At 61.3% G+C, this 98,319-nt stretch carries 85 protein-coding genes, 2 tRNA genes and 1 riboswitch; of the genes, 51 read left to right on the top strand and 36 right to left on the bottom strand.

Annotated features, from left to right (window positions below; all coding sequences use genetic code 11):
- The coding region (locus HMPREF3162_RS01145) for a cell surface protein (RefSeq protein WP_070776640.1) at positions 1-1,421 on the top strand (1,421 nt) is incomplete at its 5' end.
- 171 nt (positions 1,422-1,592) lie between these two features.
- Here HMPREF3162_RS01145 and HMPREF3162_RS11540 read toward each other — a convergent pair.
- Positions 1,593-1,790 carry a hypothetical protein gene (locus HMPREF3162_RS11540; protein WP_141750248.1) on the bottom strand — a complete coding sequence of 66 codons (198 nt, stop codon included), beginning with the start codon at positions 1,788-1,790 and terminating at the stop codon, positions 1,593-1,595.
- A 175-nt stretch (positions 1,791-1,965) separates the two neighbouring features.
- Here HMPREF3162_RS11540 and HMPREF3162_RS01150 point away from each other — a divergent pair, with 175 nt between their 5' ends.
- Positions 1,966-2,682, top strand: a complete 717-nt coding sequence (locus HMPREF3162_RS01150) for a DUF5808 domain-containing protein (RefSeq protein WP_141750247.1) — start codon at positions 1,966-1,968, stop codon at positions 2,680-2,682.
- Between the two features lie 9 nt (positions 2,683-2,691).
- Here the strand turns inward: HMPREF3162_RS01150 and HMPREF3162_RS01155 are convergent, their stop codons facing one another.
- Both HMPREF3162_RS01155 and HMPREF3162_RS01160 read right to left on the bottom strand, forming a co-directional pair.
- On the bottom strand, positions 2,692-3,519 hold the full coding sequence (locus HMPREF3162_RS01155) for a CPBP family intramembrane glutamic endopeptidase (protein WP_070576066.1): 828 nt from the start codon (positions 3,517-3,519) through the stop codon (positions 2,692-2,694).
- Positions 3,520-3,635: 116 nt separating this feature from the next.
- On the bottom strand, positions 3,636-4,259 hold the full coding sequence (locus HMPREF3162_RS01160; RefSeq protein ID WP_070576063.1) for a hypothetical protein: 624 nt from the start codon (positions 4,257-4,259) through the stop codon (positions 3,636-3,638).
- A 219-nt stretch (positions 4,260-4,478) separates the two neighbouring features.
- On the opposite strand from HMPREF3162_RS01160, the gene HMPREF3162_RS01165 reads away from it, so the two are divergent.
- Both HMPREF3162_RS01165 and HMPREF3162_RS11745 read left to right on the top strand, forming a co-directional pair.
- Positions 4,479-5,243, top strand: coding sequence for a CBS domain-containing protein (locus tag HMPREF3162_RS01165; protein WP_070576061.1), 765 nt, complete (start codon positions 4,479-4,481; stop codon positions 5,241-5,243).
- Between the two features lie 292 nt (positions 5,244-5,535).
- Positions 5,536-8,745, top strand: coding sequence for a type ISP restriction/modification enzyme (locus tag HMPREF3162_RS11745; protein ID WP_070776643.1), 3,210 nt, complete (start codon positions 5,536-5,538; stop codon positions 8,743-8,745).
- Between the two features lie 119 nt (positions 8,746-8,864).
- Here HMPREF3162_RS11745 and HMPREF3162_RS01175 read toward each other — a convergent pair whose 3' ends face one another.
- Positions 8,865-9,698: an aldo/keto reductase gene (locus tag HMPREF3162_RS01175; RefSeq protein ID WP_070776645.1), complete on the bottom strand. Its 834-nt coding sequence runs from the start codon at positions 9,696-9,698 to the stop codon at positions 8,865-8,867.
- A 41-nt stretch (positions 9,699-9,739) separates the two neighbouring features.
- Positions 9,740-9,928 (bottom strand): hypothetical protein, encoded by a 189-nt coding sequence (locus tag HMPREF3162_RS01180; RefSeq protein ID WP_218079161.1) that lies wholly within the window; start codon positions 9,926-9,928, stop codon positions 9,740-9,742.
- Positions 9,929-10,606: 678 nt separating this feature from the next.
- Here HMPREF3162_RS01180 and HMPREF3162_RS01185 point away from each other — a divergent pair.
- The 4 genes from HMPREF3162_RS01185 to HMPREF3162_RS01200 are packed head-to-tail and all read left to right on the top strand — an operon-like array spanning position 10,607 to position 14,720.
- Positions 10,607-11,347 (top strand): ABC transporter ATP-binding protein, encoded by a 741-nt coding sequence (locus tag HMPREF3162_RS01185; protein ID WP_070776649.1) that lies wholly within the window; start codon positions 10,607-10,609, stop codon positions 11,345-11,347.
- The gene (locus HMPREF3162_RS01190; RefSeq protein WP_070776651.1) at positions 11,347-12,765 is read left to right on the top strand and encodes an ABC transporter permease; all 1,419 of its coding nucleotides are present in this window, start codon (positions 11,347-11,349) and stop codon (positions 12,763-12,765) included. The genes HMPREF3162_RS01185 and HMPREF3162_RS01190 overlap by 1 nt, the downstream gene beginning before the upstream one ends.
- A gap of 49 nt (positions 12,766-12,814) precedes the next feature.
- The gene (locus HMPREF3162_RS01195; protein WP_070776653.1) at positions 12,815-14,050 is read left to right on the top strand and encodes a sensor histidine kinase; all 1,236 of its coding nucleotides are present in this window, start codon (positions 12,815-12,817) and stop codon (positions 14,048-14,050) included.
- The gene (locus HMPREF3162_RS01200; RefSeq protein ID WP_070776654.1) at positions 14,043-14,720 is read left to right on the top strand and encodes a response regulator; all 678 of its coding nucleotides are present in this window, start codon (positions 14,043-14,045) and stop codon (positions 14,718-14,720) included. The genes HMPREF3162_RS01195 and HMPREF3162_RS01200 overlap by 8 nt, the downstream gene beginning before the upstream one ends.
- Before the next feature lie 187 nt (positions 14,721-14,907).
- On the opposite strand, the gene HMPREF3162_RS11750 is transcribed toward HMPREF3162_RS01200, so the two are convergent.
- From HMPREF3162_RS11750 to dnaA, 11 genes are all read right to left on the bottom strand, one after another.
- Positions 14,908-15,057, bottom strand: a complete 150-nt coding sequence (locus tag HMPREF3162_RS11750) for a hypothetical protein (RefSeq protein ID WP_176745920.1) — start codon at positions 15,055-15,057, stop codon at positions 14,908-14,910.
- Positions 15,058-15,210: 153 nt separating this feature from the next.
- Entirely contained in the window at positions 15,211-15,825 is a 615-nt protein-coding gene (locus tag HMPREF3162_RS01210) for a hypothetical protein (protein ID WP_070776656.1), read from the bottom strand.
- Positions 15,826-16,234: 409 nt separating this feature from the next.
- A tRNA-Ala gene (locus HMPREF3162_RS01215) sits at positions 16,235-16,307 on the bottom strand.
- Between the two features lie 161 nt (positions 16,308-16,468).
- A tRNA-Ile gene (locus HMPREF3162_RS01220) sits at positions 16,469-16,542 on the bottom strand.
- A 130-nt stretch (positions 16,543-16,672) separates the two neighbouring features.
- Complete coding sequence (locus HMPREF3162_RS11865) at positions 16,673-17,245, bottom strand: DUF3566 domain-containing protein (RefSeq protein ID WP_083318866.1); 573 nt, start codon at positions 17,243-17,245, stop codon at positions 16,673-16,675.
- Between the two features lie 428 nt (positions 17,246-17,673).
- Positions 17,674-20,244, bottom strand: a complete 2,571-nt coding sequence (gene gyrA, locus HMPREF3162_RS01230) for a DNA gyrase subunit A (RefSeq protein ID WP_256282551.1) — start codon at positions 20,242-20,244, stop codon at positions 17,674-17,676.
- A 159-nt stretch (positions 20,245-20,403) separates the two neighbouring features.
- Complete coding sequence (gene gyrB, locus HMPREF3162_RS01235) at positions 20,404-22,401, bottom strand: DNA topoisomerase (ATP-hydrolyzing) subunit B (protein WP_070576031.1); 1,998 nt, start codon at positions 22,399-22,401, stop codon at positions 20,404-20,406.
- Between the two features lie 229 nt (positions 22,402-22,630).
- Positions 22,631-23,137 carry a DciA family protein gene (locus HMPREF3162_RS01240; protein ID WP_070576028.1) on the bottom strand — a complete coding sequence of 169 codons (507 nt, stop codon included), beginning with the start codon at positions 23,135-23,137 and terminating at the stop codon, positions 22,631-22,633.
- A complete protein-coding gene (gene recF / locus HMPREF3162_RS01245; protein WP_070576025.1) occupies positions 23,134-24,345 on the bottom strand; it encodes a DNA replication/repair protein RecF in 1,212 nt (403 codons plus the stop codon). The genes HMPREF3162_RS01240 and recF overlap by 4 nt, the downstream gene beginning before the upstream one ends.
- Before the next feature lie 10 nt (positions 24,346-24,355).
- Positions 24,356-25,501 carry a DNA polymerase III subunit beta gene (gene dnaN, locus HMPREF3162_RS01250; protein ID WP_176747324.1) on the bottom strand — a complete coding sequence of 382 codons (1,146 nt, stop codon included), beginning with the start codon at positions 25,499-25,501 and terminating at the stop codon, positions 24,356-24,358.
- A 464-nt stretch (positions 25,502-25,965) separates the two neighbouring features.
- Complete coding sequence (dnaA, locus tag HMPREF3162_RS01255; RefSeq protein ID WP_070776660.1) at positions 25,966-27,531, bottom strand: chromosomal replication initiator protein DnaA; 1,566 nt, start codon at positions 27,529-27,531, stop codon at positions 25,966-25,968.
- Positions 27,532-28,004: 473 nt separating this feature from the next.
- Between dnaA and rpmH the strand changes: the two genes are divergently transcribed.
- The 8 genes from rpmH to HMPREF3162_RS01290 all read left to right on the top strand — a co-directional run bounded on the left by rpmH (position 28,005) and on the right by HMPREF3162_RS01290 (position 33,101).
- Entirely contained in the window at positions 28,005-28,142 is a 138-nt protein-coding gene (rpmH, locus tag HMPREF3162_RS11275) for a 50S ribosomal protein L34 (RefSeq protein ID WP_083304228.1), read from the top strand.
- A 1-nt stretch (position 28,143) separates the two neighbouring features.
- Positions 28,144-28,482: a ribonuclease P protein component gene (gene rnpA, locus HMPREF3162_RS01260; protein WP_070576398.1), complete on the top strand. Its 339-nt coding sequence runs from the start codon at positions 28,144-28,146 to the stop codon at positions 28,480-28,482.
- 94 nt (positions 28,483-28,576) lie between these two features.
- Positions 28,577-28,837, top strand: a complete 261-nt coding sequence (gene yidD / locus HMPREF3162_RS01265) for a membrane protein insertion efficiency factor YidD (RefSeq protein WP_256282532.1) — start codon at positions 28,577-28,579, stop codon at positions 28,835-28,837.
- A 23-nt stretch (positions 28,838-28,860) separates the two neighbouring features.
- Positions 28,861-29,805, top strand: coding sequence for a membrane protein insertase YidC (yidC, locus tag HMPREF3162_RS01270; protein WP_070576016.1), 945 nt, complete (start codon positions 28,861-28,863; stop codon positions 29,803-29,805).
- A 6-nt stretch (positions 29,806-29,811) separates the two neighbouring features.
- Positions 29,812-30,315 carry a Jag family protein gene (locus tag HMPREF3162_RS01275; RefSeq protein WP_070776731.1) on the top strand — a complete coding sequence of 168 codons (504 nt, stop codon included), beginning with the start codon at positions 29,812-29,814 and terminating at the stop codon, positions 30,313-30,315.
- Positions 30,312-30,935 carry a 16S rRNA (guanine(527)-N(7))-methyltransferase RsmG gene (rsmG, locus tag HMPREF3162_RS01280; RefSeq protein WP_070776664.1) on the top strand — a complete coding sequence of 208 codons (624 nt, stop codon included), beginning with the start codon at positions 30,312-30,314 and terminating at the stop codon, positions 30,933-30,935. The genes HMPREF3162_RS01275 and rsmG overlap by 4 nt, the downstream gene beginning before the upstream one ends.
- A gap of 95 nt (positions 30,936-31,030) precedes the next feature.
- The gene (locus tag HMPREF3162_RS01285; RefSeq protein WP_070576012.1) at positions 31,031-31,930 is read left to right on the top strand and encodes a ParA family protein; all 900 of its coding nucleotides are present in this window, start codon (positions 31,031-31,033) and stop codon (positions 31,928-31,930) included.
- On the top strand, positions 31,923-33,101 hold the full coding sequence (locus tag HMPREF3162_RS01290; RefSeq protein ID WP_070576009.1) for a ParB/RepB/Spo0J family partition protein: 1,179 nt from the start codon (positions 31,923-31,925) through the stop codon (positions 33,099-33,101). Before HMPREF3162_RS01285 ends, HMPREF3162_RS01290 begins: the two co-directional genes overlap by 8 nt.
- Before the next feature lie 569 nt (positions 33,102-33,670).
- Here the strand turns inward: HMPREF3162_RS01290 and HMPREF3162_RS01295 are convergent.
- The 7 genes from HMPREF3162_RS01295 to HMPREF3162_RS01325 form a co-directional block, all read right to left on the bottom strand.
- The gene (locus HMPREF3162_RS01295; RefSeq protein ID WP_070776666.1) at positions 33,671-34,795 is read right to left on the bottom strand and encodes an N-acetylmuramoyl-L-alanine amidase; all 1,125 of its coding nucleotides are present in this window, start codon (positions 34,793-34,795) and stop codon (positions 33,671-33,673) included.
- Between the two features lie 73 nt (positions 34,796-34,868).
- The gene (trxA, locus tag HMPREF3162_RS01300; RefSeq protein ID WP_070776668.1) at positions 34,869-35,189 is read right to left on the bottom strand and encodes a thioredoxin; all 321 of its coding nucleotides are present in this window, start codon (positions 35,187-35,189) and stop codon (positions 34,869-34,871) included.
- A 2-nt stretch (positions 35,190-35,191) separates the two neighbouring features.
- Positions 35,192-36,121 carry a thioredoxin-disulfide reductase gene (gene trxB / locus HMPREF3162_RS01305; protein ID WP_256282552.1) on the bottom strand — a complete coding sequence of 310 codons (930 nt, stop codon included), beginning with the start codon at positions 36,119-36,121 and terminating at the stop codon, positions 35,192-35,194.
- Between the two features lie 123 nt (positions 36,122-36,244).
- Positions 36,245-38,509, bottom strand: a complete 2,265-nt coding sequence (locus HMPREF3162_RS01310) for a hypothetical protein (protein ID WP_070776672.1) — start codon at positions 38,507-38,509, stop codon at positions 36,245-36,247.
- Positions 38,510-38,562: 53 nt separating this feature from the next.
- A complete protein-coding gene (gene murJ / locus HMPREF3162_RS01315) occupies positions 38,563-40,191 on the bottom strand; it encodes a murein biosynthesis integral membrane protein MurJ (protein ID WP_083318859.1) in 1,629 nt (542 codons plus the stop codon).
- A 120-nt stretch (positions 40,192-40,311) separates the two neighbouring features.
- On the bottom strand, positions 40,312-42,576 hold the full coding sequence (locus HMPREF3162_RS01320) for a DUF6049 family protein (RefSeq protein ID WP_070776674.1): 2,265 nt from the start codon (positions 42,574-42,576) through the stop codon (positions 40,312-40,314).
- Positions 42,573-43,058: an NUDIX hydrolase gene (locus tag HMPREF3162_RS01325; RefSeq protein ID WP_070776676.1), complete on the bottom strand. Its 486-nt coding sequence runs from the start codon at positions 43,056-43,058 to the stop codon at positions 42,573-42,575. Before HMPREF3162_RS01325 ends, HMPREF3162_RS01320 begins: the two co-directional genes overlap by 4 nt.
- 81 nt (positions 43,059-43,139) lie before the next feature.
- On the opposite strand from HMPREF3162_RS01325, the gene HMPREF3162_RS01330 reads away from it, so the two are divergent.
- The 12 genes from HMPREF3162_RS01330 to HMPREF3162_RS01385 all read left to right on the top strand — a co-directional run bounded on the left by HMPREF3162_RS01330 (position 43,140) and on the right by HMPREF3162_RS01385 (position 58,243).
- Positions 43,140-44,657, top strand: a complete 1,518-nt coding sequence (locus HMPREF3162_RS01330) for a CCA tRNA nucleotidyltransferase (protein WP_070776677.1) — start codon at positions 43,140-43,142, stop codon at positions 44,655-44,657.
- Between the two features lie 46 nt (positions 44,658-44,703).
- Complete coding sequence (locus tag HMPREF3162_RS01335) at positions 44,704-46,416, top strand: AMP-binding protein (RefSeq protein ID WP_070575986.1); 1,713 nt, start codon at positions 44,704-44,706, stop codon at positions 46,414-46,416.
- 271 nt (positions 46,417-46,687) lie between these two features.
- Positions 46,688-48,967: a transglycosylase domain-containing protein gene (locus HMPREF3162_RS01340; RefSeq protein ID WP_070776679.1), complete on the top strand. Its 2,280-nt coding sequence runs from the start codon at positions 46,688-46,690 to the stop codon at positions 48,965-48,967.
- Positions 48,968-48,970: 3 nt separating this feature from the next.
- Positions 48,971-50,257 carry a hypothetical protein gene (locus HMPREF3162_RS01345; RefSeq protein WP_070776681.1) on the top strand — a complete coding sequence of 429 codons (1,287 nt, stop codon included), beginning with the start codon at positions 48,971-48,973 and terminating at the stop codon, positions 50,255-50,257.
- A 118-nt stretch (positions 50,258-50,375) separates the two neighbouring features.
- Positions 50,376-50,666 carry a 30S ribosomal protein S6 gene (gene rpsF, locus HMPREF3162_RS01350; RefSeq protein ID WP_019174235.1) on the top strand — a complete coding sequence of 97 codons (291 nt, stop codon included), beginning with the start codon at positions 50,376-50,378 and terminating at the stop codon, positions 50,664-50,666.
- Positions 50,667-50,707: 41 nt separating this feature from the next.
- A complete protein-coding gene (locus HMPREF3162_RS01355) occupies positions 50,708-51,322 on the top strand; it encodes a single-stranded DNA-binding protein (protein ID WP_070575978.1) in 615 nt (204 codons plus the stop codon).
- A gap of 73 nt (positions 51,323-51,395) precedes the next feature.
- Complete coding sequence (rpsR, locus tag HMPREF3162_RS01360; RefSeq protein ID WP_070776683.1) at positions 51,396-51,635, top strand: 30S ribosomal protein S18; 240 nt, start codon at positions 51,396-51,398, stop codon at positions 51,633-51,635.
- Positions 51,636-51,652: 17 nt separating this feature from the next.
- Positions 51,653-52,111 (top strand): 50S ribosomal protein L9, encoded by a 459-nt coding sequence (rplI, locus tag HMPREF3162_RS01365; protein ID WP_070575975.1) that lies wholly within the window; start codon positions 51,653-51,655, stop codon positions 52,109-52,111.
- 349 nt (positions 52,112-52,460) lie between these two features.
- Positions 52,461-53,756, top strand: a complete 1,296-nt coding sequence (shiA, locus tag HMPREF3162_RS01370; protein ID WP_070575972.1) for a shikimate transporter — start codon at positions 52,461-52,463, stop codon at positions 53,754-53,756.
- Positions 53,757-53,883: 127 nt separating this feature from the next.
- Entirely contained in the window at positions 53,884-54,645 is a 762-nt protein-coding gene (locus HMPREF3162_RS01375; RefSeq protein ID WP_083318860.1) for a sulfite exporter TauE/SafE family protein, read from the top strand.
- 32 nt (positions 54,646-54,677) lie between these two features.
- Positions 54,678-55,094, top strand: a complete 417-nt coding sequence (locus tag HMPREF3162_RS01380; RefSeq protein ID WP_070575969.1) for a (deoxy)nucleoside triphosphate pyrophosphohydrolase — start codon at positions 54,678-54,680, stop codon at positions 55,092-55,094.
- On the top strand, positions 55,091-58,243 hold the full coding sequence (locus tag HMPREF3162_RS01385; protein ID WP_070776684.1) for a DEAD/DEAH box helicase: 3,153 nt from the start codon (positions 55,091-55,093) through the stop codon (positions 58,241-58,243). Before HMPREF3162_RS01380 ends, HMPREF3162_RS01385 begins: the two co-directional genes overlap by 4 nt.
- 107 nt (positions 58,244-58,350) lie before the next feature.
- On the opposite strand, the gene HMPREF3162_RS01390 is transcribed toward HMPREF3162_RS01385, so the two are convergent.
- Both HMPREF3162_RS01390 and HMPREF3162_RS01395 read right to left on the bottom strand, forming a co-directional pair.
- Entirely contained in the window at positions 58,351-59,505 is a 1,155-nt protein-coding gene (locus tag HMPREF3162_RS01390) for a M20 family metallopeptidase (RefSeq protein WP_070575963.1), read from the bottom strand.
- 30 nt (positions 59,506-59,535) lie between these two features.
- Positions 59,536-61,083, bottom strand: coding sequence for an AbgT family transporter (locus HMPREF3162_RS01395; protein ID WP_070776686.1), 1,548 nt, complete (start codon positions 61,081-61,083; stop codon positions 59,536-59,538).
- 163 nt (positions 61,084-61,246) lie between these two features.
- Positions 61,247-61,372: riboswitch (TPP riboswitch) on the top strand.
- 25 nt (positions 61,373-61,397) lie between these two features.
- Between HMPREF3162_RS01395 and HMPREF3162_RS01400 the strand changes: the two genes are divergently transcribed.
- The 9 genes from HMPREF3162_RS01400 (at position 61,398) to madM (ending at position 69,665) form a co-directional block, all read left to right on the top strand.
- Positions 61,398-62,120 carry an ECF transporter S component gene (locus HMPREF3162_RS01400; protein ID WP_083318861.1) on the top strand — a complete coding sequence of 241 codons (723 nt, stop codon included), beginning with the start codon at positions 61,398-61,400 and terminating at the stop codon, positions 62,118-62,120.
- 14 nt (positions 62,121-62,134) lie between these two features.
- Entirely contained in the window at positions 62,135-62,827 is a 693-nt protein-coding gene (locus HMPREF3162_RS01405) for an ECF transporter S component (protein WP_070776690.1), read from the top strand.
- Positions 62,824-64,290 (top strand): ABC transporter ATP-binding protein, encoded by a 1,467-nt coding sequence (locus tag HMPREF3162_RS01410; RefSeq protein WP_070776692.1) that lies wholly within the window; start codon positions 62,824-62,826, stop codon positions 64,288-64,290. The genes HMPREF3162_RS01405 and HMPREF3162_RS01410 overlap by 4 nt, the downstream gene beginning before the upstream one ends.
- Entirely contained in the window at positions 64,277-65,194 is a 918-nt protein-coding gene (locus HMPREF3162_RS01415; protein ID WP_083318862.1) for an energy-coupling factor transporter transmembrane component T family protein, read from the top strand. The genes HMPREF3162_RS01410 and HMPREF3162_RS01415 overlap by 14 nt, the downstream gene beginning before the upstream one ends.
- Positions 65,195-65,235: 41 nt before the next feature.
- The gene (locus HMPREF3162_RS01420) at positions 65,236-66,540 is read left to right on the top strand and encodes a DUF445 domain-containing protein (protein ID WP_256282541.1); all 1,305 of its coding nucleotides are present in this window, start codon (positions 65,236-65,238) and stop codon (positions 66,538-66,540) included.
- A 148-nt stretch (positions 66,541-66,688) separates the two neighbouring features.
- The gene (dnaB, locus tag HMPREF3162_RS01425; protein WP_070776695.1) at positions 66,689-68,038 is read left to right on the top strand and encodes a replicative DNA helicase; all 1,350 of its coding nucleotides are present in this window, start codon (positions 66,689-66,691) and stop codon (positions 68,036-68,038) included.
- A 140-nt stretch (positions 68,039-68,178) separates the two neighbouring features.
- The gene (locus tag HMPREF3162_RS01430; RefSeq protein WP_070575935.1) at positions 68,179-68,361 is read left to right on the top strand and encodes a hypothetical protein; all 183 of its coding nucleotides are present in this window, start codon (positions 68,179-68,181) and stop codon (positions 68,359-68,361) included.
- A gap of 108 nt (positions 68,362-68,469) precedes the next feature.
- On the top strand, positions 68,470-68,901 hold the full coding sequence (gene madL, locus HMPREF3162_RS01435) for a malonate transporter subunit MadL (RefSeq protein WP_083304222.1): 432 nt from the start codon (positions 68,470-68,472) through the stop codon (positions 68,899-68,901).
- Positions 68,901-69,665 carry a malonate transporter subunit MadM gene (gene madM, locus HMPREF3162_RS01440; RefSeq protein ID WP_070776697.1) on the top strand — a complete coding sequence of 255 codons (765 nt, stop codon included), beginning with the start codon at positions 68,901-68,903 and terminating at the stop codon, positions 69,663-69,665. Before madL ends, madM begins: the two co-directional genes overlap by 1 nt.
- Positions 69,666-69,924: 259 nt before the next feature.
- On the opposite strand, the gene HMPREF3162_RS01445 is transcribed toward madM, so the two are convergent.
- From HMPREF3162_RS01445 to HMPREF3162_RS01455, 3 genes are all read right to left on the bottom strand, one after another.
- Positions 69,925-72,081 carry a 3-hydroxyacyl-CoA dehydrogenase NAD-binding domain-containing protein gene (locus tag HMPREF3162_RS01445; RefSeq protein ID WP_070776699.1) on the bottom strand — a complete coding sequence of 719 codons (2,157 nt, stop codon included), beginning with the start codon at positions 72,079-72,081 and terminating at the stop codon, positions 69,925-69,927.
- Between the two features lie 11 nt (positions 72,082-72,092).
- Complete coding sequence (locus tag HMPREF3162_RS01450) at positions 72,093-73,301, bottom strand: acetyl-CoA C-acetyltransferase (RefSeq protein ID WP_256282542.1); 1,209 nt, start codon at positions 73,299-73,301, stop codon at positions 72,093-72,095.
- Positions 73,302-73,371: 70 nt separating this feature from the next.
- The gene (locus HMPREF3162_RS01455; RefSeq protein WP_070575929.1) at positions 73,372-74,217 is read right to left on the bottom strand and encodes an alpha/beta fold hydrolase; all 846 of its coding nucleotides are present in this window, start codon (positions 74,215-74,217) and stop codon (positions 73,372-73,374) included.
- Between the two features lie 113 nt (positions 74,218-74,330).
- Between HMPREF3162_RS01455 and HMPREF3162_RS01460 the strand changes: the two genes are divergently transcribed.
- The 4 genes from HMPREF3162_RS01460 (at position 74,331) to HMPREF3162_RS01475 (ending at position 80,088) form a co-directional block, all read left to right on the top strand.
- On the top strand, positions 74,331-76,817 hold the full coding sequence (locus HMPREF3162_RS01460) for a bifunctional lysylphosphatidylglycerol flippase/synthetase MprF (protein ID WP_083318863.1): 2,487 nt from the start codon (positions 74,331-74,333) through the stop codon (positions 76,815-76,817).
- 9 nt (positions 76,818-76,826) lie between these two features.
- The gene (locus HMPREF3162_RS01465) at positions 76,827-78,152 is read left to right on the top strand and encodes an alpha/beta hydrolase (RefSeq protein ID WP_070776703.1); all 1,326 of its coding nucleotides are present in this window, start codon (positions 76,827-76,829) and stop codon (positions 78,150-78,152) included.
- Between the two features lie 81 nt (positions 78,153-78,233).
- Positions 78,234-79,763, top strand: coding sequence for a SulP family inorganic anion transporter (locus tag HMPREF3162_RS01470; RefSeq protein WP_070776704.1), 1,530 nt, complete (start codon positions 78,234-78,236; stop codon positions 79,761-79,763).
- Positions 79,764-79,848: 85 nt separating this feature from the next.
- Positions 79,849-80,088, top strand: a complete 240-nt coding sequence (locus HMPREF3162_RS01475; RefSeq protein ID WP_141759517.1) for a hypothetical protein — start codon at positions 79,849-79,851, stop codon at positions 80,086-80,088.
- Between the two features lie 89 nt (positions 80,089-80,177).
- Here the strand turns inward: HMPREF3162_RS01475 and udk are convergent, their stop codons facing one another.
- Together udk and HMPREF3162_RS01485 are read right to left on the bottom strand one after the other, a co-directional pair.
- Positions 80,178-80,789 (bottom strand): uridine kinase, encoded by a 612-nt coding sequence (gene udk / locus HMPREF3162_RS01480; protein ID WP_070776708.1) that lies wholly within the window; start codon positions 80,787-80,789, stop codon positions 80,178-80,180.
- Between the two features lie 66 nt (positions 80,790-80,855).
- Positions 80,856-82,082: a pyridoxal phosphate-dependent aminotransferase gene (locus tag HMPREF3162_RS01485; RefSeq protein ID WP_070776710.1), complete on the bottom strand. Its 1,227-nt coding sequence runs from the start codon at positions 82,080-82,082 to the stop codon at positions 80,856-80,858.
- Between the two features lie 128 nt (positions 82,083-82,210).
- Here HMPREF3162_RS01485 and HMPREF3162_RS01490 point away from each other — a divergent pair, with 128 nt between their 5' ends.
- The 5 genes from HMPREF3162_RS01490 to otsB all read left to right on the top strand — a co-directional run bounded on the left by HMPREF3162_RS01490 (position 82,211) and on the right by otsB (position 87,306).
- Complete coding sequence (locus HMPREF3162_RS01490) at positions 82,211-82,903, top strand: trimeric intracellular cation channel family protein (RefSeq protein ID WP_070776712.1); 693 nt, start codon at positions 82,211-82,213, stop codon at positions 82,901-82,903.
- Positions 82,900-83,484: a DUF421 domain-containing protein gene (locus tag HMPREF3162_RS01495; RefSeq protein WP_070776714.1), complete on the top strand. Its 585-nt coding sequence runs from the start codon at positions 82,900-82,902 to the stop codon at positions 83,482-83,484. The genes HMPREF3162_RS01490 and HMPREF3162_RS01495 overlap by 4 nt, the downstream gene beginning before the upstream one ends.
- 135 nt (positions 83,485-83,619) lie before the next feature.
- On the top strand, positions 83,620-84,009 hold the full coding sequence (locus HMPREF3162_RS01500) for a QcrA and Rieske domain-containing protein (protein ID WP_070776715.1): 390 nt from the start codon (positions 83,620-83,622) through the stop codon (positions 84,007-84,009).
- A complete protein-coding gene (locus HMPREF3162_RS01505) occupies positions 83,993-84,649 on the top strand; it encodes a hypothetical protein (protein WP_070776717.1) in 657 nt (218 codons plus the stop codon). The genes HMPREF3162_RS01500 and HMPREF3162_RS01505 overlap by 17 nt, the downstream gene beginning before the upstream one ends.
- Complete coding sequence (gene otsB, locus HMPREF3162_RS01510; RefSeq protein WP_218079162.1) at positions 84,646-87,306, top strand: trehalose-phosphatase; 2,661 nt, start codon at positions 84,646-84,648, stop codon at positions 87,304-87,306. Before HMPREF3162_RS01505 ends, otsB begins: the two co-directional genes overlap by 4 nt.
- A 39-nt stretch (positions 87,307-87,345) precedes the next feature.
- Here otsB and HMPREF3162_RS01515 read toward each other — a convergent pair whose 3' ends face one another.
- Genes HMPREF3162_RS01515 through HMPREF3162_RS01525 form a run of 3 tightly spaced genes read right to left on the bottom strand, consistent with a single transcriptional unit; the run spans position 87,346 to position 90,670 of the window.
- A complete protein-coding gene (locus HMPREF3162_RS01515; RefSeq protein WP_070776719.1) occupies positions 87,346-88,599 on the bottom strand; it encodes a sensor histidine kinase in 1,254 nt (417 codons plus the stop codon).
- Positions 88,600-88,602: 3 nt separating this feature from the next.
- Positions 88,603-89,490, bottom strand: coding sequence for a response regulator transcription factor (locus HMPREF3162_RS01520; protein ID WP_070575887.1), 888 nt, complete (start codon positions 89,488-89,490; stop codon positions 88,603-88,605).
- 34 nt (positions 89,491-89,524) lie between these two features.
- Positions 89,525-90,670: a CaiB/BaiF CoA transferase family protein gene (locus HMPREF3162_RS01525; protein WP_070776721.1), complete on the bottom strand. Its 1,146-nt coding sequence runs from the start codon at positions 90,668-90,670 to the stop codon at positions 89,525-89,527.
- A gap of 104 nt (positions 90,671-90,774) precedes the next feature.
- Between HMPREF3162_RS01525 and HMPREF3162_RS01530 the strand changes: the two genes are divergently transcribed.
- The gene (locus HMPREF3162_RS01530; RefSeq protein WP_070575873.1) at positions 90,775-91,047 is read left to right on the top strand and encodes a hypothetical protein; all 273 of its coding nucleotides are present in this window, start codon (positions 90,775-90,777) and stop codon (positions 91,045-91,047) included.
- Positions 91,048-91,106: 59 nt separating this feature from the next.
- Here the strand turns inward: HMPREF3162_RS01530 and HMPREF3162_RS01535 are convergent, their stop codons facing one another.
- Together HMPREF3162_RS01535 and HMPREF3162_RS01540 are read right to left on the bottom strand one after the other, a co-directional pair.
- Positions 91,107-93,416, bottom strand: coding sequence for a heavy metal translocating P-type ATPase (locus HMPREF3162_RS01535; RefSeq protein ID WP_070776722.1), 2,310 nt, complete (start codon positions 93,414-93,416; stop codon positions 91,107-91,109).
- On the bottom strand, positions 93,413-93,628 hold the full coding sequence (locus HMPREF3162_RS01540) for a heavy-metal-associated domain-containing protein (protein ID WP_070575867.1): 216 nt from the start codon (positions 93,626-93,628) through the stop codon (positions 93,413-93,415). Before HMPREF3162_RS01540 ends, HMPREF3162_RS01535 begins: the two co-directional genes overlap by 4 nt.
- 214 nt (positions 93,629-93,842) lie before the next feature.
- Between HMPREF3162_RS01540 and HMPREF3162_RS01545 the strand changes: the two genes are divergently transcribed.
- The 3 genes from HMPREF3162_RS01545 to HMPREF3162_RS01555 all read left to right on the top strand — a co-directional run bounded on the left by HMPREF3162_RS01545 (position 93,843) and on the right by HMPREF3162_RS01555 (position 96,287).
- Positions 93,843-94,904, top strand: coding sequence for a DUF418 domain-containing protein (locus HMPREF3162_RS01545; RefSeq protein ID WP_083318864.1), 1,062 nt, complete (start codon positions 93,843-93,845; stop codon positions 94,902-94,904).
- Positions 94,905-95,206: 302 nt separating this feature from the next.
- On the top strand, positions 95,207-95,851 hold the full coding sequence (locus HMPREF3162_RS01550; protein WP_141759518.1) for an Abi family protein: 645 nt from the start codon (positions 95,207-95,209) through the stop codon (positions 95,849-95,851).
- Complete coding sequence (locus HMPREF3162_RS01555; protein ID WP_070776728.1) at positions 95,841-96,287, top strand: hypothetical protein; 447 nt, start codon at positions 95,841-95,843, stop codon at positions 96,285-96,287. Before HMPREF3162_RS01550 ends, HMPREF3162_RS01555 begins: the two co-directional genes overlap by 11 nt.
- Before the next feature lie 51 nt (positions 96,288-96,338).
- Here HMPREF3162_RS01555 and HMPREF3162_RS01560 read toward each other — a convergent pair whose 3' ends face one another.
- Entirely contained in the window at positions 96,339-97,196 is an 858-nt protein-coding gene (locus HMPREF3162_RS01560) for an NUDIX hydrolase (protein WP_070575849.1), read from the bottom strand.
- Positions 97,197-97,398: 202 nt separating this feature from the next.
- Here HMPREF3162_RS01560 and HMPREF3162_RS01565 point away from each other — a divergent pair, with 202 nt between their 5' ends.
- A complete protein-coding gene (locus tag HMPREF3162_RS01565) occupies positions 97,399-98,319 on the top strand; it encodes a SulP family inorganic anion transporter (protein WP_256282548.1) in 921 nt (306 codons plus the stop codon).

Consider the following 98,319-nt stretch of genomic DNA (forward strand, 5'->3'; position numbering starts at 1 on the left):
GGGAGGGTTCGTTCACCCTGGTGTACTACTCCGGGTACACCTACTGGTCGGTGAGTGACCCCAAGCTCGAGGTGAAGAACGGCAAGGGCAAGCTCACCGGCACCTTCTCCGGCTACGGCACCGACATGGAGGACCTATCCAAGTGGGAAAAGCTCAACCCCGTTGAAGGCACCATCGCCGACTTCGAAAACAACACGGTCGAGCTCGATGAAAACGGCTTCACCGTCACCCCGGACTACGAAGGCATCGACAGCGGACAGCCAGACCAGAACAAAGAAAAAGACGGCTGGGGCTCATTCCCCCGCAGCTGGGTGGACTACAACGTACAGACCGGCCAGACCCAGTACTGGTACACCTCCGGCGGAGCTGCGGACCCACGCAAGAAGCCCACTGCTCTCACCGTGAAGTACACGGCCGAAGAGCCTGAACCGCAAGTCGATGAGGAGACGATTAAGAACACCACTAAGAGCAAGCCCTCTGTTTCTGACAAGGGCCTGACGGTCAATGTGACCGGCGAAGGCTACGGCGTGCTGCCCAAGGCCAGCACTGGCCGGGATGCCGACGGTGTCTACGTCGCAATTGTCGACCGTAAGGTCAAGAACAGCGAAATCGAACTGTCACGTCCGTCCGCTAGGTCGGCTGCAGCAGAAAAGTCGTCGAAGGAACCGGTTGCCGTTGAGCACATTCCCAGCAGCAACATCAAGGACGGCAAGCTCGACGCCCAGACGACCGCAGCAGCAGACAAACTGAACAAGGACACCGACTACGACACCGTCGTATGGGTAGCCCACGGCAACCCGAACGACGAAACGGTTCTGCACCGCTCCAACATCAACCTCACCGACGAACAGATGAACACCCTGTTCCCGGCAGAAGAGCCCAAGGAACCGGAAGCCCCCGAACCGCAGGATCCGAAGGAACCGGAAACTCCTGACACCCCGGAAAACGGCGGCGACAAGCCGACCGACCCCAAGGATCCCGAGACTAACGACCCCAAGGATCCGGAACCGCAGGACCCGAAGGATCCCGAAGCCAACGAACCCGAAGCACCCGACACCCCGGACGACGGCGGCGACAAGCCCAAGGACCCCGAGGCTAAGGACCCTGAAGCCAAGGACCCCGAAGGGAACGAACCGGACGCTAAGGACCCCGAAGAGGCTCCTGAAGCAGGCGAAAACGACAAGGGCAAGCCGGAAGCCAAGGACCCTCAAGACCAGAAGCCCGGTGCGGAAGCTCCTGGAGCTGACAAGCCCGGCACCTCGGGAACTTCAGGTTCTCAGGACAACGGCACGAAGCCCAGCTCCTCCGCATCCGGCAGCCTGCCGCGCACCGGTGCGACCGGTCTGGCAGTTGGGCTTGCTGGCATCGCACTGCTTGCAGTCGGTGGAGTGGCCGTAATCATTTCTGGTCGCCGAATCTAAGCAAAGCGCAGGAGTTCCTGCACTGACTCTCTCCTGGCCGGTCGGGCGAAAGCCCGGCCGGCCGTTCGCTTTCCACCCTTTCGGCAGTCCGCGGACCGCCAGCCCTTTTGTGCCATCTGTACTAGGGTCTATGGCACAGATTTTCCGCGCAGATGGTAGGCCAAGCTCAGGTCACCCCGCGTGGTCCGCGGAGAAACGGACGTCCACGGGTCGGATCCCTGAACGTGCCGGAGGAGGATCAGTGGATATCTGGATGATGGTCATAATGCTCGCGTGTTTGGGCTTGACGATGGCGGTTTCAGCGGCAACACCGCAGATGTCACGCCCCACGGTCCCGTTGGGAGTGAGCGTTCCCAGCGATCGTGTCAATGACCCTGCTGTACGCGGCGCAGTCCGTCGGTACAGACTCTGGGTTGTAGTTGGCGGACTCGTGGCGGCCGCTGGCATGGTCGCAGCCTGGAAACTGCCGGAACTGAGCGTGCTAATCCTGTTGGGCTATGTCTGCTGGACGATATTTGCGTTCGCCGTGTGCCGAAAACCGATCATGACAGCCAAGGCACAACAGGGGTGGTATGACGACGTATCCGTTCAGGCATCCCCGTCAGTCACACCCGGGCAGCCAGCCAAGCCGCTGTGGCCCGTACTCATCTTCGCCGTCGGCATTTCTCTTGCCACGGTCATCGTGATGGCGATCAGCGGGGTCAGCGCGCTCTTGCTGCCCTTGATTTCCCTTGGCAGCACCCTCGTGATGGTGATGGTGTGCGTCATTCTGAGTCGACGTCAGCAAACCCATTTTCCGGACGGACGCCCCAAGGCTGCCCAGGAGTTACAGCGGGCAAGAGGGAAGACCGTGCAGCGCACGCTGGCAGCGCTCACACTCGCCTCTGCAATCCTGATGAGCGTCGTGGCTTTCGCACCAGTCATCGAACTCGAACCTTCCAGAATCTCGTGGGCTATCTGGGCGTTGACGGCTGCCAGTTCGGTTCCGATCATCTGGCTCATAATCGACAGCTTCTGCCACCACCGCGCACTGACAGCAGCACCGAAAGAATCCGGCCCCCAGTCACCCGATGACGACCACCTGTGGAGGTGGGGCATATTCTATGAAAACCGCCAAGACCCGCGGGTTTGGGTCGAGAAGCGCAACGGCATCGGGCTCACCGTCAACATCGGCCATCCCGGAGGCATGGTGTTCATGGGCGTGGTCGCTCTGCTCGTCTTGGCGACAATCGCTCTGGTGATCACCGTCTTAGCACAGTGAGCATCGGGGTCAGGGCGTGCTGTAACCGAGCCGCCCACGCGTGAAGCCCAGGATCACTGCTGCGAGCACCGTCAGAGCAACCGCTGCCGGCCACGTATTCACGATCGGGGAACCAAGCAGATTCCCCGCCAACAGCAGTCCCCAGTTGAGAGAGTTATGGGCCAGTATTGCCGGGATTGAACTGCCGCCGGAAGTGTTGAACACCCAAGACAGCACGATCGAAAGTGCTACGACGAGCAGCAAATAGGCGACGAACTGACCCGCATCGGAACGTGCGGTGTCCCACTCATCGGTGAGGAACAGTGGGGCGTGCCAAAGGGTGTGGACTGTTCCGAGGCCGACAGCCGCCACGAGCGGATGCATCGACTCCTGCATGCGAGGAAGCGCGAAGCCGCGCCATCCCGGCTCCTCTTGGAGCGGGCCTCCCGCGAGGTAGACGAGGTACGTAACAAGGGTGGTCACGAGTGTCGAGACCGTCAGTCCTTCGACACCAACTTCGGCTTCCAGAAAGAGGTAGGGCACTGCGACAGCGAGCGGCACCACAACAAGCGCGACCACATACGGGGTAGGCCGGCCCCGAAACGATAAGGCTCGAGCGAGGAATGCCCGCGTGCTTCCTGGTCCCTTGAGAACCCGAGTCACAATGAGTGCTGCGGCGAAGGGACCCGCACAAAGGCCAACCTGGTTGACAAGAGCAATAAGCGCAAACGGCATCCTGAACGGCAGAACCCCAATGCCACTCTCCGAGAGCCACCACGGCGACCATCCCAACCACGATCCGAGGTATGCCAACGCGAAGAAAGCGACAACGGGACGATGGCGGACGAGGTCTTTCATGGCACCTCCCCGAGCGGGGTCAGAAGTCTGCGCTTCTTCCCGGCGAATAACAACGACGGGGCCCCAGGATCATCGGCGCAGCCGAAACCCACAGCGGTGGTGGAATATCTCCGGGTTCAAGCGTGAGCTTTAATCAATGCGCACCAGGTAGTGAAATGGTCATCCGTCGCGTCCAGTATCACCGCGGGCAACTGGTCCATGAGCTTTGCGACGCTGGCGTTCTTCCCCATGCGTTTGTACCCAATTGTTCCGGGCGTGAAGACTCCATGGAAAGCGAGGTGACGAATCCCTGCAGCCAACGGGGTCACATCATCGCCAGAAGCCTCTAGCTCTGTGAGCTTCGCAACCAACTTGTTGCTGTCAAGGTGCTTGTTCATGGCGTCCCGCAGCCGCTTACTCCCGTCGGCCCTGTAGTAGTTCGCAATCTCCGGCGACTCAACTCGAACTCTCCGTTGAGGGTGGTCTGGTTCGCGTTTGGCTATCTTCGTGTATCCATTGATCGCCTTCTCCAGCGATTCGAGCACCGAGTAGGCCATCCCGCAGCGAATAATTGCCACATAACCTGAAGGCGTGTCCTCGGTGACATAACCATCGAGCTCGATCTTCATACTTCGCGCAGCACGATAGCGTGCCTGGAACCGTGGGAATGCACCTCGAATTTCTTCTTGACGACGATCGTCCAGCCCCTCCAAAAACTCATTGAATAAGTCCCAAGACTTAGGGATGTTGTCGGCTGGCATTGGCGGGGCCTCCCTCGAACGCTCATAAGTGTCTGCTTAGACGCTATCGACTTACACCCTCCTTTAGAAGAGGGACTACCACGACATCAGGTGTCACATGAACTGCGGCGCTAGAGGGTACGAGATACGGGTTTGGCCAAGACCCGAACACTCACTGATCCAGACGGATCCCCACTGGTCGAGCGCTTAGGTGCGTAATTCGGATAATGAGATGACTTAATGTCAATGACGAAAGGTTATGTTGTGACGCCAACCCTCGAACCAACCGAGCTGCTTGATCGATTCCTTTCCGCTGTCGAGGAGATCGTGGAGATCCTCTCGAAAAGATACAACCGCGAGTTTAAGGGCATCGGTGAAGCAATACGCACTGCCTATGATCAGAAAGATCCGGTTGTCCGGAGGAACTTCAGGATGCTGAAAACGCTGGCAGACCTCCGTAACGCGATTCAACACGGTGACCGCAAACAGGGGATGCCTGTTGCGATACCGCGTAAAGACACAGTCGAGTTGATCGAAACCCTAGAGAAACAGATCAGGCAGGCGCCGCAGGTGAAGGACCACATGATCAAAGACGTTGATGTGCTGTCCTCCATTCATTCATTGGCCGATGCAGCTGCCGAGGTCATCAAATACAACATCTCCCAGATGCCTGTCTATGACGGTAGGCAGTACATCGGCTTGTTCACCACCAATGCCATGGCGCGCTGGCTCAGTAAACACATCGATATTGACGGAGTGTTGATGGCTGAGAAAGTCACCGTTGCAGAGGTCTTGGAGTGTGCTGAGGAGAACGAGAAGGTGAAGTTCTACAAACCCACCACACCAGTCCACGAAGTCTGCAGTGATTTGGGCTCTGCCGATGGACCTGTTGCCTGCTTGATCACGACCGATGGCAAAAAGACCGGCCAGCTCCAAGGACTGGTCACACGCTTTGACGTGTCCAGGATTCTCAAGGAGACGTCGATAGAGAATAGACGTCGATGATTCACAGTGGTCGGCGTGGTTCGGCGGTGTGGTTCGGCGGCTTACGCCTCACGTGACCGTAGAGGTCCCCTGACCAGTTCCTTACCCACGAGTTCGTCATCCGGAAAGACTCCACCGTCGAGTAACAAAGGCTTGTGACGAGGGGCAGTGCGTGCTGATCCACCGTTTCAATCAGCGAATTGTCAATAATGGGTTGATAAACAAACAACTTGACAGCGGGGTGTTGGTATGGCCGTCGATGGCGAACAGATTCTGAAACTAGCTGGAATACTCGACCCAGGTTCAAAGTGCTATGAGACACAGCATTGCTGCTGATCCAGAGGCTCAACTGACGGTTCCGGTGTCCAACCTGTTCAAGGCTCTGTCCGAAGTGTTTGGGATCGGTGACATGGGCCTGATCCGTGAAGCACACTTGGACGGCGTTCGACCGGATTTTGCCGTGACTTTGAACGGGAGGCCATGCGGGTGGGTTGAGTTGAAAGCTCCGGAACACACCCTGGTGGGAGAGAAGTGGCGCGGTCGTGAGAAGGATCAGTGGTCGCTTCTCGCAGAGCTTGATGCATTAATCGTGTCGAACGGTGAAGAAGCATACTTTTATCGAACTGGCTCAGTTATCTCGACTGCGACACTTCCGATTGGCAGCCCTGACAAGTGGGACCCGAGTGAGCTTCAACGAATGTTGGAGTTGTTCGTGGCGATGAAACCGACCCCGATCAAGAGGGTCAGCCAGCTTGCATCACGCTTGGCTCCTTTGGCCAAGTTCATGCGCCTCCGCCTTGACGAAGGGTTGGAGAACAAACGTCGAGAGGTGCTTGAAGCAAAAGAGGCGTGGGACCAGACGGTCCACATGACCACCTCGTCCGAACAGTTCTCCAGCGATGTTGCACAGGTGATCGCCTACTCGATGGCAATTGCCGGACTCACCGGGCAAGCTGACCGAGACCATGACGGGATTGTGACACTGCTGGAGGCGAAAGACACTCTCAGCATCGGGAACCGCAATGTCTTGGCTGCTGCGCTCGGGCCTGTGCTTGGAATCCCTGAACTCATCGAATACATCAACCCGGAATTGGAAGCGATCGTTCGCCTGATTTCGAGCATGGACACCAAGGCAATCAGGTCAGCCCAGGATTCGCGTGGTGAGGCATGGCTGTGGTTCTACGAAGACTTCTTGGGGAAGTACGATCCCGAGGCGCGCAAGAGGTCTGGCGTCTACTACACCCCGACAAGTGTGGTGAACTGCCAAGTCAGGATCGTTGACGACATCCTTCGCCGTAGATTCAGACAGAGACTCGGTTTTGGTTCAAAATCAGTTGTCACTCTCGACCCTGCTGCCGGTAGCGGCACTTACCCCCTGGCGGTGATCGATCGAGCGTGCGATGTTGCCCATGATGAGCGTGGTAAGGCGGGCGTTGAGCAAGTGGCTCGCAATCTGACGAAGAACCTCCTGGCGTTCGAAATCCTTCCAGGTCCGTTCGCGGTCGCACATTTGCGTATCGGTGAACGCCTGGTCCACAACGTGAATCAGATCTTCCAAGACAGTGATATCGGCGTCTACCTCACTGACACGTTGGAGGATCCACACATGCCCACACGCAGAGGCCTGTTCGGTGACGCGCGAATTCTGGCTGAAGCTGCCGAGAAAGCTCGGAAGATCAAGGCGGAGCAGAAGATCACTGTGGCGATTGGTAATCCACCCTACGATCGTGGTACTGCCGGTATGGGTGGATGGGTTGAGTCAGGTGACTCCAACAACGATCCGCTGTTCGACGATGTGATTAATCCGGCAAAAGAGAATGGCGTTATCTTCTCGGCCCAGGCATCGTTGTACAACCTGTACGTGTACTTCTGGCGATGGGCTATCTGGAAGGCGTTCCAGCAAGCCCCTGAAGACCAAGCTGTCATCTCGTTCATCACGGCGTCGTCGTGGTTGGATGGACCCGCATTCGTTGGGTTACGAAAACTCGCAGTCGACACTGCGAATGACATCTGGGTCATCGATCTCGGCGGCGAGGGACGCGGTGCTCGGAAAGAAGAAAATATCTTCGATATCCAGTCTCCGGTAGCGATTGTCACACTTGTGAAGTCAGGTAAGGCTAGTAAGACAGCGGACGTCTACTATCGCCGCGTTCATGGAACACGTGAAGAAAAATTCGCGGAGCTGGACAAAATCGATCGTCTCCACTCGGACGATGAAGGATGGACGCTGGTGTCTGCACCCAACGGCGAAAAACTTGCCCCGGAACCTGCCGTTCACGGTTGGTTCAATTACGTTCAGCTACTGGATCTATTTCCTTGGGGTCAACCGGGGATCAAGTACAACCGTCTTTGGCCCGTTGCCCCCTCAAGAAACGTGCTATCTCGACGTTGGCGAGAACTTCTCGCTGACGAGTCAGCGTCGAAACGCGCCGAGAAGTTTGTCACCTCAAAGACTGGTAGAAACATTTTCACGAAGGTGTCGTCACTACCAAAGATCGCAGATCTTCCAGTTGATGCTGAATACCAACCGTTAGTTCGTCTTGGCTGGCGATCGTTTGACAGGCAATGGACTTTTGATGACCCTCGTTTAGCAAAGACAGACAGCCCGGCTCTATGGCAATCCTTGTCGCCCAAACAGTTGTTCATGGTTTCACCCTGGTCCGCACGAATCAGCGATGGTCCGGCGGCTACGGTTTCAACCGCAGTCCCCGATTTGCACTGTTACTGCAATCGAGGAGGTAAAGACGTCATCCCTCTCTATCGAGACGCTGAGTGTCTTCAACCCAATATCGCAAGTGGTCTCCTTGAGCACCTGAAGGACGGGTTGGGTCGAGAGGTCTCACCCGAAGACTTGCTGGCCTACTGTTTCGCTTTGGTCGCACACGATGGGTACAGCCAGATGTTTCAGGAGCCGCTTGGATCCTCTCCAGTTCGCGTTCCGATGACCAAGAGCCGAGAACTCTTCGACCGTGCTGTGGTGCTTGGTGAAGAACTGTTGTGGTTACAGACATACGGCGAACGTTTCGTCAGTGACGATCGGCCTGTCGGCGTGGTGCCTAGAATTCCTGGGCTGTCGTGGGAAGAGTCAGTAACGGCTCTTCCCGAGTCGATGAAGTCGATCAGTTACGACCGCGCATCCCAGGAGCTCCACATCGGAACCGGGCTCATCAAGGGAGTTCGTCCGGAGGTATGGGACTTCAACGTTTCGGGAATGAACGTTCTGAGCAAGTGGTTGGGTTCCCGCACTAGAAAAGGGATCGGTCGTGCTGCAGGAAAAGCTGCAACGCCACTTGACCGAATTCGGCCCACTGAGTGGGAAGACGAGTGGAACGACGAGCTTCTCGATCTGCTTCGTGTCCTCACCAGAACAGTTGAACTAGGTGAACAACAGATGGAGCTTCTTGAAGCCATCGTTGAGTCAGACCTGTTCACGCCGGACGAGCTACCTAAGCCGACCGACGATCAGAGAAAAGTGCCCAAGACGATTGAACGAGAGTACGGACAGGGCACATTCAGCTTCTGACACACATCGCCCCGATGGATCGGTTCCACCGGGGCGATGCTATCTCTGAAGGTCCGGTCAGACCGGGGTTCAGGACGTGCTGTAACCGAGCCGCCCGCGCGTGAAACTCGTCACGAACCTCACCATTCTTCGTGCTCGCGGCTGTCCCAGGCGCGTTCTTCCCCGAGATCGAGTGTGGCGAGCAGCGCGCGGTCATTGCCGTCTAGCTCGAAATTGAAGGTGGCATTCGTGGCCTGACGCTGTGGATCTTTCGATTTTGGAATCACGACGATGCCTCGATCAACAATCCACTTCAGCACCACCTGGCGGGGGTCGACGCCATGCTTGCCAGCGATCTTGTGAACGACGAGCTGGTCGAGCAGGCCTTCACGCGTGCCCAGCGGGCCCCACGCCTCGGTGACGATGCCGTGCTCAGCGTGGAAGCGGACAGCCTCAGTGCGGGCCAGCGCGGGGGAGAGTTGAATTTGGTTCATCGCCGGCCACACCCCGGTGGCATCGTGCAGCTCGGTGAGCTGCTCGGGACGGAAGTTTGACACACCGATGTGGGTGATGACTCCTTTCTCCTTCAGCTGCACGAGGGTCTCCCACGTCTCGACAGTGAGCCCGCGCGACGGATTCGGCCAGTGAATGAGCACGATATCGATTGTGTCGACGCCCAGGCGGCGACGGGATTCGTCGACGGCGGTGCGCGTCGCTGCTCGACCGTGACTGCCGCCAGCCACCTTCGTCGTGATGAGCACCTCATCGCGCGCCACACCGCTTCGACGAATGCCCTCGCCGACAGCAGTTTCGTTGTTGTACTGAGCGGCGGTGTCGAGCAGACGGTAGCCCTGCCGGAGGGCGGCAGCAACGGCGCCGGCTCCAGGGTTGCCCTGCAGACCGTAGGTGCCAAGCCCGACAAGCGGGACGGGGGTGCCGTCGGAAAAGTTGATGGTGGGAATGGTGAGCGTCACGGTGCCTCCTGGAAATCGGCATTCAGTTCGAGTCTATGCCGTCACCCATGCACGGTCGGTTCTTCCGGTGTCTCACCACGAGCCCGCGTGCGCAGCTCTTCGAACAACTCGAACAGCGACGGCGGCGGCCCCAGGATGATCGGTACGAATAGCACCCACAGCACCACCGCCATCACGAAAGCCGGCGGCCACACATTCGCGCGCAACCGCACCCTCAACGGGAACTGCACATCCTTGAGACTTACATACTCCACGTTTTACTCAGCCATCCATCGTCGTTTCAACTGCGAGAACCGTCATCAACTGCAGACCTTGTTCCAGAACCACAAGGTACAAAGAATCCCGGAGCCGAAGCTCCGGGATCTGACTTATGGGCCTAGCGGGAGGTTTGTAGAACCTTGCCCCACCGGTGATCCAGCTGGTGCGAGTACACCAGTCGATCCGCTCTCGACGGCACGGGCCGCGACGCCGGAGCCTTTTTCAACGAGCGGAAGCTGCCTACGCTGCCGGCGGGTCCCTCAAAGTCATGGCCCGCGAGGTCGGCCTTGGACACGAGCGGTTCGCTCGCCTCCTGCTAGAACACAGTGTCATCCTCCACAACCACTCACCATGGACCAGCGAGATTCGGCTGATGCTTGCCACGTATGAGCAAGGGGCTTCACTGGACCGCGTAAGCGACAGATTTAGTTACACGGCGGGGACAACAGTTGGCACACACCTGATCATCACCGGCGTCGTGATGCGCGATACGCATGGCAGTCGAACAGTAGGCTGCCTGCGCGGCTCTGGGCTTTGGTTCTGTCCACTGGTGATGACAATTTCTTCTCTTGGCGTGACACGAGGTTGGGTAGACGGCTTTGGTTGTTGTAGGCCTTCGGACGGAGGGCTGGTGTCGAAAGGAGTGACGGGTGCAGACGAACGATGTTAGCTCGGTGAGCGCTGTTGCTGTGGGACGGCAGACCGCCAGCGGCGACTGGGTCTTGAGGGAGTGTTCGGTGGCGTTCTCTCCGGGGTCGTTGACGGCGATCGTGGGTGCCAGCGGCGCGGGAAAAACGTCGCTGATGTACTGCTTGAGCGGGTTGGACGCTCCTACCGCGGGTCAGGTTCTGGTCGAGGGGCGAGACCTCTATGCGATGTCTCGCCAGGCCCGGGCAACGTTTCTGCGGTCTCGGGTCGGGTTTGTGTTCCAGCAGTACAACCTTGTGAGCTACCTCAGCGTCGAGGAGAACGTTGCCCTACCGCTGTCTCTGGCCGGCAGGCGGGTCGACCGCCGGGTCCTTACTCGGCTGTTGGAACGTTTCGGCTTGGCGGCGAAGGCAGAATCAGCCGCGGGGGCGCTGTCCGGCGGGGAGCAACAACGAGTGGCGCTGTGCCGTGTACTGCTTCTCCGACCCGCTGTTGTATTCGCCGATGAGCCGACGGGCGCGTTGGACAGCGCCAATTCACGCTATGTCCTGGAGGTTCTGCGGGAGCTCGCGGATGAAGGGATTACGGTGGTAATGGTAACCCATGACGTGGATGCCGCTGTCCGTGCTGATCGGGTGGTGTTCATGCGTGACGGGTCGATCACCGGGGTGGGTTCCGGGTTGGATGCCGGTCAGGTGCTGGCCGGGATGCGTCAACCGGCGCTTGGGCGGGAGGCGCGGTGATGCTGCGTCATGTGGTGCAGATCCTCCGCAGCGACTGGGCCGCCTGGGTGCCTAGTATGGGCGTGGTCGCCGCGGTGAATGTACTGATCACGGCGTGTACGAATCAGTTCGCGTGGACCACCAGCACTGCGTTCTTGGAGTCTGCCCGGCGATCAGGTCTCGACGGCGAAGAGTTCGCGATGGTCTCGATGACGATCTACACGGTGATCGCGTTGCTCGCGGTGTGCTCGCTGACCGTGGTGGGCTCCGCGACGGTGGAGCGCACCCGCAGCACGTTCGCCCAGTGGCGGCTGATGGGCGCCTCGCCCCGACAGGTCTGCGCCTGCCTGTGGGCGCTGGTAGGTCTGGCGAGTGTTCTCGGGGCTGTTCCGGGGGTGGTGCTCGGATCGGTGCTGAGCTCTCTCGTGGTGCCGTGGTTCAATGAGATTGCCGGTGCGAGTTTTCCGGGCGGCACCGGTGATTTCGTTCCACCGCCCTTCAGGCCGAGCGCTGTGGCGGGCGGCTCAGCGCTTGTCGTCTCGGTGGTGACTTGTCTGCTGGGGGCTGCCTGGCCTTCGCATCGTGCGGCGCTGGTGGAGCCCGTTGAAGCGCTGCGTGGGCCCGCGGCTGTTCGGAGCCGGCGTGCGTGGGGGCGATGGCTCGTTGGAGGCCTGCTGCTGGCCTGTGCTGTAGCGATGGCGGTCGCCACGGCCCGAACGCTGGATCCTGCGCAGGTCGGGCGGTCGACCACGGCAATGGTGAATGCGGCGACGTGGGTCGGCGGGTTGAGCGCCGCTGCAGTGTACGTGACGGGACCCGCTCTGGTGCATGTCGCGCTCAGCGTCGCGCACCGGGTGCTGCGTCTCTTTCGTGTCCCCGTGGGACAGGTGGCGGCGCGCTCGGCCCAGACGCAGGCGGCGATGAACGCAAACACGATCGCACCGTTGACGGCAGCGATCGGACTGGGCGGCGTCATCTTCACCGCAACCGGCTCCTACCTAGCCGTGATGGCACGAGCGGGATTCCCGCTGGAGAACCCGAACTTGACCGACGTCTCTCTTCTCTTGGGGCTGTTCTGCGTGATGGCGACTGCGACGAGCGTCGCGGTCATCGCGCTCAGCGGCCGCGACCAGGTGCGCGAGCACACTACGCTGCGCGCGTCGGGGATGAGCCCCGTACAGGTCTCGCGCTTAGTCGCGTGGCAGTCGTTCTGTCTAGCTCTGTGCGCAGCCGGGATGGGGCTGCTTCCGGTGGCTCTGGTCGCGTGGCTGGTGGTCACCTGCTCACTGGCGCTGGTGGGATCCGTGGTGCTGAGCGTCCCGTGGCTGGGATTGACCGCGGGCTTCCTGGGGTGCTGGTTCGTGCTGTGGGCCGTCCAGTTCAGCCAGGCGATGCCGTGGCTGCGCCGGGAGGCAGCGGCGGGTCTGCGTCACGTCTGAAACACTGGCAAGAGCAAACATCAGCAGTCGAGTTCTGAGAGGAGCGGCGGTGCAGGCTGTTCGGGACTGGTTCGATCAGACCCGTCGCGGGCGTCGGGAAGCCGGCACGGCGTGGTTGGTGATCGTTCTCGCCTGCGTCGCGTTCCAAGCGCTGATGGTCGCGCGCCTCCTGTTCGCCGGGAGCGCGCGTGATGGCATCGCCTTGGACCTCGTCCAGTCGACGTCGGGAGCCGTGGGCATCACGATCGCTGTGGTCATCACAGGGATGACCTTGCTGTGGAGCCCCCGTCAGCCAGTGCTGGTACTCGCAGTCATCGGAGCCGCTTACCTGGCGGCGTCCGCGATCGGCATGCACAACTACGTTACTTTCCCGCTGTTGTTTGCGCTGTTCCGCGTCGTCGCAGATTGCGGACTAGCGGCTGTGGTGGTCTCAGTCACTTCGACCTGCCTTGGCATGTTTGCCAGTGCATGGCTGACAACCTCGACGACGGTGGCTGACGAGTTCACCGGTCAGCTCAGCGTCGCGGCGCTGAGCATCCTGGCCGGGGGCGGAGCCCGCAGCATGCGCGGCTGGCAAGCAGCCACCCAGCAGTCCCACCATGATGCCGAGCGCGCCCGTGCCATCGCCGCCGAACGGGATCAGGCCGTGGCGCGCACGCGCGTAGCCGCCGAGCTTCACGACAGCGTCGGGCACAACCTGACCGCCATCATCGCCCTCTCCCAAGGTCTCGCAGGCACTACAGAGAACCCGGAACTCGACGAATCACTGGAAGACATCGAAACCCGGGCAAGGGAAGGGCTCGACGAGACCAGGCGTGCCGTCTCCCTGCTCGGACACCTTGAGAACCCGGCCGCACCTGCTCCAGACCACCACCGCGCCCATAGCTGGGACGACATCCATGCCGTGGCTGACCGCGTCCGCCCCCTCAACGTCCCGGTGACGGTGACCGAGACCGGACGACGCACCGACGACACCGGCATCGCCGGCCTCGGTTTCAGCATCGTCCGCGAAGCCCTCACCAACGCGGTGCGCCACACTGAGCCCCTCAAACGAGTATCCATCTCCATCGACCACCACCTGACCGGAGGCGCGCGGATCACCATTCGCAGCCAGGGACATCCGCGCCACACCCACGACCACGGACCGGGCAGTGGGCTGCAGCGCCTGTCCCATCGAGTCACCAGCCAAGGCGGCACATTCGCCGCTGGCCCCGGAGAGCCCGACGAATGGATCGTCAAAGCCGAACTGCCGATCGCGCCGAACGAGGAAAACCACGATGCCTGACCAGCTGCGCATCATGCTGGTCGACGACCAGCCCATGGCACGTCGAGGATTCGCGCTCATGCTTCGACGAAGCCCGAACCTCACCGTGACCGTTGAAGCCGGCAACGGCCAGGAAGCCATCAATCTGCTGACCGCCAGACGGAGCGAAGCGGCTCCGCTTCCCGATGTGATCCTGATGGATGTGCGCATGCCGGTGCTCGACGGCATCGAAACCACTCGTGAGATCACCCGCGCATTCCCGTCCGTGAAGGTTCTCGTGCTGACCACCTACGACGAAGATGACTACGCCTTCGGAGCACTTACCGCCGGCGCCTCTGGGTACCTCCTCAAGGACGTCCGCACACCCGATCTCATCGCAGCCGTCGAAGCCGTCGCCCGCGGCGACGCAATCCTCACCCCACGCATCACCCGTCAAGTCCTCGACCGCGGCATCCCACGCACACTCCCACACCACCAACAGACCGAGATGCGAGCACTGCTCGACCCGCTCACACCCCGCGAACGCGACATCGCTGGCCTCATCGCCGACGGCGAATCCAATGCCGAAATCTCGGAACGCCTCGCCATCGAACCCGCATCCGTACGCCGCAACGTCAGCCGCATCCTCAGCAAGCTGGACCTCCGCGACCGCGTCCAGATCGCCGTGCTCTGGCACAAATCAGGGCTATGACACCAGGGGTCTTGCCCGCCCTGACTACGCTCGAACGTCAGGGATGGGACGCGCTGTGCAACCAGACCGGCTCGTCTTTCTATGCATTCCTGATGACCGAAGCCGTCGTCATGGTCCTCTTGGATGGATTCACGATGGACAGAGACACCGCTGTCACACCCCTCGACCAGGCACCAGCGTCGGACAGCTACACGATCAGCGACGAGCGGATCGTCCGCGTAGGAGCGGAAGCGACGGCGTCGGCTCCAGGGTTTCCCTGGAGTCCGTAGGTGCCAAGCCCGACGAGCGGAACGGGGGTGCCGTCGGCAAAGTTGATGGTGGGAATGGTGAGCGTCACGGTGCGTCCTGGGAATCGGCGTTCAGTTCGAGTCTATGTCGTCTCACACAAGCCAGCCCGCTAGCACTGGGCAGTTAGGTGGCAGATCAGCGCAACCACCATGGCGCTTCGTCATGCCCTCAACGCACACCGTCGCCCATCACAGCTGTGACGTCACCAATGCGCGGCAGGGTCGTCAGGTTTTTCGCCGTCTTCCGGGTTGTCGCCGCGAGCCTGCATCCACAACTCCTCGAACAGCTCAACCAGCCAATTGATAGGCGGATCCGTAGCGAACTGCGTCCTGATTACATTCCGCCGTGGCAAAAGCCCCCCGGTCCCGAGCGGGTAACCGGAGTCCCACCGATTCCCCCGGCGCAACTCATTCGTCCAGGCATGATCCTCAATTTCAAACCAAACCTGACTGTCCTGGTCAGGATTCATGCTGAACGGAATATGCAACCACAGCGAGCTCACATCCTTCCAGCGGACTCGCCACGAATGAGTCCGAATCTCATCCTCAGTCACTGTCAAATGCCGCGGACGACGCCACGCCATCCACGTGTAAACCTGGTACAGGCACACTGCCGGAAATGCAAGCACCACGAATACTCGCAGCGTTAGCAGCTTGGTGCCGCCCCATTCGAACAATGCCGAAGGCACCCCCAGGATGATCGGCACAGCTAACACCCACATCACTACCCCGAACACAAAGGCTCGGGCCCACAGATTCGTACGCACCCGCACCTGTAAAGGGAACTGCACATCCTTAAGCCTCACCTGCTCAGCCACCCATCGCCCTTTCAACTCCACGAAACCTCAATAGCCACAAATCAGCTTCCAGAACCACACGGTTCGACAACCCCACCGACACCGACGCCACAACACGACGAAAGCGAAAACAGGACGATGCCGACCGAGGCCTTCCACACCACCTCAAAGGCAGGTCCAGAAGATTGCATTCCCTTCGTGCACCAGGATAGACAGCGGGAGAGGCCCGGGCATAAACCAATTCGAAATCCGAATCTTCAGGACTGAGTTTGAACGCATGTCTTCGGGCCAAGGCGCACATTCCGGCCCAACCGAGCAGGCACCCCCGCAGCAAGTGCAGAAGCCTCAGCGGGGGAGTGGTAACCCAACGGCAACCACCGAACCCCTAGCACAAAAAAATCCCGAAGCCGAAGCTTCGGGATTTCATTTGTGGAGGTAAGGGGACTCGAACCCCTAACCCTCTGCTTGCAAAGCAGATGCGCTACCAATTGCGCCATACCCCCAAGAGGTGAGTCTCATTCTACCTTGTCGGTGTACTGAGACCAAGTGCTGTGACCATCTTGCCTCTTCTTGCGAAGAACCAAGACTGTCAGCAGTCCGGCTGCGGTTGTTGCCGCGGCACCGTACCATCTCTTCACGAAATCCTCCGATCTGAGTTGGTTCGTGGGCCTACGTGGACTTGAACCACGGACCTCTTCGTTATCAGCGAAGCGCTCTAACCGCCTGAGCTATAGGCCCCTTCGGGGTGAACCGAAAAACAACTATAGCCCTAGCTTCGCCACAATGCAAAATCGATCCCGATCGCCCCAACCTGGCCACAAAAACGCAGGCCCCGAGCGTACTCGGGGCCTGCGCTGTGAATAGGAGATCAGTCGTCCGTGAGCGTCAGGTGGAAACCGCCCACCAGACTCGAACCGATGTTGTAGATGATCGACGTCAGGGTCGACAGCGCGGTCATGAGAATCACATTGACCACGGCGATGATCACGCCGAAGCTGAGAATTCTGCCCAACCCGAACACCTCCAGCAGCTGGTCAGCACCTTCATCGCCGGCGAATTCAGAAAGCGCAGACTGCAGATTTCCGAACGTGCCCGTCACGTGAAGCACCAGCCACAGCACGAACAGCACAACGATTGTGGCGATGCCCAGTGCGAGTGCCAGCATAAAGGTCATCTTCATCACCGACCACGGGTCGACTTTCGCCACCGCCAGTCTCACGGTGCGCGGACCCTTGCGCTGTGCACTGCCGGACATCCGCAGGCCCTGCGACGAGGATGCCTGCACGGAGGAGGGCCCAGACGCGGAGCTGTGCGAAGCTGCACCTGAACCAGACGCCGCTCCGGTTGCATGGGAACCCGGTCCGCCAGATGCACTGACCGACTGGGTCTGCGTGGCGTTCTGTGAACCCTGCGCCGTGGTCCGCGTGCCGCTGGTCTTCATGACCGCAGTCTGCGAATCCCCCTGCCGAGAACTCCCGGTTCCGCTGGACGAAGGTGCTGAAGCTGCCGAGGTGCCTGCCCGACCGCTGCTCGTGCTGGCACCGCTGCTGGCACTCTTACTGCCGCTGCCACCACTGCTGCCAGCGCCACGAGATTCGGCTCCGTCTTTTTTGCCGCCGATCCGCACGCCCTTCGATGTCGAATGCACCGGTCCCGAAGCACCGTGATTTGATGCAGACTGCGGCTTTTCGGCCGAGCCTTCAGCACTGCCGGCGGACCCTTTGGCAGTCGACGACTCCGAGCTGCTGCGCTGAGATCCTGATTCTGGGGTTTCAGCCGCAGATTTGGCCTCATCGGCATCGCTGGATGCTGTCAGGCGTGTTGATCCGGACGACGTCCGAATGACCTTGCTTGGCGTTTCGCTGTTGCTCACTGCTCATCACTCCCGTTGGCGGCGGAGTCCTGCACGTCGCCTTCCACTGCGAGAGCGTCCTCTTCCAAGGTGCCCGAAACAGTTTCGTCGACTGCGTCTTCGTCAAGTTCTTCGTCTTCGTGGCCGGAACCGCGGGTCACTGCCATAATACGGTCGCGCTTGCCCGGCTTTGCGAAAACAACGCCCATTGTATTGCGTCCGGTCTGCGGAACCTCAGCGACTGAGGAGCGGACGATCTTGCCGCGCTCCATAATGACGAACACTTCGTCATCATCTTCGACGATGAGACCACCGACCAGCTCCCCGCGCTGATCAGAGAAGCGGATAGCGCGGATGCCGATTCCGCCTCGTCCCTGGAGGCGGTACTCCTCAACGGGAGTGCGCTTGGCAAAGCCGCCAGAGGTCACAACGAACACATCGGTTCCCGGGGTGACAACGTCCATGGCGAGCAGGGCATCGTCATCCCGGAACTTCATACCGGTAACACCCGAGGTGGCGCGTCCGGTAGGGCGGATCGTTTCGTCATCCGCGGAGAAGCGAATGGACATGCCCTTCTTCGATATGAGCAGCAGGTGGTCTTCGCTGTTGACCAGGCGAGCCGAAACGAGTTCGTCCACTCCGCCGTCCGGGGTTTCGCGCAGGTTAATGGCGATGACACCGCCGGTGCGGTTCGAATCGTATTCGCCCAACCGTGTTTTCTTCACCAAGCCGGACTTGGTGGCGAGCACCAGGTAGTCCGCCGCATCGTAGTCGGCAATGGACAGAACCTGTGCGATCTCTTCATCCGGCTGCAGCGCCAGGAGGTTCGCAACGTGCTGTCCGCGCGCATCCCGGTGAGCTTCGGGAAGTTCGTAGGCCTTAGCGCGGTAAACCCTGCCCTTGTTGGTGAAGAACAGCAGCCAGTTGTGGGTCGATGTGACAAAGAAGTGTTCGACTACGTCCTCACCGCGCAGGCGAGCACCGGCAACGCCCTTGCCGCCCCTGCGCTGTGCACGGTAGAGGTTGGTCTGCGTTCGCTTGGCATAGCCTCCGCGGGTGATGGTGACGACCACCTGCTCTTCGGGGATGAGGTCTTCCATCGACATGTCCCCGTCAAAGCCGGCCAGAATCTGGGTGCGACGGTCATCGCCGTAGCGTTCGACAATCGCATCGAGTTCTTCCGACACGATTTCGCGCTGCCGGGCCGGAGTTTCAAGGATGTGGTTGTATTCCTTGATCAGCTCTTCGATCTTCTGTGCTTCTTCTTCGATCTTGAGGCGCTCAAGCGCTGCAAGACGGCGAAGCTGCAGGTCAAGAATTGCGTTTGCCTGGATTTCGTCAACGTCGAGCAGTTCCATCAGTCCGGTGCGTGCTTCGTCAGACGACGGTGAACGGCGAATGAGGGCAATCACTTCGTCCAGTGCTGAAAGCGCCTTGAGGTAGCCGCGCAGAATGTGTGCGCGCTCCTCGGCCTTGCGCAGGCGGAAGCGGGTGCGGCGAACGATCACGTCGATCTGGTGCTTGACCCACAGGCGCAAGAACGCGTCAATCGACAGAGTGCGCGGCACATTGTCGACAAGTGCCAGCATGTTCGCCGAGAAGTTCTCCTGCAGCTGCGTGTGCTTGTACAGGTTGTTCAGCACGACCTTCGCCACGGCATCGCGCTTGAGCACAATCACCAAACGCTGACCGGTGCGGCCGGACGATTCGTCGCGCATATCGGCAATGCCCGCAACCTTGCCGTCCTTGACGTAGCTGGCGATCTTCGCTGCAAGCGAGTCCGGGTTGACCTGGTAGGGGAGTTCGGTGACGACCAGGCACGTGCGTCCGTGGACTTCCTCGACTTCAACAACCGCGCGCTGCGTAATCGACCCGCGGCCGGTGCGGTAGGCGTCCTCGATGCCCTGGCGGCCCAGAATTGTGGCCCCTCCCGGGAAGTCGGGGCCCTTGATGATGCCGAGCAGCGCCTCGAGCGCCTCTTCGTTAGAGGCCTCGGGGTGGCTCAGCAGCCACTGCGCACCGGCTGCAACTTCGCGCAGGTTGTGCGGCGGAATATTGGTGGCCATACCGACGGCAATACCTGCCGAACCGTTGACCAGCAGGTTCGGAAAGCGCGACGGCAGGTAGACCGGCTCCTGATTGCGGCCGTCGTAGTTGTCCTGGAAGTCGACGGTCTCCTCTTCGATGTCCCGGACCATCTCCAGGGACAGAGGTGCCATCTTGCACTCTGTGTAACGCGGAGCAGCCGCGCCGTCATCACCGGCCGAACCGAAGTTTCCCTGACCCGAGATCAGCGGATAGCGCATGTTCCACGGTTGGACCAGACGCACGAGCGCGTCGTAGATGGCCGAGTCGCCGTGCGGGTGGAAGTGGCCCATGACATCGCCGACCACGCGCGAACACTTGGAGAAGCTGCGATCCGGCCGGTAGCCGCCGTCGTACATGGCGTACAGCACACGCCGGTGGACCGGCTTGAGGCCATCGCGGACATCCGGCAGAGCACGGCCCACAATCACCGACATGGCGTAGTCCAGGTAGGACCGCTGCATTTCGGCATTGAGGTTGACCTGCTCAACACGGGCAGCCACCTGGGTGCCTGCGCCGTCGACCGGGTGCTGTTCTTCAGCGTTTACGTTATTGTTGTCTTCTTCGGCCACCTGACCGGATCCTCCGTTGATAGAAGCCTAAGCGGATCTGTGTCGAAACTGCGCCGCCCGAGCACTCATGCCCGGGGGCGCATCCCGGCATCAGATGTCCAAGAAGCGGACGTCCTTGGCGTTTTCCTGAATGAAGCGCTTGCGCGATTCGACATCATCACCCATCAGCACGGTGAAGATTTCGTCAGCCACGAGCGCGTCTTCGAGTTCAACCTGCTTGAGCAGACGGTTTTCGGGGTTCATCGTGGTTTCCCACAGTTCCTGGTAGTTCATTTCGCCCAGACCCTTGTAGCGCTGAATGGCGAGGTCCTTCGGCAGACGCTTGCCGGCTGCACGGCCTTCTGTCAGCAGCTTGTCGCGCTCGACATCCGAATAGGCGAAGTCATCATCCGCGTTGGACCACTTGATGCGATACAGCGGCGGGGTCGCCAGGTAGACGCAGCCGTTTTCAATCAGCGGCTTCATATAGCGGAAGATGAGTGTCAGCAGCAGCGTAGTGATGTGCTGGCCGTCAACATCTGCGTCTGCCATGAGGATGATCTTGTGGTAGCGCAGCTTCTCGATGTCGAATTCGTCGCCGATTCCGGTGCCGAACGCCGTGATCATCGACTGCACTTCGTTATTGCCCAAAGCGCGGTCCAGGCGGGCCTTCTCCACATTGAGGATCTTGCCTCGCAGGGGGAGGATGGCCTGCGTCATCGGGTTGCGACCCTGCACCGCCGAACCGCCTGCCGAGTCACCCTCGACGATGAACACTTCCGAAATCGTCGGATCTTTCGACTGGTTGTCCCGCAGCTTCCCGGGCATGCCGGAGGTTTCCAGCAGGCCCTTGCGGCGCGTTGCTTCACGGGCTTTGCGCGCAGCCAGGCGCGCCTGGGAAGCCTGCACGGCCTTGCGCACAACTTCGCGCGCGTTTGCGGGATTGGATTCCAGCCAGTGGGTCAGTTCGTCGCGCACTACCCGGCTGACGAAGTTGCGGGCCTCTGAATTGCCCAGCTTGGTCTTCGTCTGACCTTCAAACTGCGGTTCGCCCAGTTTGATCGACACGACTGCGGTCAGACCCTCGCGAATGTCCTCACCGGTGAGGTTGGCGTCCTTTTCGCGCAGCAGCCTCTGTTCGCGCGCATAGCTGTTGAGCACGGAAGTCAGTGCGGTGCGGAAGCCCTCTTCGTGCGTACCGCCTTCGTGGGTGTTGATGGTGTTGGCGTAGGTGTGCACGCCCTCCTGGAAGCCGGTGGTCCACTGCATGGCCACTTCCAGGGCGATCGCCTGTTCTTTGTCTTCGTGTTCAAAGGCGATGACGTCGTCGTGGACGGTTTCGCTCTTCTTGGCCGAATTGAGGTAGGCCACGTAGTCCAGCAGACCCTTGTCGTATTTGAATACGACTTCACGCGGCTTGAACTCTTCTGCCTCTTCGTCTTCCAGCTGGACGTCGTCATCGTCGATTTCGGGCTGGCGTTCGTCTGTCAGCGTGATCTTGAGGCCCTTGTTGAGGAACGCCATCTGCTGGAAGCGCGCCCGCAGGGTCTCAAAGCTGAATTCAGTGGTGTCGAAGATCTCCGGGTCGGGCCAGAAGGTGATGTCGGTTCCGGTCTGGTCGGTGGCTTCGCCCTCCACCACGTCCGAGGTGGGGACACCGCGTTCGTAGGACTGTCGCCACACTTTGCCGTCACGGCGCACAACCGCGTCCATGCGCAGCGAGAGCGCGTTGACGACGGACGAACCGACTCCGTGCAGGCCACCGGAGACCGCGTAGCCGCCGCCGCCGAATTTGCCTCCCGCGTGCAGAACGGTGAGGACGACTTCCAGGGTCGGTCGGCCTTCCGAGGGGTGCATGGCCACGGGGATTCCGCGCCCGTGGTCGACCACGCGCACACCGCCGTCGGCGAGGATGGTCACTTCGATGCTGTCGTTGTAGCCTGCCAGGGCTTCGTCGACCGAATTGTCGACGATTTCATAGACCAAGTGGTGAAGACCGCGTTCGGATGTCGACCCGATGTACATGCCCGGCCGCTTGCGGACCGCTTCGAGCCCTTCAAGAACGGTGATATCACCGGCATCGTAATGCGGTTTGTGCTCGTCGGCCATGAAACTCCTCGGATCTGTGCAGATTTCCGTCCAAGTCTACAGCGTTCGGGCTTGAAACAGCGGGTGACAGGCACGCAATGGCCGTTTCCGCGCATTTTCAGATCCGCCGATGAGGGGCGGGCCGTCTGAAGACCTCTCAGAGGCCTGTGCGGGCCGCCACAGATTCACGCAGCTGCGAAGTTCTGTTTTGGCACCACGCCGCCGCCCGCCGGGCACCTGAAAGCGTGGATCATCCGTAGGTGTCGCGCGGACCGCGGCCGGGCACGGACAACCGGCCCTTCTTCCATGACTTCTGCTTGGGGCCGATGATCTCGATGTCGTCAATCACCCGCCGCCCCAGCTCCCGCTCCAGACGGTCCAACAGCATGTCGCGCATCAGCCGCAGCTGTGTCGCCCATGTGGTCGAGGAGGCGCGCACCGTGAGCTTCGGCGGTTCGCACAGTTCGGGAACACAGTGCTGGGCTACGTTCTCACCGACAAGCTCCGGCCACCGTCCCAGCAGCGATCCGACATCCATCGAGGACGTCCACCCGCGGGCCTTCGTTAATGCCGACAGGTCTGCCGAAAGCTTCTTGGGATCCCTAGGGTCCTCACCTGCCCCGGAGTACTGCGGTTCGCGGATACCCCGCGGCACTCTGCGCAGGGACCCGCTGTAGCGCGCCTGCACCGAGCCCATGCGCCTGATCCGGTCCAGCGCTTCGAGAGCGGCGGTTGAGACCGGCAGCTTCTGGTTCATCCGCTCTGTCCTCCCGCCTGATCACCTTCCGAGGTGCCTGCTGTCAGATCGATGATCTCACCTGCGAGGTTGTTGGGTATATGGCCGGCCACGGCGGTTGTTATGAGGACCTGCTGCGCTTCTTGAATGATGTCGGCGAGTCTGCGAGTGCGGCCTTGGTCAAGCTCAGAGAACACGTCATCGAGAACGAGGACGGGTGAATCGTCAGGTTCGTCTGGATTGGCCTGCAGCACTCGCCAGCTGGCCAAACGCAAAGCAAGTGCGAGTGACCAGCTTTCGCCGTGACTGGCATAGCCCTTGGCCGGGGCTGCCCCGATCTGCAGGTCAAGATCATCGCGCTGCGGGCCTACGAGGGTGACACCCCTTTCGATTTCGACGCGGCGGCGCTTGCCAAGCTCATCGAGGATGAGGTCTTCCATGGCCTGCTGCGCACCCGGCAGAGAACGGTCGATCACCGAATAGTCAACGCGTGATGCGTACTTCGCCGCCGCTGTGCGCCTTTCCGGGCGAGCATCTTCGGCCAGTCTGGCGAAATCATCGGCCAGCGGCTGCGCCAGGCGGTCAAGAAGACCCAGCCGACCGGTGACAAGGGCAGCCGCGGCGCGGGCAAAGGCGTGATCCCATATCTCCAGGGTCGCTTCAAGGCCCAGGCTGGGTCGCAGAGGATCGTCCCCCGCGCCCGAACGCTCTTCGTAGCGGGCCTTGCGCAGAGATTTCAGCAGGGCGTTGCGCTGCTTCAAAGCTCGCTCGAAATCGGCGATGACGGCGGAATAGCGGGGAGTGAGTGCCACCAGGAGCTCATCGAGGTAGGCCCGCCGCTCAGCGGGTTCCCCCTTGACCAAACCGAGGTCCTCCGGAGCGAACACAACCGCCGGCAGCAGGCCCAGAAGCTCGCGCACCCGCACGGCCTGCTTGTTGATTCGGGCGGTATTGGCGCCCTTGGCCTTGATCGTGACCTCGACCCTGACCTGCCGTTTGCCGCGATGAGCAAGAGCAGACACAACGGCCCGTTCGCTGCCGGTGCGCACAAGGGGAAAATCGTTTGTCACACGGTGGCTGCGCAGAGTCGAAACGTAGCCGAGAGCCTCAACCAGGTTCGTCTTGCCCCAACCGTTGGGGGCAAGAAAGACCGTCACACCGGGGGCAAGTTCAAGATTGAGCCGCGAATAGGAGCGGAACTGGTCCAGAATCAGCCGACTGACCCACATGGGGCCGCCGTCAGAATCGCAGAATCGGCATGAGGAGGTAGCGGTACGACGTATCCTCTTCGCCGTCAGCCTCGGTCATGCCCGAAATGACAACCGGCTTCTTCGGTTCGGTGAGCGCGAATCGCACAAAGGGAGTGTCGATCTGCGCAAGGCCTTCGGCGATGTAACCGGGGTTGAAGCCGGTCGTGATCTCCCTGCCCTCAATGGTTGCAGGCAGAGCTTCAGTCGCCTGAGCGTCATCACCGGCACCAGCGCGCAGCACCAGCGAACCGTCGGCAAACTCAAACTTGATGGGGCTGTTGCGCTCGGCAACAAGCGACACGCGGCGCACGGCTTCGCGCAGAGCGCTTGTCTCCATGACAGCCGAGATTGCGACGTCCTTGGGAAAGAGCGAACGAACCTTCGGGTAGTCACCTTCGACCAGCAGCGACGTGGTGACACGACCCTCGGAAGAGAACGCCAACATCTCCTTGCCACCGGATTCCGCCAGGGCAATCTCAATGTCACCGCTCATGGCCTTCGCGGCCTCAGCCATCGTCTTGCCGCGGACCAGAGCAACAGCCTCAACCTGCGGGTTGCGCGGATTCCACGTGAACTCCCGCACCGCCAGGCGGTAGCGGTCAGTTGCCAGCAGGGTGACACGGTCACCTTCGATTTCAACTCGCATGGCCGTGAGAATCGGCAGGGTTTCATCCTTCGAGGTCGCAATGTTGACCTGCCCGACAGCACCCTGGAAGTCCGAAGCCGACATGACACCGGTGGTTTCGGGAACGGCAGGAAGCGCGGGGTATTCCTCCACCGGCATGGTCATGAGCGCAAAGCGCGAGGACCCGCACGTGACGTTGACCTTTGTCCCTTCGAGTTCGAACACGACAGGCTGAGGCGGAAGAGCGCGAGCGATGTCAGCAAGAAGGCGACCGGAAACGAGAATGGTTCCCTCCGCCTCGACATCGGCGCCAATACGGGCGCGAGCCGAGACTTCGTAGTCGAAAACAGCAAGATCAACCGAACCATCGGCGTGAGCTGAGATGAGAAGGCCGGTGAGAACCGGAACCGCGGGGCGCTGCGGAATCGACTTGGTGGTCCAGGTGACGGCGTCGGCCAGGACGTCGCGGTCCACTTTGAACTTCACGGACTGAGCAGCTTCAGCGTTCACATCTCTCCTGGTCGGTTCTTCTCAGCAGCGCCGAGGATTCCAGCCTTTTCGCTTGCGCCACTACTCACGGCATAAGCAGAAAGCAACATTACACGCCGATCTTACGCCGAATCAACGAGGGCAGGCCGCTGTGACCAGAACTCAGCGAAGTTGATGTGAGCAAGCGTTGCGCAGAGCAATCGGCGGGTTCCCTCTTGAGTCTTTGAGTAAGTACAGAAGCAGTATTAGGTCCTGTGGATTCTGTGGAATTACATCGATGTCATCGAAAGTCTATGCGACCAAGCGCCACACAGACCCCGTTGACAACTCTGTTCATGAATCGGTGGGGTTCAGTGGACGCCTGCTGGTTACATCGATGTGATTACACAGCCATCCACCGAGCACCGTTGGTCCCTCCAGAGGTTCGATAACAGATAACGCACGTTATCCACCAGGTTTTCCACAGGTGTGGAATCTCACCGCCGTTACAGCCGGTGCTGCTGTTTGATGCGGTTTGTCAGCTCTGTGACCTGCGTATACAGCGCTCTGCGCTCGGCCATCTGCGTCTTGATCTTCTTATTTGCGTGCATCACGGTGGTGTGGTCGCGCCCGCCGAAAGCCTGGCCGATCTTCGGCAGCGACAGATCCGTGAGTTCACGGCACAGGTACATGGCGATCTGGCGCGCGGTCGACAGCGTGCGCGAACGGCTGGTTCCCTTGAGATCATCGAGGGTCAGGCTGAAGTACTGGGCGGTCTGGCCCATGATGTCCACGGCCGTGATCTCAGGGGTGTCATCCTGCGTGATGAAGTCCTTGAGCACGGTTTCTGCCAGATCGACGTCGATGACCTGATCATTGAGGTTTGAAAACGCCGTTACGCGAATGAGCGCGCCTTCGAGTTCGCGAATGTTGGAGGACACGCGCGATGCGATGTACTCCAGAACATCGTCGGGAACATCCAGGTTCTCTCCGTGGGCCTTGTTGCGCAGAATCGCAAAGCGGGTTTCGAGATCCGGCGGCTGCACATCCGTCAGCAGCCCCCATTCGAAGCGCGAACGCAGTCGCTCCTCGAAGCCGCTGAGCAGCTTCGGCGGCTGGTCGGAGGTGATGATGACCTGCTTCTGTTCGTTGTGCAGAGCATTGAACGTGTGGAAGAACTCTTCGACGGTCGCGTCCTTGCCCTGCAGGAACTGGATGTCGTCGATCATGAGGATGTCGACTTCGCGGTAGCGCTTCTGGAACGCCGGGCGCAGCGAATTCGATGTAGTCGACGAGCCGATCGTGTTGATGAAGTCGTTGACGAACTCTTCTGAGCTGACATAGCGCACCCGCAGATTGGGAAACAGCTGCATTGAGTAGTGCCCGATGGCGTGTAGCAGGTGCGTTTTGCCCAGACCCGACTCTCCGTAGATGAACAGCGGGTTGTACGCCTTGGCCGGTGCTTCGGCCACAGCCAGGGCAGCCGCGTGGGCGAACCGGTTCGATGCGCCGATGACAAAGGACTCGAACGTGTACTTGGAGTTGAGGTCCGCCGCGCCGCTGGCCGCCGCGGTGAAGCCGCTGTCCTCATCGGCCGAGGTGTGGGCAGCGGTGGGTGCCTGTTCTGCCGGTGCCGCGTGGTGCGGCACGGAAGGCGCGGACGGCGCGGGGGCGGGCGGAGCAGCCGCGGCTGGCGTGGGTGCTGATGCCGGGGGCTGGGACCCGAGCGGCGGCTGCGCTGGGGGAGTGGGGTGTGGATCGTAGCTGCTGTCGTCTTCGACGATTTCATTGTCGCCGGGCAGCTCGAGGTTTTCGTCCAGCGCAATGGCAAACGTGACCGTCTTGCCCAGTGCTCGAGAGAACTCCTCCTGCAGACGATCCCGCAGGTCGACTTCGAGGGTTTTGCGAGTCAGATCATTGCGCACAGACAGGACGATGAGCTCGTCTCCGACAAGTGCCGTGGGAACGGCGAGTGCCAGGAAGCCCTTGTGGCGGGCGTGGATGGCGGTATCGGCCATAAGGGCGGTGAGCACCTCTTGCCAGATTGTCTGCAGTCGTGTCTTGTCGCTCATCGGCCTTCCCAAGGGTTATCCACACATGTGAAAACTGGTTCGAGTCAGTCCCCATAGTTTTCCACAGAATGTGGAGCAAATCGATAGCTGAGGCCAAGATATGCACATTGGTGGACAAGTTTGTGGATAACTACACGCGTGTCATTTGTGGACGCGGCCGTGAACATCGTGTGAACAGGGGAGTGAACTACAGAAATGTAACTTCAAAGTTCTCCACGGGCGGCTGTGTATGCATGCTGTGATCCGCGACAGCATGCGGAACCAGGGAGCTGGTCCGAGCCGTGGTCGTTTTGACCCAAACCGGAAGAAAAGGCTAAGCTAGAGCGTCCTGTGTTTGTGGGCCCGTTTGAGTTGTGTGAACTTCCCCTTGGCCTGAAGGCGCAGGAAGCAAGACAGCCCCTGAAGCTTTCTTAAGGAAGATCTGCGCCACATGCCTGATCTTCGGGCACAGACTGACCTAGACGGAGAAACAAGTGAGCAAGCGTACCTTCCAGCCCAATAACCGCAAGCGCGCCAAGACCCACGGCTTCCGTGCTCGCATGCGCACGCGTGCAGGCCGTTCCGTCCTCGCCGCTCGTCGCCGCAAGGGCCGCTCAAACCTTTCAGCCTGACGTGCTTCCGGCACGGAACCGCATCCGGCGCCCCGAAGACTTCAAGCGGATCTTCCGCTCAGGACGAAAAGCGGGCAGCCAGGCGCTGGTCATCCACGCCGACTTCGATACGGCCCACGCCCCGCGCGTGGGCTTTATCGTCTCCAAAGCTGTAGGCAACGCCGTCACCCGCAACCTGGTCAAAAGGCGACTGCGCGCCATCAGCAGCGAACTCATGGGACAGCTGACCGGCGATTACGTCATCCGCGCCCTGCCCAAAGCCGCGCACTGTGACTATGCACAGCTCAAAGACAGCACCCTGACGGCACTGCAGCGCATCAATGCTGACCAAAGACTCTGAGAACACCCCATCGTCACTGCCTCCCGTGCCACACGGCGGCAGTCGAGTCCTTCACGGACTCCGTTTGGCACCTCGTATGCCATTCGTATGGTTAATGCGGCTGTACAGACAACTGATCTCGCCGCTGTACGGCGACAGATGCAAGTACTACCCGTCGTGCTCGAAGTACGCGCTCGACGCCTTTGAAGTCCACGGGGCAATCCGCGGCGCCATCGCCACAGCGTGGCGGCTGCTGCGCTGCAACCCCCTTTCACCCGGCGGCCTCGACTATGTGCCCGGGTCGTTCATGGAGAAGCAATCGCGCACCATGAAGGCCCGCTTCGCGAAGGGTGGCACAATAGACATGGCCGACTGACCGCCTAGGAGAACGAAAACTTCATGGACACAATCCTGAAGCCCATTCAGTGGGTGATCGCGTGGATCCTCAGTCTGTTCCACGACATCTTCACTGCCATCGGCATGCCCGCTGAAAACGGGTGGACTTGGGCCGTTGCGATCATTGCAATGACAATGCTGATCCGCGCGATCCTCATACCGCTGTTCGTCTACCAGATCAAGGCGCAGCGGAAGATGCAGCTGCTCCAGCCGGATATGCAGCGACTGCGCGAAAAGTACAAGGGCAAGCGCGACCAGTACTCCCGGCAGCAAATGGCCGAAGAACAGCAGGCGCTGTTCAAGAAGCACGGCACAAATCCGCTGGCCTCCTGCCTGCCGATGCTCGTTCAGATTCCGGTGTTCTTTTCGCTCTTCCGCGTGATCCACAACGTTCCGGAAATCGCAGCCGGAAACATGGGCGCCATCGGCGGCATGACGCAGGAGCTTGCCAAGCAGATGGACAACGCAACCATCTTCGGCATCTACCTGCGCGATACCTTCATGAGCGACGGCATCGGCGTCAAGGTGCTCACCGCCGTCATGATCATCATCATGGCTGCCACGCAGTTCATCACGCAGAAGCAGATGATGTCCAAGAACATGTCTGCGCAGGCCATGGACAACCCGTTCATGCAGCAGCAGAAGATGCTCCTGTACCTGTTTCCGATCATCTTCGCCGTCGGCGGCATCTACTTCCCGCTTGGTGTGCTCATCTACTGGCTTGCCACCAACACGTGGACGATGGTTCAGCAGTTCATCGTCATCCGCAATATGCCCGCCCCCGGTTCCAAGGCCGAGAAGGAAATGCAGGCCCGCTACGCCAAGAAGGGCCGGGAACTGCCCAAGCACATGCAGCCGAAGGCCGAAGAAGAAGCACCGGCCAAAAAGGGCGGCCAGCGCCAGCAGCCGATCAGCAAGAATCGTCAGAAGAAGAAAAAGAAGAAGTGAGTGACGATGACTGACTCGACAGAAGACAAGAAGCCCACCCGCGCCGAACTTCTTGAAGAAGAAGGCGACATCGCCGCGGACTACCTCGAAGAACTTCTCGACATTGTCGACCTTGACGGTGATATCGACATTGACGTCGTTGAAGGCCGTGCCCAGGTTGCCATTGTTCCACCAGAAGAGGACTCCGAGGTCGACATTCTGGTGGGCCGCGAAGGTGAGGTTCTCAACTCGCTGCAGGAACTGACGCGCCTTGCTGTGCAGACTGCTACCGGCCAGCGCTCGTGGCTCATGCTCGACATCGACGGGTTCCGCAGCAGGCGCCGCGACCAGCTGAAGGAACTGGCCAACAAGAAGATCGACCAGGTCAAGGAGACCGGCGAATCCGTTGCGCTCAAGCCCATGAACTCTTTTGAGCGCAAGGTCATCCACGACCAGGTTTCACGCGCAGGCCTGGTCTCTGAATCTGCAGACGAAGGCCCCAAGCGCCACGTGGTCATCAGCCTGCCATGACCGAACCTCGTCCCCAGGCCGCGGCAGAGGTCTTCGGCGATCGTCTTGTGATTGCCGAGGCCTACGCCCAGCACCTTGCCACGACAGGTGTTGAATGGGGCCTTATCGGGCCGCGCGAAGTCGACCGGCTGTGGACGCGGCACATTCTCAACTGCGCTGTTGTCAGGGAACTGCTTCGTCCCGGTGATTCCGTTGGCGACGTCGGGTCCGGGGCAGGCCTGCCCGGGCTTGCCCTGGCTATTGCCTGCCCGGATATTTCCTTCACTCTGATTGAGGCGATGGAACGCCGTGTTGACTGGCTCACCATGGTTGTCGAAGACCTCGGGATTGAAAACGTGCGCATTGTGCGCGCTAGGGCCGAAGACCTCGTGGACATCGAAATGTTCACCGCCGTCACCGCACGTGCGGTCAAGGCGCTGCCGCAGCTGATCGACTGGTGTGCTCCACTGCTGAGCCCGGAGGGCAGACTGCTGGCGATCAAGGGGGACCGTGCGCAGGAAGAAATCTACAAGTCTAAGAAGGCAGTGAAGGTTCAGCGTTGCCACACCCCGGTTATAAAACATGTGGGCGAAGGAGTCTTGGAACAGCCAACGCGCGTAGTAGAAGTCATTCGTCGCTGACTGTTCGAATAGTGTTCTAATCCTCCGCCGTGATGTTTCACGTGAAACGCGTAGAATAGGAAGCAATCAAAATTAACGGCGCAAATGGAGGGCGAATGGCTATCTTGGATGAGTCGACTCCCTTGGGTGCGGCGATTGCACGTGATAATCAGCGTGCTGCCCGTCTCTCGAGAGCGACCTTCCCCAAACCGGACTCAACAAGAATCTTCACTGTCGCCAATCAAAAGGGCGGCGTAGGAAAGACAACTACGGCGGTCAACCTGGCAGCAGCGCTTGCAAAGCATGGTCTCGAAGTGCTCGTCATCGATTCTGACCCCCAGGGCAATGCGAGTACTGCCCTTGACATCGATCACTCAACTGAAGTTCCAAGCATCTACGACGTCATCATCGACGACATGGACATTGCGGACACCATCGCCTACTGCCCAGAGTTCGAAACCCTTGCAGTGGTCCCGGCAACTATCGATCTTGCCGGCGCAGAAATCGAGCTGGTTTCTAGGGTTGCCCGCGAACAGCGCCTATCAGTTGCTCTCGACGCGTATCTGCAGAAAAGGGAAGAAGAGGGCTCGCGCGTCGACTATGTATTCATCGACTGCCCGCCCAGCTTGGGACTTTTGACCGTCAACGCTTTTGTTGCAGCAAACGAAGTCCTGATCCCCATTCAGTGCGAGTACTACGCGCTTGAGGGGCTGAGCCAACTGCTCAGCAATATTCAGCTCATTCAAAAGCACCTGAATCCTGCCTTGGAGCTCAGCACGATCTTGCTGACCATGTACGATTCGCGCACCAACCTGAGCTCCCAAGTTGCGGAAGATGTCCGAGCTCATTTTCCCAAGCAAGTTCTCAACACATCCATACCGCGCTCTGTACGCATTTCCGAAGCGCCCAGCTTTGCGCAAACCGTTATCGCCTATGAACCTAGCTCGTCCGGCGCGCTTTCCTATCGCGAAGCCGCCCAAGAGATCGCACAGCGAGGAGTAAAGCACAGTGAGTGAAGCACCGAAGTCGCGTCGTCGGGGCCTTGGTCGTGGAATTGGAGCGCTCATCCCGGACGTAGTCAGCGAAGAACGACCTATCGATGTCTTCTTTTCCGGGGATGGAGAAAAGAAGGATAGTGTTTCACGTGAAACAATAGTTGACCCGGCAGCCGGTATGCGGCAATCCCGGACCAAAGCCAAATCAGCTAAGTCGGCCGCGCCCGCGAAGACCGCCCCAAAGCCTTCTGCTGATTCGGCTAAGAAAACGACACCTGGGTCCAAGAAGGATGCAACCAAGGCGAAGTCAGCGAGCACGGCAGCAAACAACAATGTTTCACGTGAAACGCAACAGGATGTTTCACGTGAAACCGACCTCCAAGACGTTCCGGGCGCCGCGTTCGGCCTGATCCCTGTTGAGCAGATTTCGCCGAACCCACGTCAGCCCCGTGATGTTTTCGACGAAGACGCTCTCGCTGAGCTGGTCACGTCCATCAAGGAAGTCGGCGTCCTTCAGCCAGTAGTGGTCCGCGTCGTTGACCCGAAGAAGCCTTCCTACCAGCTGATTATGGGGGAGCGCCGATTCCGCGCTTCTCAAGAAGCCGGATTGAAGGAAATTCCGGCCATTATCCGCGATGTTCGTGATGATGACCTCCTGCGTGATGCTCTTCTCGAAAACCTTCACCGCGTTGACCTCAACCCACTCGAAGAAGCAGCCGCCTACCAGCAGCTTCTCGAAGACTTCAACTGCACGCAGGAACAGCTTTCAGAGCGCATTGGTCGCTCGCGTCCGCAGATTTCGAACACACTGCGCTTGTTGAAGTTGCCTGGCCTGGTGCAACGCCGTGTAGCTGCGGGAGTTCTATCTCAGGGCCATGCGCGTGCGCTTCTTGGTCTCGAGGATGCTGCGCACATGGAGGTACTGGCTCAGCGCATCGTCGCAGAAGGCCTCTCAGTTCGCGCAACAGAAGAGTCGGTCGTGCTCATGAATAGGGGAGACGATAAGCCCGTTTCACGTGAAACATCGAAACCCAATCCGGAACTTGAGTCGATTGCACGAACTATTGGCGACAAGCTCGACACAAGGGTCAAAATTTCAATGGGCCGACGCAAAGGTCGGATCAGTGTAGAGTTCGCTGATGAGAATGACCTTAAGCGAATTATTGAAGCTCTTGGGATGCAGCAGCCCTAACGTCGCAAGAAGCTAAGCCCCTGTGTGAACTGAGGCCGGCGCCGAAAGGAGCCGGCCTCAGTTGTATTTGTGTGCAAACGGTCGAGACGGCCTGAGCGCCCGATTCTTGGTGTCTTTTCGCAGGACACCGTTCAACGCGGCCGTTGAGAACCGGGCTGCGGATGACGATAGACGTAACTGCAGTGCTCCGAAGCGAAATCGTTCACTGATCTAACACGTCGGTGTTCTCGCGGCCCGGTTGCGGGCAGCTAACTTTGCGGGTCGATTCGACGGATGAGCACAACCCGCTGCGCTGTGGTATTCCGACAAGTGGTTGCGCAGATATGGCTAGCGGGTCTGGACGGGCTTTCCCCCCCATAATGCGTCCCATCCAATCAAGCGCTGCAGCTTTGTGTGAGCACCTCGTCGAGAAGATTTGAAAGTAAGATGACCGAGCAGAAACTCAACTTGAATGTAAAATCCCGGGGCATCGAGTGAACGATGTCCCGGGATTTTACGGTCCAGGTGGCTGGAGGATAGGCGGGGCAGGAAGTGCCAGGCGCGACGAGACCGAGGCGGAGAACCTGAGTTTAAGAGCGAGTAGCCCAGGGGACGTTGCTGAGGTCAAGCGTGCCGGTGTCATAGTCATTCTGCTCTGTTAGGAACAGCCGCTGAATCGCCGCGACTATTGCTTCGGCGATATCCACTCGCACCGATGCGTCTTCGAGAAGTGCAATGTCGTGTTGACTGCTGACGTATCCAGCAAGGACGTAGATCTTCGGTGTGTTGAGATTGCGAAGAGATTCCCACGACTTGGGGTGTGAGCGACAGTTCAGCAGGGGAGTGCGCGAATCGATTTCACGTGAAACCAGGTTCGCGAGTTCCCGGCCTACGGGCGAGAAGATCGAGGGTGTCCTGGTTGAACCAAAGTAGTAGGTGGCGACCCCGTTCGGCAGCGGAGAAGGGCTGTTGTCTAGTGCGATCGAGATAAGCGCGGAGGACCCAAGCTCGTCGGCAATGTTGGGGTTGTCGTCCGTGGCATGCACGACTGCGGCCCCAAGTGCAGTGAGGCGACCGTCAACACGGCGGGCAATATCGTCACTGATCCGGCGTTGAAGTTCTCGCTGCTCAGCAGAGAATTCGGCGGTGGGGAAGTGGTGGGTCGACGCAGCGGACTCCAGCACAATCACCTGTCCAGCCAGGGACGGGCCCAGGGACTTGACGCGTGCACGTTCAGTAAGGTTATAGATGTTGCCCACGGCATGGTCACGGTGCACATCCATAAGGGCCTTGATGGTCTTCGGTCCGACAATGCCGTCGGGGTTCAGCCCCAGTTCGCGCTGCGCGCTGCGAACTGCGGTGTCAGTGGACTCCTCAAACCGAAAGCTGATCCAAGAGGTGAGCAGGCCAAGATTGGCAAGACGCTTCTGAAGCTCAGCCACATCGTCCCCGATCTGGGGTCTGCTTGGATCGTACTTGAGAATTCGATCGCCCAAGCGAAAACGTGCAAGCTCAGTTTCGTCCAGAGACTCTTTGCCAAGGACACCGTCCACTACGATTCCGCGATCCTGTTGAAACTGCCGAAGACCCGATTCGAACGTGTGATCGAATACGGCGTTGTCCGGTGCGCCCACAACGTAGCCCAGTCGGCCAAGGTGCCCTTTGGTCACGGCAATGATGGGATCGCTGTCCCCGTGTGAAAAATAGGTGTCCATAGATTCTTCCGTTAAAATGTCAGGCGCCCAATGATTCTACATTGGGCGCCTGAAGCGGTCTGGGCTGCGAAAATCAGCCGATGAATTCGGCGAGTTCCTCTTCGAGTGCAGGTTTGGGCCTTGCGCCGACAATCTGTTTGACAACTTCGCCGTTCTTGAAGACATACATAGCCGGAATTCCGGTAATCCCGTACGCGGCTGCCGTCTTCATATTGTCGTCAGTGTTGAGCTTGACGACCTTGAGTTTTTCAGCATTTTCTTCGCCGATCTGATCGACGATTGGTCCGACCTGCCGGCACGGGCCACACCACGGGGCCCAGAAGTCGACAAGGACGGGCTTGTCGTGCTTGAGGACTTCCGCCTCGAAATCGGCGTCGGTGACTTCTTGAGACATGTTTACTCCTTATCGGCGCGATCGGCCAGGTACTTTTCAGCATCAAGGGCTGCGGCACAGCCGGAACCGGCTGCCGTAACGGCCTGTCGGTACACAGAGTCTACGACGTCGCCGGCAGCGAACACACCTTCTACGCTTGTGCGCGAAGACCGGCCGTCAACCTTGATGTAGCCGTTGTCGTGCAGGTCGAGCTGACCCTTGAACAGGTTGGTGCGCGGGTCGGACCCGATGGCGATGAACAGGCCAGTGACGTCGAGTTCAGATTCTGAGCCGTCTGTGGTGTTGCGGACCGTGACGCCCGTGAGCTTGTCGTCACCATGGACGGCTGTGACTTCAGCGTCGAGAAGAAACTCGATCTTGGGATCACTCTGAGCCCGTTTGACCATGGTGTGCGATGCGCTGAAACCCTGACGGCGGTGGATAAGGGTGACCTTCGAGGCGAAGCGCGACAGGAAGGTGGCTTCTTCCATTGCGGAATCGCCGCCGCCGACCACTGCGATGTGCTGGTCTTTGAAGAAGAACCCGTCACAGGTGGCACACCAGCTTACGCCTTTGCCGGTGAGAGCCTTCTCGTTGTCCAGACCGAGCTCGCGGTAAGCCGACCCCGTGGCGAGAATAACGGCTTCGGCAGTGAACTCTTCGCCCATTTCTGTGGTGAGGCTGTGCGCACCGGGGGAGAAGTCAATGGTCTTGACATCGTCGTAGAGGACTTCGGCACCGAAGCGCTCGGCCTGTTGGCGCATGTTCTCCATCAGGTCAGGCCCCAGGATTCCCTCGGGGAAGCCGGGGAAGTTCTCGACGTCTGTTGTGTTCATCAGTTCGCCGCCTGCAGTGACAGAACCGGCGATGATGAGCGGTTCGAATCCGGCGCGGGCCGCGTATACGCCGGCGGTGTATCCGGCTGGCCCGGAGCCGACGATGATGAGCTTCATATTGGTCACGGGTGTTCTCCTTGGAAGCGTTGCTCCGGCTGATCCGGCGCCTGTGGTCTTCTCCTGGGTGCAACGGCGGTGTTCGGACCGTTATTCCGCGGGTGAAACGAGCCCGGTGCCAGGTCAGCCCTTGTTGGCGTAGGCGGTGATCTGGCTGATGGCGGCCTTTGAATTGCCTTCGTAGGTGGGCAGTTCGATGATCCACACGTAGAAGCTGTCGGTCTTGACGGGTTCGTCGAGTTCGACTTCGGTGTTCTTGCCGAATTTGCCCTTGCCGACGGTCTTGGCATCTTCGGGGCTGCTGCCGATGCGGATTTCGAAAGCACCGCCCTTGGCCTTGGAATCGAGGATGACCTTGGTCAGTTCCTGTTCGTCCTTCAGCGTCAGCTGTAGGCCGAGGCCGTCTTTGAGCCCGCCGAACTTCGCGGAGTTGTAGCGGTCGGAAGTCCAGTTGTCCTTTTTCTTCAGGACGTTCTCTGCCCTGGCGTTGTTCTCCTTGCCGTCACCCTGCGGGTCCAGGGCCTTGGCCTTGGTGATTTCGACCTTGACCGATTCCGGCTTCTTCTCTTCTTCAGCAGGCGCTGTTGTGTTGGTTTGCGGGGCCGGCTGTGGGGCTGCGGTGTCGGCGTCGCCTCCGTCGCTGCCGGACATGCGGAAAATGCTCACGCTGATAATGATGATGCCGATGGCGATGAGAGCCAGGGCTGCGTAGACGACACCGCGCTTCTTCGCAGACTCAGCCTGGCTGCCCTGACTTTTCGCCGTGTTCGAGGTGTTGGATGCGCCGCTCTTTCCGGTGGCAGCGCCGCTGGTTGCAGCTGCAAGCGTCTCCGTGCCTTTTGCCGAAGTTCCGACCGATTCGGAAGATCCGGCCGATGTCGAGGTGCCGCCGACTTCCGCTGTGCGTTTGTCTGCGGTGTGCTGGGCGGGCGCTGCTGACTGTGCGGCCGGCTTTGTCTGGGTTGCAGACGCCTGGCCTTTGCCGTCGGAAGCCTGTGGTTTCTGGACCGGCTGCTTCGCGGTTTCAGCGTGTTGTTTTGCCTGTGCAGATTCTGCGAGACGGCGGGAGTGTTCCTGCAGGCGGCGTTCGTGGTCGTATTCGGCGCGCTGGCGGGCGTACTCTTGTTCGCGGGTTTGGAAAACTCCGCCCAAGAACCACGAACCGTCGCCGTCGTCTGCAAGCGGCTCTTCGGGTTCGTGGATGACCGGCATTGCCTGGGTGCTCGGCTCTGAGTCGTCGCGGTGCACGATCGGCACCGTCAGGTTCGGGTCGTGCGCACTGGCGGTGCTTGCCGGGGAGTTCTCGGCCGTCCACTCCGGTTTGCCGGTCAGCTGGTCTGGTGACAGCGGAAAGCGGGTGGCCTTTGCCATTTTCATGCGGTCGTCGTAAGGAGTGACGCCCACGCCGCTGAGACCGGCGGCGGCTCCGGAAACACCTGGACGAACGAGCCCGATACGAGCCCAGGCGTTGGCCATCTGCGCATCAGAAGCGCTGGCCTGGGGCTCGACTTCCTCCGGTTCCGGGTGGGCAGGGCCGGCGCTTTCGGCAAAGAGTTCGCTTTCGGTGCGTGAAAGCTGGGGCAGTTCGGTCAGCAGGGTCGTGTCCCACTTGTCCAGGTAGCGAACGATTTCGCTGGGGGAGCGCGGGCCGGGATCGGTGCCGCCGACAACACCGGAGATGAACACTTCGAGTTCGTCTGAAAGTTCGCTTGTAAAAGCCCCGACGGGTGTGATTCGACGGTTTTTGCGTCCGGCCGCGGGCAATCCCGCGCGGTCGTGGTCGCCAGGCCAGTGGCCGGTGAGAGCAGAGTAGAAGACGTTGATGATGTCCAGCGCGTCGCGGCGGGCTGCCCGGCTGGGTGTGAGCAGGTCGATTTCGAGGCTTTCGACAGCATCGGCAACTGCTGCATCTATGCCGACACCTCGGACAATCACTTCGCCTTCGGGGGTGACGGCAACCGATTCGGGCCCAAGCATCAGGTGGTGCAGGCCCCTTTTGTCAGCGTGGGTCAGTGCGGTTGCGACTTCCCCGATCACGGCCCGGGCCTGGTCGACGGACAGAGGACCGTTGGCGAGCATCTTCGACAGGGGTGTGCCGCCTGTGCGATCGCATACGATGTACACGAGGTCGTCCTGCATGCCGACGTCTTTGATAGCCGGAATGCGCGGATCAGCCAGCAGGGCCGCGCGATTGGCGGTGCTGAAGAGCCCGGCCGCAGTGTCTTCGCGGGCGGTGTACACGATGACGGGAGCGTCGAGAACGGCGTCGAGGCCGAGGTTGACCTGGCCGACTTCTGGATGGTCGGGAAGCCAGGGTCGGAGCACTTCAGATATGACGTAGCGGTCGGCGACGACTGTGCCGCGGTCTGCGCTTGTCAGCTGTCCCACCTCCCGTGTGTGCTATGGCTATCGATTCTAACCGGCATAGCCTGAAAACATGATCAGCGCCCGAGTTTGGCTCGCACCGTTGTTATGAGTGAGCGCAGCTCTGGAACGCGCAGCGCCCAGCAGATGCCGAAGTAGATGATCAGCATGAGCGTTCCGATGCCGGCGGCTGCGAGGAAGGCGGTCCCACGGCTTGCCCAGAAATCACCGAGTCTGCTCAGCAGGAAAGAGCCGATGACGCCGGACACCGCTGCTGCGAGGCCGAACTTGATGTGGGCGAACACGATCGTCTTGCCGCCGAGGTTGCCGATCTTCCTGTGCAACAGGATAAACGACAGCAGCATCGCGATGACGTAGCCGGTGCTCATGGACAGGCCGATGCCGGCGACGATCAGGTGGCGGGGCAGGATGAGAGCCGACATGATCACCCCGATGGAGGTCAGCACCACCTGGGGCAGATTGATCCAGAACGGGGTTTTGGCGTCTTCGTAGGCGTAGAAGACTCGTTGGAGCAGATAGTTTGCGCTGAAGGGCACCAGCCCGATGATCATGGCGATGATAACCAGGCTGAGGGCTCGGGCCTGTTCGAAGCCCGCTCCGCCGACGACCATTGCGGCGGGCCCGGCCAGTGCGATGAAGGCGGCGGTGAAGAACATGTTGACCAGACCTACGAGGTTCACACCGGTGCGGAAGCTGTCTTTGACAGCGGGGGTGTCGCCGGCGGCGGCGTACTTCGACAGCGGTGTGAAGAGCGCTGTTGCCAGTGATACCGCGACGAGTGAGTGCGGCAGCATGAAGATCAGGTAGGAAACGGTGTATGCGGCGTTGGATGCGCTGACTTCGCCGCCCTGAGACGTGCCGAGGGCAGCCGCGCGCGAAATCACGAGGAAGCCCAGCTGGCCGACGACCAGCGCACCGAAGGTCCAACCGGCGACACGCGCGGCTGTTCCCAGTCCGACACCTCGGAAGTTGAAGCGGGGTGTGTAGCGAAAGCCCATTCGCCTAAGCGGCCAGATGAGTACCAGGGCCTGCGCGACCACGCCGAGGGTTGCGGATCCGGCCAGTACGACGATCATGGGGCCGGTCCATTCGCCCACGGGGTGCTGGCCTTCGGAGCCGGGACCGAACATCCAGATGAACACGAGCAGCCCGGCGATGGCCACTACGTTGTTCAGAACCGGCGCCCACATGTAGGGCCCGAAGGAAGAATTGGCGTTGAGCACCTGGCCGAGCATGGTGTACAGCCCGTAGAAGAACAGCTGGGGCAGACACCAGAAGGCGAAGGCGACGGCAAGTGAGGTCTGCTCGGGCGACCAGGTTGACGATGAATACAGCCAGATAAGTACGGGCGCCAGGGCTGTGGCGAGGATCGTGAGCCCACCCAGAAGCAGGATCGACAGGGTCAGCAGCCTGTCGGTGTAGTCCTTGCCTCCGTCGGGCTGTTCGGCGGCGCGGACGATCTGCGGGACGAGAACGGCGTTGAGCACACCGCCGGCCAGGAGCATGTACAGGTTGTTGGGGATTTTGTTGGCAACGTCGAAGGCGTCGGCCGCACCGCCGATTGTGACGCCGATGGCCACGGTCAGCAGCATGGTCTTGGCCAGCCCGAGGACGCGCGAGACGAGCGTCCCGGCTCCCATGATCGCGGAGGATTTGGCGAATGACGCTGCTTTCGATGTGCTCACAAAACTCCTCTTCGGCTGTGCGCTGTTGTCAGGCTGTGCGCTTCTGTGTGGTGGGTGGTGTGTCTGCGCTGTTGCTTAAGGGACCGAGGCGCCAGGTGCTGGTGCCACAAGCACAGCAGACTAGTCGTTTTGGCTTTCTGCTCGTGCCACGGCTGCTTCCAGTTGGCTCTGGGGGAGCTTAGGCCGTCCGCGGCGTACGGAGAAGTACAGGCCGACGATGAACACGATCGCCAGACCGGACCCGACGATTGCGGTGCCGATGTTCTCCCAGTCGGCGCGGACGCGCACGAACATCTGTTCGTCGGTGGGGATCACTGTGCCGTCTTCGGCTACCAGGTTGACGCGGCTGGGCACGTCGGCATTGGCGATGCCTTTGACGGGGACGGTGAAGCGAGCGTGTTCGCCGGGTCCGATTGTCTGTGTGGGGGAGGTTTCGGCCTGCAGCTGTGCCGTTTCGGGGCGCAGGTTGACGGCGAGTTTGGCGGTGCGGGTCGAATTGTTGTGCACCGTAATCGGGATTGTCGTTGATTCGCCGGTGACCAGAAGGACGGTTGATCCGCGTTCAATGCCAATGCGACCGCCGAAGCCCTCGGCGGCTTGGGATGCGCTTGCGACGCATTCGCTGAGATGCTTCGGCTGGTTCTTCCAGCCGACAGACGCGCAGGTCAGAAGCATGCGCGAATCGGCTGTGCGGGCTTCGCCCGGATCGGCGAACAGCGAATCGAAGACGCCGATGTCTTTGTACAGGCCCGGCAGGGGCGCCATCGTAGGGGCCGGCAGGGTTGTCGTCTGAGCTGATTGGAAGGCTTCGCGGTCGGATTTATCGGTCTTTTCCAATTGGGGCAGGCTGATGGGATCCAGCCAGGGGAGGTCCTGTGGCATGGCGGCTAATTGTGCCCAGTCGGATTCTGCTGTGCGGCGCGGCAGGCTCATGAGGATGGAGCGCTGATCGAAGGGACGTTCGGCGGTGATTGCGGCGGTCAAAGCAATAACGCGGCTGATGTCTTCAGCTGACCTGGGCGACTGCGGGCTTGCCGCGGATGCTGCCTGCGTGCTGCTGTTTTTGCTGTCGGCAGGTCCTTCGTCCCCGGAGCTTGTCGGTGCGGTGATGCCGAGTGCCTGATTGAGGTGACGGTTGGTCACAAGCACGGGGATATTCGATCCGAGATCATCAATGGTCAGCTGGGCGCGCGCATTCGCCGTGTGAGAGGCGCTGGTCGGCAGCTGGTCTTCGCTCAGCAGCACGGCATCGTGGCCGGTGGAGTGGAGCGTGTTGAGGGTTTTGCTGTCGGCTCCGGCCGCAGCCGGCCACGCGTAGCGAAGAATCCGGTTGCTGCCTTCGAGTTCTGGCACCGCTTCTGCTATCTGTCGGGAAGCGGCCTGTGCCAAATCGGCCAGTTTGGCTTCGCCGACGGCCCGGACGCTGCGCAGGTCTGCATCAGCGTAGGGCAGCGGGATGATGTCGTGTTTGGTCAGCTCTTCGCGGAACTCGCTCCAGAAGGCTTCGAGTTCTCTGTATTCGCCCGGTGCGGCTTCGCCATTTTCGCTTCCGCCGGTGGCTTCTGTCTGTTCGGAGTTCTGATGGGCTTCAAGGGTGCTGCTGATGCTCAGCAGCAGGCGGGGGTCGACGGCGATCGCAGCGTCCGGTGCCTTTTTCATCGCGTCAAGAAGGTCGCTGAGCTCCCCTCCGGCGGCGGCTTTTTCAAGCTCTTGGGGCACGTACTTCCCGTCGAGGCCGAAGCGGGTGATGGTGGCGGGGATGACCACCCCGAGCTGCGTTTGGTCGATTTTCGGTTCTGGGTACCACGTGGTGTAGGCGGTTGTCGGCTGTTCGAAGGCGCCGGCTTGTGTCGTCACGGCTGCGCGGATGCCGCGCGGGCCCCACGCGGACAGCGGGTCTTTGGCTGACAGCCCGAGCTTTGCAGCCGGGATTGTCACGCTGAAGCGGGCCGTGGTGTTGGCTTTGATGGTCTCAGGCAGCGGGCTGGCGGTGATGGGGTCATCGCCCGCTTCCGGTTTGAAGTCCGGGGCGATGCTCGTCAGCGACCGGTGGGGGTTGGGGCTGCGCGCCCACCCGTTGACGGCTTCGGCGGAATTGAGAATCTGGGAGGACATGCCCACCTGAAGCGTGGGCTGTTTCAGTTCCTTCTTTCCGCTGCGCACGTGTCCGGTGATGGACAGGGTGCCCTTGTCGTCGAGCCACGGGGTGATCGAGGTGATCTCGATGCCGGGCTCTTCCGCACGGTTTGTGCCCTGTTCTTCTGCCGAGGCGGAGGTCTGCTCCTGCGCGGGTTGGGCGTGCGCAGGGGTCGGCAGGGGAGTGGTTCCCAGCAGGACTGTCAGGGCCGCTGCTGCCGCAGCGGCGATGGGGCGAATGATCTTCATGAGGGGTATCGAAGGAGTCGGCCGGCGGCAAGGGCGATGCGGCGTTCGTTGGCGAATGACAGCCGTTCGTTCAGATCAGCGTAGGGAACCCACTCGGCTGCCACCGCCTCGTGATCGGGGTCGTTTTCGACAGTGAGTTCCCCGCCCACGGCGCGCAGCAGGAAGTGATGCACAACTTTGTGGATGCGGAATCCGGCGGCGGAGAACCAGTAGTCGACACTGCCCAGGGGTGCGATGACCTTGCCTTCGATGCCGGTTTCCTCAGCAACTTCACGGCGGGCGGCCTGGGCTGCTGTTTCGCCGGCTTCCAGGTGGCCTTTCGGCAGGCACCACTCGAGCCTGCCGGCCCGGTTGATGCGGGCTATGACGGCGACGTCGCGGCCGCGGGATGAGAAATCGACCACGAGCCCGCCGGCGGAGGTTTCCTCCACAGCCTGCGAGCGTGCCGGGAAGGGTCCCGGTTTGGGGAGCGGTCGAATCATGAGTTCTACCCTACCGTTCAGGTCTCCGCGGGTTCTGTGAGAGCGCGGGTACCCTTGTACGGGACAAAAAAGGAGGTCTGCGTGGACGCAGCGACAGCGCACTTTCGACTGGCTGAGGCACTCGAGAAACTGGACGATGTGCTCGGTCCTCTGGGCCGGACCTTCGCCGATGCCGGTTTTGAACTGGCTCTTGTGGGCGGTTCTGTGCGCGACGCTCTGCTGGGCCGGGACATGCCGGACCTCGATTTCACGACTGACGCCAGGCCGGATGACATTGTGCGGCTGATCCGCGACCTGGCGGACACGTGGTGGGATATCGGCAAGAAGTTCGGGACCATCGGGATGGTCAAGAAGGGTCGGCAGATTGAGATCACCACCTACCGTGCGGAAGCCTATGATTCCGAGTCCCGCAAGCCGGCAGTGGCGTTCGGAGACAACCTCGATGACGATCTTGTGCGCCGCGATTTCACTATCGGGGCGATGGCCGTTCGCCTGCCCGGAGGTGTTTTCGTCGATCCCTTTGGCGGGCTTGACGACCTGACCGCCGGGAAGATTCGCACTCCCGGAAAAGCGGAGGACTCCTTCAGCGACGACCCGCTGCGCATGATGCGCGCGGCCCGCTTCACTTCTCAGCTGGACTTCGAGCTCGCCGATGACGTCCGTGAAGCCATGACCGATATGGCCGGGCGAATGGACATTGTGTCGGCCGAGCGGATCAAAGACGAACTGGTCAAGCTCATCTGCGGAAAAGCACCGTGGAAGGGCATTGACCTGCTTGTTGTCACGGGCCTTGCAGATGTTTTTCTGCCCGAGGTTGCGCGCCTGCGGGAAGAAAAGGACGAACACGGTCGCCACAAGGACGTCTACCGGCATTCGCTGACGGTGCTGCGCCAGGCCGTTGAACTCGAAGAGCGCTACGCCCGCAAGCAGGCCGAAGCAGATGCCGCGGCGGCAGAAGACGACGAAGCGGACGAACCGCTGCCGGCCGATTCGCAGCTGCGGATTTCGGTCCCGGACTTCACGGTTCGCTTTGCCGCTCTCATGCACGACATCGGCAAACCCGACACCCGCCGCTTTGAACCCAACGGCGCGGTCACCTTCTACCACCACGATGTTGTCGGCGCGAAGCTTGTGCGCAAGAGGATGCGCGCACTCGCCTTCGACAACGCAACCACCAAGCGGGTGGCCCGCCTGGTGGAGCTGCACCTGCGCTTCTACGGCTACGGCGACGCCGGCTGGACCGATTCTGCAGTCCGCCGCTACGTCACTGATGCCGGCGACCAGCTGACCCGCCTGCACATTCTCACCCGCAGCGACGTCACCACCCGCAACAGGCGCAAAGCAGACCGTTTGGCGCGGGCCTACGACGACCTCGAACGGCGTATCGAAAACCTGCAGCGACAGGAAAAACTCGACGCCATCCGGCCTGACCTGGACGGACAGCAGATCATGCAGATTCTGGGCATCGCACCCGGGCCGGTTGTAGGCCGGGCGTACAAGCACATGTTGGAGCTGCGGATGGAGAACGGGCCAACCGATTTCGACACGGCCAAGGCTGCTCTGCTGGCCTGGTGGGCAGGACAGCCGGAAGCGGGCTAGTCTTAGACCTGGCAAAGAGGCCCAGATCACAGAAGGAGAACCCCATATGGGCGACGTCACCACCACTTTCCGCGAAGCTCGCGACACGCTTCTGCGGTATCGGACCGACCTCGAAGCAGCCCGCCGGGAATTCACCTGGCCGCGCTTTGAGGAGTTCAACTTCGCACTGGACTGGTTCGACCAGGTAGCTGACGGCAACGACAATCCCGCGCTGTGGATCGTCGAAGAAGACGGTCAGGAGAACATCTACTCCTATGACAAGCTGCGCCGTCGCTCCAACCAGGTGGCCAACTTCCTCCGCGAAGCCGGTGTGAAGCGCGGCGATCACGTCATGGTCATGCTCAACAACCAGGTTGAGCTGTGGGAGACCATGCTCGCCGGCATCAAACTCGGTGCTGTCCTGATGCCCACCACCGTGCAGCTGGGCCCCATCGATCTGCAGGACCGCGCCGACCGCGGCAAAGCGCAGTACGTCGTCGTCGAAGGCCCTTCGGCTTCGAAATTCGACGATGTCGCAGTCGACCTCAAGCGGATCGTCGTCGGCGGCGAACCCCAGCGCGAACAGGACCTCGCCTACGCAGACTCGACCGGCGCCTCGGAAGACTTCCAGGCTGACGGCGTGACAAAAGCCGACGACCTCCTGCTGCTGTACTTCACGTCCGGCACCACGTCGAAGGCGAAAATGGTCGCCCACACCCACACCTCGTACCCGGTGGGACACCTGTCGACCATGTACTGGATCGGCATGGAGCCCGGCGATATTCACCTCAACATCTCCTCACCCGGATGGGCCAAGCACGCGTGGTCGAACCTGTTCACCCCGCTGATCGCAGAATCGTGCATCTTCATCTACAACTACGCCCGCTTCGACGCGGCAGCGCTCATGAAGACCATGGAACGGGTCGGTGTCACCAGCTTCTGCGCTCCACCGACCGTGTGGCGCATGCTCATCCACGCCGATCTCAGCCTGCTGCCCACCCCGCCGCAGAAGACCATGTCAGCCGGCGAACCGCTGAACCCGGAAGTCATTTCGCGCGTTCGCGCCGAATGGGGCACCGACATCCGCGACGGCTTCGGCCAGACCGAAACCACGCTCATGGTGGGCAATTCCCCCGGTCAGGAAATGGTCCCCGGATCCATGGGCCGCCCGCTGCCCGGCTATGACATCGTGCTGCGCGACCCTGCCACCGGCGAACTCGGCGACGAAGGCGAAGTGTGCGCTGTTCTCGACCCGCGCCCGGTCGGCATCACCCAGGGCTACTGGGGTGACGAAGTCAAAACCGCAGAAGCCTTCTACGACGGCGTATTCCACACCGGGGATGTCGCAGCAAAAGACGAAAACGGCTACATCACATTCGTGGGTCGAGCCGATGACGTGTTCAAGGCAAGCGACTACCGACTGTCGCCGTTCGAACTCGAATCCGCACTCATCGAACACGAAGCGGTTGCCGAAGCTGCAGTCGTTCCATCACCGGACCCAGTGCGCCTAGCAGTGCCGAAGGCGTATGTCGTCCTCGCCCCGGGCTGGGAGCCCACTGCGGCCACCGCGGAATCGATTCTGAAGTTCTGCCGCGAAACGCTCGCACCCTATAAGCGCATCCGCCGCATTGAGTTCACGGAACTGCCCAAGACCATTTCCGGAAAAATCCGCCGTGTTGAGCTGCGCACCCGCGAACTCGAACTCCACCCCGAATTCGGCGAAGCCACCGTCACCGCTCAGGAATGGGCAGACACGGACTTTCCCGGACTCAAAGGCTGAACCGCCTCTACTGAAGAACCCTGAACCGCCGGGCGTGACAGCGCTCGTGTGATCAGATCAGTGCCGACGGCCGGTGCCCTGCGCACCGGCCGTCGGCTTTGCCACTCGGGCAGCACCCGGGTGAGACGCTAGCGGCAGCCGGCGGCGCCTCGTGATTGAGATGCGTCACAGAAGAAGACACGGCAGAATGAAATTCGGCACATTTTTAGGACGACTCACAGTGAACTGTGGTTGACTGAAATGATTTGATTTGTCGTATTGGGGGAAAACTGTGTCCACTGCTCAGCGAAAGGCAGCGGCAAAGAGTTCCAGTGCCAGCCGCTTCCTCAACTATCCGAGGAGGAACAAACAGGGCTGGACGCGATGGCTGCCGTCCGCTCGCCTGTGGGGCCTCGGCCTGCTCGGTGCACTCCTGCTGGCAATTGCCGGCTTCACCGTCGGCTACGCGCTCACACCCATCCCAGAGCCGAACGCGCAGGCCGCAGGTCAGACCTCGTACGTCTACTACAAGGGCGGTGACGATGTCATCGGCACCTTCAAGGACCAAAACCGCAAGATCCTCAAACCCGACGAGATCTCGCCGAACATGGCGCACGCTGCCCAGGCCGCCGAAGACAAGAGCTTCTACGAAAACCGCGGCATTTCGATCAAGGGCATCTTCCGCGCCGCGGTCGGCATCGTCACCAACGACTACGCCGGCGGTGGTTCGTCAATCACCCAGCAGTACGTCAAGAACTACTACCTGACGAACGAATTCTCCTTAAAGCGCAAGGTCAAGGAGATGTTCATCGCCATCAAGCTGGACCAGGAACTGTCCAAGGACCAGATTATGGCGAACTACCTCAACACCATCTACCTGGGCCGTCGTGCCTATGGAGTAGAGGTGGCCTCACAGTCCTACTTCGACAAGGACGCCAAGGACCTCACGGTCGAAGAAGCTGCGGCATTCGCAGCGATGATTCAGACGCCGGGGGCAAAAGACCCGGCCGAAGATCCCTCGCGCCTGCAGGACCGCTTCGACTACGTGATCGAAAACATGGTCGACCTGGACTACTTGACGCAGGAAGAAGCAGACCAGATGGAACTGCCCAAGTTCCACAAACCCAAATCAGACAACGAACGCAAGGGCCAAACCGGCTATCTGATGGATTCGGTGCGCCACGAACTGAAGACCAACGCAGGCCTCACCGACGAACAGATTGACCGCGGCGGACTGCAGATTCACACCGGTATTGACAAGAAGATGATGAAATCGGCGGTCGAATCCGTGGAAGACCTGCCGAAACTCAAATCCGGGATGCACGTAGGGCTGTCCTCCGTGGACCCCAAGACCGGCCAAATCCGTGCAATCTACGGCGGCAAGAACTACTTCAAACGGATGCACAACTCATCCACGCAGGACACCGCGCAAGCCGGTTCGACGTTCAAACCGTTCACCCTGGTGGCGGGCCTGGAAAACGGCTTCCGGCTCAATGACTCGTTCACCGGTTCGCCGCAGACCTTCCAGCTGCCCGGCGGGGGTACATGGGCGCCGCAGAACTACGGCGGCAAGACCTACGGCCAGGTCACACTGCTGAAGGCAACCCAGAACTCGATCAACACCGCCTACGCCCAGCTCAACATCGACGTGGGACCGGAGAAGACCAAGGACGTCGCCGTGCGCGCCGGGCTGCCGGAGGACACGCAGGGCCTGGACTCCAACGCCTCGAACGTGCTCGGCACCGCCAGCCCCACGACCCTGCAGATGGCCAGCGCATTTGCGACTTTCGCCGCTGAGGGTGTTCACCGCACACCGCACTTTGTGGTCAAAACGGTCGACCCCGACGGCGAAACGATCTACGAGGCCGAAAATGAGGGCGAAAAGAAGTTCGACAAGAACGTCATGGCCGAAACAACCTACGCGCTGACCCAGGTGGTGCAGGGCGGTTCTGCCAGCTACGCCTCGAACCTGGGTCGTCCCGTTGCAGGCAAGACGGGTACGTCGAATGATTCGAAGTCGGCCTGGTTCGTCGGCTACACCCCGCAGCTGGCGACAGCCGTGTCGATCTTCCGGTATGACGACAAGGGCGTTCCCATTGACATTGGGTCCTACGGCGGACGCGGGTCGATTACCGGTGGTTCGTACCCCACGATTGCGTGGACGAAATACATGCAGGGGGCTATGAAGGGCATGGATGTCGAGCAGTTCCCCGAGCGGGGCGAACTGCCGAATGTCCAAAAGCCGGAGAACAAGAGCGGCGGTTCGCGCGAAGTTCCCCAACAGCCGCGCAATACCGAGCGCCCGCGGACCGGGCCTCGGGATGAAGGCGGCAGCGAAAAACAGCCGAAGGAAACTAAGGCTCCGGAAATCAACACCCCGGACGAAGAGTCGAGTCCCGAAAAGGGCCGACAGCTGGAACGCCCAACCGAGCTGCCGGACGAAATCGAAAAGCGGAACCCGCAGGACCCCAAGGAGCGCGAGCAGCCGCAACCGGAGCAGCACAAGAAGGAGAAGCGCAAGAAGGACGACCCGCCGAAGAACCCCAACCCGGATTCGCAGGGCGGCAACTGACCCGTGCGCTCACCGGCTGATGTCGCAGCGCCCCTGCTCGGGGGAGGTCGGGGAAAGTTCCTCGGCGCCCCCGGCAGGGCGTATCTGCGCTTTCAGGGTGCAGCGGCGATTGCCCTGCTGGGGTGCGTGGGCCTGGCCGGCATTCTGCGTCAGGTGCCGTGTATTGCCGCAGGGTGGGGCATGCCGCATGCCTCCTACCGCATGTGTGCGTCGCCTATCGCCAACGGGCTGCTGGGCACCGGGTGGCCGCAAGCGCCGGGCCGCACTGGCACTGCGCTGACCGGACCTGCTGCCGAGTGGTTCGTATTCGGATTCGGCGCCGCTTTCTCCCCGACAGTGAGCATGGCGATTCTGCTGGTTCTCAACTTCGCTGCGCTTCTGCTGGCGGGCATGGCCCTTCTGCAGCTGCTGGGGGACCGGTCGTGGTTTGCCGTGTTTGCGCTGTCGCCCGTGGTGTTCTTTTCCATTGGGCAGTCGCTTGACCCGGTGGGACTTGCTCTGGCCCTGTGGGCACTCGTGCTGGTTGGGGAAGGCCGTGTGGCGGATGCCGAGGTGCCCTCTGCGAAGGGGCCGTCTGGCAAGGGGCTCTCTGCGAAAGGGCCGGAGCGCAAGCCGCTGGCGCCTCTGGCGGTGGTGGCGATCATGTTCGCTCTGGCCGCTGTCATCAGCCCGCTGGCTGTTGTCGTGGTCATCGGATGGTGCATTTCCGCGATGCTGCGCGGCTTCACACAGTCGGCTCTGACCGTCACGGGACTGTTCATGGTTGCCCTGGGGGCGCTGGTAGTGGTCGACGGCAGGATCATCGGGCGAATCCAGGTGTGGCTGACCGACGGCATTGACCGCGGCTCGCTCTACTCGCTGGCGGCCTACCGTGTTGAGAGTGCAGTTCTCAACACGTCGGCGCTGATCGTGTTCATTGCGGCGGTGGCGATCGCGGCTCTTGTGCTCTTCCTGCGTGGAGGCACCCGCGCCGACCCCTTGTCGATAACAGCGATGCTGTTGGCAGCGGCACTGTTGACGGCGCCTCGTGCCGGTGTGGGGGAGGCCCTGTGGCTGGTGCCGTTTGCAGCGGCAGCCGTGCACAGCCTCGTCCTGCATTTCTTCTGGATGCTGTCCGAGGCCGCGCTGTTCATCGCGGTCAACCTGTCAGACGCCGATGCAATCGACCCCGGCAAGGGGCTCGCACCGGGATGGCTGTTTGTATTCACGGCGCTGCGCTGGATGGCAATCGCAGGCCTGTTGGTGTGGCTGCTTGCCGCAAAGTGGCGCAAAATCAGAGTCAACGACTAAGATGGAACGGCTTGTGTCATGGGCTCAGTGTAGAACTGGGCTATGACGGAAGCACTGCACATACCCTCCTGCCATGGAAAGACCATGGCCGCTTCAGACCAAAGGAGGTGGGTTACACGTGCGTAAGTACGAGCTCATGCTCATTCTGGAACCGGAACTCGAAGAGCGTTCCGTGGACTCCACTGTTGAAAACCTGCTCAAGGTCGTTGCCGCTGACGGCGGAACGGTCGACAACGTGGACGTGTGGGGCCGCCGTCGCTTCGCCTACGAAATCAACAAGAAGACCGAAGGCTACTACGTAGTCGTCGACTTCACCGCGAAGCCGGAAACCTCACACGAACTCGACCGCCAGCTCGGCCTCAACGAGGCTGTTCTGCGCACCAAGATCCTTCGTCCCGAAGCTCAGTAATCACTTTCGAACAACAGACAGCGTTCAGCTAAGGAGTCAGAATGGCCGGAGATCCAGTAATCACACTCGTCGGCAACCTCACCTCGGACCCTGAACTTCGGTTCACGCCCAACGGTGCTGCGGTTGCCAACTTCACGGTCGCTTCGACTCCTCGCATGTTCGACCGCAAAGCCGGCGAATTCCGCGACGGTGAAACCCTCTTCATGCGCTGCTCCCTGTGGCGCGATGCCGCTGAAAACGTAGCTGAATCACTCAGCCGCGGCACCCGCGTGATCGTTCAGGGGCGGCTGAAGTCGCGTTCTTTCGACACGAAGGAAGGCGAGCGTCGCACCGTTATGGAACTCGACGTCGACGAAATCGGCCCCAGCCTGCGCTTCGCAAAAGCACAGGTGTCCAAGGTCGAACGCTCTGGTGGATTCCAGGGCGGCGGTCAGCAAGGCGGTTATGGCGGCGGTCAGGGCTATGGCGGCCAGCAGACCGGCGGCGGTTGGGGCCAGCAGGGCGGACAGCCCGGTGGTGGCCAGGGCGGCTACGGCGGTGGTCAGCAAGGCGGCTTCGGCGGCCAGCAGAATGACCCCTGGGCCGCATCCGATCCCAACCAGAATCAGGGCGGTGGCGGCTGGGGAAGCCCCACTGAAAGCGAACCCCCGTTCTGATCCGCTGCTTGACTTCTAGCGTTTAGCTTCTGCGCCGTCTGTTTCGACGCATATTTTCAACAGGAGTTTAAAAATGGCAAAGCCGGAAATCCGGAAGCCGGTGAAAAAGAAGGTTAACCCGCTGGGTGCGGGTGAGACCTCCTACATCGACTACAAAGACACTGCAACTCTGCGTAAGTTCATCTCCGACCGCGGCAAGATCCGTGCTCGCCGCGTCACGGGTGTGACTGTGCAGGAACAGCGCAAGATCGCCAAGGCTGTTAAGAACGCCCGCGAAATGGCGCTGCTGCCCTACACGAGCTCAGCTCGCTGATCGGAGGGGTAACGAAAATGGCAAACATCAAACTCATCCTGAATCAGGAAGTTGACCGCCTGGGCGCTGCTGGTGACGTCGTCACCGTTCGCGCTGGCTACGCTCGCAACCTGCTTCTGCCCCGCGGTTGGGCTCAGCCCTGGACCGCAGGTGCCGAAAAGCAGGTTGAAGCACTGCGCAAGGCACGTCAGGCTCGTCAGATTGCTGACCGCGAAGAGGCAATCGCCCTTAAGGAAAAGCTTGAGGCGACCACCGCTCGCATCGAAATGAAGGCCGGCAAGGGCGGCCGTCTGTTCGGTGCCGTCACAACCACCGCAGTTGCTGACGCACTGAAGGAAGCCGTCGGTCACGAATTCGACCGCCGTCAGATCGCCCTGCCCAAGCACATCAAGGAGGCCGGTTCCTACACCGCGACCGTCCGCGTGCACGACGAAATCACCGCGAACGCCAAGTTCGACGTGATCGGCAAGGCCTGATTTTGGCTTAGACGGGCCGGGGCGCTGAGTTGCAGCCTGCTGGCTTAAAGCAGAAGCCGGGATTGACACCGTTGGGTGTTGGTCCCGGCTTTTGCGTTGCGCGGGGTTGGTGGGTTGGGTTTGGGCTGGTTGGGTGGCGTTGCTGGGCTGGACTTGCGCTTTAATGCGCTTTTGCGCGTTAAAGCGCTGCATTAGCGCGTGACTTTGCATTACTGCGTGAGTCTGGCCGTCGGAAGGGCCGCCACCACCGCCCGCAAGCCCGCCAAACGCCCACTACTCGGACACTTGCGCACACCAAGGCGTGATGTCTGCCACAATGAGCCGGTTAACAGAAAAGGGAAGGGCAACTATGAGCACTCCGTCTGCAGCGCAGAGCCGAAGGGCCGCACTGGGTTCATTCGTCGGCGCGGTTGTCGAATGGTACGACTTTCTGCTGTACGGTTTGGTCGCGGCAACTGTGCTGGGGCAGGTGTTCTTCCCGGAGTCGAGCCCCATCGCTTCGCGCCTGGCGGCATTCGCGACCCTGGGTGTCGGCTTCCTGTTCAGGCCTTTGGGCGGCATCATCTTCGGCCACTTCGGTGACCGTATTGGCCGTAAGCGGATGCTCGTGTGGACCATGACCATCATGGGTGTTGCGACTGCTCTCATCGGCCTTCTGCCTACGTATGCGCAGATCGGCTGGGTGGCTCCGCTGCTGCTGGTGGTTTTGCGCTGCGTGCAGGGCATGGCTGTTGGCGGTGAGTGGGGTGGCGCGGCGATGCTCGCCGTTGAAAACGCTCCGCGGGGTCTGCGTGCACTGTTTTCATCAGGTGTGCAGATTGGCTATTCGGTGGGTCTGCTCCTGTCGACTGCGGCGGTGTCGATTCTCAACAGCGTCCTGTCTGACGAGGCGTTCACGGCATGGGGCTGGCGCATTCCGTTCATCTTCAGCGCTCTGCTGGTGGCTTTGGGCCTGTGGGTCCGCGCGGGTGTTGAAGAGTCCCAAGAGTTCATCCAGGTCGAAAAGCGCCTGCAGCAGGAGGACGAACCTAAGCGTTTGCCGCTGCTGGAGGCGGTGCGCCGCTACCCGGCCCAGCTGGTGCAGATCATCGGTCTGCGGTTCATCGAACTGTTCTCGATGTACGTTGTGACAACCTTCGCGCTGGCCTTCGCGGTCGACAACTTGGGCTTTGAGCGCCAGACCATGCTCAACGTCAATCTGTTCGTTGGCGGTTTGGGCATTCTGACGATCCCGCTGTTTGCCTACCTCGCCGACAGGTTCGGCCGAATGCGCGTGTACCTGTTCGGTGTGGTTGTCGGTGCAATCTTCGCGTTCCCGTTCTTCTTCGCCCTGGATAAGGGTGCGTTCATCGGCATTGTCATCTGCGCGATCATCCTGGTGAATATCGCCCACGATGCTGTGGTCGCTGTCCAGCAGCCGCTGTTCGCGTCAATGTTCCCGGCTGAGTTCCGCTACTCCGGTGCTGGCACCGCTTACCAGGTGGCGGCTGCGATTGCCGGTGGTTTCACGCCGTTTGTTGCCACCTGGTTGGTCGCCCTGGGCAATGGTTCGTGGCTTGGTGTGGCGATCTACCTGTTGGGCGGCTGCCTCATCTCGGGGCTGTGCGGCATTTGGGTTGCGCGCACGCACCGTGAAGTTGACTGAGTGGCTGACCGGTGCCGGCCAGATGAATAACGAGGTGCCGCTGCCCGGTTTCTGAACCTCCCCCTCGTGAGGGGGCGTAGCCTGGGAGTGACCTGCCGGTGTCGTTGGGAAGTGGAATGCGGCGGATATGACTGTGACTGCGCCGATCGTTGTCGCGTTGATCCTGGCTTTGCTTGTTGGGGTGACGATTGGGCTGTTCGGCGGTGGGGGTGGGATTCTCACGCTGCCGATCCTGACCTATGCGGCGGGTTTCCCAACGGAGCAGGCGATTGCGATGTCGTTGTTCATTGTGGGAACAACGTCGCTGATCAGCGCGGTGCGGCATGCGTTCAGCCATCGGGTGCAGTGGAAGATCGGGACGGCTTTTGCGCTCGGTTCGATGCTGGGTTCGTTTTTCGGCGGGAAGCTGTCGGGGTACCTGCCGGGGACTGTGCTCATGCTGATCTTCGGGACTGTGATGTTCGCTGCTGGTGTCGGCATGATTCGCCGCCGTCGAGGTGACACTGTTGAACGCCGTCCAAAGGTGTGGCTGGTGGTTGTGCTGGGCACGATGATCGGTGTGATTGCCGGTCTGGTCGGTGCTGGGGGAGGGTTCCTCATTGTGCCAGCGCTCGCCCTGGTGGGCGGTTTGGGTATGAACTTTGCGGTGGCCACGAGTGTGTACATCATTGCGCTGCAGTCAGCGGCCGGTCTGCTGGGTCATGTGCGGCAGACGGAGATCCCGTGGGTGTTCACGCTGGTGTTCACGGGACTGTCGATTGTGGGTTCGATGATCGGGGCATCGTTCATCGGCAACGTGCCCGAAAAGAAGCTCAAGAAGGGCTTTGGAGTGTTCGTCCTGGCCATGGCGGTGTTCGTGCTGGGCGAGCAGATTCTGTCGGCGGTCTAACTTATGTCAGTGCCTGCGGCTACTGTGTGAGCATGAGCACATCAATCCGTGTAGTCGGGGCAGTCATTCACCGTGAACGCCAAGTCTTGGCGTGTCGGCGGAAACCGGAAAAGTCTGCCGGTGGGCGGTGGGAATTCCCTGGTGGAAAGGTCGAGCTCGGAGAAGACCCTCGGGTGGCTCTAGCGCGCGAACTCAAGGAAGAGCTCGGATTGACCGATGCGGTAGTCGGCGACCTCGTCACACGCGAAGTGACCCCTGTCGGCACCAATAACATCGACCTTGCCTGCTACTGGGTGACAACCTCAGCAGATATTTCTTCGAGCACGGACCACGATGCTTTTCAGTGGCTGGCGCCCGAAGAATTTGCGACTGTCACGTGGGCAAAGCCCGATCTTCCCGCTTTGCGAACAATTGAACAGAACGGGTTCCCGGTGGAAGGCCAGTCATGAACGTTCCGGAACTACAGCCAGGCCTGTACGAAAGCCTTGTGACCACGGGGCTTGAGCGTGTTCTGCAAGAACATGAAGACGAGCTTAGAAACGCTGTGCACAATATCGATGAAGCTGACCTTCCGCACGTTTTGTCCCGCTATGTTGCGCAGCACGTGGAACAGGAACTAAAGGCACTGAAGACAACGGAGCAGCGTGTTGAGTTCGTGAACGCCATCCTCGCGAGCATTCGGTCGCTACCACAGGACGGCCAGCTGTCTACGAATCACAAACCTAGGCAGTTGCGAGGTGTGGCCCGGCCTCCTCATGCACTACCTAATCCGCCGAGCACGCCTTTGTCGGATGTCGCACTTCTTACCAACGCTAAGGGCGATCCACAGCTTGGGCCCGAAATCAGGCTCGAAATGCAGAGTGCAGATCGGGTCGACGTCATCATGTCGTTCATCAAGTGGTCCGGTATCCGTGTTCTTGAAGACCAACTGCTTGATCTGCGGCGTAGAGGAGTGCCGGTTCGCGTACTCACAACCACCTATATGGGTGCCACCGAAAAGAAGGCGCTCGACTTCCTGGTCAACAAATGTGGGGCCGAAGTCCACATCAGCTACGACAACAAGACAACCCGGCTGCATGCCAAGGCATGGGTCTTTCATCGGAAAACTGGTTACGACACCGCGTACATCGGAAGCTCAAACCTGAGCCATGCGGCAATGGTCGACGGTCTGGAATGGAATGTTCGTGCCTCGCGAGTACAGACACCGGAACTCGTCGAAAAGTTCGAAACGACTTTCGAAAGCTACTGGCAGTCGCCGATGTTCGAACCATATGGCCCAGAAGCTGACGGTGAGCGGCTCGAAAAGGCGCTCAACGAAAGTTCAACGAACAAAACCCCGGTTTCGTTGTTGGCCAGTTCGCTCGACGTTCGGCCCTACCCTCACCAGGCCATCATCCTGGATGACCTCCAACACGAACGCCAAGTTCTAGGCATCCACAAGAACCTCGTGGTCGCTGCAACTGGTACTGGTAAAACCGTGGTTGCAGCACTGGATTACCGCAGACAGTGCGAAGACACCGACGGGCCGCGTCCGCGCTTGCTGTTCATTGCTCATAGGCAAGAAATTCTTGAACAATCCCTACGAACGTTCCGCGATGTCCTAGGCGACGGTTCCTTCGGTGAACTTTTCTGCAGCGGGTACCTACCAACCACATGGGACCACGTGTTCGCGTCGATTCAGTCGTTCTCAAAAGAAGAACAGCTCTCTCGCTTCGACCCAGGCCATTTTGATGTCATCATCATCGACGAATTCCACCACGGGTCGGCAGTTTCGTACAGCAGGCTCATTAGCCACTTCACTGAGTACCGCGAATTTCTAGGCCTCACCGCGACCCCCGAAAGGGCGGACGGGCAAAACATCGTTGCGCACTATTTCGGCGGCCGCATCGCTAGCGAACTCAGACTGTGGACAGCGCTCGACAACGACCTCCTGGTGCCGTTCCACTACTTCGGAGTCGCTGATGGTGTCGATGTTTCTCGCGTCCAGTTCACGGCCGGCGGATACAGCGTTGCCGGCCTGAACAAGGTATACACGGGCAATGACGCCCGCGCACGGAAGATCATTGCGGCAACTAACGACATCGTCTCTGACCCGAGCACCATGAAAGCTTTGGGCTTCTGTGTGTCTGTAGAACATGCCGAGTACATGGCGCGAGTCTTTAACGAAGCTGGAATCCCATCCGAAGCGGTCACCGGACATACGGATCCGACTATTCGGGCTGAAGCGATCGACAAACTTGCTCATGGCGAACTCAATTGCCTCATGGCTGTCGACGTCTTCAACGAAGGCTTCGACCTTCCCGCGATCGACACCATCCTCATGATGCGCCCAACCCAGTCGGCCACCATCTTTATTCAGCAGCTGGGCCGCGGACTGCGCCGAACTCAAGGTAAATCTGTCCTCACGGTCCTCGATTTCGTCGGTCATCAGCACAAGGACTTCCGATTCGACATCAAACTACGTGCTCTCACGGGTCAAGGGCGAAAAAGCCTTCAGCACTCAGCCAAGGAAGGGTTCCCATTCCTGCCGGCGGGATCGCAGATCGTGCTCGACTCAGTGGTCCGGGAAGAGGTTGTGAACAACCTCAAGAGTCAGTTGGACATGAAGATCGGTGCCTTCCTGGTGGATGTTCACGAACACTCTTCGGAAATCGAAAGACAGCAAGGTCTGCGGTTGAAGGAGTACCTCGACCGGACGGATCGGGGTCTTTCGACTGTGTATAAAGCCAGCGCCAAACGCACGTACAAAGGTGTTTCTGGGCCTAACTCATGGAGGCAGTACGAAGCGTGGGCTAACACGCGACGCAGCTTTAACCCCAGTGTTGCCGAACAGCTTCTGCTTGAACGGATGCGCAGTTTCGTGCACGTTGATGACCCCGATCGGTTCCGCGGCTATCGTCGAATTCTGAACGCAGACGCCGTAACACCCGAGCTTGCGCGGGACCCGCTGGCAATCATGCTCTATTACTCGTTCTGGCCAAGCGGGCATTCGGAGGGCATCGAAGTAGGCCTCGAACGACTCCTGCGGGCGGACTATGTGCGTGACGAACTGGATCAGATCATTGAGTTCCAAGAGTCCCGTTCGCGGGTAGTGCCACAACCCTTAAGTGGTGGTCTGGAAACTCAACCGGTACGCAGTCACGCAACCTACTCACGCGAAGAACTGCTTGCGGGCCTTGGAGTGGGGTCAATAAACAGTGAAAAACCCGGCAGCATTCGTGAAGGCGTCAAATGGGTGCCCGAACTGAAAACCGACATCCTTCTGGTGACTTTGAACAAGTCGGCAGCTGACTATTCGCCAAGCACCATGTACCGCGACTACGCATTGACGGAAACGCTCTTCCACTGGGAATCGCAAAGCCTGACGCGGGCGGAATCACCTACCGGACAGAGGTACATCAACCACGAACGCGATGGTTCAAACGTCGTGCTGTTTGTGCGTGAATCCAAGGTCGGTGAGATCGGCACCGAACCGTACACCTGCCTGGGTAATGCGCGGTACGTCAGTCACGAGGGCGAAAAACCCATGCAGATCGTGTGGGAACTTGAACGACCAATGCCAGCGCGGCTCTATGAGATCGCTAAGGCCGTTCAATAGGCTTTATGGAGGCGGCACTCACCCCCAGTAGATGAGCGGTCCAGCGCTCGCCTGCATCTCACCTGCCGTTTCTAATACAGGCGCCAAACAGTGACCACCAGTGCGGGTCACTTGGTCAAATGCGCTGCCAATCCGGCCATGACAGCCGTCTGTCGGGGCAGTCCGCTTACGGTGATGTGCTCGTGCCGGGCGTGCGGCCCGGCACCGATACCGCCAAGGCCGTCGATCACCGGAAGCCCCAAGGCTGCAATGAAATTGCCATCGCTAGCTCCGCCTACGGGCTTTGTCGAAATCGTGCTGCCCAGCTCATTGCCGATCGCTTCGACGACAGCGACCAGCTCGTTGACCCGCTCACTCGGGTTCATCGGCGGGCGATTGCGATCAATCTCGGTTGTGACGGTGCAGCGGCTGTCGTATGGCGAAAGATCTTCCAGCTCCGCTACAACACGGTCTTCTTCATCAGCGTCCTGTATGCGAACGTCAACTTCACACCGTGCTGTACCGGCAACAACATTCCTGCCGGAACCGCCGTTGATGATCCCAACATTGATGGTCGTTCCCTTTTCCGGGTCCGCAAGGTCCGCAACTCGGCCAACAAGCCGGGCGAGTTCATGGATCGCGCTTGCGCCCTTTTCTGGATCGAGGCCAGCATGCGATTCGACTCCCTGAACCGTGATGTCGGCCATCACCGTTCCCTTTCGCTGTACCTTGATATCCCCTCCGGCGCTTGGCTCAGCAATCAAGGTCAGAAGGCTTTCGGATGCCGCATCTTCAATATGCTGACGGCTGGCAGTAGAGCCGATCTCTTCATCGCCGGTCAGCAGCAGGCGGATTGCAGGATGCGGTATCGCCAATTCCCGCAGCGCGGTGACCATCCATATGGTCTGCACAATTCCGGCTTTCATATCCAGAACGCCCGGGCCGGTCAGAACGTCGCCCTTACGGGTCAACGGCCAATCAGCAAGTGTGCCTTCTGGCCAAACAGTGTCGTAGTGGCAGACTGACAGCAACGTGCCCTCAACGCCGGGCGACCCTTCCCATGTGAGATCAAGGACGTCACCCCGATCCCCGCCATTGTGGAGCTGGCGTTTGGCTGGCGTGCCAAGGCGCTGCTCGACAAAAGGCTCAAATTCCCGGAGAAATCTGTCCAAAAGTCGACGATCGCTGCTCGGTGTTTCGAGACTGACAAGCCGGTCGAGGTCATCGAGGACAGCTTCGATGTTCTTTTCGACAAAATCATGCACTGCACGTACGTGCGACATAGAGCTATCTCCTTTCACAGGCAGCGAAGATCAGCGAACCGGCACACCGGGGCCCAGCGGCAGGCCGAGGGCGTACCAGAGGGCGAAGAAGGCAAACCAGCCCACGAGCATCGCCACAGACAGCGGCAAGGTCAGAGAAAGCAGAGTGCCGATCCGGGCGCGCGAATAGTACTGCTGTACATAGCCGAGCGCCAAGGCGAAGTACGGGCTCATGGGGCTGATGATATTGGTCGGCGAATCGCCGATGCGGAACAGCATCTGAGTGACTTCGGGCGACACGTCCAACAGCATAAACATGGGGACGATAACCGGGGCCATCAGCGCGTACTGCGCGGATCCGCTTGTGATCAGCAGATTCAGCAGCGCCACCAGAAGCACCAGCCCGGCGAACATCACCAGGGTCGGCATCTGTGCTTGCTGCAGAAGTTCAGACGCCTTGATCGCAATGATCGGCCCAATATTCGACCACTTGAAATAGGCCACGAACTGCGCGGCGGCAAAGAACAGAACCATGACGGGGGCCAGGGAAAGAAGGCCCTTGCCCATCATCTCCGGAATGTCCTGCGCTTTGGTGATGGAACGGGTCACAAGACCGTAGACCACACCAACAACTGCAAACATCAGCGCGATGGGCACGACAATGGCGCTCAGCAGCGGACTGTCGAGAATTCCCTCTTCGCCATGGAAGATGGAATTCGGCCACAGGAGGGCGGCAAGGTAGACCGCGAGGAAGACGAAGCCGACGATGAAGGCCAGGATGACTCCGCGCTTCTCAGCCGGGCTAAGACGGAAATCATCCGCTGAGGCAGCATCTTCGTGAGGCTCGTCATCGATCATGTCCTTCGTGGTGCGAACCAGCAGCAGCTCAGTGACCAGTGTGACGATCAGAGCAAGGACGATCGCAGACGCTATTGAGAAGAAATAGTTGGCAACGGGCGAAACGGTGACGGATTCGTCGATCAGCTGAGCGGCACTGGTGGAAAGCCCAGCCAGAATTGCGTCAGTGGCGGTGACAAGCAGCGAAGCGTTGAAGCCGGCACTGCACGACCCGAATGCTACAACCGCACCCAGCACAGGTGAACGTCCCGCTGTCTTAAAGGTGACGGCGCCAAGCGGAATGAGCACGACGTAGACGGCATCAGAGGCGACCGAACCAGTGACCCCGGCAAGGGCAAGAACGAAAGTCAGCCACTTCGGCGAGACCCTGGCGACCACGCCGCGGATGGAAGCGGAGATGAGGCCGGACTGTTCGGCGACTGCCACTCCTAGCATCACGATGATAATCAAGCCAAGGGGAGGGAAGCCGGTGAAGTTCGGCACGGCTTCCGTGATCATCTTGTTGATGCCGTCTGGGCTGAGTAGGTTGACGACGGCGACTTCCTTGTTGTCGGCCGGCGAAACTGCACTGACTCCCAGCTTCGAAAGAAGGGCGCTCAGCAGAAGGGTGATGACCGCAAGCCCGGCGAAGAGCCAAAAGGGGTGGGGCAGTTTGTTGCCGGCCCGCTCAATTCCAGTCAATAGGTTGACAAGCCACGTGCCGCGTTGCCTTTCGGTGCCTGTCTGCGTTGATGACGACATCGTATTCCTTCGCTTTGGCGGACGGATTGCGGAAAGCCTACCGGAGCCGTCGGCCTGCTGCTAATGAAATGAAATATTCTTTCCGCTCAGTTGAAGCCTCCCTATGCCGCCGTTCAGACCACCCAAACCTGAGCGCCAGCGCACTGTCCTTGCTAAAGTTGCGCCCGTACGACAGGGGAGCGCCTCGGATCAGACCTAGAGATCCGAACAAGGGCGCTGAGAGTGCGATGCCGCAGACCCTCGAACCTGCCCGGTTAGCACCGGCGAAGGAAGTCGAGCACACTCTTGACCCCTCCTTGCCTTGAGGAGGACTCATGACACAGGACAACCGTGTCCAAACCGGACACCAAGCCAACCCACGAAACCACACCAACCCAACCACCGCCTCGTCAGCCCAGCCACAGAACCCGCACTCACAGCGCCCGCAGACAAAAAGCGGCCTGCGCTGGCGGACCGTTGACATCATCGTCACTGTCGTCATCGCTGTGGCTGTCGGCGTCGTCTTCTGGGCAGTCGCCGCCATCTGGGGCGTCTTCGAACTCTGGACCGTCGCATTCCCACCGCTGGTCGGCCTGTTCGGCGGCATCTGGGTGCTTGCAGGGCCACTCGCCGGAATCATCGTCCGCAAACCCGGTGCGGCCATCATCGCCGAAACCCTCGCCGCCGCCGTCGAAGCAGTACTTGGGTCCCACTTCGGCGCAACCGCCATCATCTCCGGGCTCCTGCAGGGCGCCGGCGCTGAAATCGTGTTCCTCGCCTTCTTCTACCGCAAATGGAACCTGCCGGTCATGCTCCTATCCGGCCTCGGCGCAGGTGTCGCCCTGGTGGTCGGCGAAATCGTCATGTACTACGCCAAATGGGCTATGACATTCAAGGTCGTCTACGCCGTGTGCGGAATCGCATCCAGCATTATCATTTCCGGATTGGGTGCATGGCTCCTGTGGAAGGCAATCGTGCCCACCGGCGCACTGTCAGCCTTCGCCTCCGGGCGGACGACAACCACACCCCGCCAGCACACAACCCCCAACCGCACATGAGCTGAAAGACCCCGATGACCCACACCGCACACACCACGCCCACACGCAGCCTCACATGGCGCACCGTTGACATCATCGTCGCGGCAGTACTCGCCGTCGCGCTCGGTGCTGTGTACTTCGCGTGGACGTCCCTGCGGCCCATCATCGACGTCCCGTTCAACCTCGTGTTCCCACCCACCACGGGCCTGGTCGGCGGCCTCTACCTGCTGGCCGGGCCCGTGGGGGCACTCATCATCCGCAAACCCGGCGCCGCAATCGTGTGCGAACTCATCGCTGCAGCAACCGAAGCCCTCCTGGGTTCGGTCTTCGGTCCGGTCATCCTGTTCACCGGCCTGTGCCAGGGCATCATGACCGAACTCGTCTTCGCCCTGACCCGCTACCGCCGCTACACCCTCGGCATTTCCGTACTCGCAGGCCTCGCACCGGCCATTTCGGTGTCCATCACCGACAACATCTTCTGGAACGCCGGCTGGGCCTTCGAATGGCAGCTGGTCTTCGCCGCATGCGCCCTGGTCTCAGGGCCCGTATTCGCCGGCCTGGGCGGCTGGTTCGTCTACCGCGCCATCCGCCGGACCGGAGTGCTGACCGGATTCGCATCCGGCACCGATCCGCGCCCGAGGCGCCGCCCACCTCACGCCGCATCCTCAGCTGAAGGTGCGGGTCACCGGGGGAGCCCCTCAGAAAGCGAAAGTCCCGCAGATAAGTGACCACCACCTCGTCATCTCGACCCGCGGCAGTGTCCGCCCGCGGGTTCACCTGGTACCACTCCGGCCGTTCAGAACCGGCCGTTTCCGACCTCGACCTGGAAATCCCAGCCGGGCAGAAAGTTCTGCTGGTCGGTGGTTCGGGTGCTGGAAAATCCACGTTCCTCCACGCCGTTGCCGGTGTGCTGCCCGATGAATCGGGCGAACAGTACGGCGAACTCCTTGTTGACGGCCTCCCACCGGACCCTGCCCGCGGAGTCTCAGGGCTTGTCCTGCAGGATCCCGATTCGCAGGTGATCCTCGCCGAAGTCGGCGACGATGTGGCCTTCGGCATGGCCAATGTCGGCATTCCCGCAGACAAAATCGCCCGCCGAATCCCCGAGGCCCTCGACATTGTGGGCCTCGACGTCCCACTGACCCACCCGACGGCAGCTCTGTCCGGCGGGCAGAAACAGCGCCTGGCCATCGCCGGGGTCGTCGCCATGCAGCCGGGCCTGCTGGTACTCGACGAACCCACCGCGAACCTCGACCCGGCAGCCGTCGAATCCGTGCGCGACTCCATCATCGCCGCACAAGAAGCCACGGGTGCGACCATGCTGATCGTCGAACACCGCCTGCCGGTGTGGACCGAACACGTCGACCGGATTGTGGTTCTGGGTCCAGGCGGTGTTCTCGCCGATGGCAGCCCCAAACACATCCTGGCCGACAGCGCACTGCGCCCCACACTGGAAGCAGCCGGACTGTGGCTGCCCGATGCCGCCCTGCCCATGCCGTACGCGCCGAGCATTGGCGAAACACTCATGAGCGCCGACGGCCTTGGTGTTCAGCGCGAAGGCGGCGAACCGGTCGCCGAACTGACCGCCGACATCCACGCCGGAACAGCGCTCGCCCTGACCGGCCGCAACGGTGCAGGAAAATCAACCACTGCGCTCACGCTTGCCGGTCTGCTCAAACCCGCATACGGCCAGCTTGCCGCAGCCCAGCAGCTGACCACCCTAGGCGGCACCGTCCGCCCACCCAAACACAGTGACCCTTTCCGGTGGAGCTCGCGCGAACTCGTGCCCCGCATCGGCATGGTGTTCCAAGAACCCGAACACCAATTCCTGCGGGCCACTGTCCTGGACGAATTGCGCTTCGGCCCACAGCGCGCCGGCTGGGGCCCCCGAGCAGCAGACGAACGCGCCGAACAGCTCCTGGCCGCGCTGCGCCTAGAACATCTGGCTGACATTCACCCGCAGCAGCTCTCCGGTGGTGAAAAACGCCGCCTGTCAGTGGCCGCAATGCTCGCCGCCAGACCGCGCATCCTCATCATCGACGAACCCACCTTCGGCCAAGACGCCCGCACGTGGCGAGCGCTCGCCGAACTTGTCATCGACGAACTGCGCGCCGGCCAAGCGGTCGTCACGGTCAGCCACGACGAAGCCTTCATCAACACACTCGGGGCGGTGCGCTGTGAATTCGCCTGACAACACTCCAAACAACGCCACCGCCCAGCCAACCCCCACCCCCGGTGAGGGTGCGGCGGGAAGCCCGGCGGCGCCTCGTGCGGTGATCCTGCCCAGGTCTGCAGCCCCCGTCCAGGTGGACCTGCTGGTGCCCATCCGCCGGCGCACCGCGTTTGTGCGCGCCAACCCGCTGTCGAAAATGGCGCTCGCGTTCATCCTCATGTGCGGTGTGCTGTTCAGCATCGACATCGTCAGCGCATCCGTCATGCTGGCCCTCCAGGTGCTCCTGCTGCCGCTGACGGGCTTGCGGATCGGCGCGATGCTCAAACGCCTGTGGTTCCTGCCCGGCGCGGCACTCATCGCCGCCTGGGCCACAACCATCCTGGCGGAGAAAACCGGCGACGTGCTGGTGCACATCGGCCCGCTGCTCATCACCACCGGATCGCTGGCATCCGGTACCGCCATCGGCGTCCGCGTGCTGGCGCTCGCCCTGCCCGGAGTGGCCATCGCATCGACCGTCGATCCCACCGACCTGGCCGACGCCCTGGTGCAGAAGCTGCACCTGCCGGAGCGGTTCGTCATGTCAGCGCTCGCCGCCACCCGCCTGGTCACGCTGTTCACTGCTGAATGGCAGACGCTGTCCTTTGCCCGCCGCGCCCGAGGTGTCGGCCCCGACACGCTGCTCCGCCGGCTGGGCGGGGTGGTCCCGGTGGCATTCGCGCTGCTCGTCCAGGCGATCCGCCGCGGCACCCGCCTGGCGATGGCCATGGAGGGCCGAGGTTTCGGCACCAGCCGTCGCACCCAGCTGCGCCAGTCGCGCTTTTATGCGCGGGACGCTGTGATTGTGGCGGTTGGGGTTCTTATGAGTGCCGCAGCCATTGGTGCGGCTGTAGCGGCAGGGACGTGGAATCTGATTCTCACATGAGGCGGCTGTGGCTGGGGTTGCCGTGAGCGGCAGGGGCGACTGTGACTGAGCACCCCGGCGACTACTGGAAGAATGAGCGTGTGAGCACACAGCAGAACACACCCGTGACAGAAGAAGACCGCCGCATAGCCCTGCGACGCATGCGCACCCTGGCCACCGGCCTGTTGGTGGTCGCCGCACTCATCTGGCTGGCAACCGTCATCTTCACTGACAGCACGGGCGTGTGGGGTTTCGTCAAATCAGGTTCCGAAGCGGCCATGATCGGTGCGCTCGCAGACTGGTTTGCCGTCACCGCACTCTTCCGCCACCCGCTTGGCCTGCCGATTCCGCACACCGCGATCATTCCGCGCAAAAAGGACGTGCTGGGCGAAAGCCTGTCGGCCTTTGTCGCTTCGAACTTCCTCACCTACGACACCGTCGCACCCAAAGTGGAATCCGCCCGTGTCACACAGCGGGTCGGTGCATGGCTGAGCAAGCCCTCTTCACAGGACAAAGTGGTTCGCCGGGCCGGTATGGCCCTGCAGTATGTGCTCGATCGGGTGGATGACGAGGCCGTTGCCGACCTCACCCGCGATGTCTTGGTTCCCCGGCTTATTCAGGTGCGAAAAGCACCCGTGGTGGGTCGACTCATGCAGGAAATCGTCGCCGATGGTGCGCACGAACACCTGGTCGACATCGTTGCCGGGGAAGCGCACTCCTGGCTGCTGTACAACCCGCAGGTGGTCGATGACATCGTCAGCCAGCGCGCCCCCGAATGGGTGCCCAGGTTCGCCAACCGCATGGTGTCGGACAAACTGCACCGCGAAATCGTCGGCTGGATTGCCGATGTGCGCGACAACCGCAGCCACCGCGCTCGGGCAGCGCTCAACGAGTGGCTGACCGGGCTAGGGACACAGTTGCAAGAGGAGTCTTCTCTTGCTGAGCGGTTCGAGGCAACACTTGCTGACATGCTTTCGCGCGAGGCGGTGGTCACCTCGGCCGTTGCCATGTGGGAATCGACATCCCGCCTTCTGCGCGACTCAATGCTCGAAGCTGACGGCACGGTCCAGCAGAAGCTGCGCGAAGGACTGGCCGAATTCGCCGCCCGCATGACAGACGACGAAGCCTTTGCCAACAAGTGGGATCACACTCTGGCCGTGGCCGTAGCCGACGGAGCGGAGTCCTTCGGCGGTGAGCTCACGAGCGTCATCTCCGACACCATCGCCAGCTGGGATGCGCGCGAGGCAGCCGAAAAGATCGAACTCTACGTGGGCAAAGACCTGCAGTACATCCGAATCAACGGAACCGTCATCGGCTGCCTGGCGGGCCTGCTCATCCACACGGTCGCAGTGCTTATTGGGGGGTGAGCCTGCCGCTGACCAGGTGACCCCAGGGCAGCCGGGCAGGGGAAAGGGTGGCGACTTCCGCCTCGTAAGAGGACCGGACCGGCTATGTCAGCGGGTGGTCCTATGATGGTGAGCCGCGGGGAGGCCCGCGCATCAGGGGAAGGGACAGATGGCCGACAACACATGGGAACACGCGGACGCGGGTCTGCGCACACCACCGCAGGACCGTGACGCCGAAGCCAGTGTGCTCGGCGGCATGATGCTGTCCAAGGACGCGATTGCGGACGTTGTCGAACTCCTGCGCGGCGATGACTTCTACATTCCGGCCCACGAAACCATCTACGACACCATCCTCGACCTCTACGCGGCCGGCGAACCCGCAGACGCCGTCACAGTGGCCAACGCCCTGTCCAAAGCCGGATCCATTGCCAGGATCGGCGGGCCCGCCTACCTGCACACCCTCATTTCGTCCGTGCCCACGGCAGCCAACGCCGGCTTCTACGCGAACATCGTCCGCGAACAGGCAATGCTGCGCAAACTCGTCGAAGCCGGCACGCGCATTGTGCAGATGGGCTACGACGCCGAAGGCGACACAGAAGACCTCGTCAACCGTGCGCAGGCCGAAATCTATTCGGTCACCGAGCGCAACGCCTCGGAAGACTACGTACGCCTGGCAGACGTGCTTGGGCCGACAGTCGAAGAAATCGAGCGCTCCGGTGCCCACGACGGCGACACCATCGGCGTGCCCACCGGCTTCTACGAATTCGACGAACTCACCAACGGCCTGCACGCCGGGCAGATGATCGTCATTGCCGCCCGCCCCGGTATGGGCAAATCAACGCTCGCCCTGGACTTCGCGCGTTCAGCGGCCATCCACAACAGCCAGACAACGGTCATCTTCTCGCTGGAAATGGGCCGGCAGGAACTCACCATGCGACTGCTGTCCGCTGAATCCGGCATCCCCCTGCAGGCACTGCGCCACGGCGACCTCGACCAAAGCCGCGACTGGACCACCCTGGCCAACACCATGGGACGCATCAACGACGCCCCGCTGTACATGGACGACTCCCCGAACATGGCGCTCACCGAAATCCGCGCCAAGTGCCGCAGGCTCAAACAGCAGCACGATCTCAAAATGGTCGTCATCGACTACCTGCAGCTCATGACCTCCGGCAAACGCGTCGAATCACGCCAGCAGGAAGTCTCCGAATTCTCCCGCTCGCTCAAACTGCTGGCCAAGGAACTTGAGGTTCCCGTCATTGCGCTGTCCCAGCTGAACCGATCCTCCGAACAGCGCACCGACAAACGCCCCATGGTGTCTGACCTGCGTGAATCCGGTTCGATCGAACAGGACGCAGACATGGTTCTGCTCATCCACCGCGAAGACGTCTACGACCCCGAATCACCATCGGCTGGTGAAGCTCAGATCATCGTCGCCAAACACCGCAACGGACCCACCGGCGAAATCACCGTCGCATTCCAGGGCGCGAAATCGCGCTTTGCGAACATGCCGCGGTGACGGGACGAGTGTTTGGCACCTCGCGCCTGGGAACAGTAGGCGGCTGGCACCTGAGAGCCCGCCCGGAAAAGTGTGCACAAACGCTGGACGGGGTAGACTGGGTTCGAATGTCCTAATCCGCTTTAGTGAAGAGGTCGCTTATGCAGGTCATCGGTGCGATCATCGCCCTTATCGTCTTCGTTGCCATGTGGGTCCTCCTGCCCGCACTGTGCGTCGCCATCGGCTGGGTCATGTGCTGGATCTACGAACTCGGCCGTCGCGCGTTCTTCAACCACGCTGCGCACCAGCCCAAGACCGACCAGCTGGCAAAGCCCACCAGCTGAACCATCTGAACTGAAAGCCGGTCCGCCCGCCGCGGACCGGCTTTTCTGTGCGCAGTCGCAGCTTTCAACCTGTCAATCCTCTAACCGTTTATCCGAAAGGAGCGAGCGATGATTCTCTACGGAGTCGCCGCGCTCGCCGCAAGCGTGCTGGCAGGCACCATCATCGGCGAAATCCTCGGCCAGCTTCTGGGCGTAGATGCCAACGTCGGGGGAGTGGGCTTCGGCATGATCCTCCTGATTGCGCTGACCACATGGCTTCGCAGCAAAGGCAAACTGCCCACTCCGACAGAACACGGTGTGCTGTTCTGGAACGCCATGTACATTCCGATTGTGGTAGCAATGGCCGCAATCCAAAACGTCTACGCGGCTGTCGGCGCCGGTCCCGTTGCCCTGGCCGCCGGTGCTGCCGCAACTGTTGCAAGCCTGGCCATGGTGCCGCTGCTTTCCAAAATCGGTGCCCCGAGCGAACCTCTGCCGAATATCGAGGAACCAGCCGACGCTGCAGAACCAGCCGACGCACCCGAAGGCGGTGACCGCTGATGCTCGACACAGTTCTCTCAGTCCTTGAAGACCTCGACCTGCTGGTGGCGTTCGTGGTCGTTGCAGTCATCATGATCGTCTCCGGTTGGCTGTCAAAAGCCCTCACGGGCGGACGGCTGCAGGCCTCGGCCATCGCAATCGTGCTGGGCCTGGTGCTCGCCTACTTCGGCGGACTGGCAACCGGCGGCAAGAAGGGCATTTCCGACATCGCAGTCTTCGGCGGCATGGCGCTGTTGGGCGGTTCCATGCTGCGTGACTTCGCAATTGTCGCAACTGCCTACGGGATCGATGTGCGCGAACTCAAACGCTCCGGGATGCCCGGTGCCCTGTCGCTCATCATCGGGGTAGTGCTGTCGTTCGTCGTCGGTGCCGGTGTTGCCGTGGCTTTCGGCTACCGGGACGCGGAATCAATCGCAACAATCGGTGCGGGAGCAGCCACCTACATCGTCGGCCCGGTCACCGGAACCGCAGTCGGCGCATCCGAAACCGTCATTGCCCTGTCCGTCGCCGCGGGCCTGGTCAAGTCGGTGCTCGTCATGATCGGCACGCCTTTTGCCGCGAAGCTCATCGGACTGAACAACCCCAAATCCGCCATGATCTACGGCGGGCTGATGGGCACAACCTCCGGTGTCGCCGCAGGGCTCGCCGCCACTGATGAACGCCTGGTGCCCTACGGTGCCATGACCGCTACCTTCTACACCGGTCTGGGCTGCCTGCTGGGCCCGAGCGTGTTCTACCTGGCGGTGCGAGCCATCACCGGCTGACGCAACCAGAGCTGCCGGTGGCCCCCCACCCACTCAGCCGCCCGCCTGCCAAAGTTACTCTGCCGTCTAGTCGGAAGAACGAGGCGAATTTGCCGTTTTCGCCTCCGTATTCCACCTAGACAGCAGAACGGCCGAGTAGGCAAGAAAAACAGCTGCGGGGGCGATCGCGGAAAAGTCCGCAACCGCCCTCGCAGCTGTATCAGTTCACGTCCCCGCGCCTGCGCGCGGCAACTACCCAGCCACACGCATCACACGCGGATCAGAGGAAGGCTTCGCCTGCCTCTGCACGCTTCTTGAGGTATTCCGAAGGTGCGAAGCGTTCGCCGTACTTCTGCGCGAACTCTTCAGCGCGGGCAACAAAGGCCTTCATGCCGCCGGGGTAGCCGTTGATGTACTGGAGCACACCACCGGTCCAGGCGGGGAAGCCGATGCCGAGGATCGAACCGATGTTGCCATCGGCCACGGTCGTGAGAACGCCCTCTTCCAGGCAGTTGACGGAGTCGATTGCCTCGGCGAACAGCATGCGCTCGCCCAGTTCGTGAATGTCGACGCCTTCGTGCTTGGAGTTGTACTTCTCGCGCAGACCTGGCCACAGGCGGGCGCGCTGGCCGTCTTCGTATTCGTAGAAGCCTGCGCCGTCCTTGCGTCCGGGGCGACCTTCGTCGAGCATCCAGGCAACAACGTCCTGACCAAACTCTTCGAAGCGCTTGCCCTCAGCCTGGTTGCCTGCGCGGGTTTCGTCCGCGATCTTCTTGTTCAGCGTGAGTGTGAGTTCGTCCATCAGCTGCAGCGGACCGGCGGGGTAGCCGGCCTGCAGGGCAGCCTGTTCGATCATCTGCGGTTCGACGCCCTCACCGACCATGCCGATGGCCTCCATGAGGAACGTACCGATGACGCGCGAGGTGAAGAAGCCGCGCGAATCGGTGACCACGATGGGCGTCTTGCGGATCTGCTGAACGAAGTCGAAGGTCTTCGCAAGCACAGCATCCGAGGTCTTCTCGCCGCGGATGATCTCCACCAGCGGCATCTTGTCGACAGGGCTGAAGAAGTGGATGCCGATGAAGTCTTCCTTGCGCTCGACACCTTCTGCCAACGTGGTGATCGGCAGGGTCGAGGTGTTGGAACCGAGAACAGCGTCGGGTTCGACGACATCTTGGATTTCCTGGAACACCTGCTGTTTGACGTCGACGTTCTCGAAAACAGCTTCGATGACGAAGTCAACGCCCTTGAAGTCAGCAGCGTCACCGGTGGTGGTGATGCGGTCCAGGAGTGCCTGCGACTTGTCTTCGGTGGTGCGGCCGCGCTCAAGCGCCTTGGCTTCGAGCTTCCGGGCGTAGTCCTTGCCCTTTTCGGCTGCTTCCTTCGACACGTCCTTCAGCACAACGTCGATGCCGGCCTTCGCGCTGACGTAGGCGATGGCAGCACCCATCATGCCGGCACCGAGAACACCGACCTTGGTGGCCTGGAACTTCTCAAAGCCCTCGGGGCGGGACTTGCCGGCCTTGATGGCCTGCATGTTGAAGAAGAATGCCGTGATCATGTTGGTCGACGTGGGGTGCGCGAGCAGGCTGATCAGGTAACGGGACTCAATTGTCGAGGCGGTGTCGAAGTCCACGCGGGCACCTTCGACTGCCGCTGACATTGCGGCAAGCGGGGCCGGCATGGGGGCACCCTTGAGCTGCTTGCGCAGCTGGGCGGGAAGTGCAGCCACGAGGCCCTGGTTGTCTTTCGGTGCACCGCCGGGAATCTTGAAACCGCGTTCGTCCCACGGCTTGACGGGTGCCGGGTTTTCCTTGATCCAGGCGCGGGCAGCTTCGTCCATCTGGTCCAGGGGCACGACGTTGTCGATCAGCCCGATGGCCAGTGCCTTTTCCTGGTCGAACGGCTTGGCCGGCAGGATGACGTTCTGGAGTGCTTTCTGCAGGCCAAGCATGCGGGTCACACGGGTGACACCGCCGCCGCCGGGCAGCAGGCCGAGGCTGACTTCGGGCAGACCCAGCTGGATGCGGCCGTTGTCAGATGCGGCGATCCTGTGGTGGCAGGCCAGCGCAACTTCGAAGCCGCCGCCAAGTGCCGCACCGTTGATGGCTGCGACGACCGGCTTGCCCAGCTGCTCCAGTCGGCGCATGAGGGCTTTGGTGTGTTCGAGTTTTTCGAATTCGGGTTCCAGTGCCTCTTGCGGCATGTTGAGGAAGCCGGTGAGGTCAGCTCCTGCGAACCAGATCTTCTTCTTGGCGCTCTTGATGACGACGCCGGTGATGGAGTCGACTTCCGCTTCCAGGCGCTCGACGGTTCCTTCGAGCGAGGTGAGGAAGTGCTGGTTCATGATGTTGGCGCCGCTGTTCGGATCGTCCATTGTGATGGTGACGATTCCGTCGGGGCTCTGGGACCAGTCGTATCCGGTGTATTCAGTCATGGTTCTTCCCCTCAGACTCGCTCGATGATGGTTGCGATGCCCATGCCGCCGCCGATGCACAGGGTGGCGAGGCCGCGCTTGAGGTCACGGCGCTCGAGTTCGTCCAGCAGCGTGCCCAGGATCATGGCGCCGGTGGCGCCCAGCGGGTGGCCCATGGCGATGGCGCCGCCGTTGACGTTGACTTTGTCGTGCGGGATGTTGAGGTCCTTCATCCACTTGAGCACGACGGCCGCGAATGCTTCGTTTAGTTCGAACAGGTCGATGTCCTCAACCTTCAGACCGGCGGTCTTGAGCACCTTTTCGGTGGCCGGGGTGGGGCCGGTCAGCATAATCGTCGGGTCCGAACCGGTGACGGCGGTGGCGACGATGCGGGCGCGCGGCTTCATGCCGAGTTTGTCGCCGATTTCCTTGGTGCCCACGAGGGTCAGGGCCGCGCCGTCGACGATGCCGGAGGAGTTTCCGCCGTGGTGGACGTGGTTGATCTTCTCGATGTGTGTGTACTTCTGCAGTGCGACAGCGTCGAAGCCGACTTCTTCACCGAGTTTAGTGAAGGACGGCTTGAGCTTGGCGAGGTCGTCCACGGTGGTGCCGGGGCGGCGGTGTTCGTCTTCTGCCAGAACGGTGAAGCCGTTCATGTCTTTGACCGGGACGATCGACTTGTCGAAGTAGCCGTTCTGCCAGGCGTTCTCGGCGCGCTTCTGCGATTCGACGGCGTATGCGTCGCAGTCTTCGCGGGTGAAGCCTTCGGTGGTGGCGATGAGGTCAGCGCCGATGCCCTGCGGTGCGAAGTAGGAGTGGTAGGCCGTCTGTGGGTCTTCTGCCCACGCGCCGCCGTCTGCGCCCATGGGGACGCGGGACATGGATTCGACACCGCCGGCGAGCACCAGCTGGTCCCATCCGGCCGAGGTCTTCTGGGCAGCCGTGTTGACGGCTTCCAGGCCCGAGGCGCAGAACCGGTTGAGCTGCACACCTGCCACGGTGTCGGGCAGTCCGGCGGCAATCGCTGCGGTGCGGGCGATGACCGCACCCTGTTCGTCAACGGGGGTGACAACACCGAGCACGATGTCGTCAATCTGGTTGGGGTCAGCCTGGGGGTTGCGTTCGAGAACGGCGTCGATGAGGCCGGTCACGAGGTCAATGGGTTTGGTGCCGTGCAGTGCGCCGCCGCGGTTCTTACCGCGCGGGGTTCGCACTGCGTCATAGATGTACGCGTCTGACATCAGTGTCCTCCGATCTGGGGAGCAGTTTGTGTCTAAGCTAACACAAACCAAACGATCGTTTGAGTTGTTCTCAGCGCGCGGATTCCGCTGCGCTTTTCAGTTCACTCAGGATCGTTTCGCCGTGCTCAGACAGGGCGTTGACGTGCCCCACACCGGGCAGAATCGTCAGCTGCGAACCAGCGAGCGCACGGCTGATGCGGTGGCTGACCTCGGGCTTTACGGTAGTGTCGTCTTCGCCGTGCCACAGCAGGAACGGCGGCAGCCCCTTTTGATTCCAGTTGAGGAAACGGCTCCACGGACCGTAGATCGCCCAGGAATCGCGCACGGCACCGCGCAGGTGCTCACGGCCCCGGCCGACGGCAGTATCCAAAGAAGCAGTGAAAATGCTGGCCGCACGCAGTGACCGTCGGCGGCTGCCGGACCGGGCAACCAGCCGCCGACCCAACCGCGGCAGCCCCAGAATCCCGGCCAGAACGGGCATGCCAACCGCCCAGGCGCATCGTGAGACCACAGCAGAAACACCGGTGGGCGAACCGGCAGGCGCAATCAGACCGACAGCGCTGGCCCGGTTCGGATAGCGCAGCGCAAAGGCGATAGCGTGTGGACCGCCCCCGGAAAAGCCCAGAAGCATGGCAGCGGGCAGGCCCAGTTGATCGAGCAGCGTGTACGCGTCCTCGGCCCATTCGAGAACGCTGCGCCCCGGCAGGTGCGTAGAACCGCCATAGCCCGGCCGGTGCGGGGCGATGATCCTGATTCCCAAACGTCCGGCGGCGTGGTGCAGAACCTGAGCTTCGCGGCCAGAACCCGGGGTGCCGTGGACGTACAGCAGCGGCACACCGGTGGGCTCGCCCCATTCGTCCCACACGAGCACACGGCCGTCGGCGAGTGTGGTCGAGTTTGAGAAATTGCTCGTCATAATCGTCTGCCGTTCACAGGCCCCATTCTAGGCGGCAGGGAGGAAAACCTTTGGAAAAGCGGAGGAAAACCTGACGACGTACGAAGAAATTGGGCTATAGAGTTATCAGCCTTATGACTAGTTCAGTGCAAGAAGAAACCGCACCGATGCGCGGCCGTGCAGCGCTGCACGCCTGCGTCGAATGGCTGCGGTCTGGGCCCGTGAGCACGGTGTTTGCCGTGCTGGTCCTCGCGGGCTGGGACTTCCAACGGTCCGCTGTGGCAGAAACTCCAGCTGGCGATGAGTCCGGGATCCTCGTACGGCTGCTGCCGTCTGGTTCGGTCAGCCCCTGCTACTTCACGGCGGTCGTAGTCCTGGTGCTTGCTGTGGGCATCTGGGCCGAGCGCAGACTCGGTTCGCTGAGGTATGCGATCATCGGCGTCGTCGGGCACACGGCCTCAATTGTGCTCGTCACACTCGTGTCCAGGGCGCTCGCCCACACGCCTGTGGAATGGTTCCGCGTGTTCGCCGATACCCCGTCCTCGTCTGTTGGAGCGTGGCTGTTCGCCACCGGAGTGGCCGCGGCCGGACTGACCGAGGGCGTTATGCGCCGCCGGGTGATTCTGCTGGTGGGCGTGTACTTGGCCGTGATGGTCACGTGCGCCGGTGAGGCGCGGGACTTCGAACACCTGGTTGCTGTGGGCATCGGGCTTGTCGCCGGCCGTGTGATCGGCGGGCCCATCCCCAAGCGCCGAGTGGGCTCAAGACTCGAGGCGCGTGAATTCATCGTCACCGGGATCGTGGCGATCATCGCCGCATCCGTGATTTCAATGCGCGCCGAATATTTCATCGGCCCGCTGGCGTCCGTGCGATACCTGTTCGAAGCGTCAATCACACCCGAACAGATAGAGGCGGTGTGCGCATCCGGGACCGAAGCGGCGTGCCAGCGGGCAGAGGCCTTCAGCCGCAGCACCAGCCTGGGCTCGATTATCCGCCTGGCTATGCCGTGGCTGGTGCAGCTGAGCTTCCTGCCCGGACTGCGCCGGGGTCGACAGGCCGCGGCCATCGGCACGGTGCTCCTGCAGGCCTACATTCTCCTGCGCTCTGCCATTGCCGCGGCCACGATTTCCGGCCTGTACCGCTACTGGGATGAATCCGGTGCTGTTCTGGGGCTTGATCCGGCCGTCGGCCCGGGGCTGCAGCTGTTCGTGCCGATCATCATTCCACTGTTGGTCATTGCGGTGGTTGTGTGGAAGTGGAAGCTGTTCCCGGTTCGCCCTGTCGCCGGGTGGTACCGCAGGCTGACGCTGTTTGTCTTCTCCGGTGTCGTGCTGGGCGCTGTTGTTGCTGTGGCGGCGGGTCTTCTTCTGCGTTCCCACCTGGGTGAGACCCCGACAGTCGGAAGGCTCGTGTGGGACTACATCATCCACATCGTGCCCGGTCTGCGGCTTCTGAGCCCCGTGGGCCCCCTGACAGCTGACGATGCGTTCGGTCGCTTTGCCCTGGACCTTGGCACCCTGGTGCCGTGGGCGGTCATTGTCGTGGTCGCTCTGCGCGCAGTGACCAGGGGAGTGGTCGAAAGCAGCGAGCAGACGGCGGTGCCCTACCGCGACATTCTGCGCAGGGTGGGCGCGGGAACGCTTGGCTGGATGACCACGTGGAAAGACAACAGCGTGTGGATCAGCGGCAGCGGGCGGGCAGGTATTGCCTTCCGCGGACGCGATGGTGCCGCTCTCACTGTCACAGATCCGGCGGCCAGCCCGGAGGAACTGTCTGACGTCATGGACGAATTCTCCCGCTGGGCGGTTCGACAGGGACTGGTGCCGATCTTCTACTCCGTACACGATGCCGCGGCCGATGTCGCACGCAGCTGGGGATGGTCCTGTGTTCCGGTGGCAACCGAAACCGTGGTCGATCTGGGCCAGGTGGAGTTCAAGGGCAAAGCCTTCCAAGACGTCCGCACCGCTGCTAACCGTGCGAAGAAAGAGGGTGTGGAAGCCGAGTGGATGACGTGGGAGAGCGCGCCGCTGGCCATACGGGATCAGATCGAGGCGATTTCGCAGCACTGGGCCGAGCAGAAGCCCCTGCCGGAAATGGGCTTCACACTCGGTGGGGTCGCGGAGCTTGACGACCCAGAGGTTCGCCTGCTTGTCGCCGTCGACGAGGACCGCACGGTCCACGGGGTGACGTCGTGGATGCCGGTGTACGAGGACGGCGAGGTCATCGGTTTGACGCTGGACTTCATGCGCAGGCGCGACGGCGGCTTCCGGCCGGTCATGGAGTTCCTCATTGCGCGGGCCATTATCAGCGCTCAGGATGAGGGGCTGCGTGTGCTGTCGCTCTCCGGCGCACCCCTGGTCACAGAAGCCGATGAGCCGGGCATGATCCACTCGGTGCTTGCCGCGCTGAGCGCTCGCCTGGAACCGGTCTACGGCTTCAATTCGCTGTACGCGTTCAAGCACAAGTTCCAGCCGCGCACGGAAACCATGTGGTTGGCGGTGCCCGAAGTCGCTGATCTGGCTCGCGCGGCCCGCGCTGTCAGCCACGCCTATCTGCCCAATCTCAGCGTGCGCGACACCGTGCGCTTGGGATCAGAGCTGCTGCGCTCATCCAAAGACTGAGAGCCGACGATGACGTGGCTTCGGAATGCCCTTGACGGTGTTCTCCTGCTGGGAGCGGGGCCCGAGTTCGCCTTCGGTGTTCTCATAGTCGCAGCGGTCATCGTCGTTGTGCTGCTGCGCGGACTGCACTTTTCACGGACCGGCTGGATGTTTGTGCTCGGGGTTCCCACGGCATTTGCCGTGGCCGCTTGGTTCGTATTCGATGTTCTGTGGCTGCCCTTTGTGGATCCCTTCGGTTGGATTATCTGGGCCCTGCTGTGGGTTGGCGTTTTCCTCCCCCTGTTGGCCCTGTGGCCCCGCCAGCCGGTGCTGGTTGGCTTGGATGCGACGGCCCTATCGAGGCTTCTGCGCCTGCAGCCGCTGTGGAAGCTGGGCCGCGCGGCGACAGCTGCCGTGATCGCGGTGGCAGTGTTGTTGAGCACCGCCGGAATGTTGGGTGCCATGAATGCGCGGTTCGGGGCCTACCGGACACTGGCTGGGGCTGTGGGCGTGGGCGCGGACTACCGCAGCTTGGGCGATGCTCCGCAGGGGCCCGTGGACGGGCAGGTGCCTGGGCGCGGAACCCTTGTCGAGGCGCAGCTGCCCGGTGCGCGGTCTGAGTGGAATCCGCGCCCGGCTGTCATCTATCTGCCGCCCGTTTACCAGCACGCAGGCGGCAGGGATCTGCCCGTGCTGGTTCTCATGGCCGGTCAGCCTGGGGCTCCGCGAACGTGGGTTGATGCCGGTGAAATGCAGATGAGCCTGGATGCCTACGCCGCCGCACACGACGGTGCCGCTCCCGTGGTGGTCGTGGTCGATCAGCTGGGCGGTTCGCTCACAAGTCCGCTGTGTTCGGATTCCGAGGCAGGCAATGTTGCTGAGTATCTGCAGCGGGATGTTCCTGACTGGATTGAAAAGAACCTTCAGGTCACCGAAAACAGAAACAGGTGGGGGATCGGCGGGCTGTCGAACGGCGGTACCTGTGCGCTGCAGGTTGTGACTCGGGCGCCTGATGCATATTCGCTGGTGCTCAACTTCTCCGGTGAAGCAGCTCCCGAGGTGTCAGGTTCAGCCAGTGCTGTCGACGTGATTTTTCACGGGGATGAACGCGCATACAGTCAGAACAACCCGGCTCACCTTATGAAGCAGCGGCGCTATCCCTTGGTGCGAGGAGTCTTCTCAGTCGGGGCTGAAGACGATCGCTACCGCCCTGAGCTCAGAAAGCTGTATGACGAAGGCCGGGCTGCCGGCATGCAGCTTGAATGGCGCGAATATCCCGGCGGTCATTCGTGGCAGGTGTGGCGGCCGGCCTTTGCCGATCAGCTGACGTGGTTCGGCCAGCAGACGGGCCTGTGAAATCGCCCGCTGAAAGCCGTTCGGGCGGGTGTTCGGGGAATCTCGTGCACACCCGGTGTGTGGCACTCGTAGCCTAGAGCCATGGAGACCCTCACCCCGCTGCCGGAAGATCCGAACCGCTACCGCGCCAAACCGACCGTTGCGGAAGCGCTGCGCTCGCCGAAGATGCTGTCGCGCGAGGTGCTGGCCGGGCTGGTGGTGGCACTGGCTCTCATTCCGGAGGCCATTGCGTTCTCCGTCATTGCGGGCGTTGACCCCAAGGTCGGTCTGTTCGCCAGCTTCATCATGGCGGTGGTGACATCGATAGTCGGCGGCCGCCCGGCGATGATTTCGGCGGCTACGGGGGCGGTCGCGCTCGTCATCGCCCCGGTTTCGCGCCTGTACGGTTTCGACTACTTCATTGCCACCGTGATCCTCGCCGGAGTCTTTCAGGTGACACTGGCGCTGTTGGGAGCACCGAAGCTCATGCGGTTCATACCCCGCAGTGTCATGGTCGGCTTCGTCAACGCACTGGCGATCCTCGTGTTCATGTCACAGCTGCCGCACCTGTTCAATGTGCCCAGTGCTGTCTACTGGCTGGTGGCAGCCGGACTCGTGCTGCTTATCGTGATTCCGCGTTTCCTTCCCAGCGTGTGGGCTCCCCTCATCACAATCGTGCTCATGACGATTGCGGTGGTGTCCTTCGGCATCAGCGTGCCGACCGTCGGTGATCAGGGTGAACTGCCCAGCAGCCTGCCCGGCTTCTTCCTGCCCGATGTCCCGCTGACCTTGGAGACCTTCACAACGATTGCGCCCTACTCTTTGGCTATGGCGGTTGTCGGACTGTTGGAGTCGCTGCTGACTGCCAAACTCGTCGATGAGATCACGGATACGCACTCGCGGAAGGTCCGCGAAAGCATGGGCCAGGGAATCGCGAACATGGTCTCCGGGTTCTTCGGTGCGATGGGCGGCTGCGCTGTCATCGGGCAGACGATGATCAACGTCAAGATCTCTGGTGCCCGCACGCGGATCTCAACTTTCCTGTCAGGAGTGTTTCTGCTGATCCTCGTGGTCACGCTCGGCGACACTGTTGGGCAGGTCCCCATGGCTGCCCTTGTGGCGGTCATGATGATCGTCGTCTACCAGACCTTCGACTGGCGTTCGATCGCCCCGAAGACGCTTAAGCGCATGCCGAAGTCCGAAACGGCGATCATGCTCATCACCGTTGTGTTCGTCGTCATCAGCGGCAACCTGGCAGTGGGTGTTGGCGCCGGTGTCATCGCAGCCGCGATCCTCTTTGTGCGCAGGGTGGCGCACTTTGCGGAAGTTGAGCGGCACATTGACGTCGATCCGGACACCGGCCGCGATCGCGCCCGCTACACGGTCACCGGTGAGCTGTTCTTCGCTTCCAGCAATGACCTCACCACGCAGTTCGGCTATTCAGAAGACCCCGACCTCGTGGTGATCGACATGACGCACACCCGGGTGTGGGACGCCTCGACCGTCACCGCTCTTGACGCGATCGTCACCAAGTACGCCGAACTGGGCACAGAAGTTCACTTCATAGGAATGGACGATGTCACCCGGCAGCTGCACGGAAGGCTGAGCGATGAAACCCACTCGTCACGGTGAGCAGTTCTAGCGAATCTCTTTCAAGTTGTAAGGGTTTCAATTCCACGGTGTCGACTGCCCGCGGATCCGCTTCTACTCTTAGAACATGAGTATGCAGCATGAAGTTTCAAAGTTGAAGAAGAAGTGCTGGCAGAAGTTCGGCGGCCTGTCCGTAGGTGCTGTCGGCGTGACTCTCCTGGTACTAGTGCTGGTGTGGAATCAGGACAACCGTATCCAGGCGGTGCTTTTCTGCATGGTTTCGGCTTTCGGGCTGTCAGCCTGGAACGCTATAGACACTTACTACCGCGGCCGTAAGAAGTTGCGTGAGTCTGAAGGGTCAGTCTGAGTAACTGATCAACAATGCGGCGGGAGCGTTCTGTTCCCGCCGCATTTTTAATGCAAAAACAGCAAGTGCTTGTTCGGAATCAGCAGCACTCAGCTGACTTCGCGTTCGATCCTGTTGATGAGTGTGTCCAGGGCGACGATGTTGCGTCCGCCTTCGGGGATGATGAGGTCCGCGGTGCGCTTAGACGGGTCAACGTAGAGTTCGTGCATCGGCTTGACCGTTTTGAGGTACTGCTCTTCAACCGAAGCCAGTGACCGGCCGCGTTCAACGACGTCTCGTTGAATGCGGCGCAGAATCCGCACATCTGCGTCCGTGTCGACGAACAGCTTGAGGTCCAGCTGGTCGGTCAGCTCCGGCAGCGCCAGAAGCAGAATCCCCTCGACCACCAAAACCGGGGAGGGTTCCACGCGAATGGTTTCAGCGGCACGGTTGTGTTCGGCGAAGTTGTACACGGGGCAGTCAACGGCCTGCCCAGCGCGCAGCTGTCGAAGGTGATCGGCCATGAGTTCGACGTCGAAGGCCTCGGGGGCGTCGTAATTGGTCACCACCCGTTCGTCCCACGTCAGGTGCGATTGGTCCTTGTAGTAGTTGTCCATGAAGACAACTGAGGAATGGCCGGAAAACCGTTCGAGCAGCGCACGGGTCAGCGTCGTCTTCCCGCTGCCGGTCCCACCGGCAACACCGACCGTAAAACAGGACATCGGGCCTCCAAGAAATCTTTCCCGTTAAGAATAGACGAGCAGCACCCCGCCGAGGCGCCGCCCGGCTTATGCGTGCATGCTCTTCTGGTCGTAGCTGGCCAGGAACTCCTCAAGCCGGTCGAGAGCTTCGGCCAGATCGGTGACGCTTGGCAGGGTGACCAGGCGGAAGTGGTCGGTGTCCTCCCAGTTGAAGGCGGTGCCGTGGCTGACGAGGATTTTCTGTTCGCGCAGCAGGTCCAAAGCGAACTGTTCATCGTCGACAATGCCGAAGCGGTCCTTGTCCAAACGGGGGAACAGGTAGAGAGCACCCTGGGCGGGCACGCAGTCCACGCCGTCGATTTCATTGAGCCTGCGGGTGGCCAGTTCCATCTGCGCACCCAGGCGGCCCTGCGGCAGCACGAGGTCGTCAATTGACTGGCGTCCGCCAAGGGACGCTTGAATTGCGTACTGGGCAGGAACATTGGCGCACATGCGCATATCCGCCAGCAGTTTGATCCCGGCAATGTAGTCCTGGGCTTTCCAGTCCGGCCCAGTGATGGCCAGCCAGCCGGAACGATAGCCCGCCACCCGGTAGGCTTTCGAAAGGCCGGAGAACGTCAGACACAGCACGTCTTCCCCGGTCAGCGAGGCCATGTTGATCATCTGCGCATCGCCGTAGGTGATCTTTTCGTAGATTTCATCGGCAAAGATCAGCAGCCCGTGCTTTTCGGCCAGTCCCACGATTTTGGTGAGCGTTTCACGCGAATACACGGCACCGGTCGGGTTGTTCGGGTTGATGACAACAATGCCCTTGGTGCGCGGGGTGATCTTCGCTTCGAGGTCTTCGAGATCCGGGTTCCAGTCGTCTTCTTCAAGACAGCGGTAGTGCACCGGCGTGCCGCCGGACAGGGCAACCGAGGCGGTCCACAGCGGATAGTCGGGGCTGGGCACCAGAATTTCGTCACCGGGATTGCACAGTGCCTGCAGTGACAGTGTGATGAGCTCAGAAACGCCGTTGCCCAAGAACACCTCATCAGAATCGAGGTTCTCAATCCCACGAGTTTCGTAATACTGCACAACCGCACGGCGAGCGGACGGAAGACCCCGTGAGTCTGAATACCCCTGCGCCTCCGGCAGGTGCTTGATCATGTCGACCAGCACCGCATCGGGCGCTTCAAAGCCGAACGGAGCCGGATTGCCGATGTTGAGCTTGAGGATCTTGTGCCCTGCGGCCTCCATTTTCTGGGCCTCTGCCAAAACGGGACCGCGCAGGTCATAGAGCACGTCTTTGAGCTTGTCCGACTGCTTGAACATGGCCGCCTTTCTGCTGTGTGCCTTACACCACAGACTAGGACACCAGGTTCGGGTGAGAGCACGGCCACCGGTCTTCGAAGGCGAGACGGTCCGCGCTGAAAGGGCTGGCGAGCAATAATAGAGGCGCTATGCCGTCGACAGAACTGTATTTCTACATCCTCGACTTAGTGGGCGTTCTCGCGTTCGCCCTGTCGGGGAACCTTCTGGCGTCGCGACAGAACATCGACCTCACCGGCGGAATCGTGCTGGGCATGCTCACCGCCACGGGCGGGGGAATCGCCCGCGACCTCATCCTGTCCACTCGTCCGGCGGCGTTTGAGCACCCTGTCTACCTGCTCATTCCCATAGCGGCAGGTGTCATCGTGTACCTGATCGGCCCGCGCGTCGTGCAGGCAGAACGCGGCATCGTGTTCTTCGACGCCATTGGCCTGGGTGTGTTCGTCGTCATAGGTACTACGAAAGCCCTGCACTACGGCATGCCGATCCTGTCGGCCATTCTGCTAGGACTCATGACCGGCGTGGGCGGTGGAATGCTGCGCGACGTATTCGCCAACCGGGTTCCGGTCGTGTTCCAAAGTTCTGACCTCTACGTCATCCCAGCCGTCGTCGGTGCGGCCGTGACCGCCGGGCTCTACCAGATCGACCTCATCACCTGGTGGGCTGAAGTCGGGGTCATTGCAATGGTGACCGTCTTCCGCCTGCTGTCGCTGCGCTTCGGCTGGAGAGCACCGTCATCAATGCGCAGCTGGTCAGTCCGGCCCATCACCCGCCGCGCACTGGGCAGAACACGTGCGCCGGGCAGAAGAGAGGAACAGGAATGACGCCTCCGGTCGGATGGTGGTCCCAAACCGCTGCGAACCTCGGCATCGAACTGTGGCGGGTGCCGTTCATCATCGGTGCCGCCATCGGCATCTACTTCTTCCTGGCGCTGCTGGTGAGACTCTACGGGGCGCGCTCGCTGTCATCGCTGTACATGACCGACACGATTGCGGTCATCATGCTCGGCTCCGTTGCCGGCCGTGTGATCCTCGGCAATAAGCCCACGCTCGCCACGGGCGTCATAGCGTTGGTGTGCATCCTGACGCTCGCGTCGATTATGCGGTATGCCAACCGCAGGTTCGGTGCGCAGTCGCGCACGGCCCCGCACCCCATCGTCGTCATGGCCAATGGCGAAGTCCTCGAAGACAGGCTCAAGCGGGCCCACTTGGCCCGCGTTGACCTCTATGCCGCGCTGCGCCAGAACGGGATCTTCCAACCGCAGGATGTCCGCGGTGTCATCTTCGAGCAGACCGGCCAGTTCACCGTCATCAAAGCCGGCGAGCAGATCGATCCGGAACTGCTCAAGGGCGTTGCCGGTGCCGAGGAGATCCTGGGGCACGAACCGGGGGACCTCACCGAATAGCACCTGGGGCACAGCCCGGTCGGGACGCAGCTGCGCACAGGGGGACGAGGCGGAAGGCAGACCGCGGGGGCTCTCAGGTTTTGTGAACCCGGCTGTGCGAAGCTGGGCACAAACACTTCGAAGGAAGGAACATCTATGTCCACCATGAGCAGGCGCGATGTATTCAAGGGCGCAGGCGTCATTGGAACTGTGGCAGCCACGGGTGCCGGTCTTGCCGCCTGCTCCAGTCAGGACCTCGGCGAAATCGAACTCAACGCCGCAGATGTTCCCGAAGGCTCGGGCGTCATCAAGGACAACTTCGTCGTGGTGCAGCCGGAAAAGGGCCAGTTCAAAGCGTTCTCCGCGGTGTGCCCGCACCAGGGCTGCCTGGTCAATCAGGTGGACGAAGAGAAGATTGTGTGCCCCTGCCACACATCGCACTTCTCCTCTAAAGACGGCTCTTTCATTTCCGGTGCCGCACAGCAGGGACTGGAAGAAGCTCAGCTGACCCAGGACGGCGACAAGCTGCATGTCTCGGCAAAGTGACGTTTCCAGCCCGGGCGAAGCCCGCGGCTCACAGACAGCGCGCGCATCTGCGCCCGGAGAAAACGAGTTCACCCACTACGGCCGGGTAGCCACGTGGATGATTGCCCGGGGGCTGTGGTCGGTCATCTTCGGAATCGCCGTGGTGTTCTGGCCGCGAGTGCAGGTCGACAGCCCTTTCAACACGGCCGTCGGCGTGCGCACTGCAGCGCTGCTCATTTTGGCCTACATCGTGGTGCAGGGACTCATGCTGCTGGGCCAGGCGGCGAAAACCCCCGCCCTGCGCACCCAGCTGCTGGGGCAGGCCGTTGTGGTCCTGCCCGCGGCAGGCTTTCTGGCCTTCGCGACAGAAGCCGGCGGTGTGCGGGCGGCAATCATGGTGTGGGCGCTGCTGCACGGACTGCTCGAAGCGTGGATCTACGTGCGCGTAAAACACCAGCGGATGTCCACTGATTTCGCAATCGCCGCGGCCGTCCACCTGCTCCTTGCAGTCGCCATGATCTTAGGCTCGAATATGAAAGCACTGTCAGAAATGGGCCTGACCGGTGCTGCCGCAACGATCATCGGGGTGGTCTATGCGGTTGGGGGCTTTACACGCAACAATAGGAAAAACACCGGCGCAATCAGCGAGGATAGGGAATGAGCAACCACGCGCACATCGGTCCCAGCTCAGCCGATGCCCACGGCATCGACGTACAGACGGCTCTGCGAAAACTCGATCCAGAGCTGTTCCGGCTTATCCAGCAGCTGGCCCGTGCCGAACAGCTGCTCGTTGCCACTGACTACGACGGCACCATCGCCCCCATCGTCGATTCACCCGCTCACGCCTACCCGAAAGAAGAATCGGTGCAGGCGCTGCGGGCACTGGCAGAACTTGAGAACACCACCTCGGCAGTGATCTCCGGGCGGTCCCTGCGAGACCTCGCCGCTATGTCGCGACTGCCCCGGGAAGTCCACCTGGTCGGCTCCCACGGCGGCGAAACCGATACGGATTTCGAAGAGTCTCTCTCCCGGTCGGAACAGCACGCGCTGTCGAACCTGCGCCACGGTCTTGCCTCGGTGCACGCGGCCATGCCGACGCTCAATATCGAACCCAAGCCCTCCGGCGCGGCCATTCACCTGCGCGGACTCGAAGGTGCCCAGCGCCGCCAGGCAGAAGACGCCGTGGCACGGCTCGAAGCGCTTTCGGGCGTGCGCTCCGTGCGCGGAAAAGAGGTCGTGGACCTCACTGTCGTCGACTCCACCAAGGGCGATGCCCTGAACAAACTGCGCCGCCGTCTGGGCCAGCCGACCGTGCTCTACATTGGGGATGACGCATCGGACGAACCGGCCTTCGCAACGCTCGGCGAAGCCGACCTCGGCCTGAAAGTCACAGAAGCCGCAGCCGAAAACCGGCACGGCGGCGAAAGCGCGCCCGGCGCAGAAACCGCCGCCCAGTTCCTGCTGAGCGGGCCTTCCGAAGTTGCACTCGTGCTGTCCTCGGTCGTGGCGCTGCGGCGGGCGTGGCTGTTCGGCAAAGAGGCCGTGCCCATTGAGCGCTACACGCTGCTGTCCAACGGAACGACAACCGCGCTGGTCGACCCGACCGCGCAGATCTCGTGGCTGCCGCACCCGCTGCCGCACTCGAACTCCCTGTTCTCCGAAATCCTCGGCAGCGACGACGCAGGCTACTTCTCCGTGGTGCCTGCACGCGAACCGAACGCACTGCCCATCTCGCAGCGCTACCGCGATGCCACACACATTCTCGAAACCCGCTGGCAGCAGGTGTCCGTCACCGACTACCTGGCACCCGTCGCCGAGGCCGACCCAGCCGGTTCGGCAGTGCTGGTGCGCACACTCAAAGGCGAAGGCGAAGCGCTCATCCGCTTTGCACCGCGGCCCGACTACGGCGCCTACCCCGTGCGCCTGAAGCTCACCGACCGCGGTGTGCGCGTACGCGGTGCGACAGAAGCCGTTGAACTTGTCGCACCCGGCGTGCAGTTCAAAGTCATCCAGGACGGCGAATCAGAAACCGCTGTCGCTCGCGTCAAACTCGAAGACAGCGCTCCCGTCGTGTTGGCACTCGTCCTCGGTGCGGCTGAAAACACCGCTGCTGCTGTCCTTGAAGACGAAGCAGCTGTGCGCGCAGCCGCGAAAGAAGCATCGCGCGAATGGGTCGGCAAGCTCAGCCTGCCCGAACAATCGCGCGATCGCGTAGGCCGCTCCGCGCTGACACTGCGCGGACTGTGCCACGCACCCACCGGGGGAATCCTAGCCGCCGCCACCACCTCGCTGCCCGAAGGCATCGGAGGAGTGCGCAACTGGGACTACCGCTACACCTGGCTGCGCGACGGCGCTCTCACCGCTTCCGCGCTCGTGGACCTCGGCTCTGCGGCTGAAGCCCGCGGCTTCCTGGCGTGGCTCGAAACGATCATCGAACAGGCTGCCGAACAGGGTCTGACCGTCGAAGAGCTCCGCCCGCTATACGCGGTCGACGGTTCACCCCTGGTGACCGAAGCTGTTCTCGAACACCTGCCCGGCTATGCCGGTTCGCGGCCCGTGCGCGTGGGCAATGCCGCCGAACACCAGGTTCAGCTGGACGTGTTCGGACCGATTGCCGACCTCATTGTCAGCCTTGCCCGCTTTGACGGCACACTGTCCGATTCGCACTGGTCGCTGCTGGAAGCCCTCGTGCAGGCGGTTGCAAACCGCTGGCACCAAGCCGACCACGGCATTTGGGAAGCCCGGCGCGCCCCCAAGCACAACGTGTACACCAAGGTCATGTGCTGGCAGACGGTCGATCGGGCCCTCGCGGCAGCCGAAGAGTTCGGCCGTCCCGCCGTGGCAGACTGGCAGCAGCTGCGCGAAGACATCAAAAACGACGTCTGCTCCAAAGGATTCAACTCCACGGTCGGTGCGTTCACCGTCGCCTACGGCGAAGAAGACCTCGACTCCGCGTGCCTGTTCGTCGGCCTGTCCGGCATGCTGCCGGCAGATGACGAACGCTTCCGCGCAACTGTCGACGCCGTTGAACGCAGCCTGCGCGAAGGACCCACGGTGTTCCGCTACCGCTACGACGACGGCCTGCCCGGGCTTGAAGGCGGATTCCACATCTGCACGTCGTGGCTGATCGAATCTCTGCAGATGGTCGGCCGGACGGCAGATGCACGCAATCTGTTCAGCCGCATGGAAGCGCTCATCGGGCCCACGGGCATGCTGCCGGAAGAATACGATCCCGTAGCAGAACGGCACCTGGGCAACACACCGCAGGCCTACAGCCACATCGGGCACATCAAGGCGGCACTCGCCCTGAGCGAGTGAGCGTCACGCCGGGGTGCTTGAGGCAGGGGAGCGGCTGTCTCAGCTGGCCAGGGCGCTCTTGCTCCATTTGAGGTCGGATTTCGCACCTCCGGTGTGACCGGTGCCGAAAACCAGGTCCATGCCGAGCAGCTTCGCCTGCCCCTGTGCGATCACCAGGCCTAGGCCCATACCGCCTCCGCCCCCGCTGGAGAAGCGCGCGGGGCCAAGCGTGAGGATGTCGGTGGGATAGCCGGGACCGTTGTCTTCGACGCGCACGGCCCTGTCTGTTGCGGTGACCGTAATCGGGTCGCTGCCGTGCTTGATGGAGTTGATGACCAGGTTGGAGACAATGCGCTCAAAGCGTCGCTGGTCGGTGTTGATGGTGATGTCGGCCAGTGCGAAGTCGGCGTTGATCACGTGCGCGCCGACGGCACCGGATGACCGCAGATTGCTGATGAGCGCATGCAGTGTGGATGCAACGTGCATGGGCTGAATGTCGACGTGTGCGGCCCCGCCCTCTAGCCGGGACACTTCAAGCAGGTCTTCGACAAGATCCTGCAGTCTGCGGGCGCGCTCCTTGACCAGTTCGGCTGGTCGCGAGTCTTCTTCCAGCAGGCTGGCGGCGGTGATCAGCCCGGTCAGAGGTGTGCGCAGTTCGTGTGCCAGGTCGGCTGTGAAGCGCTGTTCGGTATCGATGCGCTCTGACAGCTGTGCGACGGCGGAGTCAACCGCATCGGCGAAGTCGGCGACTTCGTCGTGTCCGGTGGTGATGACATCGCCGATCTTCACCGAGGTGTCGCCTGCGGCTATCTGCCGGGCGACTTCGGCCCCGCGGGTCAGTCGTCCCGAAAGACTCCCGATTGTCAGCGCGCCGATTCCGCCGATCAGCACCGCACCGAAGACTGAGGCGAGGACAATGCTCTTGTTGAAGCGTTCGCGCATCTGTTCGTATTCGGCTGCTGAGTGGTAGACCGACAGCACTTTCTTTTCATCGCCGACGGTGATCGGCATGGCTGCCCACATGACCGGTTCGCCGGTTTCGGGCAGGTGCCCACGCACTGTGACGGTCCGTCCCTGCCGGGCAGATTCGCGCGCCTGTTCGGGAAGGCGGGGGCTGTCGATGCTGCTGTCCATCAGAAGCCGACCTGACTCGGTGTAGATACTGTGAGCCTGTTCGAGTTTCCATTCGGCTTGCCCGCGCAGCAGGGTGTCTTCGGCGCTGCCGGCGGTGTAGCGCACGATCGCGCCGAGCATGAGCGCTGTGAGCACTACGCCGATGACAAGAACAAGAACGAATTTCAGCCGCAGGGACACGGCTCAGCCTGCGAAGCGGTAGCCGTAGCCGCGGACGGTTTCGATCATGCGGGCGCCGATCTTCTTGCGCAGCCGCTGAATGTGCACGTCAACAACGCGTGTATCGCCGGCCCACTCCCAGCCCCACACTGTCATTGCGATCTTTTCGCGTGAGTACACGTGCTTGGGGTCTTCTGTCAGCAGCAGAAGAATGCGCAGTTCGGTGGGGGTGAGGTGGACTTCTGCTCCGTCGACGGTGACCGTCAGCCTGCTGTTGTCGAGTTCGAGAGAGCCCAACTTGGTCGTTGAGCGCGTTTCGGGGCTGCCGGCGGAACCTCCCGGAGTGCCTCGTGACGGATTCGGAAGTCCCGGTGTGGGACCGAGGACTTCCGGAATTGCGCCGGTGCCGAGGATGGGCGCAGTGTCGTTGCGGCTGGCCTCCCACCGTGAGCTTTCGGCAGCGGTCTTCTGCCTGCCCCCGGTGGGGGCGGATGAATCAACGGCATCCTGTCCGACGCGAGTCGAACCGAATCCCATCGCCCCTGTGCCTGCAGTGACGAAACGGCGGACAATTGTGCGGATGCGCGCATTGAGCACCTGCATGTCAAAGGGCTTCGTCAGGTAGTCGTCCGCACCGGCTTCGAGAGCTTGAACGACGTCGATTGGATCGGACCGTGCGGAGATCACAATGATCGGCACGGCTGATTTTTCGCGGATCGCGCGCGTGATGGACGCCCCGTTCATAGTGGGCAGCATGAGGTCGAGGAGCACGGCATCGGCGCCGTGTTCGGCCACGTATTCGTAGCCGTCGCGGCCGTCTGCGAAAGTCGTGACCGTATAGCCGAAGCGCTCCAGGGCCAACTGCGTGGTTTCGCGGATCACTTCGTCGTCTTCGACCAAGACAATGTGCATGCCCACCCCTTTCCGATGGGTATTGTACTGAGTTCTAGCGGACAGACCATCCGCGGATGATCCCGTCGATCGGCTGGGCCTCTTTGCTGACTGGGCGGGGGTCCAACCGGCCGTGTGCAGAAAAACGAGGTGCCGGTCGCGGCTGGCTGACACCGTCGACTTCTGTGTACGTGCCCCGGGCTTTCAGCTGGGGGTCTTCGAGTGCCTGTTCCATGGACCACACGGGTGCAACACAGGCGTCGGTGGGGTCGAAGACTTCCGTCCAGTGCGCCAGCGGGTGCTTGGCAATCGCTTCGGCAATGAGCTGGTGGACTTCGGCGAACTTCCGCGGATCGAAACGGGCCTTCTGCGTCCATTCGGGAAGGTCCAGGTGGGTGCGCAGCTCTTCGAAGAACTGCGGTTCCAGCGGTGCCACGGCAAGATATTGGCCGTCGGAGGTGCGGTAGTAGGAGTACGACGGCTGTGATCCGTCGAGGAAGTTCCGCCCGCGGGCGTCCTGCCACATGCCAGTGTCTTTCAGAGCCCACAGCATGGCGGCAAGACTTGCCGTGCCGTCGACAATTGCGGCGTCGATCACCTGGCCGCGGCCGGTTGAGCTGCGCTCGAACAGGGCCGCGAGGATGCCGGTGACTAAGAACATGGACCCACCGCCGAAGTCGCCCACAAGGTTCAGCGGGGGGATTGGTGCACTGTCAGCGCTGCCGATGAGCGAGGCCATGCCGGTGCGTGCAATGTAGCCCATGTCGTGCCCCGCCCGGTCTGCCAGCGGGCCGTCCTGCCCCCAGCCGGTTATGCGGCCGTAGATCAGGCCGGGATTGCGTTCGAGGACCACGTCCGGCCCTATGCCAAGGCGCTCCATGACTCCGGGACGGAAGCCTTCGATGAGCACATCAGCACGGTCAAGGAGTTCGAGCACGCTTTCGACGGTCGAGGGATCTTTCAGATCGGCTTCGACGATCCGGCGGCCGCGTGCTGTCAGGTCTGACTTTGCGGCGCGCCCCGGCCGGTCGATCCGCACAACGTCTGCACCGAGGTCGGCGAGGACCATAGCTGCGTGCGGGCCGGGCCCCAGCCCGGTGAATTCGACGATTTTCAGCCCTGCCAGCGGTCCTGCCGCCTCTGCGGTCTGAGCAGCGCTGCCGCTGCCCGGGCTGTTGCCCGTTGTGCTGTGCTCTGTCATGGTGTCCCTTCCGCGACTGCTTTGTCATCTGGGTCACATATTAAACAGAGGCGCTGACACTGCCGAACAGTGCTTGCCATTCGGACGCGCGTACACTGGACGGCATGGCAAAAGACAAGTCGGTTTCGCAGCGCTCGGGTTCGACCAAGGCTGTGTCCTATAAGGACACGTACACCTTCGGCATCATCACGGCCCTCATCGTGTTCGTGCTGACGATGATCTTCACCCGCGGCTGGCAGTCGTTTGAGCGCTTTGGACTGGTGCTGCTCTACACCGTGATCACGGCGATCGTGGTCACCGGGCTGGCCGCGCTCATGAACTACATCGTGTCGAAGGACAAGACTGAGCACGACCCCGATTCGCCCGTCATGGACTGAATCTCACTCGACACTGACTTTTCGGCGGGGGCTGACTCCCCGCCAGAGGTGTTTGCGGCCTATGTGAAGCGCAGCAGGCGCAGGCTGTTGAGAACAACAAATACCGAACTGAATGCCATTGCGGCACCGGCAATCATCGGGTCCAATTGGCCGGAAGCGGCAATCGGCACGGCCAGCACGTTGTAGATGAACGCCCAGAACAGGTTCTGTTTGATGGTGCGCACCGTCTGGTGTGACAGGCGGATGGCCTGCGGAATCTGCTTGGGGTCGGAGCGCATCAGCGTAATATCCGAGGCCGCAATCGCAACATCGGTTCCCGTGCCCATGGCAACCCCCAGATCCGCTCCGGCCAAAGCCGCAGCGTCATTGACCCCATCGCCGACCATTGCAACTCTGCGTCCGGCATCCTGCAGAGCGCGCACGTGCGCGTATTTGTCTTCGGGCTTCACACCTGCGTGAAGTTCGTCAATGCCGATCGAATCGGCAACAGCCTGCGCGGACACCGGGTTGTCTCCTGTCAGCAGGACTGTGTGCAGTCCCAGCCGGTGCAGCTCATCGACCGTGGTCTTCGCGGCGTCTTTGATCGTGTCGGCAACCCATGCGCGGCCGCGGAACACTCCGTCGACGGCGACTGCCACCTCGGCTGCTGCCGGGTGGTTATCGGCCGCTGGCACCTGGACCCCGCGGGAGGTCAACAATGACGAGGTGCCCAGCAGCACCTCGTGCCCGTTCACCTGGGCCTTGACGCCCCCGCCGGGGATGTTGTCGAAGTCGGTGACCACCGGCTGTTCAGCGGAGCCCGAGCCTTTGGTGCGCGGCGCCTCGGCATCCAGTCGGGCAGCTTCTTCGACAATGGCGCGGGAAATGGGGTGCTCACTTGGTGCTTCGGCGGCTGCGGCAATGAGCAGATCAGCTGAAGAAAGATCGTGGGAGACCACACGCATGCGGCCTTCGGTGAGGGTGCCGGTTTTGTCGAGCACAACCGTGTCGAGGGTGCGCGCAGACTCCATAGCCTGCGGGCCGGACACGAGTATGCCCAGCTGCGAACCCCTGCCGGAAGAAGCCGCCAGCGCAGTCGGCGTGGCCAGGCCCAAAGCGCACGGGCAGGCGATGACAAGCACCGTGACCGCAGCGTGCAGGCCGTCGGTCCAGGCGCTGAACACCAAGCCCCACACCAGCAGCGTGGCCAGGGCGATCACGAGAATTGCGGGGACGAAAACAGCGGAGATCGCATCGGCAATCCGCTGCGCTGCGGGCCTGCCGGTCTGCGCGCGGGCCACCAGGCGCGACATTTCAGCCAGTGTCGTGTCGGCCCCAACGCGGTCGGCGCGGACTGTCAGTGTGCCCGATGTGTTCATCGTCGCACCGGTGACCTTCGAACCGGTGCTGACGTCGACGGGGACGGGTTCGCCGGTGAGCATAGATTCGTCAACTGCCGATGATCCGGTGAGCACAGTTCCGTCCGCGGCAATGGATTCGCCTGGGCGGACTTGGAAAACATCGCCCACGTTCAGGTCTTCAGCGGCAATCAGGCGGGATGTCTGCTGGCCATTGGAACCGGTTTCCAGCAGCAGTGCCTCTTTTGCGCCCAGATTGATGAGTTCGCGCAGGGCCTTCGTCGCGTTTGACTTTGCGCGGTTCTCCAACAGCCGTCCTGCCAGGAGAAACACTGTGACGGCAACTGCGGCTTCGAACCATACGTGACTTCCGGGCGGCAGCGCCCAATGCCCGGCTGCCGCAAGCGTCACCGTCGTCCACAGGGAGTACAGGGTTGCGGTGGTCACGCCCACAGAGATGAGCGTGTCCATGGTCGAAGCACCACCGCGTGCCGCCTTGAAGGCCGCCGAGTGGAAAGGCCACGCACCCCACGTGACAACCGGGAGCGAAAGGGCGGCGATCAGCAGGTGCCAGCCGGGAAAATGCCACGACATGACCATCGAAATCACAATGACGGGCACCCCGAGGATCGCGCTGACAATCAGGCGCTTGCGGTAGCCCTGAGGGTCGGGGTTGGGATCGCGGCCGTCGGTGTCGGTGGTTTGGCTATGTGTGGCCTCCGTTTCCCCGGGCGTTGGCTCCGTGTTGCCTGTCTGGTCAGCTGAGTTTTTGGGCTTGGCGGCGTTTGCGGCCTCAGCTTCTGGGGCTGTTGCCCTGCGCGGGTGCAACAGTGATGCACCGTAGCCGGTCTTTTCGACAACGGAGATCAGTTCGTCGTCGGTGACGTCGGAGCTGACCTCGACGTGTGCCGAATTCAGCGGCAGGTTGACCACCGCCTCGACCCCTTCAAGCCGGTTGAGTTTCTTCTGCACGCGCGACGAGCAGGACGCGCACGTCATCCCCGTGATCGCAAGGTCGACTTCGCGGATCATTTGGCGATGGTGTAGCCGGCTTCATCAATAGCTTCGTTGATGTGAGCCTCGGCCAGGGGGAAGGTGGATTCGATGGTCACGGGAGAGACCCCGCCTTCGACGAGTTCGACGTCAACGGACTGCACCCCGTCGATTGCGCCGAGCTCATCCTTCACCGCGTTGACACAGTGGTTGCAGGTGAGGCCGGAAACGTTGATTGTCGTCGTAGTCATGAGCCCTCCTAAAGTTCGGCGATGCCATGTGAGCCATTGCTGAGGCAATAAGCCCAGGAGCCCACTGCGCTGGCGTGTGCCGCTGCACGTGTAGGCCTACAAGATCAACGAAAACAGCCGCCAGAACATTCCTGAATAAATGCTGAGGGGGGGGGAATCGGAGGGTTGCTAGTTTACAAGTTCTGACGTGTAGGGAAGTGGGAAAGGCTGCCGCATGGGGAAGCACACGGCGATACAGGCTACGCCGACTAAAGAAAGACTTCTGTCACTTGATGTCCTCCGAGGAGTGGCGTTGTGTGGCATCGCATTTGTCAACGTGATTGAGCTGTGGGGCGTGAACCCGCTCGACCCGCGAGATTCGATCGCCTGGACATGGTTGAACATGCTTTTCCACGAGCGGTTCTTCCCGATCTTCTCGCTGCTTTTCGGCATTGGCTTTGCGATGATCGTTCGCTCTGCGCAAAGGAGAGGGCTGCCGGAGTGGAAGGTTCTTCTGCGCCGATTGGTCCCGCTGTTTGTCCTCGGGCTTCTGCACGGCGTACTTCACGACGGAGAAGCCCTGGCGCCCTACGCAGTCATCGGTTTGTTCGTCCTGTGGCCGCTGACGTTTGTGAAGCATGAAAAGCGGGGGATTATCGCCCTTGTTCTCGGTGTCCTCTTGGCCGCCGTAGGTGCCTGGTTTGGCGGTCTGATGCTCGTTCCGGGAATGTTCCTTCTTGGTTTTGCCGCTACCGAATGGTCGGTGCCGCAGAGTCTTGATGCAAATGCGAAGAAGCCCGTCGTGGCGCTCCTGATTCTATTGCCGATCGGTGTTGTTGCCGGCTACATCCAATACCTGGACCGCGCCAAGGCGGGGTACTCTTCGACGTCATCGGTCGTGGGAGTGATCCATGCTGCCCTGTGGATTGCTTTGGTGCTGGTGATCATGCACACTCCGCTGCGCCGTGTAGTGGCGGCAGTCTTCGCTCCTTTGGGGCGTATGGCGCTGACGAACTACATTGGCGCGACCCTCGTCATGGTTGCAGCCAAGCCGTTCCTTGCTCCCCCAGAAGATCAGCTCAATTCTCCTGACAGTGTCTTCTACCAGGCGTGGGCGCTCGTGATTGTGATGCTGTTGCTCCAGTCCGTGATCAGCACGCTGTGGTTGAAGAAATTCAAGCAGGGTCCGTTGGAAAAGGGGTGGCGTTGGCTCACTTGGGGTTCCGCCGGGAAAACTCCTTCTCCGTCTCAGCCTCAGCCGCCGGCAGCACCTACCGCAGATGGGCGCTCGGCTTAGTAAGGGCCTCAGCACAGTTGACGTAAGTTTTGCCGGCTAGGGGAAGATTGCGGCAGGATCGCAGTTTTTGCCGCAATCTTCCCCCCTATTCAGCAGAGATACAGTCCCGCAGCTAGAAATTTCGCGGGGAAAAATACATGAGGCACGGACCCTGTTCACCCGGGGACTTTCCATGAGTCTCGTCGGAGCGTTGTCTGCAGGCGGTATTTTAGGTAGAGTTGCCGCATCAAGACCGGTTCCGCTGCTCTTCGTAGCAGTCCAGGGCCGGTCCTCATTTTTCTTCGGACCTCCGAGGGGCTTACGTGGCGCAGCCGTCGAAAAACTTTAGGTCTCATGGTCAGCAGATCGAACTTCTGCGCTTACGCGGTATGCACATTGAAGATGAGGCGATGGCCCGCCGGGCACTCGAGCGCGTGAACTACTACCGGCTCTCGGGATACTGGTTTCCGTACCGTCAAAGGTCGTCGAATGGCGGCCAACGACTCGACGAGTTCATCGCTGGCACTTCCTTTGAGGAAGTGCTTGCCCTATACGAATTTGATGAGCGGCTGCGGGTTGGCGTTTCGACACCCATCGAACTGGCATTTCGTTCGGCCTTGGGGCACGAGCTTGGACGCATCGACCCCCTGATCCATTTGAAGCCCAACCTGCTGGGCCCTGTTGCCAGAGATCCTGGTCGCTCAGCTGGACCATCTCGGACCTACAAAAAGTGGAAGCGCCGGTTTGACAAGGAACTGTCCCTTTCGCGTGAAGACTTCGTTGTTCATCACAAGGAGAAATACTCGGGGCAACTGCCCATTTGGGCGGCTGTGGAGGTCATCGACTGGGCGGATTCAAGGGGTCGTTGCAACACCTCTGATCAGCAGAGTGGCTCCTGCGGAACACTGGTAGGTTTTCTTCAGTACCGTCACAAGCATCCGAGGGAGGTCGTTCTCTGTGGACTATGACGTTGGAAACTGGCTCTTTCACCTTGGGATGCTGCTTATCGCTGTTCTCACTTGGACCTACTACATCCGCTGCGTGCGGATGAATCCCAGGTCCGAGGAGTGGTATGACGAAGACTGCGACCATTCACAACCTGTCGGTTGGGCTCCCCCGAACCGCGATCTCGCGCTCTACTTGTTTCCGTACTCCACGATGCTCGGGGGCGCTGTCTCAGTCGGGTGGTTGATCAGCCACCTGAACCTTCCCAGGTTCATTGAAATGATCTATCTGGGCCCGCTGACGGCTGCTGTCGTCATCGGATGCATCGGCACTTTAGCAACATTCGGCATTCCGCTGCCGTGGCCCTTTGTGCCCCGCTGGGTCGTCGAAATCCGCAAGACCAAGCGTGCTCGGGCTCGTCAGCGCCGAGAAGCGAAGAGGGCAAACAAGAACAAGTAGGCGCGGCTGGCTGAAACCCCGCTGCAGCCAGCTCCCAGTGAGCCCGCTGCCCTACAGGATTGCCCTCCCTACCTCATCAGCCAAGCGAACGAGGCTTTCCGGCAGTTCCAAGTACCCCGACCCGTCGCTGTTCTCCACAACGAACGGCCGCACCTCGAGCACGTCGCGATCGCCCGCAAGCACCTCGCGAACACCTGCGTGCCCGTGCAGTTCCACAAAAGTGCACAGCTGCGGGGGCATCAGCTGGAGTTCACCAGCAGCGCTCTTCCGCACAGCCTCTGCCGGAGTGATCCACCCGTCGACAGTGGATTCGGCCGACACCCCAAGAACCTCCTGCCCCATAGGACACGCGGCCAGGAAGAACCATGTGTGGAAGCGGCGCGGTTCAACCTCGGGTGTGACCCACACACTCCACGGCGTAAGCCAATCGGTGCGCAGCACTAGCCCGTGCTTGCGCAGAAGATCCGCAAAGGACATCTCTCGCGCATCAACAGCGTCCCGGTCGGCCCGCCACTCATCCGTGTTGAGCGCTGTCAGTTCGCCGCCGTCACTCGCTGTGGCAAGCAGATACCCGGACTCTTCAAAAGTCTCTCGCGCCGCCGCAACCAGCAGCCCCCGCGCCTCATCCGCGGTGACACCCAGCACCTGCGCCCATTCCTCGGGCGTCGGCCCGTGCCAGGCTTCAATATCCGCACTGTCAGCCGCATCGACCTTCCCACCGGGAAACACGGGCCTGCCTCCGAACACCATCGACGACTGGCGCTTCTGCAGGTACACCTCCGGGCCGCGCTCACCATCGCGCAGCAGAATAACGGTGGCCGACGGTCGGGGAGTGTCAGGCTCAGCACCGGCCATACGCTCTTTGATCTTCGCCAGCGACTCTGCTGAGAAGTGAATTCTGGGATCCATGCCCTCACTGTATGGCCCCACCACCAGGCGCGCCACCAGCAGGCCCGCACCCGCCCGACAGAGAAGACCGACCCAGGCGGCACCTCGTGGTTTTCTGCCATACATCACGAGGTGCCTGCCCGGTCCGCCTATAGACTCCAGCTGAGGGCCACTCACCCGGGCCCGGCAGCGGGTGCGGCACGCGGATACAAGGAGCAGATTCATGGGACAGCGGGCAGAAGCAGCGGCACTGCGAGTGGCTCGTCTGTCCCCGCGGCTGTCTGACTATGCGGAGCTGCGCTCCAGCTGGCTGCGCGACATCATGGCAGGCATCACGGTGGGGATTGTTGCGATTCCTTTGGCGCTCGCCTTCGCCATTGCCAGTGGGGCACCGGCGGAAATGGGTCTCATCACCGGGGTTGTGGCAGGTTTTGTTGCGGCGGTCTTCGGCGGTTCCCACGTGCAGGTGTCAGGTCCCACCGGCGCCATGGTCGTCATCCTGCTGCCGATTGCCACGGAATTCGGCTATCAGGCACTGCCGATAGTCGCCATTATGGGCGGGATCCTGGTGATCGCTGCAGCGGTGCTCAAACTGGGGCGCGTGGTCGCATTCATCCCGTGGCCCGTCATTGAGGGCTTCACCCTGGGGATCGCCATCATCATCTTCATGCAGCAGGTGCCCGCCGCTCTGGGTTCGAAACCGGGCGATTCGACCAACGCCATCATTGCGGCCGCCCAATCCTTTGCCCACATCAACATCACCCAAATGCTGTGGTCACTGGCCATGGTCGCTGTCGTGGCCGTCATCATGGTCGGCTCGACCCGCCTGCACGAACGGCTGCCCGGTTCGATCCTGGCAATCATCGCTGTCGCGGTCATTGCTCAGCTGGCCGATGCGCCGCTGGCCGTGATCGGGGAACTGCCCACATCGCTTCCCGCACCGAGTGCCCCAGAAGCCGATCCAGCGCTGCTGCAAGCACTCATCGGCCCCGCGGTCGCCGTTGCAGCCCTGACCGCCATTGAATCGCTGCTGTCGGCTCGCGTGGCCTCTGGCATGACGTCGGCGGGCGCCTATGACGGCGACCGCGAACTGTTGGGACAGGGCCTAGCTGTAGTTCCTCGGGAGGTTGTGAACGGGATTTGA

Source organism: Brevibacterium sp. HMSC07C04 (genome assembly GCF_001815905.1).
Taxonomy (GTDB): Bacteria; Actinomycetota; Actinomycetes; order Actinomycetales; family Brevibacteriaceae; genus Brevibacterium.

Bases quoted from the DNA above. Each gene is read 5' to 3' on its own strand.
- HMPREF3162_RS01400 (WP_083318861.1), top strand. From the start codon at position 61,398: ATGACACAGGACAACCGTGTCCAAACCGGACACCAAGCCAACCCACGA.
- HMPREF3162_RS01565 (WP_256282548.1), top strand. From the start codon at position 97,399: ATGGGACAGCGGGCAGAAGCAGCGGCACTGCGAGTGGCTCGTCTGTCC.
- HMPREF3162_RS01200 (WP_070776654.1), top strand. From the start codon at position 14,043: ATGCCTGACCAGCTGCGCATCATGCTGGTCGACGACCAGCCCATGGCA.
- yidD (WP_256282532.1), top strand. From the start codon at position 28,577: ATGCGGCTGTACAGACAACTGATCTCGCCGCTGTACGGCGACAGATGC.
- recF (WP_070576025.1), bottom strand. From the start codon at position 24,345: ATGTGGGTCAGTCGGCTGATTCTGGACCAGTTCCGCTCCTATTCGCGG.
- HMPREF3162_RS01160 (WP_070576063.1), bottom strand. From the start codon at position 4,259: ATGCCAGCCGACAACATCCCTAAGTCTTGGGACTTATTCAATGAGTTT.
- HMPREF3162_RS01190 (WP_070776651.1), top strand. From the start codon at position 11,347: ATGCTGCGTCATGTGGTGCAGATCCTCCGCAGCGACTGGGCCGCCTGG.
- HMPREF3162_RS01525 (WP_070776721.1), bottom strand. From the start codon at position 90,670: ATGACAGAGCACAGCACAACGGGCAACAGCCCGGGCAGCGGCAGCGCT.
- HMPREF3162_RS01455 (WP_070575929.1), bottom strand. From the start codon at position 74,217: ATGACGAGCAATTTCTCAAACTCGACCACACTCGCCGACGGCCGTGTG.
- dnaA (WP_070776660.1), bottom strand. From the start codon at position 27,531: ATGAGCGACAAGACACGACTGCAGACAATCTGGCAAGAGGTGCTCACC.
- gyrB (WP_070576031.1), bottom strand. From the start codon at position 22,401: ATGGCCGACGAGCACAAACCGCATTACGATGCCGGTGATATCACCGTT.
- HMPREF3162_RS01450 (WP_256282542.1), bottom strand. From the start codon at position 73,301: ATGTCAGACGCGTACATCTATGACGCAGTGCGAACCCCGCGCGGTAAG.
- HMPREF3162_RS01485 (WP_070776710.1), bottom strand. From the start codon at position 82,082: ATGTTCAAGCAGTCGGACAAGCTCAAAGACGTGCTCTATGACCTGCGC.
- HMPREF3162_RS11865 (WP_083318866.1), bottom strand. From the start codon at position 17,245: ATGAAGACCAGCGGCACGCGGACCACGGCGCAGGGTTCACAGAACGCC.
- HMPREF3162_RS01155 (WP_070576066.1), bottom strand. From the start codon at position 3,519: ATGAAAGACCTCGTCCGCCATCGTCCCGTTGTCGCTTTCTTCGCGTTG.
- HMPREF3162_RS01460 (WP_083318863.1), top strand. From the start codon at position 74,331: ATGACTAGTTCAGTGCAAGAAGAAACCGCACCGATGCGCGGCCGTGCA.
- HMPREF3162_RS01240 (WP_070576028.1), bottom strand. From the start codon at position 23,137: ATGAACCAGAAGCTGCCGGTCTCAACCGCCGCTCTCGAAGCGCTGGAC.
- HMPREF3162_RS01475 (WP_141759517.1), top strand. From the start codon at position 79,849: ATGAGTATGCAGCATGAAGTTTCAAAGTTGAAGAAGAAGTGCTGGCAG.
- HMPREF3162_RS01335 (WP_070575986.1), top strand. From the start codon at position 44,704: ATGGGCGACGTCACCACCACTTTCCGCGAAGCTCGCGACACGCTTCTG.
- HMPREF3162_RS01405 (WP_070776690.1), top strand. From the start codon at position 62,135: ATGACCCACACCGCACACACCACGCCCACACGCAGCCTCACATGGCGC.
- HMPREF3162_RS01165 (WP_070576061.1), top strand. From the start codon at position 4,479: ATGTCAATGACGAAAGGTTATGTTGTGACGCCAACCCTCGAACCAACC.
- HMPREF3162_RS01150 (WP_141750247.1), top strand. From the start codon at position 1,966: ATGACAGCCAAGGCACAACAGGGGTGGTATGACGACGTATCCGTTCAG.
- HMPREF3162_RS01395 (WP_070776686.1), bottom strand. From the start codon at position 61,083: ATGTCGTCATCAACGCAGACAGGCACCGAAAGGCAACGCGGCACGTGG.
- HMPREF3162_RS01445 (WP_070776699.1), bottom strand. From the start codon at position 72,081: ATGACTGAATACACCGGATACGACTGGTCCCAGAGCCCCGACGGAATC.
- trxA (WP_070776668.1), bottom strand. From the start codon at position 35,189: ATGTCTCAAGAAGTCACCGACGCCGATTTCGAGGCGGAAGTCCTCAAG.
- HMPREF3162_RS01465 (WP_070776703.1), top strand. From the start codon at position 76,827: ATGACGTGGCTTCGGAATGCCCTTGACGGTGTTCTCCTGCTGGGAGCG.
- HMPREF3162_RS01385 (WP_070776684.1), top strand. From the start codon at position 55,091: ATGAACGTTCCGGAACTACAGCCAGGCCTGTACGAAAGCCTTGTGACC.
- otsB (WP_218079162.1), top strand. From the start codon at position 84,646: ATGAGCAACCACGCGCACATCGGTCCCAGCTCAGCCGATGCCCACGGC.
- rpsR (WP_070776683.1), top strand. From the start codon at position 51,396: ATGGCAAAGCCGGAAATCCGGAAGCCGGTGAAAAAGAAGGTTAACCCG.
- madL (WP_083304222.1), top strand. From the start codon at position 68,470: ATGATTCTCTACGGAGTCGCCGCGCTCGCCGCAAGCGTGCTGGCAGGC.
- yidC (WP_070576016.1), top strand. From the start codon at position 28,861: ATGGACACAATCCTGAAGCCCATTCAGTGGGTGATCGCGTGGATCCTC.
- rplI (WP_070575975.1), top strand. From the start codon at position 51,653: ATGGCAAACATCAAACTCATCCTGAATCAGGAAGTTGACCGCCTGGGC.
- HMPREF3162_RS01545 (WP_083318864.1), top strand. From the start codon at position 93,843: ATGGGGAAGCACACGGCGATACAGGCTACGCCGACTAAAGAAAGACTT.
- HMPREF3162_RS01560 (WP_070575849.1), bottom strand. From the start codon at position 97,196: ATGGATCCCAGAATTCACTTCTCAGCAGAGTCGCTGGCGAAGATCAAA.
- dnaB (WP_070776695.1), top strand. From the start codon at position 66,689: ATGGCCGACAACACATGGGAACACGCGGACGCGGGTCTGCGCACACCA.
- HMPREF3162_RS01490 (WP_070776712.1), top strand. From the start codon at position 82,211: ATGCCGTCGACAGAACTGTATTTCTACATCCTCGACTTAGTGGGCGTT.
- rsmG (WP_070776664.1), top strand. From the start codon at position 30,312: ATGACCGAACCTCGTCCCCAGGCCGCGGCAGAGGTCTTCGGCGATCGT.
- HMPREF3162_RS01500 (WP_070776715.1), top strand. From the start codon at position 83,620: ATGTCCACCATGAGCAGGCGCGATGTATTCAAGGGCGCAGGCGTCATT.
- HMPREF3162_RS01390 (WP_070575963.1), bottom strand. From the start codon at position 59,505: ATGTCGCACGTACGTGCAGTGCATGATTTTGTCGAAAAGAACATCGAA.
- HMPREF3162_RS01470 (WP_070776704.1), top strand. From the start codon at position 78,234: ATGGAGACCCTCACCCCGCTGCCGGAAGATCCGAACCGCTACCGCGCC.
- HMPREF3162_RS01430 (WP_070575935.1), top strand. From the start codon at position 68,179: ATGCAGGTCATCGGTGCGATCATCGCCCTTATCGTCTTCGTTGCCATG.
- shiA (WP_070575972.1), top strand. From the start codon at position 52,461: ATGAGCACTCCGTCTGCAGCGCAGAGCCGAAGGGCCGCACTGGGTTCA.
- HMPREF3162_RS01275 (WP_070776731.1), top strand. From the start codon at position 29,812: ATGACTGACTCGACAGAAGACAAGAAGCCCACCCGCGCCGAACTTCTT.
- HMPREF3162_RS01320 (WP_070776674.1), bottom strand. From the start codon at position 42,576: ATGAAGATCATTCGCCCCATCGCCGCTGCGGCAGCAGCGGCCCTGACA.
- HMPREF3162_RS01495 (WP_070776714.1), top strand. From the start codon at position 82,900: ATGACGCCTCCGGTCGGATGGTGGTCCCAAACCGCTGCGAACCTCGGC.
- HMPREF3162_RS01285 (WP_070576012.1), top strand. From the start codon at position 31,031: ATGGCTATCTTGGATGAGTCGACTCCCTTGGGTGCGGCGATTGCACGT.
- HMPREF3162_RS01295 (WP_070776666.1), bottom strand. From the start codon at position 34,795: ATGGACACCTATTTTTCACACGGGGACAGCGATCCCATCATTGCCGTG.
- HMPREF3162_RS01375 (WP_083318860.1), top strand. From the start codon at position 53,884: ATGACTGTGACTGCGCCGATCGTTGTCGCGTTGATCCTGGCTTTGCTT.
- HMPREF3162_RS01540 (WP_070575867.1), bottom strand. From the start codon at position 93,628: ATGACTACGACGACAATCAACGTTTCCGGCCTCACCTGCAACCACTGT.
- HMPREF3162_RS01535 (WP_070776722.1), bottom strand. From the start codon at position 93,416: ATGATCCGCGAAGTCGACCTTGCGATCACGGGGATGACGTGCGCGTCC.
- HMPREF3162_RS01355 (WP_070575978.1), top strand. From the start codon at position 50,708: ATGGCCGGAGATCCAGTAATCACACTCGTCGGCAACCTCACCTCGGAC.
- HMPREF3162_RS01520 (WP_070575887.1), bottom strand. From the start codon at position 89,490: ATGCACATTGTCTTGGTCGAAGACGACGAAGTGATCCGCGAAACCACG.
- trxB (WP_256282552.1), bottom strand. From the start codon at position 36,121: ATGAAGCTCATCATCGTCGGCTCCGGGCCAGCCGGATACACCGCCGGC.
- HMPREF3162_RS01325 (WP_070776676.1), bottom strand. From the start codon at position 43,058: ATGATTCGACCGCTCCCCAAACCGGGACCCTTCCCGGCACGCTCGCAG.
- madM (WP_070776697.1), top strand. From the start codon at position 68,901: ATGCTCGACACAGTTCTCTCAGTCCTTGAAGACCTCGACCTGCTGGTG.
- HMPREF3162_RS01505 (WP_070776717.1), top strand. From the start codon at position 83,993: ATGTCTCGGCAAAGTGACGTTTCCAGCCCGGGCGAAGCCCGCGGCTCA.
- HMPREF3162_RS01380 (WP_070575969.1), top strand. From the start codon at position 54,678: ATGAGCACATCAATCCGTGTAGTCGGGGCAGTCATTCACCGTGAACGC.
- HMPREF3162_RS11745 (WP_070776643.1), top strand. From the start codon at position 5,536: ATGAGACACAGCATTGCTGCTGATCCAGAGGCTCAACTGACGGTTCCG.
- HMPREF3162_RS01530 (WP_070575873.1), top strand. From the start codon at position 90,775: ATGGCAAAAGACAAGTCGGTTTCGCAGCGCTCGGGTTCGACCAAGGCT.
- udk (WP_070776708.1), bottom strand. From the start codon at position 80,789: ATGTCCTGTTTTACGGTCGGTGTTGCCGGTGGGACCGGCAGCGGGAAG.